This is a genomic window from Pseudomonas sp. 58(2021) (assembly GCF_017491585.1).
In the GTDB taxonomy this organism is placed as follows: domain Bacteria; phylum Pseudomonadota; class Gammaproteobacteria; order Pseudomonadales; family Pseudomonadaceae; genus Aquipseudomonas; species Aquipseudomonas fluorescens_BT.
On the sequence record NZ_JAFGYZ010000009.1, the window covers coordinates 57,672 to 173,014 of the forward strand.

Consider the following 115,343-nt stretch of genomic DNA (forward strand, 5'->3'; position numbering starts at 1 on the left):
CGCTGATGCAGGCCAAGCCGTCGAAAGCGCCGCAGATCGCTGACCTGCGTGACGAATCCGACCACGAGAACCCGTGCCGGATCGTAATCATCCCGGTCAACAGCCGCGTCGATCACGAAGCGCTGATGCAACACCTGTTTGCCAGCACCGAGCTGGAGTCGACCTACCGGGTCAACGTCAACATCATCGGTCTGGATGGCAAGCCGCAGCTGAAAAACCTTCGTGCGTTGCTGGTGGAGTGGCTGGAATTCCGCGTGCTGACCGTGCGTCGCCGCCTGCAATTCCGCCTCGACAAGGTCGAGCGTCGCCTGCACCTGTTGGACGGTTTGTTGATTGCCTACCTCAATCTGGATGAAGTGATCCACATCATCCGCACCGAGGAGCACCCGAAAGCCAAGCTGATCGAACGCTTCGCCCTGAGCGAAATCCAGGCCGACTACATCCTCGACACCCGTCTGCGTCAGTTGGCGCGTCTGGAAGAGATGAAACTGCGCGACGAGCAGGACGAATTGCTCAAGGAGCAGGCCAAGCTGCAAGCCCTGCTGAGCAGTGAAGCCAAGCTGAAAAAACTGGTTCGCAGCGAACTGCTGAAAGATGCCGAAACCTACGGCGACGACCGTCGGTCGCCAATCGTCGAGCGCGCCGAAGCCAAGGCGCTGACCGAACACGATCTGCTGCCGAACGAGAAAGTGACCGTTGTTCTGTCGGAAAAAGGCTGGATCCGTTCGGCCAAGGGCCACGAGATCGACGCCACCGGCCTGTCGTACAAGGCCGGCGACGGCTTCAAGACCTCGGCGGCGGGGCGTTCCAACCAGTCAGCCGTGGTCATCGACTCCACGGGCCGCAGTTACTCGGTGGCCGCGCACACCTTGCCTTCTGCACGGGGCCAGGGCGAGCCGTTGACCGGTCGTCTGACGCCACCGCCTGGCGCTACGTTCGAATGCGTACTGATGCCGGAAGACGACGCGCTGTACGTGATCGCCTCCGACGCCGGCTACGGTTTCGTGGTGAAAGGCGAAGACCTGCAAGCCAAGAACAAGGCCGGCAAGGCCCTGTTGAGCCTGCCGAACAACGCCAAGGTGATCACGCCGCGCCCTGTGGCCGACCGCGAACAGAACTGGCTGGCCTCGGTGACGACCGAGGGTCGCCTGCTGATCTTCAAAATCAGCGATCTGCCACAATTAGGGAAGGGCAAAGGCAACAAGATCATCGGTATCTCCGGTGAACGTGTGGCCAGTCGCGAAGAATATGTCACGGACATCGCCGTTCTTCCGGAAGGCGCCACGCTGGTGCTGCAGGCCGGAAAACGTACCTTGTCGCTGAAAGCCGACGACCTCGAACACTACAAGGGTGAGCGTGGTCGTCGTGGCAATAAACTGCCACGGGGCTTCCAGCGGGTGGACGCGCTGCTCGTCGAAAACCTCAATTAAGCGGCCAGGGGGCATTCGCTCTGTCTTCTCCGGCGGAGAAAACAAGTGATAACGCCTCTCTAGAGCGCCCGATCTACGATTTAACCCGTAGATCGGCGCTTTGGCGCTGGAGTCGGAACGCATATTCACGGATGATATGGCCTTTCCAAGCGCCGGCGTGGCCGAGCGTTCTTCACAAATGTTGAGTATTTTCACTGTGGTCAGCCTTGTGGCGGCCACCTGGACGGGATGATGACTTCTCTGCGCCCCCTTATTTTCCTGCTCGCCGGCGTTCTTGGCCTGGCGGGTTGCAGCGTTCACCAGCCGGTGTCGCTGTATCAGCTGGACAGCGGAAGTCCGGCTCAGCCTGCGCAAAGCGCGGGCATGGCGGTTTTGCTGGGCCCTGTGGTCGTTGCCGACTACCTGCAACGTGAAACCCTGCTGCAGCGTCAACCGGACGGCAGCCTGCAGGCAGCGGTCGATGGTCGCTGGGCTGGCAGCCTTTCGTCGGATATCGATCAATTGCTGCTGCGTCAGGTCGCCGGTCGTCTGGACAGTCAGCGCGTGGTGCTGGCGCCGGCCACCGCAGGCTTCACCCCGGATGTACAGGTGCTGTTGACCATCACTCGCCTGGACTCCGGTGCCAAGCAGCCGGCGATTCTCGACGCACAGTGGCGCCTGATCGACCGTCGTGGTCAGGTTCGGGACAACCGCATCGTTCATCTGCAAGAGCTGCACAGTGGCGGCACGGCTTCGCAGGTTCAGGCACAAGGTATCCTGCTGCAGCGCCTGGCCGAGCAACTGTCGGTCGCGCTCAAACCGCTGGCCAACCAGCCACCGGTTGCCGAAGCACCGCGCAAACCGGCACCGAAGCCGGCAGCGCCGGCGGCGGAAGCCGAGAAACAGCCGAAGATCCCGATGGCTTCGCCGATTCGTACGGATATGGAAGTGTTTCGCTTCTGAGGCTGGAACGAGTCAAGACAGAGCCCGCCTTGTGCGGGCTTTGTTGTGTCTGGGGTTCTGAGTAGACGATCAAAAGCCCCTCACCCTAACCCTCCCGAAACGTCGGACCGCCCAAAGGGAGAGGGGACTGACCGAGGCGTCTGCCGCTATCCATCGACCTGAAAGCTCGAGTCGATTATGGATTTGTGAAGTCGTGTTCGGTTGCTTGTCTGGATTATGGATTCGGTCTTGTTCTTTCAGGTCGGTGTAGATCCCGAACATCCCCCAATCGTAGGGGGAGGGGGCTCCAAAGTCTGGCGCAATCACGAAACCACCGCGCACAAAAAAGCCCGCAGACAATCACTCGTCTGCGGGCTTCTTTACATCAAGGCCTCAGGCCCGACGCTCATGCATCCGCGCCAGTTGCCGCTCGAGCATCGACGGGTAAGGCTCCATCAAGCGCTCAACACAGCAGGCACCCTCAGGGCTGGCAATCGGCCGGATCCGCGCACGTTGGCGTATCAGCGCGTCATCACCGATCTTGCGCTCCACCAGCAGCAGGTTGCGGCTGTGTTGCGACAGCGCCAGGGCGTCCTGGGCGGAGTCGGTCAGCAGCAAGTCGATCTGGCTCAGTCCGAACAGTTCGTCGCCCAGGGTCAGGCCCAGCTGCAATTGCAGGGTGATGCCGCTGTCGGCGACTTCGATCTGCAGTTGATGGCCCAGTGCCCGCAGCAGCTCGCCGCAGCAGATGGCGTTGGTCAGGTAATCGTCGCCGCTGTCTTCGGTGTGGAACAGCATCAGCGTGCTGCCGTCATTCAGGGTTTCGATTTCACCCTGGTACAGCGAAGCCGCCTGCTCCAGACAGTCGCGATAGCGCTCCTGCAGCTCTTCCAGACGTGCCCGTGGCAAGCGGCGCAATTGTTCTTGCGAGCCAAGTTGCACGGCCAGCACCGCGGTGTGTTGCGGAACGCTCGGCGTCGGGCGGCGCACCGCCGGTTGCGCGACGTCGTTCAGGGATTCGTCACGCAGGTCGGCGAACGGGTCTTCGTCATCGTCGTCTTCAACGGTGCTGACTACATGGCGTGGCGCAGGTTTCTGCGCGGCCATCGGGCGGCTCTCGTCAAAACTCGGATCGCGCAGGTTGCGCACCTCGAATTCCGGCCCGACGTCATCGTCCTCGAACTCGGGTTCCGGCTCAGGCTCGGGAATGCTTGGCTCCGGAGCGTAACTGGCGTGCAGTTGGCGGGCCAGATCGCCGATCTCGTCCTGACGGTCAATCCCCGGCGTGTATTCGTCGATCCTGCGCAGCCACACACGCAATTGCAGCAACGGCGTGGAGATGTGCCGGCCAAGACGCAGGCTCAGGGCCAGGGACAGTGCCAGCAGGATCGCACTCAAAATGCCCATGCTCTGCAGACTGATGGTCATCGGCTGCTGGAACTGGTCCATGTCCAGGCTGATGCGCAATTGCCCGGCGGTCACGTCCTGGAAGGTGATCTTGCTCTCGTACATGCCCTCGGCTTCGCCCAGCAGGCTGTGCTTGGGCCGCTGACCGGACTCGGCGAGGATGCGGTTGTCCACGCTGTAGATGGCGGCGTGGGCCACCAGCTTGTTCTTGGTCAGGTTGTTGAGCAGCACGTTGAGGCTGAGGATGTCGTTGGACACCAGCAGCTCGGTCGCGGAGGTGGCGGTCTGCGTGGTCAGGCTTTCGCCCAGGGCATCGGCCTGCTCGTGCATGGCCTGCTTGAACTGCAAGCCCATCACGCAGGCATAGATCACCAGGGCCAGGGCGACCAGGATCACGTTATGGCTGGCAATGCGCAATGAAATCGGTACACGGCGGTGGCGCAGTGCACGGAAGATCAGCAGGAAGAAGTTATCGGTTTTAACTGGCGTGGGCCGGTTCACTGAGCTCGGCTCTTTTGTCCGTGAAGTTGACGCGCAGTATAGCGACAGGCCCTAGACCGGCAAAGCGCTGGCGGTGCCCGATGGTCACTGAAAGTGGGTAGAATGCGGTTTTTTTCCAGTTGCGGGGGTGCGCGTTGCGCGAAATCGTCCTGATTAACATCACGGGAGTCGACCGTCCCGGTCTGACTGCGGCCATTACCGGCGTTCTGGCCCAGGGTGGTGTGAATATCCTCGACATCGGTCAGGCGGTGATCCATGACATGCTGTCGTTCGGCATCCTCGTGGAAATCCCCGACTCCGAGCCAGGCAATTCTGTGCTCAAGGACATCCTGTTCAAGGGCTACGAGCTCGACCAGCAGGTGCGCTTCACCCCGGTATCCGAAGAGGATTACCAGCAATGGGTGGGCAATCAGGGCAAGAAACGCCACATCGTCACACTGCTGACTCGCAAGGTCACCGCCGGCCAGTTGCAGGCCGTGAGTTCGATCACCGCCAAATATGGCCTGAACATCGACCACATCGACCGTCTGTCGGGGCGCATGCCGCTGGACACTCCCGCGGACAAGGGCAAGGGGTGCATCGAGTTCTCTGTGCGTGGCGAAGCCGCCGATCCGCAGGCCCTGCGCGCCGAGTTCCTCAGCGTTGCCCAGGAACTGAACGTCGATATCGCCTTCCAGGAAGATTCGCTGTTCCGTCGCAATCGTCGCCTGGCGGTGTTCGACATGGACTCGACCCTGATCGAAGCCGAAGTCATCGACGAGCTGGCCAAGGCCGCCGGTGTCGGCGACCAGGTTTCGCAAATCACCGAGCGGGCGATGGCCGGCGAGCTGGACTTCCGCGCCAGCTTCAAGGAGCGTCTGGCACTGCTCAAGGGGCTGGATGTCAGCGTGCTCGATTCGATCGGTGCCTCGCTGCGCCTGACCGAAGGCGCTGAAACCCTGTTCGCCGAACTCAAGCGCCTGGGCTACAAGACCGCGATCCTGTCGGGCGGCTTCACTTACTTCGCCAAGCAATTGCAGGCCAGACTCGGCATCGACTACGTGTTCGCCAACGAGCTGGAAGTGGTCGACGGCAAGTGCACCGGCGTGGCGATCGAGCCGATCGTCGATGCCCAGCGCAAGGCCGATCTGCTGAAACAGCTGGCTGAAAAAGAAGGTTTGCGTCTGGAGCAGACCATTGCCGTGGGCGACGGGGCCAACGACCTGCCAATGCTGGCGATTGCCGGTCTGGGTGTGGCGTTCCGCGCCAAGCCGCTGGTCAAGCAATCGGCGAAGCAGGCGATCTCGACGCTCGGTCTGGATGGCGTGCTGTACCTGTTGGGCTTCCGGGATCGCGACGGGCAGCTCTGAAAGCTCTGCCGCCTGAGCTGCCCCTTCGCGAGCAAGCCCGCTCCCACATTTGAAATGCATTCCAATGTGGGAGCGGGCTTGCTCGCGAATGGAGCGCCCTGGATTACCTGGTTGTACTCAAAGGGATTTCCACAACGAGTCGAAATCCTCCTCGCTCCCGCCATTCTGCGCGGTCTCCAATGAGCGATAAGCGAACTGATTGAAACTGTGTGTGCTCGCTACTCGCCGATCCAGCCCGGCGCGGTGCTCTTCGCCCTGGGTGTTGATCAGCACTTTGTTGCCTTCCTGAAACGGCAGTCGCGGCGCCAATAGCGTTGCGGGCAAGTCGATGGCGCTGATTTCCGGCAACAGCAAACCTCGCAGGTAATGGCTGTGATCGTCCCGGGTGCGCACCAGTTGCAGGCCGCAGGGCTGGGCGTATGGGGCCACCAGCTCGATACCCATTTGTGTCCCGGCACCACGCACCTGACGGATCCAGCGCACCACGGCAATGCTCCAGCCCTGATTCGTGGTGTCCTGGATGCCGACCATTTCCCCGGTCTGCAATTCGGCGGGCACTTCTTTTGGCCACGCCAGGCAGTAACCGCCCGGACTGTGGTTGATGACCGGCAACGCATAGGTCGGGTAATGCGGCGGGCTGTCAGCGTCGCCTTCGTCGTCGGCCAGCGGTTCGTAGCGGATTTCCTCGTAGGGCAGGAATTCGTCGGCCTTGCTCTGCGGAGCGGCGTCGAAGGCCTGGCTCCAGCTGTCCTTTTCACCTTGAGCCACCGCCTGGCTGAAATTGGCGGCGCGTGAGCCCGGGTGTTTGAGCAATTCGCTGAATGTGCGTTCGCCCCCAAGATAGAAGTGCAGGGCGCTCATGCCGACGCACACAGTCAGGTTGCCCTGGCCGACGGTGCGCTGAAAACTGCGCTCGGCGGCCTCGCCCCAAGTGGCGAGCAGATGTTGCAGGGTGTCGAGGGTCAGGCCGGATGGGACGGGCAGCGGCGTCGAAGTGTCCTGATGCAGCAGGTGAGCCTCGATGGCCTTCACCAGCGGTTGCGGATCGAAGCCGAGCAGGTCGGGCTGTTGTTCGCTGCGAAACTTGCTGCGATAACGCGGGCCGGCGTCGATCTCTGCAGAAATGGCGAACAATCCCTCGCCCGGGGCACCGGGATGCAGTTTCAGCCAGGCGCTCCAGGGCTCGAGCACCTGCGCGAGTTGGGCGATCGGATTCTGCCGCAACTGATTGCAGCGAGCGCTGCCCAGCAGCAGGGCGGCGATGTAAGTCTGTTCGACGCTCAGTTCGCCGGCCAGGCTGGCCAGGTCATCGCGGACCCGGCGATGCTGCAGCTGCAAGTCGCAGGCGCAGCGAAACAATTGGTGCAGTTCAAACCACAGCTGTTCCGGCGCCGGGCTGTACAGCTGCGTGGCGCGCAGCAGTTGTCCTTTCAGCGCGTGGGTTGCACGTTGCAGCGCTACGCTCAACAAGGCTGCCCGATCCCTTGTGTATTTGGGGGCGATGCGCAGAACGATCTGTTTGTAGCCGATGGCCAGATGGCTTTGCAGGGCCTGGCACAGGTTGCTGATCTTGCGCGAGCGCTCATCGAGCATGATCGCCTGATGCAGAAAATGTCGCTCAAGGTGCTGGCAGACGAAATACACCTCGGGCCGCAACAGCTCCAGCAGGTGCAGGCGGTTGTCGCTGGGTGTCAGCAATTGATTGAGTTCACCAAGCCCCTGATAGAGCTGGCGCGCGGTTTCGCCGATGTTGGCCTTGGGCAGACCGGCGATCCAGCGCTTGAGGTCGCGCGGGGTGGCTTCACAGAATGACAGGCGCAACAGCGCCGGGATCGGGGCGCTCAGTTGTGGTTGGGATCGAGGCTCACTCATGCCGTGACCAGCTCCGGCGGCGAATAGGGCAATGCCAAAAACTTTAGCAGTTGTGGTCTGTTTCGCAGGCGTTTATCCGGCTTTTTTACCATTGGTCTGCTGGCCTGGTGCCATTTCGGCTGGCGCTACTAGGCTCTCTGGCGTGCGATCGGAAACGCACGGTTGCACGGCTTGCCGCCAACGTCGGGCAGGTCTCTGAAAAACTTCAAGGAGATGAGGTTCATGTCTAAATACGCAGTGGCAAACCAATGGGGCGGTAGTTCGGCACCTTGGCATCCGGGTGGAACCTGGGTCCTGGGCGCGCGGGACAACCAGAAAGTCGTCGCCATCGACATCAAGTCTGGCGATGGCGGCAAAAGCTTCACCGGCACCATGACTTACGCCGGCGAAGGCCCTATTGGCTTCAAGGCTCAGCGCACTGGTCAGAACCAGTACAACGTCGAGAACCAGTGGGGTGGCAACGATGCCCCCTGGCATCCGGGTGGCAAATGGGTGATCGGCGGTCGGGATAACCAGAACGTTATCGCGTTGAGTGTCACGTCGAGTGACGGCGGGAAAAACCTCAGCGGCACCAATACCTACGCCAACGAAGGGCCGATCGGCTTCCGTGGGCAGATAGAGTAACGGCGCTACTCAGGTCGTGTCCGCCCCTTCGCAGACGTGCGCAGGGGCGGATCAGCAGGTTCAGGCGTTCGACAGTGCCAGGGCCTGACCCATCTGTACCGGCGAGCCGGCTTTCAGTTCTTCAACCCACTTCACCTGATCCGGCCCGAACAGCACGATCGCGGTCGAACCCAGCTTGAAGCGCCCCAGTTCCGCACCTTTTTCCAGATGAATCGGCGCACGGGCGGCTTCGTCGTAACGGAAGGTTTTCAGCTCACGCTTCGGCGGCGTGACCAGACCGGCCCACACGGTTTCGATTGAGGCCACGATCATCGCGCCCACCAGCACCACGGCCATCGGCCCGCGCTCGGTGTCGAAGATGCACGCTACGCGCTCGTTGCGGGCAAACAGTTCCGGAACGTTTTCCGCGGTGGTCTGGTTGACCGAGAAGATCCGTCCCGGGATATAGACCATTTCGCGCAGGGTGCCGGCCAGCGGCATGTGCACCCGGTGGTAGTCCTTGGGCGACAGGTAAACGGTGGCGAATTCACCGCCCATGAACGGCGCCGCATTGGCCGCGTCGCCACCCAGCAGTTCCAGCACGCTGAAGCTGTGGCCCTTGGCCTGGAAGATGCGACCGTGCTCGATCGGGCCGAGCTGGCTGATCGCACCGTCGGCCGGGCTGAGGATCGCGCCCGGGGTCGGGTCCAGTGGACGTGCGCCGTCTTTCAGGGCACGGGTGAAGAAGGCATTGAAGTGCTCGTAAGCGGTGACGTCTTCAACCAGTGCCTGCGACATGTCCACCTGATAACGCTTGGCGAACCAGGTGGTGAAGGCATTCTTGAACCAGCGCACGCGGCACTCGGCAATGCAGCCGGCCAGGCGCGACAGCAAGTGATGAGGCAGCAGGTACTGGCTGATGATAAACAAACGCTCTTTCATGACTGTCCTTAAAAATCCTTAAAGCTCGACGGGGGTGTCGGGGTGGTTGCCCCATTCGCCCCAGGAACCGGCGTAGCCCTTGACCCGCGGATAACCGAGGGCCTTGGCCACCAGATAAGTGAAACCGGACCGGTGATGGGTCTGGCAGTGGGTAATGACTTCTTTGTCCTTGGTGATCCCGAGGTTTTCCAGGATCTGCGGCATGTCGGTACGGATGCGCAGTTGACGCGCCTGGTCCATGCCCGCCGTCCATTCGAAATTGACCGCGCCGGGGATGTGTCCACCTTTGGCTGCGAGGACTTTCTCGCCGGAATACTCCAGCGGCCCGCGAGCGTCCCAGATTGCCAGGTCAGCGGCGCCGAGACGGCTTTGCAAGTATTCACGGGTGGCGGTCGGCTCGTCGTGCAGGGTCAGGGCTACCGGGCCGCCCACCGCTGGAGGAACCTGGATCGACATTGGCGAACCTTCCGCCAGCCACGCCGTCAGACCGCCGTCGAGGTAGTGATATTTGTCGTGACCGATCACGTCGAGCAGCCAGATGAAGCGTCCGGCCCAACCGCCGCCTTCGTCGTCATAGACCACGTAGACCGCGTCCTTGTTGTGGCCCAGTTCGCCGAACAGCTCTTCGAGTTTTTCCTTTGTCGGCAGCAAGCCCGGAGCCGGTGCCAGGCCCAGCTGGGTGCGCTTCGGATCGACGAAGCGTGCGCCGGGAAGGTGCCCCTCGGCATAGCGGGCGGCACTGGTCAGATCCACCAGAATCAGATCGCGGGATTCGAGGCGCGGGAGCAGGTCGCTCGGCTCGATCACCAGCGCCAGGCCAGAGAAGTCAGGCATGTGAGGTCTCCAGAGCACAAAGGGGAAGGATTGTAGCTGTCATTGGCCGCGCTGGCTAAAGCTGTGCAGTGCTTTCTCGATGCACTGCGCGGTTTTGCCGAAGGCTTGTACGGTGATGTCGGCGAACGGCCCGCCGCCCTGGTCGGCGACCACGATCATGATCACCCGGCCGTTGTTCACCAGCGAGCGCAGGAACAGGTGTTCGCCACGAAACAGGGCGCGTAGCGAGGGCGGCAGCAGGGCGGAAAACTGGGCGTTGTTGTCCGGGGTGATCCGCACCTGCGCCTGCTGCGCGAGCAATCGTTGCAGCACGGTGCTCTGGCTGACGACAAAATTGAGCGCAGCAGCTTCCTTCGGCAACCCCGAGGTTTGATGGACGCGCAGATTGGCGTGGCTGCGGTCGGCCATCAGGATCATCACCCGACGCATGCCGCTGGCGACCAGCGCATCGCGGGCGGCGACGGTCAGGCTCATGGCGTTGGTGAAGCGGCTTGGCACGGCCAGCAGCTCGGCGCATTGCCGGCGCCACCGGGTCAGGTCTTCAGCGGACGGCGCCGCAGCCGGCAGCATTCCGGCGGGCAGACGACGGGTGCCCCACGGCCACAGCAGCGAGACCGCCGGGTGCCAGAGGTCGGGCATGAAGTGATGGCGAGCGCTGACAGCGGCCTGTTGGTGCAACTGCTGTTGCACCTCGTCCATCGAGATTTGCAGGTAAAGGCTGGTCAGGTATTGCCAGCGCTCGCTGTGCGGACTGTCCCAGGCCTGTTGCGCCGAGAGTGCCAGACCGTTGGCCAGCAGCACGGTGTTGGCTGGCTGGTTGAGCCAGCGGCGCAAGGTCGGGTCGTCATCGAGGTGATTCTGTTGGCGCAGCGGATGATCGACGTCGCGGGCAATGCGCAGGACCTTGACCAGTTCGCGCTGCTCGGTCAGCAGCAGTCGGTAACCTTGCTGCACCCAGATCGGCAGACGCCAGGCTTGCACAAGCGCTTCGCCGATTTTCAGCAGGCGCACACCGAACAGCTGCTTTTCAACGACTCGCGCTGATTCGCCCTTGTGGATAACCCGCACTTCCCACTCTTCAAGCAATTTGGGAAAGGTCAGTGCCAACGGCCACAGCGGCGACAGAAACAGCAGGCTGCCCCAATGAATGTCCTGCCACAGCCGCGCCAGGCGACTGGCAAAAAAACCGTTGGCCTGTTGGGTGGCGTGCTGGCTGATCATCTGTATCTGGCGCAAGGCCTGGGGGATTTGTGCCTGGGGTTCGGCGGGCAGGCGTGCCAGCAGTTCTTCGGTGCGGGCCAGACCAAGACGATTGATCGCCACTTCAAGGTTTTCCGCCGGCGCAGTCATGCTGCCCAGGGTGTGACGGTTGGCTTCGCGGATGATGCTCAGGGCCAATGCAGGGCTGTCCTGCATCAGCTCGGCAATGTCGCGCAACGAGCTGCGATTGTCGCGGATGGCACGGCAAACGCGGTCGTGTGCTTCTTGCGGTACCGGCAGGCGCACGCCGTCGAGCAGCTTCACCCAGCCATCGAGTGTGGTCGGTCTTGCGTGTGGGACGTTCGTTTCATTAGCCATGTCTGGACGAGATCTTCACTGACTGTAGACGCGCCCGGCATGGGCTAAATTGGCTTTTCGCCTGAACTGGCTATAGTCTGGCGCAGTTTTGCCGATAAGTAGAAGAAGAGATTTTTTAACTTCCGAATATGACCTTGAACCCGACTTAAACAAGTACCTTTCTACCTATGGCTAAAATTATCGGCATCATCGTCGTATTCGCGAGCGTGCTCGGCGGATACGTGCTCTCCCACGGCAAGATTGCCGCCCTGATCCAGCCCTTCGAGGTGATGATCATCGGCGGTGCGGCACTCGGAGCCTTCCTCCAGGCCAACCCCGGTTACATGACGATGCATGTGCTCAAGAAATCCCTGGGCATGTTCAGTTCGCGTTTCAGCCACACGTTCTATCTGGAAGTGCTGGGCCTGATCTACGAGATCCTCAACAAGAGCCGCCGCGAAGGCATGATGGCCATCGAAGGCGACATCGAAGATGCCGCCGCGAGCCCGATCTTCGCCAAGTACCCGGCGGTGCTGAAGGACGAACGCATGACCGCGTTCATCTGCGATTACCTGCGCATCATGTCGTCCGGCAACATGGCTCCCCACGAGCTGGAAGGCCTGTTCGACATGGAACTGTACAGCCTCAAGGAAGACCTCGAGCATCCGTCCCACGCGGTGAACGGCATCGCCGACGCCATGCCGGGTTTCGGTATCGTCGCGGCGGTACTGGGTATCGTGGTGACCATGGCCTCCCTGGGTGAAGGCGATCAGAAGTCCATCGGTCTGCACGTCGGTGCGGCACTGGTAGGTACCTTCTTCGGTATTCTCGCGGCGTACGGTTTCTTCGGTCCGTTGGCGCACTCCCTGGCCCACGATGCCAAGGAAGAGCTGAACGTCTACGAAGCCATCAAGGCCTCGCTGGTGGCTTCGGCTTCCGGCATGCCGCCGTCGCTGGCTGTCGAGTTCGGTCGCAAGGTTCTGTACCCGGCTCACCGTCCAAGCTTTGCCGAGCTGGAACAAGCCGTTCGCGGTCGCTAAGTCATGGAAAATAACCAGCCGATAATCATCAAGCGCGTCAAGCGCATCGCCGGCGGGCATCACGGCGGGGCGTGGAAGATCGCCTTCGCCGACTTCGCGACGGCGATGATGGCGTTCTTCCTGGTGTTGTGGCTGCTGTCCACCGCGACCCCGGAGCAGAAGATCGCCATCGCCGGTTACTTCAAGGACCCGGTCGGTTTCTCCGAGAGCGGCACGCCGTACATCATCGATCTGGGCGGCACGCCGACCCTGGCGCCGGAAAACACCCTCAACCCTGAAGTGAAGTCTCAGCCGCAACCGGACAAGGTCACAGTCGATACTGAACAGGTTGAAGGCATGGCCGAGCAGGTCGAGAAGGAACGCCTGGAACTGCTGCTGCAAGAACTGCAGAACAAGGTCGACGAGAACCCGCAACTGCAGAAGTTCAAGGACCAGATCCTGTTCGAAATCACGCCGAACGGCTTGCGCATCCAGATCATGGACGCCGAGAACCGGCCGATGTTCGACTCCGGTTCTGCGCGCCTGAAGCCGTACTTCGAAGACATCCTGCTGGCCATGGCCGACACCATCAAAGCGGTGCCGAACAAGATCAGCATCAGCGGCCACACCGACGCCAAGCCGTACACTGGCACTGGCGACTTCGGCAACTGGGAACTCTCGGCCAACCGTGCCAACGCCGCCCGGCGTGCGCTGGTGGCGGGCAGTTATCCGGATTCGCAAGTGGCGCGTGTGGTGGGTTACGCCTCGTCGGCGCTGTTCGACAAGGAGAACCCGTTCAACCCGGTCAACCGCCGCATCGACATCGTGGTCCTGACCAAGAAGGCCCAGGCCGCCATCGAAGGTTCGCAAGGTGCCGAGCCGGCGAAACCGGCTGAAGGGCAGAACGGTGCCGATCCAGCCAAACCGGTCGACCCGAATGCCTTGCCGGCGGATCAGCAGCCAGTGCCGGCCCACGAGTTGCGCGAACGGTTGAATCTGTTTGACGACCCGCTGCCGAAACCGGTCGAGCCGGGCAGCGCGACGCCTGCCCCGGCGCCTGCTGCACCGGCCACTGCTCCGGCGCCCGCGCCGAAACAGTGATCCACAAAAAAGCCGCGAGATGATCGCGGCTTTTTTGTGTCTGGCTACTTGAACGCTCAGTAACCGTTTTCCGGCAGGCTGGCGATGATCGAGCGGTAGCTGTTCATCCGCTGCTGCTGGATGCGTCCGTCCTCAAGTGCCTTGAGCAAGGCACAGCCCGGTTCGCGGTCGTGCTTGCAGTCGCGGAAGCGGCAGGTGCCGAGCAGGTCGTCGAACTCGATGAAACCGGCTTCGACATCGGCACGGCTGACATGGCCGAGGCCGAATTCGCGGATGCCCGGGGAGTCGATCAGTTCACCGCCGCCGGGGAAGTGGAACAGCCGTGCGGTGGTCGTGGTGTGGGTGCCCTGGCCGGACAGTTCGGACAGCGGGCCGACACGGGTTTCCACGTCGGGCAGCAGGCTGTTGACCAGCGACGACTTGCCGACACCGGACTGACCGACGAACACGCTGATGCGCCCGTCGAGCTGTTTCTGCAACTGCTCCATGCCGTTGCCATGGTGCGCCGAGACTTCCAGCACCGGATAACCCAGGGTCCGGTACACCGCCAGCAGCGCGTTCAGGGCCGGGGCGTTCTGCTCGTCGATCAGGTCGAACTTGTTCAGCAGCAACAGCGGGCGGATGCCGGCGTGTTCGGCGGCGACCAGATAACGGTCGATCAGGTTGGCATGGGGCTCGGGCAGCGGGGCGAAGACGATGACGATCATGTCGACGTTGGCGGCCACCGGTTTGAGCTGACCACGGCTGTCCGGACGGCACAGCTCGGTGGTGCGCGGCAGTTGCGCGACAATCACGCCGATGCCCTGGTTGCCGGCGCGCCAGACGACGCGGTCGCCGGTTACCAGCGCTGGCAGGTTGGCCCGCAAGTGGCAGCGGAAGACCTGGCCGGCCAGTTCGCCGTCAACGGCCTCGACCTCGACCTGCACACCGAAGTGGGCGATCACCAGGCCGTGCTGTTCCGGGCCCAGGTCGCCGCCTTCGAGCGCCTCGACAGCCGAGGACTCGCGTTTGGCGGCGCGGGCGGCGCGCTCGCCCTGAATCTTTTCGATGCGCCAGTTTTGACGACGATTGAGTTGGCGTTTGGCCATGGGTGTTCCGTCTGAAGAATGCAGCGATTAGGTAAAACGGCCGCGAGTTTAGCACGCCCGGGCATCGCCCTAGGCTAAACTGCGCAGCATTGCTCAGGAGCCGAAATATGCAAAACCCGCAGAATCTGATCTGGATCGACCTGGAAATGACCGGTCTGGATCCGGAAAACGACGTGATCATCGAAATGGCCACCATCGTCACCGACAGCGATCTCAACACCCTGGCCGAAGGCCCGGTGATCGCCATCCACCACAGCGACGAAGTCCTCGCCCGGATGGACGAGTGGAACACTCGCACCCACGGCAACTCCGGCCTGACCCAGCGCGTGCGCGATAGCCGCATCAGCATGGCCGAAGCGGAAGCCGAAACCATCGCCTTCCTCGAAAAGTGGGTGCCGAAGGGCAAGTCGCCGATCTGCGGCAACAGCATCTGTCAGGATCGCCGCTTCCTTTATACCCACATGAAGTCGCTGGAAAGCTACTTCCACTACCGCAACCTCGACGTCTCCACGCTCAAGGAACTGGCCGCGCGCTGGGCGCCGGACGTGCGTGACAGCTTCAAGAAAGGCAGCACTCACCTGGCGCTGGACGACATCCGCGAATCCATCGCCGAGCTGCAGCACTACCGCAAGCATTTCATCAAGTTCTGAGATCGGCACCCACGCCGGGGCGCCCTCTTTTGGTGCCTCGGCGAAGTGAGTAGACTGCGCGCCTTCCTGCCAGGATCGCCACCATGTTGCTGATGCTCTACCTCGTTGCCATTACTGCCGAAGCCATGACCGGCGCCCTGTCTGCGGGCCGTCGCGGCATGGACTGGTTTGGCGTGGTGCTGATTGCCTGCGTCACGGCATTGGGCGGCGGTTCGGTGCGCGACGTGTTGCTCGGGCACTACCCACTGACCTGGGTCAAACACCCGGAATACCTGGTGCTGACCACGGTCGCGGCGATGATCACCGTGTTCACCGCGCGCTGGATGCGTCACCTGCGTTCGCTGTTTCTGGTGCTCGATGCGGTCGGCCTGGTGGCGTTTACGCTGATCGGCTGCATGACCGCCCTGGAAATGGGCCACGGCATGCTGGTGGCTTCGGTCAGCGGCGTGATCACCGGGGTATTCGGCGGCATCCTGCGCGACATCTTCTGCAACGACATTCCGCTGATCTTTCGCCGTGAGTTGTATGCCAGCGTCTCTTTTGCAGCGGCCTGGTGTTACATGTTGTGCCTGTATCTCAATGTGCCGAGTGAGCAGGCAATCCTGATTACCTTGTTTGGCGGTTTTCTGTTGCGATTGCTGGCGATTCGTTTTCATTGGGAAATGCCAAAGTTTGTCTATAACGACGAGCATTGATAGTTGTTGCAGTCACGGTTTAATAAACGACCATTTGCAGCCTTTCGGCGGTTTGCAAGTGTATGTTTCTTACATTTTTCGCTTTGCTGATTGTTTTAAGGTCATGTTATTTCTTTTGTTGATGGATTGTTCAATGCCAATCCTTGAATAAAACTCCTCAAAGGAAATGCAACATGAATGAAGATGTGAGCGAAACACAGGGCGGGCAAACCATCGCACCTGTTCTCGAAGGCCTTGCCAGCTTCAAGGTAAAGTTTGATGCTGGCGACAGCACCACCAGCAAATCACTATACGGCAATGGCCGCATGCAGGTGAAAGTGCAAGTTCTGGTGTCCGGAGTGGATGCCAACGGCAACTTCGTGCACGTGCCGGAAAGTGTAATGGATAGCATAGAACTCATTCATTACAGTACCGGCAGGACGTTACGTGACGGCTGGGCGGCGAGCACCGAACAAGGGCGTTACACGCTTGAGACGCAAACGTCGGCGACAGGTGAGGTCGTTTACGACGATGCTGAAAATGACAGCGTTCATCCTCAGGTTCGCACCTTCTGGGTATCCTCATCGGTCGCAGGAACGACCAGGATCGCTGCGCGCCTGTCTCTGAACGGGTTGAGAATTCTCAGTAACGGAACCACGCTGTCCAGCGTCCATGACAGCAGCATTACGATCGAATCCCAAACGCCTCCGGCTTATGCCATTGAACAGTTCCGCTGGTATCAAGCCCGGCGCGGCAATGAGCAACCCGGTAATCGAATCTTCAACTATTATCTGGGGCTTTATCCGCAGGGGCAGCAGATCAAGCTGGTTGATTGGATTGCAGACGGAGCTGAAGCGGGGAAAGACCACGCTTTTGCTGGGGGGAACAAGTTAGAGGAGCCGAGAACCAATTTTATGCGGGCCACTTTTGTCCGCCCGGAACGGAATACTCTGGAGGTGAAACTGCCATTTAATGGCGATCCCATTGCGTATCTTTTCCCCGATGCCATTACAAGAGAGTCAAAAACATACTCTGTAAGGGTCAATGATCACAACGGAGAGCTGACGGTTGTGCAGGCGCTGTCCGAATATTCTGAAATTGCACCTGGTTCCAGGCACGGCGAAATATTTCACTTTCGCGCCATTGATCAACACGGTACCGAGCATAGTTTGGCGTTGAGGCTGGATTTTTATACGCGCAACTTCACGCTTGAACGAGGTTGATAGCATTTTCTGCTGATGCACATTCGGCAGGAGTAGTAGGTATATATGCTCTTTTAACGGCGGATATCGATACTCTGTGATGTTCAATTGTCGGGTATTCGCATAAAAAGTGCAGTACTTATGACTTGTGTTGGCCCCTTGGTTCTGCGGGGGCCAGCGTAAACTACTCCTCAAGGATGAGAACTCAATGGCTGACAAAACGCCAAAGGTCAAAACTGTTCCTGCCCCAAACCATTCACCCGATTTCAGCATCAATGTTTCACATCGGCCAACCTCCCCCATTCCAGTAGCGCCGCAGGTATCCATACCGAATCGACTGGAACCGTCGAACTCTTTCGCCCGGCTAGAGGTGGGTGCATTGATGCAGGAGAGCAATGTGAGTGCGAATCCGGTTGCTTTTGCGATCGACGAGCTTGCGATGCTTTCCGCGCCCCGCTCCCTGGCAGATTACCGGATACCTGCTTCAACACTCCTCGGCGACGCCGATGCTCAGGGCATCCGGATGTACAAGGGGCGTCAGTTTGTGGCAGTCGCCGACGGCCATTTCGTGCAAGTGGTCCTGGATGCCGGGAGTGGTCTGCTTCGCGCCACGCAAGCCAGAGAGCTCAACCCTTCCGGTCCGCTATTGAAGCCCGATGGTGAGGGCCGGTTCTGGCTCGCACTGGACAGCAGTGATTCGCGCAATCGTCTCGCAAGGACGGATTCGATACACAGACGGACGGCTGAACTGGTTCACCGCGTGGGGTATTCGGTGGACGACTTCTCTGAAATTACAATGACACGTGTCCTTGCGGTGAGTGGCATGGATGAAGCGTTGGCGCGTGATTTCCCCATTCATTCTCGTTCCCTCGCGGTGCTCCAGGAAACTCTCAGGCGTTTCAGCCTCGATCGGAAAATCCAGATTTTCTTCACACAACTGCAGCATCCCGATCCGCTGGTTCGCGCCCAGCTCGATCCACAACTGCTGGCGCTGCTGAAGTCGCGCAAGGGCGATCTTGCCGAGAGGGACCGGGCTCTGCTCTTCCAGGATCATGAGCGTGCGTTTGAACTCGACTGTGATGAAAACACGTTGCAGATGCGACGCAGTTTTCCGGAACTGACCAAAACGGTGGCCGAGGCGCTGTGGCAGGACGCAAGCGCCTCCGATCGTCTGTATGTGCACAGTCATTCGGGAATGACACGACAAATGGCAGAAGACGCGCAGCTGGCAATGCGCGATGTGCGTCTGGCAAGAGCCTGTGAAGGGATTTACCTTGATTCGGTATCCAGTCTCGATAGTGATCGGCTGGCGTTGCATATGATCGGCCTCCTTGCGCAGTGGCCATCGACAGTTCGTATCGAAATTCGTCACGACGCAAAAGTCGCGACCGCTGTTGGCGATGTTCAGGCGCCGTTCCTTCATGTACTGGTCAGACAGGACGCCGGGTATGTCATCGACAGTCCCGAGGGCGCGTCTGCCAAAGATTCGAACGATCTCTATTCGTCAGTCTGGTCGCGGTTATTGCCCGTTCAGCGTCAGGCGCTCGGTGTCCTGGACGGAGGAGGGCAAGCGTTACGGCAATTGGTGCGTTTACAGCCGTTGCCCTCGCGCCAAGTCGTGAGCGAAGTTCTGGAAATGGCTCCACGGCCGGTTTCTGTCGATCCCGCTGCCTTGCAATACGCGCAAACGGGAGGATTGCGAGGTGGAGCCGATAACGATCCGACATCGGCAAAGTCAGTTGTAGACAGCGTGCGTGAGCTTTATCCGCAACTCAAGGATGAGGAGGTGACGGCGTTTATCAACCGGCGATTGAAGAATGATCCATCCGGCGTGATACAGCGGCTTGAAAAAGAGTTCGCGATGCTGCGTGAAGAACTGGCGATATGGAGTGCCGGTGAGTCATCACCTCATTCGCAATCGTCGGGATGGTCGTCAGCGCCGACACTTGTCGAACAGCGCCAGGCCCGCGAGCAATTCAGCAAGTTGCTGCAGGATATCTGGCAGCGCAAGTCGATTTCGAGATGGGAATATGGTGACTATCATTTTTCTGCTGATGTCGATTTTTCTGGCGAGTTACCAAGGTTATCCACCCGATTCGAATATGTAACAGAGTTAATATTAACCGCAAAAAATCCGGAGGCACGGATCGGTCCATTTCTCGACAGTTTTCCCAACGTTCAATATTTGATGGTGAACGGCGTAAAAATGGAGGACCTTGCGCCAGGGATCTTCCAAATGCGTGAGTTGCGTCAACTTACCTTGAACGGGTGCTCGCTCAGACTTTCTGAAGCAACGGCTGAGGGGCTGGGGAGAATAGAAACGCTGACACTGTTGAATCTGTCACAGAACCCTTTGACGGTGGCTCCGCATGTAGGCTTCATGCAAGATCTGACTGAGTTGATGCTGCATGACGCCAATCTTTCAAATGTGCCTTCGGGAGTAGGAACACTCAAGGAGCTCGAGATATTGACGTTGCAGAACAATAATATTGTCGATGTGGGGGATGAGTTATTCGATATTCTGGATACACAGAATCTATTCATCGGTCTGGTGGGCAACCCCTTGAATAACGCTTCCAGGGAGCGAATTGACCAATATCTTGACCGTTCCAGCATGGATAGAAAAATAGAAATAAAAGTGGAAGAGTCTTTTTCAGACTCGGAGTACGAAAGTGACTCTTCAGAAAGTGGGTTCGGGACAGACTCAAGCAGTAGCTGATTGTTGATAAGCGTAACGTTCTGCGTATTTTTCTAACACGATCTGATACGAATGAATAACGTAGCGCTTCATCTTCTGTTATCGGTAAAGCCAGAATAAAGGAGAGAAGCGCTGCGGGGAATGCCGAAACGAAAGGGGCACGGATGGAAAGCTTGAATTTCGTAATTTGGAGTTTCCCTTTTTGAATGTTTGTTTGCTGTGCCGGGTTTGATGTTAAGGTATTTCCTCGGATGGCCTGTTCATAATTTGTCGAGTGTCTTGGCTGTTATTGTTGTTTTAGTCATGCGTCAATGCTTGGGCGCGTCCTTGTATGGACGTCATGTATTTATTAGCCAAGGTGTTATTGAATGTCTGACGAACAACTTAGTATTTCCCGTATCGAAGTTAAACTCGACGCTACCAAGTCTGGCCAGCACAAAGTGCTTTACGCCAACGGTCGCATGCAAGTGCGTGTGTTGGTGCTTGTACAAGGAGCCGATAGCAATGGTGATGGCGTGTCACTGTACGGGCATCCCGCCTTGCAGACGCTGCGGCTGATTGCCTATAACGGTGCTCGGCCTCTGGAAGGTGACTGGAGTGTATCCAGGCAGGAGAATCGGTTTGCCCACGAAATGTCGGGTGGGGCGCCGCGCGTTACAGAAGTTCGCCAAGTCAAGGACAATCGAATCAGTGATGATTCCGATCCTGTGCAAGTATTTGAATTTTGGGTTTCCGCCTCCCGGCCTGGAATCATGGAAGTGGCTGCCGAAATAGCCATGGATAACGTGACGCTGCGAACGAACGGAATTGGCTTCGATAGCAGTGTCACGCTGGAAGCTATTCCGCCGAGAGTGTATTCGCTAAACAGTTTTTCGCTGAATAAATATGAAGAGAAGCAGCAGAGGGCCTCTTACGACTGGATCCAGCTTTACCATATTGGACTGCACGCAGAGGGCAGACAGGTTCATCTCCTCGACTGGTACAGCAGTGAGGTCAAGCTTGATCCTTATGATTCTGAAATGGCGGCGCTGGTCTACGTGTCCGGAAATATTCCCGATACACGGGACGGACGCAGAAACTTTTACGGTTACATGGCGCCGATTTATGGGCAGAAAACAACGTTTCGCAGTCCGCTGGGCTATGTGACCGTACCTATTAACAAAGTGCCCGGCCAGTTGACACTTGTTCAGTACATTTCCGCTGACTTTCAAGTGGCACGGGAAAATGAAAGTGCATTCGAGTTTGCAGTGCTTGATGAGTTCGGCTCGGAATACAGGCTTTCGCTCGATGGTGACAAGGAACAGCGTACCTTTATTTTGGGCGAGTCCCGGCGGTCAATGAAACAGCTTGCCTGATTTTGTCAGGTGGCCAGCCGGTGTTCACTGGTCACTTGATTTGCCAATATCTGAATATGGAAATAAAGGACGTCTTTTTCAATGGAAAGTAATTCATCTTCCAATGCTCACTCCAATGCTTTCAACTTCGGTGAGTTTGTTTCTGGAGGCGTTGACCCTCGCACCGGAATGTATACGTGTTCATTTTCGCTGGGCAAGTTGCACTCGGCGGGTCTGAATGGCCCTGAGCTTGCACTGACATTGGGTTTCAATCCACTGAATCAAGTGGATACCGGTTTCGGCGTCGGCTGGTCTTTGACCATGACGCATTACGACTTGCGCAGCAAGGTCATGACGCTGGCAAACGGTGAACGCTATAAGGCTGTGGAGACGTCTGCCGGCCTGAAGTTCAGGGAAATGAAACTGCAAACCGCCAAGGTGCTGGAGACGGGGGGCGGACGCTATGAAGTCCGGTACAAGGATGGTCGGCGTGAGTTGCTCAAGGTTCAGGCCGGCACCCAGGTCGCGGTAGTAGAAAAAATCATTGCCCCGAACGGTGTGAGCATCACGCTGAAGCATGTGTTGTTCAATCAGTTTCCCATGTTGGTTGAAGTCAATGACACCCAGCGATGCCTGCTGAAAATCACACGCAAGGCAGGTCAGGTGATACTGACCCGGCATCCTGGTACTTCGGCCGCTACCGATTACGGACTGGTCCTGAAAAATAGTCGGGTAACGGCCATCGAGCTTCCGGTCGGCAAAGGCTGGGAGCTGGAATATGAGGTCATTGATCAGGCCATCTATTTGTGGCGCGTCGTCAATCCGTTGCGCGGTGTCGAATTCATTCGCTACAAGCGCCAGGGTCACCTCTTCGTAAACGGCGTGGAGCGGTCACTGCCATTTGTCATCGCTCACGATATTTATCCGGGGCACCACCAACCCAGGCTCTGCAAGGAATACTCGTATTCCGACCATAACTTTCTCGGGCAGGGCCTCATCCCGACCAGAAGTAATGACGGAGATCCTCTCTACCTGGCGCCCGCCAACTACGTCTATTCCTCGACCGAGCGGTTGGTGGTCAAGGGGGCGGTGCACACCCTTGTCAACCGCACTTACAACAAGTTCCATTTGTTGACCGCAGAGGTCACTACAAGAGGTGATGCCAAGACCTCAGTCGCCACCGAATACCATTGTTCCGTCACCAAGCCATTCAATGAGCAGCCGGCTCAGTTCCGCATGCCAAAGATTCAGACGGTGACTTATCTCGACCGGCGCACCCAACAGACGCGTCAGGAAACCACCGTCACTGAGTTCGATGGTGAAGGCAACTTGCTCAAACTTGTCGAGCCGAATGGAATGACCACTTTGTCGGAGTTTTATCCGGCAAGCGGTGGGGACAAGTGTCCAGAGGATCCGATGGGCTTCGCCAGGTTCCAGAAAAAGAGGACAGTCATCCCGGCAGACGGGGGAGGGAACTCGACTGTTACCTACTACGACTATGCCCTGCATCCTGCGCTGGAAGGTGCAGAGCTGGCCTTCGTCCTGCCAGTTGAGGAGCGTTTTTTCGAGCTTGTGGAGGGGGTTGAGATCCAGCGGTCGAAAACCGAAAAAAGTTACCTGAATACGCCGCAGGACCCGTTCAAACATGGGGCCACGCAAGAGCAAAGTGTCACCCGTAACGATAAAAAGACCCGTACTGAATTTTCCTATGAGCTCAAGGACACCCGGCTGGAAGTAAAGTCCAGTACATACGGATTTGATGGAACGCTGCAGACCAGTGAGAAAGTGCTTTCGACACTGACTGGATTACAGGTCTCGGAAATCGGTGTCGATGGCGAGCACATCGAGTATGAGTACGACGCAATCGGCCGGGCAGTATGCAAGACGGTTGCCCCTGGAACGCCCTTCGCGAGCTCTACTCAGTGGTCTTATATATCCGCCAGCCAGAAACTGCCGGCCACAATAGTGGGAACGAATCCCGCCGGCGGCGAGCAACGCGTAAGTGTTGACGGCCTGGAACGGGTGATCACCGTTGCGGAAAAGGACTGTGACCGTCCGGACAAGGAGGGACTTATTCAGACTCGCACCCTTTATTCCGCGGTTCATGATTCGGCGGGTAACAGGATACAAGTGACACTGACCGATTGGCGCGACGGCAAACCTTGTCCAGTGGTGACTCGCTACGAATTCGATGACTGGGGCCAGGTCTGCAAGACGCTCCATGCCGATGGGCGCATCGAACACAGCGAGGTCGATCCGGTTGCTCGCCAGCAAACGAATTGGCTTCAAGGGATGGGCAAGACAGTCACCCTCGTCAACTCGTTCGGAAAGCCTCTGAGTGTCGAGAGCTTCAACCTTAAGAACAGCAGTCTGGGCAAAACGGTTTACACCTATGACGGCCTCGGGCGCACGACCACCGAGACCGATCCTGCCGGCAATACCACACGCTATGAATATGACGTCTTCGACCGGATGACCCGCAGCGTCCTGCCCGATGCCAGCGAGGTGGTAACCGATTACGCCGATCACAGCGACGAAGCGTTGCCGGCCTGCATCCAGGTCGACGGCAAAATGTTGGGCCGGCAAACCTATGACGGCTTGAATCGTCTCACGCAAAGCACAGTGGGCGGGCGCAAGTCCGAAGCCGGTTATGAAGCGGGCTTCCGTCAGCCGCAGTGGCACAAGAGTCCCGACGGCAAGAAAACCGAATTCACCTATTTGCGTGAGCTGGGCGGTTTACTGACGGAGCGCAAGGCGGGTGCGTTGCTCACCACCATGACTTACGACCCGGTCAATGGTCATCCCCTGACCTGCAGTGAAAACGGCAGAGAGCGTCGTTTTACGTATTACCCTTCCGGGCGCATCAAATCCGAAACGACCACTTACGGGGTGATCAGTAAATCAACTTCCTTTACCTATTCTCTCGAGGGTCGACCGCTCACCTATATCGATGTGCTGGGGACGGAGCGCAGATCCGAATACGATGATCACGGTCGTCTGCTATCAACCTTGCAGGGGTCACTGAAAACCGAATTCCACTACAACCTTCAGACCGGGTTGCTGGAATGGACAATGACCGAAGAGACTTCGCTCAAGCGTCAAATGATCACCCGGTTTGCCTACGATGATATCGGTCGTGAAACATGCCGTACTTTCGAGGTCAAGGGCCAGCCCGATCAGACGCTGGTGTCGACCTATACACTGGCTGGCAAACTGGCGAGGAAGGTGTCCAGCCGCGGTACGCAAGTGTTGCGCGATGAACAGTTTTCCTACGACAGGCGCGGGCGTCTGATCCAGTACGACTGCGCCGGAACCCACAAGCCCCGGGATCCCTATGGCAAGGAGATTGTTCAGCAGGCGTTCACATTCGATGCGCTGGATAACCTGCTCACCGTACAGACGCGGTTCCCGCTGGGTGTGAACCTGACTACCTTTGGTTATGACAACCCGGACCCTGCGCAACTCAGCTCGGTCAAGCATTCACACGTCGACTATCCCTCGGCAGTGACCCTGGAATATGACGCCAACGGCAGGATGATCAAGGATGATCAGGCGCGAACCCTGGCCTATGACGCGCTCGGGCGACTCGAGCAATTGACCGGTGCAGGAGGCAAGGTCATTCGCGGCTACCATTACGACGGGTTCGACCAACTGGTTGAACTGGCGCAACCAGATACGGTAACTACCCAGCGTTATTACCATGAAGGCCGGATCACCCATGAAGTCAGCGGTAATCGTTCATCTAGCATCGTGCGTCACGGTGGATTGCTTGTAGGGCAGCAACAACTCGGATTGAGCTCCGGTATTCAGCTGTTCGGCACCGATCAGCAGCAAAGTGTGTTGGCTCAACTGGGTGAGGAGCATCTGACCGATTGCGCTTACAGCCCTTATGGGCACCGTCCCGCCGAAGGTGGCTTGTTCAGTCTGGCGGGCTTTAACGGCGAGCAACTGGACCCGGCTACCGGTCTGTATCTGTTGGGCAATGGATACCGAGCCTATAGCCCGACCTTGATGCGCTTTCTCAGCCCCGACAGCATGAGTCCGTTTGGTGAAGGCGGATTGAATGCCTACGCCTATTGCCTGGGCGATCCTGTCAATCGTATTGACCCCACTGGACACATCTCCTGGCAAACCATCCTGGGCGTTGGATTGAGCGTTTTCGGGATTGTTGCCAGCGTATTGACGATGGGAGCGACGACGCCCTGGGCAGTGGCGGCCTTGGGGCTGGCCGTTACTTCGGGCTTGTCGAGTATTGCCAGCGAGGTGGTCAATGAGCTGGAGCCGGAATCTCAAGCGGGGAATATATTGGGCTGGATCACCTTTGGTCTTGGACTGGCTTCGTTCGGGGCTGGGCTGGGGGCGGGTGCCAGAGCGGGCATTAATGCGGGCAGGAAACTCGCTGGCGCCTGGGCGCAAGGGGCGAGTGGCAAGGGGGCAGGCGCTGCGGGCAAAGAGATGGCCAAAGGAATGATCAAGGGAAAAGGAGCCAAGGCTGCAGCAAAAGCCAGGAAAGCCGCTGAGCCGGTTGCCGAAGAAGTGAAGTGGACACTGGTCAGGCCCAAAGACAAGATGAATATTGTCAGAATAGAAGCGCGCAAGGCCACGGAAGACAGAGCTGAACTGTTCATGAAACATATCGAGGCGGGTAATTCCCCGACCTCCGCCGCCGCGCTCATACACGCCGACTATACGCCAATGTATGGTCCGGCCAGTTCCGGGGCAAAGCCGATGCATCTTTACTTATCGCAGGGGGATCGCATTTATCTGACGGAAGACACCAAGCACAAGATTGTCACCATCAAGCAGGTGGGTGGCCACTACAACGAAAAAAAATAGGTGTGAATAACGCACCCGGACAGCGACGGGCATGAGGCAACGACACTCAATGTCCAGACTGCGGCTTGAGCACCGTGTCTGCAGGTTTTGCCTGTGCTGATCGTGAGTGCTGTTCAAGCGCCCATTCCACATGCTCTCTCACCAACTCTGACGGATAATCCCGTCGCGCCTTCAACGCTTCCAGCACCGGAATCGTTGAAGGCGCATTCCCCAGGCCCACCGCCAGATTGCGCAGCCAGCGTTCGTAACCCGCCCGGCGCAGCGGCGAGCCTTCGGTACTGCTCAAAAACTTGTCTTCATCCCACAGAAACAGCTCGGCGAGTTCGGCATTGTCCAGATTGTGCCGTGGCTTGAAATCGCTTTCGCCGGAGGGGCGGGCGAAGCGGTTCCACGGGCAGCAGATCTGGCAGTCGTCGCAGCCGAACACCCGGTTGCCGATCAGCGGTCGCAGGTCTTCGGGAATAGCGTTCTTCAACTCGATGGTCAGGTAGGAAATGCAGCGTCGCGCATCCAGCACATACGGGCCGACGAAGGCGTTGGTCGGGCAGATGTCGAGGCACGCGGTGCAGCGCCCGCAATGTTCGCTGCTGTGGGGTTCATCCACCGGCAAGGGCAGGTCGACGAACAGTTCGCTGAGAAAGAAGTAACTGCCGGCCTTGCGGTTGAGCACCAGAGTGTTTTTGCCGATCCAGCCCAGGCCGGCCTGTTCGGCGATGGCTTTTTCCAGCACCGGAGCGCTGTCGACGAAGGCGCGGAAGCCGAACGGACCGATCTCGGATTGAATCCTGTCCGCCAGTTGTTGAACGCGTTTACGGATCAACTTGTGATAATCGCGGCCCAAGGCATAACGCGAGATGTAGGCCTTTTCCGGTTTGGCCAGCAATTGTGCCATTTGCGTGTCGCCCGGCAGGTAGTCCATGCGCAGGGAAACGACACGCAAGGTGCCCGGCACCAGTTCTTCGGGGTGCGAGCGTTTGCTGCCGTGGGCACCCATGTAATCCATTTCGCCGTGGTAGCCGGCCTCGAGCCAGCGTTGCAGGTGCTGCTCATGCTCGGCCAGGTCCAGACCGCTGATGCCGACTTGCTGGAAGCCCAGCTCGCGGCCCCAGTCCTTGATGGATTGGGCGAGGGCAGGCAGATCTGTGGTGATGGCGGACATGAGGCGAGAGAAACCGGAGCTGAGGTGCGTATAATTCTGCCAGACATCGGAGCCCGAAGACGCATGCCGCACACTAAAGATCAATTACCCGACGCGCTGTACCGTGCCGCGCAGGTGCGCGAACTCGACGCACGGCTGATCGCCGCCGGCACGCCGGGCTTCGAATTGATGCAGCGTGCCGCCCATGCCACCTGGCGCGCGCTGGTGCGCCAATGGCCGGCCGCGAATCAAATGACGGTGCTGGCCGGGCACGGCAACAACGCCGGCGATGGTTATCTGGTGGCGGCGCTGGCCCACCGGGCGGGTTGGCAGGTTCAGGTGCTGGCTGTCGGCGAGCCGCAGCGTTTGAAGGGCGATGCCGCGGTGGCTCACGCCGAAGCCGTGGCTGACGGCGTCTCGATTGCCCCGTGGGATGTGTCCTGCGAGTTGCGGGGTATCGTCGTTGACGCGTTGCTCGGCACGGGCCTGAGCGGTGACGTGCGTGAGCCTTATGCCTGCGCGATTGCGGCGATCAATGGCAGCGGACTGCCGGTGGTGGCGGTCGATATCCCTTCCGGGTTGTGTGCTGATACCGGTCATGCGCTGGGTGACTCAGTGCGCGCCGACCTCACCGTGACCTTCATCGGCCTGAAACTCGGGCTGTTTACGGGCGCGGCAGCGGATCACGTCGGCGAACTGCTGTTTAACGATCTGCAGGCTTCGACCGAAACCTTCAGTGACATTCCTGTCGCCGCTCGCCGGCTCAACGTGGCTAACCTTCCGCATCTGGCTGCCCGTGCGCCGGCTGCGCACAAGGGGCGTTTCGGTCATGTGCTGCTGATCGGCGGCGATCACGGTTTTGGCGGGGCAATTCTGCTCAGCACCGAAAGCGCCTTGCGCAGCGGGGCCGGGATGGTGTCGCTGGCGACCCGCCCGGAACATGTGCCGGCGGCGTTGAGCCGGGTGCCGGAAGCCATGGCGCTGGGCGCTTCTTCGGCCAATCAATTGATGGGGCTGCTGGAAAAGGTGTCCGTATTGGTGGTCGGCCCGGGGCTTGGGCAGGCCAGTTGGGGCAGGGCACTGCTGTCGGCCGCCGCCAATGCACCGCTGCCGCAAGTGTGGGATGCCGATGCGTTGAATCTGCTGGCGTCCGGCTTCGTTACTCTGCCCAGGGATTGCGTGATCACACCGCATCCGGGTGAAGCGGCGCGCTTGCTTGGGATCAGCACGGCAGAAGTGCAAGCGGATCGTCCGGCCGCCGCGCTGGCGTTGAGCAAAAAATATACAGCGGTGGTGGTGCTCAAGGGCGCCGGCAGTCTGATCGCTCATCCCGACGGGCGTCTGGCGTTGTGTCATCAAGGTCATCCGGCGATGGCCACTGCGGGGCTCGGCGATGTGCTGGCCGGTCTGGTCGGAGCGTTACTGGCTCAAGGCATGGACGTCTTCGATGCGGCTTGCCTGGCGGTCTGGCTGCACGCCAATGCCGGAGCGCAACAAGGTGAATTCGGCCGTGGGCTGGCGGCCAGTGATCTCATTCCAGCCATTCGTCAGTTGTTGGAGGAGCATGCACCGTGTCTGAAGTAACCCTGTACGTGGCCGATGAACAGGCAATGAGCGACTTTGGCGCACGGATCGCCCGCGTAACCGGGGGGCATGGCCTGATCTTTCTTGAGGGCAACCTCGGCATGGGCAAAACCACGCTGTCGCGGGGCATCATTCGCGGGCTGGGGCACGTGGGCGCGGTGAAAAGTCCGACCTTCACGCTGGTCGAGCCCTACGAGATCGGTGACGTCCGCGCCTTTCACTTTGATCTGTATCGTCTGGTCGATCCGGAAGAGTTGGAGTTTCTCGGTATTCGCGACTATTTCGAAGACGACGCCCTGTGCCTGATCGAGTGGCCCGATAAAGGTGCAGGCTTTTTGCCAAAGCCTGACCTGACCATTACCATTAGCCCGCAAGACAGCGGGCGTTCGCTGACTATTTTGTCCCAGGGCTCGCGTGGCGAGGCCTGGTGTGCCGCTTTGGCATTGGAAACCAATTAAATGATGGGGTTAGGTATGCGCTTTCGCGCGTTGGTGGCTGCCGCTGGACTGATGTTGATGGCAGTAACCGTCAACGCTGTGGCCGAAACGAAGGTCAACAGCGTGCGCCTGTGGCGGGCGCCGGACAACACGCGCCTGGTGTTCGACCTGACCGGCCCGGTGCAACACAGCGTCTTTACCCTCACTGCACCGGATCGACTGGTGATCGACATCAATGGCGCCACCCTCGGGGCGCCGTTGAAAGTCTCCACGGCCAATACGCCGATCACCGCCATGCGTTCGGCACAGCGTACGCCGACCGATTTGCGGGTGGTCATTGACCTGAAGAAAGCCGTCACCCCGAAAAGCTTCTCGCTGGCGCCGAACGCGCAGTACGGAAACCGTCTGGTGGTCGACCTGTTCGATAACCCGGCCGATGCCGCGCCTCCACCTCCGACACCTGCGCCCGCACCAACGGTAGCGACCGTTCCGGCCGTGCCGGTAACCCCGACAGAACCTGCGATCAAACTGCCTCCGGCCCCGGCCGGCAAACGCGACATCATTGTGGTGATCGACGCCGGCCACGGCGGCGAAGACCCGGGTGCGTCCGGCTCACGTGGTCAGCGCGAAAAAGACGTGGTGCTGCAGATCGCCCGTGAATTGCAACGCCAGGTCAACGGCATGAAAGGCTTCCGCGCCGAACTGACCCGTACAGGCGACTACTTCATCCCGCTGCGCGGTCGAACCGAAATCGCCCGCAAGAAGGGCGCCGACCTGTTCGTCTCGATCCACGCCGACGCCGCGCCGTCTGCGGCGGCCTTCGGGGCTTCGGTGTTTGCGTTGTCCGACCGTGGCGCAACGTCGGAGACCGCCCGTTGGCTGGCCGACAGCGAAAACCGTTCCGACCTGATCGGTGGTGCCGGCAACGTCAGCCTCGACGACAAGGACCGGATGCTCGCCGGCGTGCTGCTCGACCTGTCGATGACCGCCTCGCTGACCTCCAGTCTCAACGTCGGCCAGAAAGTCCTGAGCAACATCGGCCGGGTCACGCCGTTGCACAAGCAGCGCGTAGAACAGGCCGGGTTCATGGTGTTGAAGTCGCCGGACATTCCGTCGATCCTGGTGGAAACCGGCTTTATCTCCAACGCCAACGAAGCGAACAAACTCTCTGCTTCGAGCCACCAGCAGGCGCTGGCGCGGTCGATCAGCAGCGGCGTGCGTCAGTTCTTCCAGCAGAACCCGCCACCGGGCACCTACATTGCCTGGCTGCGTGATTCGGGCAAGATCGCCCAGGGGCCACGTGATCATCGGGTCAGCCCGGGTGAGACCCTGGCGATGATTGCCGTGCGCTATCAGGTGTCGGCCGCCACGTTGCGCAGTGCCAACAACCTGAGCAGCGATGAGTTGAAGGTCGGTCAGCACCTGACCATTCCGGGCACTGAACTGGCGTCCAAAGAATGAATCAGGTTCTGAACGCTGCCCGTATCGAACTGCTCAGCCCGAGGCTGGCGAACCAGATCGCCGCCGGTGAGGTGGTGGAGCGCCCGGCCTCGGTGATCAAGGAGTTGCTGGAAAACAGCCTCGACTCCGGCGCCAGACGCATCGACGTCGATGTCGAGCAGGGCGGCGTCAAACTGTTGCGGGTGCGCGACGATGGCAGCGGAATTTCCGCCGATGACCTGCCGCTGGCACTGGCCCGTCACGCCACCAGCAAGATCCGCAACCTCGAAGACCTCGAACAGGTGATGAGCCTGGGTTTCCGGGGCGAGGCACTGGCGTCGATCAGCTCCGTGGCACGTCTTACCCTGACTTCCCGCACCCGTGACGCCGATCAGGCCTGGCAGGTCGAAACCGAAGGCCGTGACATGGCGCCCCGGGTACAACCGGCAGCCCATCCGGTCGGCACTTCGGTGGAAGTGCGTGACCTGTTCTTCAACACCCCGGCACGGCGCAAATTCCTCAAGACTGAAAAAACCGAATTCGATCACCTGCAGGAAGTGATCAAGCGTCTGGCGCTGGCGCGTTTCGACGTGGCGTTTCACCTGCGCCACAACGGCAAGACCATCCTCAGCCTGCACGAAGCTCACGATGACGCGGCTCGCGCCCGGCGTGTGGCGGCGATCTGCGGTTCGGGCTTCCTTGAGCAGGCGTTGCCGATCGAGATCGAGCGCAATGGCTTGCACCTGTGGGGCTGGGTCGGTCTGCCGACCTTCAACCGCAGTCAGGCGGATTTGCAGTATTTCTTCGTCAACGGCCGTGCGGTGCGCGACAAACTGGTGGCCCACGCGGTGCGTCAGGCTTATCGCGATGTGTTGTTCAATGGCCGGCATCCGACGTTCGCGCTGTTCTTCGAGGTCGATCCGGCAGCGGTCGACGTCAACGTGCACCCGACCAAGCATGAAGTGCGCTTCCGTGACGGGCGCATGGTGCATGATTTTCTTTATGGCACCTTGCACCGTGCCTTGGGGGATGTGCGGCCGGAAGATCAGTTGGCCGGTTCGGTCACTACCGCGGTCGTGCGGCCAACCGGTCTCGAAGCCGGCGAATTCGGGCCGCAGGGCGAGATGCGCCTGGCCGCCAACGCGCTGCTGGAGCAACCGCAGGCACAACCGACGTTCAATACCTCGTCGAGCGCCAGTGCTGGCGGTGCTTATCAGTATCAATACACGCCGCGTCCGCAATCGACCGTGCCGGTTGCCGAGGCTCAGGCCGCGTACCGCGAGTTTTTCGCGCCGCTGCCCGAGGCCAATGCCAACGCGCTGCCGGCCGGTCAGGAAGACATTCCGCCGCTGGGGTACGCACTGGCGCAGCTCAAGGGCATCTACATTCTTTCCGAGAACGCCCAGGGCCTGGTTTTGGTGGACATGCACGCCGCTCACGAGCGGATCATGTACGAGCGCCTGAAGATCGCCATGGCCAGCGAAGGCCTGAGCGGTCAGCCGCTGCTGGTGCCGGAGTCGCTGGCGGTCAGTCAGCGCGAGGCCGATTGTGCCGAAGAGCATGCGGCGTGGTTCCAGCGTCTCGGTTTCGAATTGCAGCGTCTGGGCCCGGAAACCCTGGCGATCCGTCAGATCCCGGCCCTGCTCAAACAGGCCGAGGCCAACCGTCTGGTGGGCGACGTGTTGTCGGACTTGATGGAGTACGGCACCAGCGACCGAATCCAGGCGCATTTGAATGAACTGCTCGGCACCATGGCCTGCCACGGCGCGATCCGCGCCAACCGCCGCCTGGCCTTGCCGGAAATGAACGGCCTGCTGCGCGACATGGAAAACACCGAGCGCAGCGGTCAATGCAACCATGGCCGGCCGACCTGGACCCAACTGGGCCTGGACGATCTGGACAAACTGTTCCTGCGCGGTCGTTGATGAGCCAGCTTCCTCCAGCGATTTTCCTGATGGGCCCGACCGCTGCGGGCAAGACCGACCTGGCCATCGAGCTGACCAAGGTGCTGCCGTGCGAGCTGATCAGTGTCGATTCGGCGCTGGTTTATCGCGGCATGGACATTGGCACGGCCAAACCGTCGAAAGAGCTGCTGGCCGAGTACCCCCACCGCCTGATCGACATTCTCGACCCGGCCGAGGCTTATTCGGCTGCGGATTTTCGCCGCGACGCTTTGCAGGCGATGTCCGAAATCACCGCACGCGGAAAAATTCCGCTGCTGGTGGGCGGCACGATGCTCTATTACAAGGCTTTGGTCGAAGGTCTGGCCGATATGCCGGCGGCGGATCCCGAGATTCGCGCGCAGATTGAAGAAGAGGCTGCACGCCTTGGCTGGCAAGCCCTGCACGATCAACTGGCGGCAGTCGATCCGGAGTCGGCGGCGCGTATTCATCCGAACGATCCACAGCGCCTGAGTCGTGCGCTGGAAGTCTATCGGGTCAGCGGTCAGAGCATGACTGAACTTCGGCTGAAACAATCTGTACAAAGTACTGAAGCGGCGGCATCGGGACGGCAACAATTGCCCTATACTGTCGCGAACTTGGCCATTGCTCCGGCAAATCGCCAGGTACTGCACGACCGCATTAAACAAAGATTCACAAATATGCTGGAACAGGGATTCATCGACGAGGTCGTAGCCCTGCGTAATAGAAGTGACCTGCATGCCGGGTTGCCGTCTATACGTGCGGTAGGCTACCGCCAGGTCTGGGATTACCTGGATGGCAAGCTGACGGCGGCCGAAATGCAGGAGCGGGGCATCATCGCCACGCGCCAATTGGCCAAACGCCAGTTTACCTGGCTGCGCAGCTGGGACGATTTGCACTGGCTCGACAGTCTGGATTGCGACAATCTGCCACGCACCTTGAAATACCTTGGGACCATCTCCATATTGGGCTGAGTCCTTGCAATTGCCGTCTATCCTTGGGGGTGTGGCGGCAAAAGCCATCTGATTACCTATTTTTTATATTGAATCCTTAAAGGAGTGCGGCACATGTCAAAAGGGCATTCGCTACAAGACCCTTACTTGAATACTTTACGTAAAGAGAAAGTGGGGGTTTCCATCTACCTGGTCAACGGTATCAAACTGCAAGGCACGATCGAATCGTTCGACCAGTTCGTTATCCTGCTGAAGAACACCGTCAGCCAGATGGTTTACAAACACGCTATCTCTACAGTCGTGCCGGTTCGTCCAATTCGTCTGCCAAGCGCAACCGAATCCGAAGCAGGTGACGCTGAGCCAGGTAACGCCTGATAGGAGTCTCCTTTGTTCTTTGAGCGCCACGGTGGTGGTGAACGAGTCATCCTCGTTCACTTGGATGGACAGGACCCTGAGGCGCGCGAAGATCCGCAGGAGTTTCAGGAACTGGCAAATTCGGCAGGCGCCGAGACCGTTGCGTTTTTTAACGTGCCGCGTCATCGGCCAACCGCCAAATACCTGATCGGCAGCGGCAAGGTCGAGGAACTGCGCGACCTGGTACACGCCGAAGAAGCCGATCTGGTGATCTTCAATCACGTCCTTACGCCCAGTCAGGAACGCAACCTCGAACGTGTCTTCGAGTGTCGCGTGATCGACCGTACCGGTCTGATTCTCGATATTTTCGCCCAACGCGCCCGTACCCATGAGGGCAAGCTCCAGGTAGAACTGGCCCAGCTTGACCATATGAGCACCCGGCTGGTTCGTGGCTGGACTCACCTTGAGCGTCAGGGTGGTGGTATCGGCATGCGCGGTCCGGGTGAAACCCAGCTCGAAACCGACCGCCGTCTGCTGCGGGTTCGCCTGCGCCAGATCAAGGGCCGGCTGGAAAAGGTTCGCAGTCAGCGCGAGCAGTCGCGTCGTGGCCGCTCCCGCGCGGATATTCCTACCGTGTCTCTTGTGGGCTATACCAACGCGGGCAAATCCACGCTGTTCAATAACGTGACGAAATCCGAGGTGTACGCGGCCGACCAACTGTTCGCCACGCTGGACCCGACCCTGCGCCGTCTGGAACTGGACGACCTGGGGCCGATTGTCCTGGCCGACACCGTGGGTTTCATTCGTCATCTGCCCCACAAGCTGGTCGAGGCATTTCGGTCTACGCTCGAAGAGTCGAGCAATTCCGACCTGCTGTTGCACGTGATCGATGCGGCCGAACCGGATCGCATGTTGCAGATCGAGCAGGTGATGGTAGTGCTGGGCGAGATCGGTGCCCAGGACTTGCCGATCCTCGAGGTCTATAACAAACTCGATTTGCTTGAAGGCGTTGAGCCACAAATCCAGCGCGATGAAAACGGCAAGCCCCAGCGGGTTTGGCTGTCGGCGCGTGATGGCACCGGTCTGGAATTGCTCGAGCAGGCGATTGCCGAGTTGTTGGGCAGCGACCTGTTCGTGGGAACCTTGCGCCTGCCTCAGCGGTTCGCGCGTCTGCGTGCGCAGTTCTTCGAACTGGGCGCGGTACAGAAAGAAGAACACGACGAAGAAGGGGTCAGCTTGCTGGCCGTTCGATTGCCACGCTCGGAGCTCAATCGACTGGTGAGTCGTGAAGGCGTTGTGCCGACGGAGTTCATCGAGCAACACACTTTGCAATAAAAGCCTGGCAAAGCGGTTGTGCCGCAACGGCAGGCATTCTGTAGCATTGGTCGGCGCGCCGTGGGTGCGTCTTTGCTTTATCAGATGGAGAGCGCTATGGCTTGGAATGAGCCGGGTGGCAACTCGAACAATCAGGATCCTTGGGGTGGCAAGCGTCGCAACAACGGCGACCGCAAGGGGCCGCCGGATCTCGACGAGGCCTTCCGAAAGCTGCAGGAAAGCCTGAACGGGTTGTTCGGTGGTGGAAAGAAACGTGGTGACGATGGTGGTGGTCCGGGCAAGAGCGGCGGCTTCGGCGGCCTGCTTGGCATCGGCCTTGTCGTGCTGGCGGCCGTCTGGCTGTATAGCGCGGTGTACGTGGTGGACGAGCAGGAGCAGGCCGTGGTGCTGCGCTTCGGCAAGTACTACGAAACCGTCGGCCCGGGCCTGAACATCTACTTCCCGCCGATCGACAAGAAGTACATGGAGAACGTCACGCGCGAGCGTGCCTACACCAAGCAGGGCCAGATGCTGACCGAAGACGAGAACATCGTCGAAGTGCCGCTGACCGTGCAGTACAAGATCAGCAACCTGCAGGACTTCGTGCTGAACGTCGACCAGCCGGAAATCAGCCTGCAACACGCGACCGACAGTGCGCTGCGCCATGTGGTGGGTTCCACCGCGATGGACCAGGTGCTGACCGAGGGTCGTGAGTTGATGGCCAGCGAGATCAAGGAGCGTCTGCAACGTTTCCTCGATACCTATCGCACCGGTATCACCGTCACTCAGGTCAACGTACAGAGCGCAGCGGCACCGCGTGAGGTGCAGGAAGCCTTCGATGACGTGATCCGTGCCCGTGAAGACGAGCAGCGTTCGCGCAACCAGGCTGAAACCTACGCCAACGGTGTGGTGCCGGAAGCCCGTGGTCAGGCCCAGCGCATCCTTGAAGATGCCAACGGTTATCGCGACGAAACAGTCTCGCGCGCCAAGGGTGAGGCTGATCGTTTCACCAAGCTGGTAGCCGAATACCGCAAGGCGCCCGAGGTTACTCGTCAGCGTCTGTACCTGGACACCATGCAGGAAGTCTTCAGCAGCACCAGCAAGGTGCTCGTGACCGGTAACAAGAACGGCCAGAGCAACCTGCTTTACCTGCCGCTGGACAAGATGATTCAAAACAGTTCGGGCAGCAATTCACCGGTCACCGGTTCGGCTGCCGCCAGCAACAACACGGACGTCACGCCGCATGTCACTGACCTGCCGCAAACGCGTACAAGGGAGACCCGCTGATGAGCAATAAATCGCTGATCGCCCTGATCGTTGGCGTTGTTGTGGTTCTGGTTGGCTGGAACTGCTTCTACATCGTGGCTCAGACCGAGCGAGCGGTGTTGCTGCAGTTCGGTCGTGTGGTTCAGGCCGATGTTCAGCCAGGTCTGCATGTGAAAGTGCCTTACGTTAACCAGGTGCGTAAATTCGACGCACGCCTGATGACGCTGGACGCACCGACACAACGCTTCCTGACCCTGGAAAAGAAAGCCGTGATGGTCGATGCCTACGCCAAGTGGCGCGTGAAAGATGCCGAGCGCTTCTACACCGCGACTTCCGGCCTCAAGCAGATTGCTGACGAGCGTTTGTCCCGTCGTCTGGAGTCGGGCCTGCGTGACCAGTTCGGCAAGCGCACCCTGCACGAAGTGGTGTCGGGTGAGCGTGATGCGCTGATGGCTGACATCACCGCATCGCTGAACAAGATGGCGGAAAAAGAGCTGGGTATCGAAGTGGTCGATGTCCGGGTCAAGGCCATCGACCTGCCGAAGGAAGTGAACCGCAGCGTGTTCGAACGTATGAGCACAGAGCGTGAGCGTGAAGCTCGCGAGCACCGCGCCAAGGGTAACGAACTGGCCGAAGGCATCCGTGCCGACGCCGATCGTCAACGCCGCGTGCTGCTGGCTGAAGCCTATCGTGAATCCGAAGAGATTCGCGGTGACGGTGACGCCCAGGCTGCTGCGATCTACTCCAAGGCCTACAGTCAGGATCAGGAGTTCTACGGTTTCTACCGTAGCCTGCGTGCCTACCGTGAAAGCTTCGCGAACAAATCCGACGTCATGGTCCTCGACCCAAGCAGCGACTTCTTCCGTTACCTGGAAAAGTCCAAGCCTTGATACAACGTTGACCTGAATCATTCCGCCCGGCGGCTAAAACCTCGGGCGGGGTGATCCTTTGGGAAAACGTGTGTATGATGCGGCAGCCGGGAAATTCCCGGCTTTTTTGCGTCTGCATGTTTGATTGCTGTTTTTGTTGCAGAAGAACGGGTTGAATGGCCCGACAGTTTTTCGAGGAAAGTGATGGGCGAAGCCGGTAACAGGCCTTTCGCCGCGTCGTTCATGCGCGTGCGTTTTGAACGAGCCGGTCATTTTCTGCTTCACTCAAGGCTCGCCCTCGGGCTGGCCGCCCGGATCTAAGGGGAATGGCGTAATGGCAACGGTAGACCGCTGGCTGCTGCCAGATGGCATCGAAGAAGTACTGCCACCGGAAGCGGCGCGCATTGAAGTTGCGCGTCGTCAGGTGTTGGATCTGTTCCAGAGCTGGGGTTACGAGTTTGTCGTGACTCCCCATATCGAGTACCTGGAATCCCTGCTGACCGGCGCGGGCCAGGACCTGGATCTGCGTACCTTCAAGGTCATCGACCCGCAATCGGGCCGGCAGATGGGGTTCCGTGCCGACATCACGCCGCAGGTGGCGCGCATCGATGCGCACACTCTGCGTCGCGAAGGCCCGAGCCGTCTGTGCTACGCCGGCAGCGTGCTGCATGCCCAGCCGCGTGCCTTGTCGTCCTCGCGCAGCCCGATCCAGTTGGGTGCCGAGTTGTACGGCGATGCGAGCCCGAGCAGCGACGTTGAAGTCATCAGCCTGATGCTGGCCATGCTGCAACTGGCCGACGTGCCGGATGTGCACATGGATCTGGGGCATGTCGGCATTTACCGCGGTCTGGCTCAGGCGGCCGGTCTGTCGGGTGAAGTCGAGCAGCAGTTGTTCGATGCGTTGCAACGCAAGGCCATCGACGAGGTCATTACCTTGACCGAAGGCCTGCCAGCCGATCTGTCCGGCATGCTGCGTGCGCTGGTCGACCTGTGCGGCGACCGTGAAGTGTTGAGTGCTGCCCGTGAGCGTCTGGCCAATGCGCCGGCGCCGGTATTGGCTGCGCTGGAAGATTTGCTGGCGATCGCCGAGCGACTGTCGGCGCGCTTCCCGGAACTGCCGCTGTACTTCGATCTGGGCGAGTTGCGCGGTTACCACTACCACACCGGTGTGGTGTTCGCGGTGTTCGTGCCGGGTGTTGGCCAGTCCATCGCTCAGGGCGGTCGCTATGACGACATCGGTGCCGACTTCGGTCGCGCCCGTCCGGCAACCGGCTTTTCCACCGATTTGAAAACCCTGGTGACCCTGGGGCGTGCTGAGGTCGAGCTACCGTCTGGCGGTATCTGGATGCCTGACAGTACGGATGCGGCACTCTGGCAGCAGGTTTGCCAGTTGCGCAGTGAGGGTCAGCGTGTCGTTCAGGCGTTGCCTGGACAACCTTTGGCCGCCGCCCGTGATGCGGACTGCGACCGGCAATTGATCCAGCAGAACGGGCTTTGGCAAGTATCGCCACTGGCTTCTTGAGTTTTCCTGCCGGCCACCGCCGGCACCAAGTTTGCGCGAATGAGGACAAGTGTTATGGGTAAGAATGTCGTAGTCCTGGGCACCCAGTGGGGTGATGAGGGCAAAGGCAAGATCGTTGATCTGCTGACCGAACATGCTGCCGCCGTAGTGCGCTACCAAGGTGGCCACAACGCTGGCCACACACTGGTGATCGACGGTGAAAAAACCGTCCTGCACCTGATCCCGTCGGGCGTGCTGCGCGAAGGTGTGCAGTGCCTGATCGGCAATGGCGTGGTGGTTGCACCCGACGCCCTGCTGCGTGAGATCACCAAGCTGGAAGAGAAAGGCGTACCGGTGCGCGAGCGTCTGCGTATCAGCCCGTCCTGCCCGCTGATCCTGTCCTTCCACGTGGCGCTGGACCAGGCCCGTGAAAAGGCCCGTGGCGAGCTGAAGATCGGCACCACCGGTCGCGGCATCGGCCCGGCGTACGAAGACAAGGTTGCACGTCGTGGCCTGCGCGTTGGCGACCTGCTCAACATGCCGCGCTTCGAAGACAAGCTGCGTGAACTGGTGGACTACCACAACTTCATGCTGGTGGGTTACTACAAAGAGCCTGCCATCGAGTTCGAAAAGACACTGGCCGAGTGCAAGGAATACGCCGAGCTGCTCAAGCCGTTGATGCTGGACGTGACGGCTGAGCTGCACGACCTGCGTCGCGCCGGCAAAGACATCATGTTCGAAGGTGCCCAGGGTTCGTTGCTCGACATCGACCACGGTACCTATCCGTACGTGACCAGCTCCAACACCACCGCCGGTGGCGTGGCGACCGGTTCGGGCGTTGGCCCGATGTTCCTGGACTACATCCTGGGCATCACCAAGGCTTACACCACTCGCGTAGGTTCCGGTCCGTTCCCGACCGAGCTGTTCGACGAAGTCGGTGCACACCTGGCCAAGCAAGGTCACGAATTCGGTGCGACCACTGGCCGTGCCCGCCGTTGCGGCTGGTTCGACGCCGTTATCCTGCGTCGCGCTATCGATGTGAACAGCATCTCGGGCATCTGCCTGACCAAGCTGGACGTACTCGACGGCCTGGAAACCATCAACATCTGTACCGGCTACAAAGATGCGCAAGGCAATGCCGTTGCTCCGACTGACGCTGACAGCTACGTAGGCCTGCAGCCTGTGTACGAAGAAGTGCCAGGCTGGACCGAATCGACCGTGGGTGCCAAGACCCTGGAAGAGCTGCCGGTCAACGCTCGTGCCTACATCAAACGCGTTGAAGAATTGATCGGCGCGCCGATCGACATTATTTCGACGGGCCCGGACCGCAACGAAACCATCGTTCTGCGTCATCCGTTTGCTTGATAAGTCGTTGATGTAAAAACACAAAGGCCCCTTTATCGGGGCCTTTGTCGTTTATGCCTGTTGGACGGCATGACCTTTGCTGTGAATCTGTCTACAAGAGTGCCATCAAATTAATGGCGTCAGAAGTAGAGGGATTCACAGTGTCGGCCGTTCTCTCACTGTTACAAAGCCGTTTGTTGCGGCCCGTATTCGTTACCCTTGGTATCGCCCTTTTGGTGCAGGTGTTGGTGGCCGTTGCCCTGACGCGGAGCACCGTCACCGCGCTGGAGGCCGACCTGGGCACTCGCCTGGGCGCCGACAGCCAGAAGCTCTCCGGTGAGCTGGAGCAGGCCGGGCGTGAAGTCACGTCGAGCCTCGACAACCTCTCCTCAAGTACCCGTCAGCGTCTTACCGCCGGTCTTTCCTCGCGTCTGAAGGAGGAGCAGGCGCAGCTGCGTGCGACTCTGGAAAAAGACCTGAAGGATTCGGCCAATGATATGGCCCAGTTGCTGGCCTCAGTGGCGCCTCGTGCCATGTGGGACAGCGACGTGCCGACCCTGTCCGAATTCGCCCGCCGGGCCCAACGCAATCCCAACGTGCTGTTCGTGGTGTATGACGACGCCACCGGCCAGCATCTGACCCGCTACCTCAACCGCGAAAACCCGATCAACAAGGCCCTTTTGGAAAAGGGTCAGGGTGAGCGAGCGCTGGATAAAGTGCTGGATGCGGCGAAGAACGATCCGTCGGTCTACTACCTCGAAGCCTCGATCAACCCCAATGGCGTGGAAATCGGCAAGGTGCTGATGGGGGTCTCGACCGCCTCGGTCGAAACCGATCTGGCGGCGCTCGATCAGCGCTTCACGGCGTTGATTGCCAGCAGCGACCAGCTGGTTGGCGACAGCCTCAAAGGTGCTGCTGCCGACAGTGCCACGGCCATGCGTGCCCGCCTGCAGTCGGCGCAGTCCACCGCCGCCGAAATGAAAGCCAACACGGCCGGCACCGTGCAGGACGCTGCTGCCACGCTGCGTTGGCGTATCGGCATGGGCCTGGCGCTGGTGGGTGCCGGCGTGCTGTTGCTGTTGGCGGTGGTGCTCGGCCATCGCGTGGTCAACCGCCTGAAGATGCTCAATGCTGCGATGGATGACCTGGCGGCAGGCGAGGGCGACTTGACCAAGCGCGTACAGATCAACAGCAAGGACGAAATTGGCGACATGGCTTCGGCAGTCAACCGCTTTGTGGATAAGTTGCAGCCGATCGTGCGCGAGGCCGGGGATGTGGCTCAGCGTACCGGTGAGGAAATTGGTGCTATGACCCTGCGCAATGCTGGCGCTGATGCAGCGGCCGGGATGCAGCGCGATGAAGTGGCTGAAAGCCTGCGCGCGTTGTCGCAAATGGCTGATGAGGCGCAGTCGGAAAGTCATGCGATGCAGGCGGCGTTGAAGCAGGTTGTGGATATTCGCCAAGCCACCGACGAAAACACTCGCACCTCGGCGAAGGTCGGCAGCCTGATCGAGGCGCTGGCGGGGCAGGTCGATACCGGCGCGAAAGTCATCGAGCGGCTGGCGCAGCAGAGTGAACAGATTGAAGTGGTGCTGACCGTGATTCACGGTATCGCCGAGCAGACCAACCTGCTGGCGCTCAACGCTGCGATCGAAGCAGCTCGAGCCGGTGAAACCGGACGAGGCTTTGCGGTGGTGGCGGATGAAGTGCGCGCACTGGCGAGCAAGACTCAAAGCTCCACCGGTGACATTCAGGCGCACATCGTGGCGTTGCAGCAGGGCGCCCGTGAGGCGGTGGAGGCTATCGGCCAGGCCGGGCGTCAGGCCAGCGAAGGCTTGCTGGTGCTGCGTGACAGTGCACGGCTGCAGCAATCGGTACAGGCGTCGGTCGAGCAGGTGCACGCGGCGATTGGTTTGGCGACCCAGGCCGCGGCGCATCAGGCGCAGGGCGCGCAGGCTGTGCGTGGGCGTGTCGAGACGATTCATGCCCAGGCTGAGAAAGCCGCTCAGGCCGTGGTCGAGACCACGGCCAGCGGCAAGGTGCTGGATGGTCTGGCGGCGCAGCTCAAGGCAAGTCTGGGGCAGTTCCGGGCCTGATAGTGCGGGCAAAAAAAATCGCAGCTTCGGCTGCGATTTTTTATCGGCTCAAATACATTCGGGTTGTCAGCAGGTAGACGGGCAGCCCCGACACCACAATCAACAACGCCGCATAAGGCGCCGCTGCGGCAAACTCGACGTTCGCGGTGTGTGCCCACACCTCGGTCGCCAAGGTGTTGAGCCCGGTCGGACTCAGCAACAGTGTCGCCGTCAGCTCCTTCATGGCATCCAGAAACACCAGAGCAAACGCTGCGCCCAGTGCCGGGAAAATGATTGGCAGGGTTACTCGACAAAATGCCGTGAACGAAGATGCACCAAGGGTGCGGGCGGCTTCTTCGAGTTGCGGTGCTGCCTTGTTCAGTGCTGTGCGGATCGGCGCCTGAGCCAGTGGCAGGAACAGCAGCGCATAAGCGATCAGCAACAACGCGCTGGTCTGGTACAGCGCCGGCACGTAATGCAGGGCGAAATACACCAGCGTCAGTGCGATCACCAGCCCCGGCAAGGCGTGCAGCAGATAGGGCAGGCGCTCGGCCCAGATCGCCAATTGGCCTTTGTAGCGTACGACCAGCAACCCGACCGGCACCGCCAGCACCAGACACAGTCCCGCGCCACCCAGCGACAGCGCCAATGAAGACAGCAAAGCTTCAGTGATCGCTGCAACCGGGAATGCCGCTGACGATCCCACGGCGAGCCAGTACGCCAGCATCCCCAGTGGAATGCCGCTGCCGACAATCGCCAGCATCAGGCAATACAGTTGGCCGGCAATCGCCCAAGGCCCCAGTTGCACTTGTTCGGCCCGGCGTGCCGCGCCCTGGCCGGTCCGCACATGGCGGCCCTTGCCGCGTACCCGCAGTTCCAGCCACAGCAGCATCAAACACAGCGCCAGCAGCACCGCCGACAGCATTGCCGCATTGGCATTGCTGAATTCCAGTTCGAATTGCTGATAGATCGCGGTGGTGAAGGTTTGCAGACCAATGATCGACAGTGCGCCGAATTCCACCAGCATGTGCAGCGCAATCAGCAGCGAACCGGCCAGCAACGAAGGCCAGAGCAGGGGCAGGGTGACGCGGAAAAACACGCCCTGGCGATTCTGTCCCAGCGTTCGGGCGGACTCCTCAAGGGATGGATCGAGATTGCGCAGCGTGGCTGCCACCGGCAGGAAGATCAGCGGATATTTCGACAGGCTCATCACCAGAATCGCTCCGCCGAGTCCTTCGAACTGCGCGCTGAGCGATACCCAGGTAAAACTGCTGACGAATGCCGGTACCGCGAACGGCAGGCAAAGAACCACACCCCACAGGCGCCGGCCCGGCAGATTACTGCGTTCCAGCAGCCAGGCCAGTGACAGACCGATCACGCCGCAAGTGACCGTTACCCCGACCATCAACGCCAGTGTGTTGCGCAGCAGGCCGAACACGTAAGGGCGCCACAGCAAATGCAGCGCCTCGGACCAGCCCGCCTGCCAGGCTTTAAGGCCGACGTAGGCCAGTGGCAACAGGCTCATCACCACCAGCAGCAATACCGGCAGTACCAGCCAGATCGACGGCCGCTTGCGCCGTGGCACGTAACCCCCGCGCGTGACGGGGGCGGATAACGAGGCGCTCATCAGTTCAGGCCAACTTCGCGTTCCAGATCCAGCGCTTCCTCGGCATTGCCCAGATCGGCCGGGGTAACATCCGGCGCTTCCAGCTCACTGAAAGGCTTGAGGCCGCGATCCGATTCCATGCCGTTGTGCAACGGATACTCGGCGGTGGTCTGGGTGATTACCCGCTGGCCTTCTTCACTGGCCATGTAGGCAAGAAATTGCTGGGCTTCTTTTGGATGCTTGCTGGATTTCAGCACGGCTGCGCTGGAGACGGTGATCAAGCCGCCCACGTCGCCGCCGGTGAAGTAATGCAGTTTGGAGTCGAGCTTGCCTTTCTCCCGTTGCAGGGCGAACCAGTAGTAGTTGTTCACCAGTACGGTGGCGACTTCGCCGTTTTCGACAGCCTTGAGGGCAACCATGTTGTTGCTGTAGGTCTTGCCGAAGGCGCGCAGGCCGGTCAGCCATTCTTCGGCGGCTTCACGGCCATGCTTTTTGATGATGGCGACGGCCTGTTCCTGGAAGGCACCGCTGGTGGGCACGAAACCGACCTTGCCTTGCCACTGCGGATCGGCGAAATCCAGGACCGACTTGGGCAGGTCTTTTTCATCGACCAGCTTCGGGTTGAAGGCGACTACGCGAACCCGTGCAGTGACGCCGATCCAGGTGCCATTGCCTGCGACATATTTTTTCGGCAGGACCGCCAGAGTGGCATCGTCGGTCCTGGCCAGCAGGCCGAGTTCTCCGAGGTTGTTCAGTGGTGGGGATTCTTCGGTGTAGATGACGTCGGCGGGAGAGCGGTCGCCTTCTTCGATGATCTGGCTGGCGAGCTGGTTGCTGCTGCCCTTGCGCACATTGACGTGAATGCCGGTCTTGGCTTCGAAGGCTTTGGCGATCGCGTCGCCGACTTCCTTGTGTTGACCGTTGTAGAGCGTCAGGGAAACCGCGTCGGCAGCCTGGGTGAGGGGAGTGGCGAGTGCCAGGCCGAGCAGGGTGAAGGTCAAGCCGCGGCGCAGGGTATTTCGAAACATCATTCGCAGGGTTCCTCACTGTCGCATTGCAAAAACTTGCAACAATGATAAACGATATCGTTTCTCAAGTGCGCCTTGCGGGGGAAGAAGGTGTGTCTGGTAGGCGCTGTTTCTCGAGTTTTTCCAAACCCCGGAAACGCAAAAACCCGCTTTCGCGGGTTTTTGTGAGATTCAAGATCGTGACCTTGAATTTGAATTGGTGCCCAGAAGAAGACTCGAACTTCCACGACCGTAAGGTCACCAGCACCTGAAGCTGGCGTGTCTACCAATTTCACCATCTGGGCTTCATCTTCAGCGTTACCGCTGTTGATGTGGCGCACTATACGGAGCACCTTTTGATCTGTAAACCCCTGATTTGATTTTAATAAATCATTTTCAGAAAAAGGCGGGGCGTAGAATGCAAAAAACCCGCTTTCGCGGGTTTTTGTGTGAGTCTTGAAACTGATCTAGTCTCAAACTCGAAATTGGTGCCCAGAAGAAGACTCGAACTTCCACGACCGTAAGGTCACCAGCACCTGAAGCTGGCGTGTCTACCAATTTCACCATCTGGGCATCTCGGCAACGTGTGTACGTCGTCGATGGCGCGCACTATACGGAGCGCCTTTTTAACTGTAAACCCCTGCCAGCAAAAAAAATGGTTTTTTTTACCAGCGGTGTTCAAAACGCCTTTCAGACGTCGATACAAGGCCTCAGATGTCCCTTATAGAGTCGGAAATTTCCCGTTTGATGGCGCCTATGCCAAACTAACCCGCATATAGACAAGGTGAAAACTCTCTAATGGCCGATTGGCAGTCCCTCGATCCCGAGGCCGCTCGTGAAGCGGAAAAATATGAAAACCCTATTCCCAGCCGCGAACTGATCCTTCAGCACCTTGCTGACCGGGGTTCGCCTGCTGCCCGCGAGCAACTGGTCGAAGAGTTTGGTCTGACCACAGAAGACCAGATCGAAGCCCTGCGCCGCCGCCTGCGCGCCATGGAGCGCGACGCTCAATTGATCTACACCCGCCGTGGCACGTATGCGCCGGTGGACAAGCTCGACCTGATCCTCGGTCGCATCAGCGGTCACCGCGACGGTTTCGGCTTCCTGGTGCCGGATGACGGTTCCGACGACCTGTTCATGAGCCCGGCGCAGATGCGTCTGGTGTTCGATGGCGACCGTGCCCTGGCCCGTGTTTCCGGCCTGGATCGCCGTGGTCGCCGTGAAGGCGTGATCGTCGAAGTGGTGTCCCGTGCCCACGAAAGCATCGTCGGACGCTACTTCGAAGAGGGCGGCATCGGCTTCGTCGTTGCGGACAACCCGAAAATCCAGCAGGAAGTGCTGGTCACTCCCGGCCGCAACGCCAACGCCCAGATCGGTCAGTTCGTCGAGGTGAAGATCACCCACTGGCCGACTCCGCGCTTCCAGCCGCAAGGCGATGTGATCGAAGTCGTCGGCAACTACATGGCGCCGGGCATGGAAATCGATGTCGCCCTGCGCACCTACGACATTCCGCACGTCTGGCCTGAAGCCGTTCTGAAGGAAGCCGGCAAGCTCAAGCCGGAAGTCGAAGAGAAAGACAAAGAGAAGCGCATCGACCTGCGCCATCTGCCGTTCGTCACCATCGACGGCGAAGATGCCCGGGATTTCGACGATGCGGTCTACTGCGAATCCAAGCCAGGCAAGCTGCGCCTGTTCTCCGGTGGCTGGAAGTTGTACGTGGCGATTGCCGACGTTTCCAGCTATGTGAAGATCGGCTCGGCTCTGGACAACGAAGCCCAGGTGCGCGGCAACTCGGTGTACTTCCCCGAGCGCGTGGTGCCGATGCTGCCGGAGCAACTCTCCAACGGCCTGTGCTCGCTGAATCCGCATGTCGATCGTCTGGCCATGGTTTGCGAGATGACCATCTCCAAGTCCGGCGAAATGACCGACTACTGCTTCTATGAAGCGGTGATCCACTCCCACGCCCGCCTGACCTACAACAAGGTCAGCGCGATGCTGGAAACGCCGAAGGCTACCGAGGGGCGCAAGCTTCGCGGCGAATACACCGACGTGCTGCCGCATCTCAAGCAGCTCTACGCGCTGTACAAAGTGTTGCTGGCCGCCCGTCACGTGCGTGGCGCGATCGATTTCGAAACCCAGGAAACCCGGATCATCTTCGGTTCCGAGCGCAAGATTGCCGAAATCCGTCCGACCACCCGTAACGACGCGCACAAGTTGATCGAGGAATGCATGCTGGCGGCCAACGTGGCCACCGCCGAATTCCTGAAGAAGCACGAAATCCCTGCGCTGTACCGCGTCCACGACGGCCCGCCCCCGGAGCGTCTGGAAAAACTCCGTGCGTTCCTCGGCGAGCTCGGCCTGTCGCTGCATAAAGGCAAGGACGGCCCGTCGCCGAAGGACTATCAGGCCCTGTTGGCGAGCATCAAGGACCGTCCGGATTTCCACCTGATCCAGACCGTGATGCTGCGCTCCCTGAGCCAGGCGGTGTACAGCGCCCAGAACGAAGGCCACTTCGGCCTGAATTACGAAGCCTACACCCACTTCACCTCGCCGATCCGTCGTTACCCTGACCTGCTCACGCACCGGGCGATTCGCAGCGTGATCCATTCGAAACAGGACACCCCGCACGTTCGCCGTGCCGGTGCGATGACCATTCCGAAGGCGCGCATCTACCCGTACGACGAAGCGGCGCTGGAGCAACTCGGCGAGCAATGCTCGATGAGCGAGCGTCGCGCCGACGAAGCGACCCGTGACGTGGTGAACTGGCTCAAGTGCGAGTTCATGAAGGATCGTGTGGGCGAATCGTTCCCTGGTGTAATCACTGCCGTGACCGGTTTCGGTCTGTTCGTCGAGCTGACCGATATTTACGTCGAAGGTCTGGTACACGTGACGGCGCTGCCGGGCGATTACTACCACTTCGACCCTGTGCACCATCGTCTGGCAGGCGAACGCACCGGTCGCAGCTTCCGTCTTGGCGATACCGTTGAAGTGCGCGTCATGCGTGTCGATCTCGACGAGCGCAAGATCGACTTCGAGATGGCTGAAAAAACCATCAGCGCGCCGATCGGCCGCAAAAAGCGTGGCACCGAGACGACCGCTCCAGCGGCCAAGGTTGTGGAAGAGAAGGCTCCGGCAAAATCCGCCAGCCGTCGTCCGGCCAAGGAAAAGGCCGTCGAGGCCTATCGTCCAAGCGATGCCGTGGCGAAAAACGCCGAGCTGCGCAAAAGCCGTGAGATGAAGAAGGCCTTGCTGGCCGACGCCAAAAACGGTGGTAAAGCGGCGTCCGGGGGAAAGACCGGACGGTCGGCGCCTGACAAGGCTTCCGGCGGCAAGCCAGCCAAACCGAGCAAACACCGCAAGGGCCCGCCAAAAGCGGGTTCCGCTCCAGCCAAAAGCGGCGGGGCACGTAAACCGAAGGCGAAGTCATGAGTCAGTTGGAAAAAATCTACGGCGTTCACGCGGTAGAAGCGTTGCTGCGTCACCACCCAAAACGCGTCAAGCAGATCTGGCTGGCTGAAAGCCGCAACGATCCACGGGTACAGACGCTGATCGAGCTGGCCAACGAAAACCGCGTTCAGGTCGGTCAGGCCGAGCGCCGCGAAATGGACGCCTGGGTCGAGGGCGTGCACCAGGGCGTGGTGGCGGACATCAGCCCGAGCCAGGTCTGGGGCGAGGCGATGCTCGACGAGCTGCTCGATCGCACCGAAGGCGCGCCGCTGCTGCTGGTGCTCGACGGCGTGACCGATCCGCACAACCTCGGCGCCTGCCTGCGCTCGGCGGACGCTGCCGGTGCGCTGGCGGTCATCGTGCCGAAAGACAAGTCGGCCACCCTGACGCCGGTCGTGCGTAAAGTGGCTTGCGGCGCGGCGGAAGTGATTCCGCTGGTGGCCGTGACCAACCTTGCGCGCACCCTGGAAAAACTTCAGCAGCGTGGTCTGTGGGTTGTCGGCACGGCGGGTGAGGCCGAGGTCAGCATCTATGACCAGGACCTGACCGGCCCGACCATCCTGATCATGGGGGCCGAAGGCAAAGGCATGCGTCGCCTGACCCGTGAGCACTGCGACTACCTGGTGAACCTGCCGATGGCCGGTAGCGTCAGCAGCCTCAACGTATCGGTTGCGACCGGTGTGTGCCTGTTCGAGGCCCAGCGCCAGCGCGGGGCCAAGGCCAAGGCGGCTGCCAAGAAGCCTTAAGCCTTACGCCGATTCAAATGTGGGAGCGGGCTTGCTCGCGAAAGCGGTGTGTCATTCAGCAAAAATGTTGGATGTGATGCCGCATTCGCGAGCAAGCCCGCTCCCACATTGGTTCTGCGCAAAGGTGCAGATTGGTAAAGTGAATGAACTGTTCAAATAATCACCAATTGCCTTGCACCTCTTCAGTCCCTTCTCTACAATTGCGCCCCTTGCTGTGACGGCAGGCACGCATGTGCCCCGCGCCGGCAAGTCCATAAGTGTCATTCACTCCTTGTCTGACCGTTTTTGAGCGGCAGGCTACAACCCGTAAGGAGCATTCATGCGTCATTACGAAATCATCTTTCTGGTCCACCCTGACCAGAGCGAGCAAGTCGGCGGCATGGTTGAGCGTTACACCAAGCTGATCGAAGAAGACGGCGGCAAAATCCACCGTCTGGAAGACTGGGGCCGTCGTCAACTGGCCTACGCAATCAACAATGTTCACAAGGCTCACTACGTGATGCTGAACGTTGAGTGCACCGGCAAGGCCCTGGCCGAGCTGGAAGACAACTTCCGCTACAACGATGCTGTGATCCGTAACCTGGTCATCCGTCGCGACGAAGCCGTTACCGGCCAGTCCGAGATGCTCAAGGCTGAAGAAAACCGCAGTGAGCGCCGTGAGCGTCGCGAACGTCCTGAGCACGATGGCAGCGCCGATGGCGATGACAGCGATAGCGACAGCGACAACAGCGATAACGCTGACGAGTAATCCACGGACCTTTTAAGGAGCCTATCAAATGGCACGTTTCTTCCGTCGTCGTAAATTCTGCCGCTTCACCGCTGAAGACGTGAAGGAGATCGATTACAAAGATCTCAACACTCTGAAAGCCTACGTATCCGAGACCGGCAAAATCGTTCCAAGCCGCATCACCGGTACCAAAGCTCGTTATCAGCGTCAGCTGGCCACCGCTATCAAGCGCGCCCGCTTCCTGGCCCTGCTGGCCTACACCGACAGCCACGGCCGCTGAGACCGGGTAGTCGACAAGTAAGTAAGGGATCGAATGCATGCGTGCCTTGGCTGAATTCATCATGCGGGGGCGTATGCAGGCCACGCTGGTCGTGGCCGGATCTGCGGCATTGCCGCTGTTGTTCTGGTTGAGTGCCGCTGCAGGTTGCCTTGTGCTCCTGCGGCGCGGTTCGGACGCCTTGAGCGTCCTGGGTGTGGGAGTGCTGTCCGCGTTGGTGAGCTGGCACTACCTGAAAGACCCGACGGCACTGATTGTGCTGCTCGGGGCTTGCGGTCTGGCGCTGGTTTTACGCGCCGAACACACCTGGAATCGCGTGCTGCTGGTCAGCGTGGCCGTGGGATTGTTGATTGCCGTGAGCCTGGGATCCGTTTTCGGTTCCTTCACCGAAGCGCTGGCGCAGACGTTTGAACAAGTCTTGCCGCTGGCGATGGGTGAGGTCTACGAGAAATTCTCGGCAGACCAGAAGGCGATTCTCACGGGATTGGCGGTTCCACTGTCGATCATCTCGACAGCGGTGTCGTTGCAGGTTTTTAGCGTGCTGTGCCTGATTCTTGGGCGCTACTGGCAGGCGTTGTTGTATAACCCCGGCGGTTTCGGTCGCGAGTTTCGCGCCATCCGACTGCCGAAAGGCGTTGCGCTGTCGCTTCTGGCCGTCATGTGTGTGGCACCGTTCTTCGGTCTGCACGCACTGGTTCTGTTGCCGTTGTGCAGTGTGCCGCTGTTCTTCGCAGGTCTGGCTCTGGTTCACGGGCTGGTGGCGCAGAAACGGCTGGCCGGTTTCTGGCTGGTGGGGATATACGTCACGCTCGTGCCTTTCATGCACTTGCTCGGTCCGTTGCTTGTGGTCTTGGCCATTGTCGACAGCCTGATTGATTTTCGCGGTCGTCACGTGTCGAAAGACACCGATAACGCGAACGGTGAAGGTTAAAAGTTAAGAGGATTTCCACATGCAACTGATCCTTCTGGAAAAAATCGCCAACCTGGGCAACCTGGGCGACAAAGTAAACGTTAAGGCCGGTTACGGCCGTAACTACCTGCTGCCTTTCGGCAAAGCCACCGCTGCGACCGCTGCCAACCTGGCTGCGTTCGAAGAGCGTCGTGCTGAGCTGGAAAAAGCTGCCGCAGACCGTAAAGCATCGGCTGAAAGCCGCGCAGCCCACCTGGCCGAGCTGGAAGTGACCATCACTGCCACCGCTGGCGACGAAGGCAAGCTGTTCGGTTCGATCGGTACTCACGACATCGCTGACGCACTGACCGCCTCCGGCGTTGAAGTGGCGAAAAGCGAAGTTCGTCTGCCGAACGGCACCATCCGCAACGTGGGTGAATTCGACGTGGCTGTGCACCTGCACGCCGAAGTTGAAGCCACCGTGCGCGTTGTCGTGGTAGCAGCTTAAGCAACACCTGATCGACTGGCGGCTTGTTCGCCAGACGGTTAACATCGGGCACGATCCTGTCTTCAGGTCGTGCCCTTTGTCTTTCTGCAATCCCTGCTTTTCCTGAATAAAAAGTGGCCATGAACGAAATTTCCGCTCCCGAGCAATACGATCTGCAAACCGCCGCGCTGAAGGTGCCGCCGCATTCCATCGAGGCCGAACAGGCCGTGCTCGGTGGTCTGATGCTGGACAACAACGCCTGGGAGCGCGTGCTCGATCAAGTCTCCGACGGCGATTTCTACCGGCATGACCACCGTCTGATTTTCCGTGCGATCGCCAAGCTGGCCGATCAGAACTCGCCGATCGACGTCGTGACCCTTGCCGAGCAACTGGACAAGGAAGGTCAGACCTCGCAAGTCGGCGGCCTGGGCTACCTCGGCGAACTGGCGAAGAACACGCCGTCCGTCGCCAACATCAAGGCCTATGCGCAAATCGTCCGCCAGCGTGCGACGTTGCGTCAGTTGATCGGCATCAGCACCGAAATTGCCGACAGCGCCTTCAACCCTGAAGGTCGTACCGCCGAGGAAATCCTCGACGAAGCCGAACGGCAGATCTTCGCGATTGCCGAGGCCCGGCCAAAAACCGGCGGCCCGGTGGGCGTGAATGACCTGTTGACCAAGGCCATCGACCGTATCGACACCCTGTTCAACACCGCTGACTCGATCACGGGCCTGTCCACCGGTTACACCGATCTCGACGAGAAGACCAGCGGCCTGCAACCGGCCGACCTGATCATCGTCGCCGGTCGTCCGTCGATGGGTAAGACGACTTTTGCGATGAACCTGGTGGAAAACGCCGTGTTGCGCAGCGACAAGGTGGTGCTGGTGTACTCCCTCGAGATGCCAGGCGAATCGCTGATCATGCGTATGCTGTCGTCCCTTGGGCGTATCGACCAGACCAAAGTGCGTTCCGGCCAACTGGAAGACGACGACTGGCCCCGTCTGACTTCGGCGGTCAACCTGCTCAACGACCGTAAACTGTTCATCGATGACACCGCCGGTATCAGCCCGTCTGAGATGCGTGCCCGGACCCGGCGTCTGGTGCGCGAGCACGGCGACATCGGCCTGATCATGATCGACTACCTGCAGCTGATGCAGATCCCTGGATCCAGCGGTGACAACCGGACCAACGAGATTTCCGAGATCTCCCGATCGCTGAAAGCCCTGGCCAAGGAATTCAACTGCCCGGTGGTGGCTCTGTCGCAGCTCAACCGCTCCCTGGAACAACGCCCCAACAAGCGCCCGGTGAACTCCGACTTGCGGGAATCCGGAGCGATCGAGCAGGACGCCGACGTGATCATGTTCGTGTACCGGGACGAGGTGTATCACCCGGAAACCGAGCACAAAGGCATCGCCGAAATCATCATCGGCAAACAGCGGAACGGCCCGATCGGCTTCATCCGTCTTGCCTTTATCGGCAAGTACACGCGCTTCGAAAACCTCGCGCCGGGCAGTTACAACTTCGATGACGATGAGTAACGCGATTGATCACGTCAGGTGATCAAACAGTTTCTGGGCAACTCGCGGACTGATGAGTTCCCGCCAGATCCGCTGGTGGGGTCGGCCAGCCTGTGCTTCGCGCTGTTGAAACGCGCTGCCGAGCTTGCTTTGTCCCAGGGTTTTCATGTGTGCACCCTTGAGCGTGTAGTCCAGCGCTGCGCGATCTTGCCTGTCGTAGTGAAAGTGGGCCTCCCACAACTGCGAATTGTCTGAACGGTCGTTGATCGAGTAGACATCGAGGAATGACTTGTCCCTTCCCTTGCCCATTTGTTTGCGTTCTACCGTTTTCACGACTTTCAGCTGTGAGTGATCGAGCAGGAAGTTCAGGCGCAGTACATCCAGCACATCCTTGTTTTTGTACATCCGTATCAGAATGGACTGTCCTTCGGTCTCCATTGATGCCGCGGCGGTTCTGAGCCGACTGATCAATCCGCTGACCTCGGCGTCTTCTGTCACCCGATCAGTGGCCTCCAGACGTTGCGCCAGATCCCTGAAACGATCCGTCTCTGCGCCCAAAAATTCGACGATATTGGTCGGATTGGCTTTGCGGGCTTCCATGATCCGGGCCTGGGTTACGTATTCATTCACGCGTTGAAGGGATTCAGTCGCGTCGCTCACAAGTTGTGGTCTGGGTGTGAGCGCGACGGCGGGGCGAACCTGTTGCCACTCACCTTCGATGTTCTCGTAGCGTTGAGGTGGCTGGTGCGGCTTGAAAAGATCGGGAACCTTGAGAGTAATGCTGCCATCCGCTGCTGTGTCCTGCTCCCCCACCAGAACCCGGTAAGTGCCATGGTGGCGTGTCCGGAACAGTTTTCGCGGGGCGGTTGCCTCGGCCTCCGCAGCGGACTGCTCCGGAAGAAAATCGAAATCGATGTCCTGATCGTAAAGAGGTAATTGGCTGTTGCTGTCGACCTGTTCATGGATTGCGTTCAGGCGGTTGTCGATTTTCGTTTCGAACACATGCATCAGGGACAATGCATGGCTGACGTATTGCGCCTTGACCGGATCCGCTGAAGTATCCAGAGATTCGAACCCGGCTCTGTCACTCCTGATGTTTTCCAGCGTCAAATGCAGCGCCAGCGCTTCGGAGTCACCATAGACTTCGTGCAAATCCTTTTTCAACAGGTGCAAGGCCATTGCACTGCGCATGCCGAGAGGCGACGGATTTTCGGGGTCGTCGGAAATCAGGCGCAGGCAGATGTTGTATTGATTGGAATGGATCTGATCTACGGTGGGTACTCCACGGTTCATATCGTCCAGATCTGATGTTGCACTACGGTCGGCTTTGCGAATCTGATCCATGACATCCTGGCGGTCATTCATGATCTTCAGCTTTTTGTTGAGATGGGCAAAATTGCTCTTTAGCGACTCGACCGTTATTGGATGTCTGGTCGGATAGGCCCTGTGATCCATCGCGGCAATCAGCTTGTTGAGGTAGTCGACTCTGTTCAACTGTTGAGTATGCAGTTCGCTTTTGTAGAGCCCGCCGGCCTTCAGCAGGATCAACCAGTCCTTGTTGTCGATCAGTGACTTGACGTATTCGGCTTGCATTCTTGTGTGCTTGATGATGTGCACTTCAAGCCTGATCAGCGCCTCTTTCTCTGCCTGGCTTCCCTCAGGAAGATCTCGGGCACTGTCCCAGAGTTCTCCATAGCGCTTGTTGGAGGTGACTAACGCCTCGAAGGCGTTTCTGATGGGCTCATATTTTTGAAGCAAATAGGCTTTGCTGTCCTGAGTCTGTGCAGTACGACGCATGCCTCCCTTGAGTCCATCCAGACTTGTTGTCCAGATGCCATCGGAATTGCGGGTGATGGCCAGTGTTTCACCGGATCGGCTTGCGCGATAGACATTTTCGCTGTCGGCGGCGACCGGGTCCTTCGGATTGACGACGCGCCAGACATTGCGCTGGGGAGATGAAGCGTCAACGTCGCGCATCACCTGATGGGCATGGTTTTCGATGATGACGTAGCGCTTGCCTTCAAAACGATGCAGGCCGTCGCTGTCCGGGTCTGCTCCGGAGAAGTCCAGAGGCGTCCTGAAAGTCGCCAGCCGGCTGGCGGAGAGTGGGAGTGGGCTCTTTTCGAAGTCGATCAGCGGATGCCATCGGTTGCTATCGGGATCATGGAAGAGAATCGGGCCCGAGGGCCTTGATTCACTTCCCAGTCTGGCCCGGTAGAGGGCGGTGTCGGGATCCAGGCTGATCTGCAGGATGCTGCCATCGTGCATATCGACGAACTGCCGGCCCTTTAACCTTCTGAATCCTGATGCGTCGGCGACCGGCAATCGGATGTTCGGGCCGACCCTGTAGGCTTCAAGTAAAGGTGGTGCGGGTATTGCGGTCGGGTATGAATGAGTTTCGCTGACACTCACCGAAGGTGCTTGAGAGATCATGTCCGGGTCTGTGCTGTCCGGGATTCTGTCCGATGTCTGTCCATTGATGAGGCTGTGCTCGGCAGGACGGATAGCGTGCGAGACGTCCTGCCGTGGCAGGTGGTCATGGTTTGATCGCAAAGGCGGGTTATGCACCTCGACGGTGGTTACGCTTCTTGACGGTGGTTTTGCAGGCATCTTTATTCATCCTTGAATAAGTTGAAGGGCATCTTTTGGAGCCGGTGTGTGGCCGGTGGGACAAAGGGGAGAGAAACCGACCACGGCCGTCGGAATTGGTCAAAATTTGTGCTATATTCCGCGCCCGCGAAATTCAATGAAAGCCAACACCGGTTATCGACATGCAAGCAGCCAAGCCGTTATTTGACTATCCAAAATATTGGGCCGAATGTTTCGGGCCAGCGCCGTTCCTGCCGATGAGCAGGGAGGAGATGGATCAGCTCGGCTGGGATTCCTGCGACATCATCATTGTGACGGGAGATGCCTACGTCGATCACCCGTCGTTCGGCATGGCGATCATCGGCCGGCTGCTGGAGTCGCAAGGCTTCCGCGTCGGGATCATTGCCCAGCCGAACTGGCAGTCCAAAGACGACTTCATGAAGCTCGGCGAGCCGAATCTGTTCTTCGGCGTCGCGGCCGGCAACATGGACTCGATGATCAACCGCTACACCGCGGACAAGAAAATCCGTTCCGACGACGCCTATACCCCGGGTGGCATGGCCGGCAAGCGTCCGGATCGCGCGAGCCTGGTCTACAGCCAGCGCTGCAAGGAAGCCTACAAGCACGTGCCGATCGTGCTCGGCGGCATCGAAGCCTCCCTGCGCCGCATCGCCCACTACGACTACTGGCAGGATCGCGTGCGCAACTCGATCCTGATCGACGCCAGCGCCGACATCCTGCTGTACGGCAACGCCGAGCGGGCGATCGTTGAAGTCGCCCAGCGTCTGTCCTACGGTCACAAGATTGAAGACATCACCGATGTGCGCGGTACCGCATTCATCCGCCGTGATACGCCAGCAGGCTGGTACGAAGTCGACTCCACGCGCATCGACCGTCCGGGCAAGATCGACAAGATCATCAACCCGTACGTCAACACCCAGGACACTCAGGCTTGCGCGATCGAGCAGGAGAAGGGCCCGGTTGAAGACCCGCAGGAAGCCAAGGTCGTGCAGATCCTGGCCAGCCCGAAAATGACTCGCGACAAGACCGTGATCCGCCTGCCGTCGATGGAAAAGGTGCGCAACGACCCGGTCCTGTATGCCCATGCCAACCGCGTGCTGCACCTGGAAACCAACCCGGGCAACGCCCGTGCGCTGGTCCAGAAGCATGGCGAGATCGACGTCTGGTTCAACCCGCCGCCGATTCCGATGACCACTGAAGAAATGGACTACGTGTTCGGCATGCCTTACGCACGTGTTCCGCATCCTGCGTACGGCAAGGAAAAGATCCCGGCCTACGACATGATCCGTTTCTCGGTGAACATCATGCGGGGCTGCTTCGGTGGCTGCACCTTCTGCTCGATCACCGAGCATGAAGGCCGGATCATCCAGAACCGTTCCGAAGAGTCGATCATTCGTGAAATCGAAGAGATCCGCGACAAGGTGCCGGGTTTCACCGGCGTCATTTCCGACCTCGGCGGCCCGACCGCGAACATGTACCGCATCGCCTGCAAGAGCCCGGAAATCGAATCCGCGTGCCGCAAGCCGTCCTGCGTGTTCCCGGGCATCTGCCCGAACCTGAACACCGACCACTCGTCGCTGATTCAGCTGTACCGCAGCGCCCGTGCGTTGCCGGGTGTGAAGAAGATCCTGATCGCCTCCGGCCTGCGTTACGACCTTGCGGTCGAGTCGCCGGAGTACGTCAAGGAGCTGGTGACGCATCACGTCGGTGGTTACCTGAAGATCGCCCCGGAACACACCGAGGAAGGTCCGCTCAACCAGATGATGAAACCGGGGATCGGCACCTACGATCGCTTCAAGCGCATGTTCGAGAAGTACACCAAGGAAGCCGGGAAAGAGCAGTACCTGATTCCGTACTTCATCGCCGCGCACCCGGGCACCACCGACGAAGACATGATGAACCTGGCCCTGTGGCTCAAGGGCAACGGCTTCCGTGCCGACCAGGTCCAGGCGTTCTATCCGTCGCCGATGGCCACCGCCACCGCGATGTACCACTCGGGCAAGAACCCGCTGCGCAAGGTCACCTACAAGAGCGACGGCGTGACCATCGTCAAGAGCGAGGAGCAGCGCCGTCTGCACAAGGCGTTCCTGCGTTATCACGACCCGAAAGGCTGGCCGATGCTGCGTGAAGCGCTGATCCGCATGGGCCGCGCCGACCTGATCGGGCCCGGCAAGCACCAGTTGATCCCGACGCATCAACCGGCCACCGACAGCTACCAGAGTGCCCGTCGCAAGAACTCGACGCCGGCCGGCAGCCATAAAGTGGCGAAGGACGTAAAAGAGAAGACCACCAGGATCCTCACCCAGCACAACGGCCTGCCACCGCGCGCCAGCGACGGCGGCAATCCCTGGGACAAGCGTGAACAGGCCAAGGCCGCGGCATTCGCCCGCAACCAGCAGGCCGCCAAGGAGCGCAAGGAAGCCGCGAAAGGCAAGGGACCGAAACCGGCACGCAAGCCGGTCGTACCGCGCTAAAACGCACTTGAGCTGAACAGAACGCCAACCTTCGGGTTGGCGTTCTGCGTTGTGCCTCGCAACATTTGCGTGCAACTGTGCCAAACCATTTCACCGCATCGCCCGATTTTGGTGCTGTACTGCCCTGAGCATTCCGGGAAAGCGCCCAAGCCTCTGCATGGCATAAGTCTTGCGCGCTTTCGAATACGCTTGGGCTCGCAGGAGGCACGCCGTGTCGATTCATGTCGCATTGCATCACGTCACGCATTACCGCTACGACCGCGCTGTCGAACTCGGCCCGCAGATCGTGCGTCTGCGCCCGGCTGCCCACAGCCGCACGCGGATTTTGTCTTATTCACTGAAAGTCTCCCCCGAGCAGCACTTCATCAATTGGCAGCAGGACCCTCAGGGCAACTACCTTGCACGGCTGGTGTTCCCCGAGAAAACCGCCGAGCTGCGGATCGAGGTCGACCTGCTGGCCGAGATGGCGGTGTTCAACCCGTTCGACTTTTTCCTTGAACCCTATGCCGAGAAAATCCCCTTTGCCTACGCCGCCGATGAGCGCAAGGAACTGGCGCCGTACCTTGAAACCCTGCCGCTGACGCCGACATTCAAGGCCTATCTGGACGCCATCGACCGTACGCCGCTGCCGGCCGTGGATTTCCTGGTAGCGCTCAACCAGCGTCTGAGCGAAGACATCAATTACCTGATCCGCATGGAGCCGGGTGTGCAGACCCCGGAACATACCCTCGAACACGCCTCCGGTTCCTGCCGCGATTCGGCGTGGCTGCTGGTGCAACTGCTGCGCAATCTCGGGCTGGCAGCGCGTTTCGTTTCCGGTTACCTGATTCAGCTGACCGCCGACGTGAAAAGCCTCGACGGCCCGTCCGGCACCGAAGTGGATTTCACCGACCTGCACGCGTGGTGCGAGGTGTATCTGCCGGGAGCGGGCTGGATCGGTCTCGATGCGACGTCGGGGCTGTTCGCCGGGGAAGGGCATATCCCGTTGGCCTGCAGTCCCGATCCGTCTTCCGCGGCGCCGATCAGCGGTCTGGTGGAGCCTTGCGAATGCGAGTTCAGCCACGAAATGTCCGTGGAGCGGGTCTGGGAAGCGCCACGGGTGACCAAGCCTTACACCGATGAACAGTGGCTGGCGATCCAGGCCCTGGGCCGGCAGATCGATGCCGACCTGCTGGAAGGCGACGTGCGCCTGACCATGGGCGGCGAACCGACCTTCGTGTCCATCGACGACCCGGACGGCGCCGAATGGAACACCGCTGCGCTCGGCCCGGACAAGCGCCGGCTTTCCGCCGAGCTGTTCCAGCGCATGCGCAAACACTACGCGCCAAAAGGGCTGGTGCATTTCGGTCAGGGCAAGTGGTATCCCGGAGAACAACTGCCGCGCTGGTCGCTCAATTGCTACTGGCGCCGCGACGGCGTGCCGATCTGGCACAACAACGCGTTGATCGCCGACGAGCAGCAGGATTACGGCGCCGATGGCGCACTGGCCGGACGCTTTCTGGCGAGTGTCGCCGAGCGCCTGAAACTGCCGACACGCTTCGTGTTCCCGGCCTACGAAGACAATTTCTATTACCTCTGGCGCGAGGGCGCCTTGCCGAGCAACGTCAGCGCTGAAGACTCGCGTCTGGAGGAACCACTGGAACGTGCGCGACTGCGCAAGGTGTTCAGTCAGGGGCTGGATAAGGTCATCGGCCAGGTGCTTCCGCTGGCGCGCACCGCCAAGGGCGATCAGTGGCAGAGCGGGCGCTGGTATCTGCGCGATGAGCATTGCCGGCTGGTGCCGGGGGATTCACCGCTGGGCTATCGCCTGCCGTTGGGTTCACAGCCCTGGGTGAAGGCGGCGGAGTATCCGTTCATTCATCCGAACGATCCGAATCAGGATTTCCCCGAGTTGCCCGAAACGACTCAGCTCAACGATCACCGTGAGCCGGCTCCGGTGGACGAACGTGCACCGAAGATCGACGAGTCCGCTGATTGGCTGACCCGCACCGCCTTCTGCGCCGAGGCCCGGGAAGGCCGGTTGTACCTGTTCATGCCGCCGCTGGAGCGGGTCGAGGATTATCTGGAACTGGTGGCGGCCATCGAAGCCACCGCCGAGGAGCTGCATTGCCCGGTATTGCTGGAAGGCTATGAGCCGCCGAGCGATCCGCGTTTGAGCAACTTCCGCATCACCCCGGATCCTGGCGTGATCGAGGTCAACGTGCAGCCGTCGGCGACCTGGGACGAGTTGGTCGAACGCACAGAGTTTCTGTACGAAGAAGCGCGCCAGACCCGGCTGTCCACCGAGAAGTTCATGATCGACGGGCGCCACACCGGTACGGGCGGCGGAAACCATTTCGTGCTCGGCGGCGCGACGCCGGCGGACTCACCGTTTTTGCGCCGCCCGGATCTGCTGCGCAGCCTGATCAGCTACTGGCACAACCATCCATCGCTGTCCTACCTGTTTTCCGGTCTGTTCATCGGCCCGACTTCTCAGGCGCCGCGAGTCGATGAAGCGCGCAACGACGCGCTGTATGAACTGGAAATCGCCTTCGCGCAAATGCCCGCACCGGGAGAAGAGTGCGCGCCATGGCTGGTGGATCGGCTGTTGCGCAATCTGCTGATCGACGTCACCGGCAACACCCACCGCGCCGAGTTCTGCATCGACAAGCTGTATTCACCGGACGGCGCCACCGGGCGCCTCGGTCTGCTGGAGTTGCGCGCGTTCGAGATGCCGCCCCATGCGCGCATGAGTCTGGCTCAGCAGCTGTTGCTGCGGGCACTGGTGGCGCGGTTCTGGCGCGAGCCTTATGCACCGCCGAAGCTGGCGCGCTGGGGCACCGAGTTGCATGACCGTTTCCTGCTGCCGCATTTCATCGAGCAGGACTTCGCCGACGTCATCGTCGAGCTCAACAACGCCGGTTACCCCCTGCGTGCCGAATGGTTTGCGGCGCATCTGGAGTTTCGCTTCCCAAAGGTCGGCGATTACGCCGTCAACGGTATCGAACTGGAGTTGCGCCAGGCCCTTGAGCCCTGGCATGTGCTGGGTGAGGAGGGCGCGGCGGGCGGCACGGTACGCTACGTCGACTCATCGCTGGAGCGTTTGCAGGTCAAGCTCACGGGGCTGCCGCCGCAGCGTTATCTGCTGACCTGCAATGGTATCCCGGTGCCGCTGCAACCGACCGGGCGGGTCGGCGAGTTTGTCGCCGGCGTGCGTTTCCGCGCGTGGCAACCGGCGAATTGCCTGCAACCGACGATCCCGGTGCATGCGCCGCTGGTGTTCGACCTGCTCGATACCTGGATGCAGCGCTCGCTGGGCGGCTGTCAGTACCACGTTGCGCATCCGGGCGGACGCAATTACGAGACGCTGCCGGTCAACGCCAACGAAGCGGAGAGCCGGCGCATGGCGCGTTTCTTCCGCATCGGACATACGCCGGGGAAACTTCCGATACCCAATGTTGAAACGAACGACGAACTACCGATGACACTCGATTTACGACGTTTCTGAATCAGGCACGACGCCCGGATTTTTCGTATATCCGGGCGTCATGTGCCTGCGTTAGTCTGACCGTTCCTTGCTGGCTGCCGAGCTTTCCATGCCTGACCTGCTTGACCGCTACCCGCTGACGGCGGGCACCTATCACGAACTGCTCGACGACAGCGGAGCGGTGCGTCCGCACTGGCAGCGGCTGTTCGACCAATTGCAGCGCAGCACCCCGGCGCAACTGGTGCAGCGTCAGGCGCTGCTGACCCGACAGATTCAGGAAAACGGCGTCACCTACAACGTCTATGCCGATCCCAAGGGGGCGGATCGTCCCTGGGAGCTGGATCTGCTGCCCCACGTGATCGCCGCTGACGAGTGGCAACAACTGTCGGCCGGGATCGCCCAGCGCGCACGCTTGCTCAATGCGGTGCTGGCGGATCTGTACGGCCCGCAACAGTTGATCCGCGAAGGGCTGCTGCCGGCAGAACTGGTGTTTGGCCACAACAACTTCCTCTGGCCCTGTCAGGGCATCGCGCCACCGGACGGTGCCTTTCTGCATCTGTATGCCGTGGATCTGGCGCGCACGCCGGACGGTCGCTGGTGGGTGACCGCGGATCGTACCCAGGCGCCATCCGGTGCCGGTTATGCACTGGAAAACCGCACCATTGTGTCCCGGGCCTTCCCCGAGTTGTACCGGGATCTGAAGGTGCAGCACCTGGCCGGATTCTTCCGCACCTTGCAGGAAACCCTGGCCCGTCAGGCCCCCTGCGACGATGACGCGCCGCTGGTGGTGTTGCTGACCCCGGGGCGTTTCAACGAAAGCTATTTCGAACATCTTTATCTCGCCCGTCAGCTCGGCTATCCACTGGTGGAGGGCGGCGACCTGACGGTGCGTGATGCCACGGTCTACCTGAAAACCCTCAGCGGTCTGCGTCGGGTCCACGCGATCATGCGTCGGCTCGACGATGATTTCTGCGATCCGCTGGAACTGCGTACGGATTCGGCGCTGGGCGTTCCCGGATTGCTCGAGGCCGTGCGTCAGGGCCGAGTGCTGGTGGCCAATGCTCTGGGCAGCGGCGTGCTGGAGTCGCCGGGGCTCTTGGGTTTTTTGCCGAAGATCAATCAGTACTTGTTCGGCGAAGAACTGATCCTGCCCTCCATCGCCACCTGGTGGTGCGGGGAGGCACCGGTGCTGGCCCAGGCGTTGGAAAAACTGCCGGAGTTGCTGATCAAGCCGGCGTTTCCGTCCCAGAGTTTTGCACCCGTTTTCGGGCGTGATCTGAGTGAGAAACAGCGCCAGAGTCTCGCCGAGCGCATGCAGGCCCGGCCTTATGCCTATGTCGCGCAAGAACTTGCGCAACTGTCCCACGCGCCGATCTGGCAGCCCGAGGACGGCCAGTTGCAACCGCGTGCCATTGGCATGCGCATGTATGCGGTGGCCAGTCATGATGGTTATCGGGTGTTGCCCGGTGGCCTGACCCGGGTGGCGGCCGAAGCCGACGCCGAAGTGGTGTCGATGCAGCGTGGTGGCGCGAGCAAGGACACTTGGGTGCTGGGAGACCGGCCGCCAAGCGGCGAGCAGTGGAAGACCCAGCGCAACATCGGCGTGCATGATCTGGTGCGGCGCGATCCCTATCTTCCGTCGCGGGTGGTGGAAAACCTGTTCTGGTTCGGCCGTTATTGCGAGCGCTGCGACGACAGCGCGCGGCTGCTGCGGATCATGCTGGCGCGTTACATCGACGGGGATGATCCGCAAGCCTTGCAGGCTGCCGTGGAGCTCGGCGAGCGCCTGATGCTGCTGCCGGACGAAGGAGAGCTGCCAGAGCGCCTGCTCGCGGCCCTGCTTGGCGAGGACTGGTCGTTCAGCCTGCGCTCCAACCTGCAACGCTTGCAGTGGGCGGCGTCGCAGGTGCGCGGCAAGCTCTCGCGGGAGAACTGGCAGGCGCTGGTGGAATTGCAGCGCGAGGCGACGGAGCTGGACACCGATGAGCCGGACTTTGGCGAGTTGCTGGATTTTCTCAATCGGCTGGTGATGTCACTGGCGGCGCTGTCCGGGTTTGCCCTCGACGACATGACCCGCGACGAAGGCTGGCGTTTCCTGATGATTGGCCGGCGGATCGAGCGCCTGCAGTTTCTCAGCAGCAGTCTCGCGGGTTTCCTGCGCGGCGCCGGGGCGTTCGATCAAGCGGGGCTTGAGTGGTTGCTGGAGCTGGGCAACAGCAGCATCACCTATCGCTCGCGTTATCTGGCGGTGGCGCAGTTGATCCCGGTGCTCGACCTGTTGCTGCTGGACGAGCAGAACCCCCATGCGGTGTTGTTCCAGTTGAAACTGGTGACGCGCACGCTCAAGCGTTTGAGCGACGATTTTGATGCGCCTCGGGAGGCCGGGTTGCCGCAACTGGTCGAGCGTCTGGCGCGCTTCGATCTGGGGTGCCTGGAAAACCCCCTGTTCGGCGAATCCAGCGTGCGCGCGGCCCTCGATGGTCTGGCGGATCTGCTGCAAGACATCGCCGACGCCAGCGGCCAGGTGTCCGATCGACTGGCCCTGCGTCATTTCGCCCATGTCGATGATGTCAGCCAACGCACGGTGTCCGTCTGATGAATGCCCACTACCAGATTCTTCACGATACCTGCTATCACTACGACAGCCCGGTCTCCCTGGCGCAGCAACTGGCGCACCTGTGGCCCCGTGAGTGCGCCTGGCAGCGCTGTACCGAACAGCAATTGCTGATCAGTCCGGAACCGACCGCCCGGCGTGACGAGCAGGATGTGTTTGGCAATCCGCTGACACGCCTGGCGTTCGAACGGCCTCACGATGAATTGCAGGTCAACGCCCGGCTGACGGTCGAGGTGCTGGCGCGGCCGGCGCTGGATTTCAATCTGTCCCCGGCCTGGGAGCAGACCTGCAATTCGCTGACCTACACCAGCCAGCCATTGTCCACCGAGCTGCTGGAAGCTTGCCGTTACCGGTTTCAATCCCCCTACGTTCATTTGAAACGCAGCTTTGTCGAGTTTTCCGAAAGCTGTTTCCCGCCCGGGCGACCGCTGCTGCTGGGCGTACAGGCGTTGATGGAAAAGATCTTCGATGAATTCACCTTCGATGCCGAGGCCACGCAGGTCGCGACACCGTTGGTCGAGGTGCTGGAGCGCCGGCGCGGGGTCTGTCAGGACTTCGCTCACCTGATGCTGGCCTGCGTGCGTTCCCGAGGATTGGCGGCGCGCTACATCAGCGGCTACCTGCTGACACGGCCGCCACCGGGGCAACCGCGATTGATTGGCGCCGATGCGTCTCATGCGTGGGTTTCGGTGTTTTGCCCGGTGCTCGGCTGGGTGGATTTCGATCCGACCAACAATGTGCAGCCGGCACTGGAACACATCACCCTGGCCTGGGGCCGGGATTTCTCCGATGTGTCGCCGTTGCGCGGGGTGATTCTGGGCGGTGGCAATCACGACCCGGAAGTCCGCGTCACCGTGTTGCCATTGGAGGAATGAAGATCAAATGTGGGAGCGGGCTTGCTCGCGAAAGCAATGGTTCAGTCATGAATGTCACGACGCTTTCGCGAGCAAGCCCGCTCCCACAGGGATTGTGTTCAAGGTTTCAGCAATGTGCTCAGGCGTCTGGCGTCTGATCTTTCGGTGCATCAACATCAATTGCATCATCATCGGTCGCCACTTCACCGTCAGGGTTCAGTGCCGCTTCTTCAGCCATCTGTTTCTTGCGCTGAAGCTTTTCCTCTTTCTTCTGTTCCTTGGCCAGGTCACGTTGACGCTTGGCGAAGGAGTAATTGGGTTTGGCCATGGGCGATCCTCTGGGGTCGAAGGTGAGGTTGAGCGGCGCGTATTCTGCCCTGTATCGGTGCCCGGGGGTTAACCGGGTTTCTGGTCGACCCACTTTGGCGTGACGGTCGGCTGCCACTGATCGAGGGCATCGAGCAGCGTTTGCGGCGATTCGCTTACTTGCAGCATGTCACGGTGCGGTGCGCGAACGAAGCCTTCGCCGACGATGTGATCGAGAAATGCCGTGAGTTTGCTGTAGAAACCGTTCACTTCCAGCAGGCCCAGCGGCTTGCCGTGGTAACCGAGCTGGCCCCAGGTCCAGACTTCGAACAGCTCTTCAAGCGTGCCGAGGCCGCCGGGCAGGGCGATGAACGCATCGCTGAGTTCAGCCATCCGCGCCTTGCGCGCGTGCATGCCGTCGACCACTTCCAGGCGCGTCAGGCTCTTGTGGCCGATTTCCTTGTCCATCAGGCTCTGCGGAATGATGCCGATCACTTCGCCGCCGGCCGCCAGTGCGGCATCCGCGACGATCCCCATGAGGCCGACAGCGCCACCGCCGTAGACCAGGGTCAGTTTGCGCTCGGCAATGGCTGTGCCGAGGGCGATGGCGGCTTCGGTGTACGCCGGGGTGGTGCCGGCGTTGGCACCGCAAAATACACAAACGGATGTGAGAGACATGCCTTCCTCCTGGGTCAATCCGTCACAGGGTAATGGCTGGCACGCCTTGATCCAAGGGCTAGACTTCGCGTTTCGGGGTTTCATAGGTGCCGCTGGCGCCACAGGCGTAGGCGGCGAGCAGACTGTACAACAGGCTGTTGAGGGACATGACTGATGCTCCAGTTGAGTTGAGCTCTGAAGATACGTCCCGGCCAAACGTCTGGCTGTTAGATTGTTTCGATGAGTGTCATAGCCTGAAAGTTGTATACAATTTTTGACTCAAGTCATAGGAACTTGCGAAGATTTCAGGCAGTCTTTCCACCACTCGTGTTTTTGTTAACCCTGCCTTGGAGATTCACCATGTTTTCCAAAGTTGTTGCGGTATCCCTGCTGGCGCTGGCCAGCAGCCAATTGATGGCTGCCGAGTGCAAAACCACCGTCGATTCCACCGACCAGATGTCCTTCAACACCAAGGAGATCGTGATCGACAAGAGCTGCAAGACGTTCACCGTCGAACTGACCCACTCCGGCAGCCTGCCGAAGAATGTCATGGGCCACAACCTGGTGGTCAGCAAGACCGCTGACATGCAGCCGATCGCCACCGACGGCCTGGCCGCCGGCATCGACAAGAACTACCTGAAGGACGGTGACGAGCGCGTTATCGCCCACACCAAAATCATCGGCGCCGGCGAGAAAGACTCGCTGACCATCGATGTATCGAAACTGGCAGCCGGCACCGATTATGGTTTCTTCTGCTCGTTCCCTGGCCACATCTCGATGATGAAAGGCACAGTGGTTGTGAAGTAAGAAAGCCGCAGGCAAAAAAAGCGTCCCGAAGGACGCTTTTTTCATGCCTGAAATTCAGGGCGCAAACGGCATGACGCGCTTGTGATGAGTCTTTTTGTAGGTGTTGACGATGATGTCGAACGCTTCCTGACGCACCGGCTCGCCGTGCAGGAAGGCGTCGATCTCGGCGTAGGTCACGCCGTGGGAGGCTTCGTCCGGTTTGCCCGGCGACAGGTCTTCCAGATCCGCCGTCGGCACTTTTTCCACCAGCGATTCCGGTGCGCCGAAGCTGCGGGCGATGGCCCGGACCTGGTTTTTCACCAGACCGCTGAGCGGGGCCAGGTCGCAGGCGCCGTCACCGAACTTGGTGAAGAAACCCATCACCGCTTCCGCCGCGTGGTCGGTGCCGATTACCAGGCCATGGGCTGCGCCGGCGATGGTGTACTGGGCGACCATGCGCATCCGCGCCTTGGTGTTGCCGAGCACGAAATCCACCGACACCGCGTGCTTGCCTTCGAAGGCTGCGACTTCGCCGGCCAGGGATTTGACCGCCGGGCCGATGTTGACGGTATGGCGCTCGTCCGGGGCGATGAAGTCCACCGAAGCCTGGGCGTCGTGTTCGTCGAACTGCACGTCGTACGGCAGGCGCACGGCGATGAACTTGTAGGCGCTGTCGCCAGTGCGCTCGCGCAGTTCACGCATGGCGCGCTGGGCCAGCAGGCCTGCAGTCAGCGAGTCGACACCGCCGCTGATGCCCAGCACCAGGGTCTTGAGGCCGGAGTTGACCAGGCAATCCTGGATGAAGGTGATGCGCCGGGCGACTTCGGCCTGAAGGGCATGGTAGTCGGCGAATGGCGGCTGGACCTTGAGCTGTTCAGCAATCTCACGCTGTACGGCTTGCATGAATTCACTCCTTGCTAGATAGGCTGGAAACGGCAGGAACCTGGAAAACGTGTCGCAAATAGGCGACGAAATTCGGGTCTTTGCAATGGGTCTTGCCCGGCTCGTCGGAGATCTTCGCCACCGGTTGGCCGTTGCACGCGGTCATTTTAAGCACGATGCTCATCGGCTCGACACCCGGAATGTCGCAGGTCAGGTTGGTGCCGATACCGAAGCTGACATTGATCCGGCCCCGCAGCGCCCGGAAGATCTCCAGCGATTTGGGCAGCGTCAGGCTGTCGGAGAACACCAGAGTCTTGCTCATCGGGTCGATGCCGAGCTTGTGATAGTGGGCGATGCATTTTTCGCCCCACAGCACCGGGTCCCCGGAATCGTGGCGCAGACCGTCGAACAGCTTGGCGAAGAACAGATCGAAATCACCGAGGAACGCGTCGGTAGTGATGCAGTCGGTCAGGGCGATCCCCAGCAGGCCGCGATACTCGCGGACCCAGCAATCGAGGGCGGCGATCTGGCTGTCGATCAATCGCGGGCCGAGTTGCTGGTGGGCCATGATCCATTCGTGGGCCATGGTGCCCAGGGGTTTCATGTCCAGTTCGCGGGACAGGTGCACGTTGCTGGTGCCGACGAAACGGCCGGGGAAATCGTGCTTGAGCACGTTCACCACTTCTTCCTGCACGCGGTAGGAAAAACGGCGACGTGTGCCGAAATCGGCGACCTGCAACTGCGACAGTTCTTCGGCCGAGGCGTTGGCGGTGAGCCAGTCGAACTTGCGGTAAAGCTGTTCGCGGGCCTGTTCCAGCACCGTTTCGCGGTAGCGATAGCGGTTGCGCACTTCGCTGACGATCGCCAGCAGCGGCACTTCAAACAGAATCACATGCAGCCACGGTCCGCGCAGGCGGATGAACAGCTCGCCGTTCTCGATGCCGGTGTGCAGGTAGCGCAGATTGAAGCGGAACAGACCGAGGAAGCGCAGGAAATCCGGCTTGAGGAACGAGATGCGCTCGAGAAAACTCAACTGATCGGCGCTCAGGCTCAACTCGGCCAGACGCTCGACCTGGAAGCGGATCTCCGCCAGATACGGGCGCAGATCCTCGGCATTGCGGCAACGAAACTCCCATTCGACTTCGACGTTGGGGTAGTTGTGCAGCACCGCCTGCATCATCGTCAGCTTGTAGAAGTCGGTGTCGAGCAGGTTCTGCACGATGCGATCGGCAAACACACTCTCGCTCATAACGGGGTCTCCAGGCGGGCCGCGCATTGGCGCGGTATCAATCAATGGCGCTAGTGGCGCATATCCGGGGTGGGGATTGCCAGCGATTTTTATCCCGGCACAGCGCCTCAGACCGCATCAGGACTGTCGATCTGCTCCAGCATCCACTTCACGAAATCCCGCACCTTGGGCACTTCCGCCGCGTGTTCCGGGTAGGCCAGGTAATACGCGTCGGTGCTGGGCATGGCGTGCTGCCAGGGAATGACCAGTTTGCCGTCGGCCAATTCCTCTTCCACCAGAAACCTGGGCAGCAGGGCGACGCCGCAGCCGACCTGAGCGGCGCGGATGCACATATAAAAGGTTTCGAAACGCGGGCCGTGGTAACTGTGTTCGGTCTGGAAACCCTGGCTGTCGAACCAGTCGTGCCACGCTTGCGGGCGCGAAGCATTCTGCAGCAGGACCAGATCGGTGAGTTGCGTTGGATCAGTCAACGGCGTGTCCGGCAGGCTGCTCGGCGCGCAGACCGGCACAAGCTCTTCGCCGAACAACTTCAGGCATTCAGTACCGGGGCGTGAACCCTGGCCGAAATAGAATGCCAGGTCGCTGCGCCCTTGCAGCAGATCATCGGCCTCCTGCTCGTTGCACAGATCCAGATGAATCGACGGATGGCGCAGGCGCCAGCCCTTGAGGCGCGGCACCAGCCAACGGGCGCCGAAGGTCGAGGGTGTAGAGACGCGCAGGACTTCGGTCTCGCCACCGTAGGAACGCAGGTAATGGGTCGACATCTCGACCTGGGTCAGGATTTTTCTGACTTCCACCAGATACAGATCGCCGGCCGGGGTCATCTGCAAACGGCGGCGCACCCGGCGGAACAACAAGTGCTGCAGCAATTCTTCGAGTTGCGCCACCTGCTTGCTGACGGCGCTCTGGGTCAGGTTCAGTTCCTCGGCGGCCCGGGTGAAACTCAGGTGCCGGGTCACGGCCTCGAAGCACTGCAACGCGGTGATCGACGGCAAGTGGCGTTTGTTCAGCATGGGCGATCCTTTTCTTGTCTTTCTGCGCAGCATGAATAAACGGAATGATATCTCGCGTAAAGGTCGTTTGTTGCACAGCCTTCCTGACGCTACAACTAAAGGCCTGCCCGGTCGTGAAAACGCGCCCGCACACATTCAGTTTTTTGCTTGAGGAGTGACCCATGGTTGCCGCATTGCTTGATCGTCTTGGTGTGAACCCGGCCCTGTACCAGAACGGCAAAGTGCCGGTGCATTCGCCCATCGACGGCAGCCGCATCGGCGCCGTGAACTGGGAAGGCCCGGCCGAAGTGGAGCAGCACATCAGTCGCGCAGATCATGCGTTCGAACAATGGCGCAAGGTGCCGGCGCCGCGTCGTGGTGAGCTGGTGCGTCAGTTCGGTGAAGTGTTGCGTGAATACAAGGCCGACCTCGGCGAACTGGTGTCGTGGGAAGCGGGCAAGATCACGCAGGAAGGCCTCGGTGAAGTGCAGGAGATGATCGACATCTGCGACTTCGCCGTCGGCCTGTCCCGCCAGTTGTACGGCTTGACCATCGCCTCCGAGCGTCCGGGCCACCACATGCGTGAAACCTGGCATCCGCTGGGCGTGGTCGGTGTGATCAGTGCGTTCAACTTCCCGGTCGCGGTGTGGGCGTGGAACACCACGCTGGCGCTGGTCTGCGGCAACCCGGTGGTGTGGAAACCGTCGGAAAAGACTCCGCTGACCGCGCTGGCCTGCCAGGCGCTGTTCGAGCGCGTACTGAAGAATTTCAGCGATGCCCCGGCGCACCTGAGCCAGGTAATCATCGGTGGCCGCGATGCCGGCGAAGCGCTGGTGGATGACCCGCGTGTCGCGCTGATCAGCGCCACCGGCAGCACTCGCATGGGTCGCGAAGTGGCGCCGAAAGTCGCCGCACGCTTTGCCCGCAGCATTCTCGAGCTGGGCGGCAACAACGCGATGATCCTCGGCCCGAGCGCCGATCTGGACATGGCCGTGCGCGCCATTCTGTTCAGCGCCGTCGGCACCGCCGGCCAGCGGTGCACCACGTTGCGTCGCCTGATCGCCCATGAATCGGTGAAAGAAGAAATCGTCACCCGACTGAAAGCCGCGTACTCCAAGGTCCGTATCGGTCACCCGCTGGAAGGCAACCTGATCGGCCCGCTGATCGACAAACACAGCTTCGAAAACATGCAGGACGCGCTGGAGCAGGCGCTGAGCGAGGGCGGTCGGGTGTTCGGCGGCAAGCGCCAGCTGGAAGATCAATTCCCGAATGCCTACTACGTGTCGCCGGCCATCGTTGAAATGCCGGAGCAGAGCGACGTGGTGTGCAGCGAGACCTTCGCGCCGATCCTGTACGTGGTCGGTTACAGCGATTTTGAAGAGGCGCTGCGCCTGAACAACGCCGTGCCGCAGGGCCTGTCGTCGTGCATCTTCACCACCGATGTGCGCGAGGCCGAGAAATTCATGTCGGCGGTCGGCAGCGACTGCGGTATCGCCAACGTCAACATCGGCCCGAGCGGCGCGGAGATCGGCGGGGCGTTTGGCGGTGAAAAAGAAACCGGTGGTGGTCGTGAGTCGGGCTCGGATGCGTGGCGCGCGTACATGCGCCGGCAGACCAATACCGTGAACTACTCGCTGGAGTTGCCGCTGGCGCAGGGCATTACGTTCGACTGATCCCTTCGGTCAAGTGGAGATCCCCATGTGGGAGCGGGTTTGCTCCGGGCGGCGTTCCGACGAAAGCGCTGGGTCAGTCAGCATGGATATTGGCTGATATACCGCTTTCGCGGGCAAGCCCGCTCCCACAGGGTATGCAGTGTTTGTTAGGTTTCTGTTGGAGTCTGGCAATGCCGTTACGCGAAGAATGTCTGTGGGAAAAACTCACGCCGCAACGACCGGATAACGCGGCGCTCAGGGGCGAGGTCAAGGTTGATGTCTGCGTGATCGGCGCCGGGTTCACCGGGCTGTCGGCGGCGCTGCATCTGTTGGAAAAGGGCAAAAGCGTCTGCGTGCTCGAAGCCCATCGCGCCGGGCATGGCGGGTCGGGGCGCAACGTCGGGCTGGTCAACGCCGGGATGTGGATTCCGCCGGACGAGATCGAGGCCGGCTTCGGCGAGGCGGTCGGCAGTCAGCTCAACCGCATGCTCGGTGCGGCGCCGGCGCTGGTGTTCAGCCTTGTGGATAAATACAACATCGATTGCCAGTTGCGCCGCGAAGGCACCCTGCACATGGCGCACAACGCCAAGGGCGAGGCGGATCTGCGCAGTCGCGAGGAACAGTGGAAACGCCGGGGGGCACCGGTCGAACTGCTGACCGGCAAGGCCTGTGAACAGGCGACCGGTACGCAAAAGATTGCCGCCGCGCTGCTCGACCGGCGTGCCGGTACGCTCAACCCGATGGCGTATGTCACCGGGCTGGCGAAAGCCGTGGCGAGTCTCGGCGGGCAAATGTTCGATCATTCCCCGGTCACCCGCCTTGAACGTCAGGGCCAGCAATGGTCGGTGCAGACCGGGCAGGGTTCGGTGCTGGCCGAACAAGTGGTGATTGCCTCCAACGCCTACACCGAAGGCGACTGGACCGAGCTCAAGCGCAATTTCTTCCCCGGTTACTACTATCAGGTCGCTTCGGTGCCGCTGACCGAAGACGCCGCCCAGGAAATCCTCCCCGGCGGGCAGGGCTCGTGGGATACCCGCCAGGTGCTGAGCAGCATCCGCCGCGACAAGGATGGACGTCTGCTACTGGGCAGCCTCGGTAACGGCAATCAGAAACCGACCTGGTTTCTCAAGGCCTGGGCCGACCGGGTACAGCAGCATTATTTCCCCAACCTCAAGCCCGTCGAATGGGAATGCACCTGGACCGGGCGCATTGCGTTCACCCCCGATCACTTGATGCGCTTGTTCGAGCCGGCCCCCGGATTGGTGGCCGTCACCGGGTACAACGGCCGTGGCGTGACCACCGGCACTGTGGTCGGCAAGGCCTTCGCCGACTACCTGTGTAACGGAAATCCTCAGGCATTGCCGATTCCTTTCGCACCGATGCAGCCCCTGGCAGGTGTGGGCTTGCGCAGTTGCCTGTACGAGGCCGGGTTCTCGCTGTATCACGCGGGCCAGTGCCTGCGCATCGTTATCTGAGTGTTGAAATATGTTGCCGGAAGCGGCGCTTTTCGATGTAGCGACTAGCCTGTAATGGTGCGGGTTGTAGCAGTCCCGCACCAGCAGTGTGCAGTTCGGTGACGCGGGCTGTTACAGGCTGGTTGCACGTCGTTTGGCGCCGCGGTTGCAATGATGGCGCGTGCGGGTTGCGCCTGAAAAAACAAATGGTTTCACCTTCCGCGGTTTAGACGGTTGCACGCCCAATGAAAATGGGAACGAAACAGTCGAAATAACAAGAAAGCAGCGACTTTTTGAAGAATAAAAAACCGATGGCACGGCCCTTGCTCTGAGCAATCCAGTGAAGTCGCAGTGCCAACTAAAAAAAACCTTGGAGCACCACCTCATGTCCCAGACGTTTTACAAGAAAGGCTTTCTGGCCCTCGCAGTCGCTACTGCGCTGGGTGTTTCTGCGTTTGCACAAGCTGATGTGAAAATCGGTGTGGCGGGCCCCATGACCGGCGCCAACGCGGCATTTGGCGAGCAGTACATGAAGGGAGCCCAAGCGGCGGCCGATGCGGTCAACGCGGCGGGCGGCGTCAACGGGGAGAAAATCGTCCTGGTCAAAGGCGATGACGCCTGCGAACCGAAACAGGCGGTGACGGTCGCCAAGGACCTCACCAACCAGAAAGTCGCCGGTGTGGTCGGTCACTTCTGTTCGTCCTCCACCATTCCTGCGTCCGAGATCTACGACGAAGCCGGGATCATCGCCATCACTCCGGGTTCCACCAACCCGCAAGTGACCGAGCGCGGCCTGAGCGCCATGTTCCGTATGTGCGGCCGTGACGACCAGCAAGGCATCGTTGCCGGCGATTACATCGTCGACGTGCTCAAGGGCAAGAAAGTGGCCGTGCTGCACGACAAGGACACCTACGGTCAGGGCCTGGCCGATGCGACCAAGGCTCAACTGGAAAAACGCGGCGTGAAGCCGGTGCTGTACGAAGGCCTGACCCGTGGCGAGAAAGACTTCAGCGCCGTGGTCACCAAGATCCGTGCAGCCGGTGCCGACGTGGTCTACTTCGGCGGCCTGCACCCGGAAGCCGGTCCACTGGTCAAGCAACTGCGTACCGAAGGCCTGAAAGACGTGAAGTTCATGTCTGACGACGGCATCGTGACCGACGAACTGGTGACCACCGCTGGCGGCCCGCAATACGTCGACGGCGTGCTGATGACCTTCGGCGCCGACCCGCGTCTGCTGCCGGAAAGCAAGACTGTCGTGGATGCCTTCCGCAAGGCCGGCACCGAGCCTGAAGGCTACACCCTGTACGCCTACGCTTCGGTTCAGGCACTGGCCGCCGCCTTCAATGGCGCCAAGTCGAACAAGGGCGAGGAGGCCGCTGCCTGGCTGAAGAAAAACCCGGTCAAGACCGTCATGGGCGAGAAGACCTGGGACTCCAAAGGCGACCTGAAGGTCTCCGACTACGTGGTCTACCAGTGGGACAAGGATGGCAAATATCACCAGCTGGAAAAACAGAAGTAAGGGCTGACGCGATCGGCTGACCTCCACTGTTCCATGTGGGAGCGAGCCTGCTCGCGAAGACGGACTGACAGGCAACATCGCTGTTGAATGATCAACCGCTTTCGCGAGCAGGCTCGCTCCCACAGGATCCTGTGGTGGTCGGGCTGAATGCGCTCTGACATTGCTCCGACGTAAATCTGTATTTTTCCTAGAAGAACCGCGCGCCCCAGGGCGTGCAGGTTCTCACTGCGTGAGATTGCGTTATGGATGGTATTTTCCTGCAGCAACTGGTCAACGGCCTGACCCTCGGGTCGGTCTATGGCCTGATTGCCATCGGCTACACAATGGTCTACGGCATCATCGGCATGATCAACTTCGCCCACGGCGAGGTTTACATGATTTCCGCTTACCTGGCGGCAATCAGTCTGGCTCTGCTGGCTTACTTCGGTATCGAATCCTTCCCGCTGCTGATGCTCGGCACACTGGTCTTCACCATCGTCGTCACGGGGGTGTATGGCTGGGTCATCGAACGCATCGCCTACAAACCACTGCGCAACTCCACCCGACTGGCACCGCTGATCAGCGCCATCGGTATCTCCCTGATCCTGCAAAACTATGCCCAGATCAGCCAGGGCGCCCGTCAACAGGGTGTTCCGACGCTGCTCACCGGCGCCTGGCGCATCGACGTCGGCTCGGGCTTCGTCCAGCTGACCTACACCAAGATCTTCATTCTCGTCGCGGCGTTCGTCGGGATGGGCCTGCTGACCTACGTGATCAAGTACACCAAGCTCGGCCGCATGTGCCGCGCGACCCAGCAAGACCGCAAGATGGCTTCGATTCTGGGGATCAACACCGACCGGGTGATTTCCTATGTGTTCATCATCGGTGCAGCGATGGCGGCCCTGGCCGGCGTGCTGATCACCATGAACTACGGCACGTTCGACTTCTACGCAGGCTTCGTCATCGGCATCAAGGCGTTCACTGCCGCGGTGCTCGGCGGGATCGGCTCGCTGCCCGGCGCCATGTTGGGCGGGATCATCCTCGGGATCTCCGAGTCGCTGTTCTCGGGCCTGGTCAACTCCGACTACAAAGACGTGTTCAGCTTCTCGCTGCTCGTACTTGTTCTGGTCTTCCGGCCTCAGGGCCTGCTGGGCCGTCCTCTTGTGTCGAAGGTGTAAGCGATGTCTTCAACCACTACAAAATCCATTGATGTCAAAAAAAGCCTGGTTGAGGCGATTCTCGCCGGACTGATCGCCCTGATCGTGTTCGGGCCGATTGTCGGCGTGGTACTCGACGGCTACAGCTTCAACCTCGAACCGACCCGCGTGGCGTGGATCATTGCCATCGTCATGGCTGGCCGTTTTGCCCTCAGCCTGTTCCTGCAAACCCCCAAGGGCCTGCGCATCCTCGAAGGATTCGAGAGCACCGGATCCGGCGTACATGTGCTGCCCGCCGATCACAAATCCCGCCTGCGCTGGATCATCCCGCTGCTGATCGTACTGGCCGTGGCCGTGCCGTTCGTGTCCAACTCCTACCTGCTGGGCGTGGTCATCCTCGGGTTGATCTACGTGCTGCTGGGGTTGGGGCTGAACATCGTGGTCGGTCTGGCCGGCCTGCTCGACCTGGGTTACGTGGCGTTCTACGCCATCGGCGCCTACGGTCTGGCGCTCGGTTATCAGTACCTCGGCCTGGGTTTCTGGACGGTGCTGCCGCTGGCAGCGATCACGGCTGGCCTTGCCGGTTGCATCCTCGGTTTCCCGGTGCTGCGCCTGCACGGCGACTACCTGGCGATCGTGACCCTGGGTTTCGGTGAAATCATCCGTCTGATTCTCAACAACTGGCTGTCCCTGACCGGCGGTCCGAACGGCATGCCGGCCCCTCTGCCGACCTTCTTCGGTCTGGAGTTCGGCAAGCGGGCGAAGGATGGCGGGGTACCGTTCCACGAGTTCTTCGGCATCGCCTACAACCCGGACGTGAAGTACTACTTCATCTATGCGGTGCTGTTCCTGGTGGTGCTGGCCGTGCTGTACATCAAGCATCGTCTGGTGAAGATGCCGGTTGGCCGCGCCTGGGAAGCCCTGCGTGAAGACGAGATCGCCTGCCGCTCGATGGGCCTCAACCACGTGCTGGTCAAGCTCTCGGCGTTCACCATCGGTGCGTCCACAGCGGGTCTGGCAGGTGTGTTCTTCGCCACTTATCAAGGCTTCGTCAACCCGACCTCGTTCACCTTCTTCGAATCGGCGCTGATCCTCGCGATCGTCGTGCTCGGCGGCATGGGCTCGACCATCGGCGTGGTGATCGCAGCGTTCGTGTTGACCGTTGCCCCGGAACTGCTGCGCGGCTTTGCCGAATACCGCGTGCTGCTGTTCGGGATCCTGATGGTGTTGATGATGATCTGGCGACCTCGCGGGCTGATCCGCATCAGCCGTACCGGGGTCACTCCACGCAAAGGTGCCATTCACTATGAGAGGACTGCGCCATGAGTGAAGTCGTACTCTCTGTTGAAAAACTGATGATGCACTTCGGTGGCATCAAGGCCTTGAGCGACGTCAGCCTGAAGGTCAAACGCAATTCGATCTTCGCCCTGATCGGCCCCAACGGGGCCGGCAAGACCACGGTGTTCAACTGCCTGACCGGGTTCTACAAGGCCTCCGGCGGCAAGATCGAACTCAACGTGCGCGGTCAGCAGACCAACGTCATCAAACTGCTGGGCGAATCCTTCAAACCGACCGACTTCGTCTCGCCGAAAAACTTCGCCAGTCGTCTGTACTACAAGATGTTCGGCGGCACCCACCTGGTGAACCGCGCGGGCCTGGCCCGGACGTTCCAGAACATTCGCCTGTTCAAGGAAATGTCGGTGCTGGAAAACCTGCTGGTGGCCCAGCACATGTGGGTCAACCGCAACATGCTGGCCGGCATCCTCAACACCAAGGGCTATCGCAAGGCTGAAAGCGATGCACTGGACTGCGCGTTCTACTGGCTGGAAGTGGTGGATCTGGTGGACTGCGCCAACCGTCTGGCCGGTGAACTGTCCTACGGCCAGCAACGCCGGCTGGAGATCGCCCGGGCCATGTGCACGCGGCCGCAGATCATCTGCCTCGACGAACCGGCCGCCGGCCTCAACCCTCAGGAAACCGAAGCGCTGAGCGCGATGATCCGGCTGCTGCGCGACGAGCATGATCTGACCGTGGTGCTGATCGAACACGACATGGGCATGGTAATGAGCATTTCCGATCACATTGTGGTGCTGGACCACGGCATCGTCATCGCCGAGGGCGGTCCGGATGCCATTCGTAACGATCCGAAAGTGATCGCTGCCTACCTGGGCGCCGACGAAGAGGAAGTCGTATGACGCAACCCATCCTCGAACTCAAGGATCTGGACGTGTTCTACGGCCCGATCCAGGCCCTCAAAGGCGTTTCGCTGCAGATCAACGAAGGGGAAACCGTCAGCCTGATCGGCTCCAACGGTGCCGGCAAATCCACTCTGCTGATGTCGATCTTCGGCCAGCCACGGGCGGCGGGCGGGCAGATTCTGTATCAGGGCGTGGACATTACCCACAAGTCATCGCACTACATCGCTTCCAACGGCATCGCGCAGTCGCCGGAAGGACGGCGGGTGTTCCCCGACATGACCGTCGAGGAAAACCTGCTGATGGGCACCATTCCGATCGGCGACAAGTACGCCAAGGAAGACATGCAGCGCATGTTCGAGCTGTTCCCGCGGCTCGAAGAGCGCCGTACCCAGCGTGCCATGACCATGTCCGGCGGCGAGCAGCAGATGCTCGCCATTGCTCGGGCGCTGATGAGCCGGCCCAAGCTGTTGCTGCTGGATGAACCGAGCCTGGGGCTGGCGCCGATCGTGGTGAAACAGATCTTTGCCACCCTGCGGGAACTGGCGAAAACCGGCATGACCATTTTCCTCGTCGAGCAGAACGCCAACCATGCGTTGAAACTGTCCGACCGGGCATACGTGATGGTCAACGGTGAGATTCGCCTGACGGGCACCGGCAAGGAGCTGCTGGTGAACGAGGAGGTGCGTAACGCCTATCTCGGCGGGCACTGAGTATTCAGATTTGCCATAGATATACAGAGCTCCGGGACGCGAGTCTCGGGGCTTTTTTGTATCCACAATCCACGACGATCCACGCCATTCCCGAAATTGTGGAAAACAAAATCCCCAACCTGCCAAAGCGCGACATATAGACGCTGCAAATCGCTGTTTTTCCACAGTTTTGACTTGTCCCCGTTTGCTGTGGAACCGGCTGTGAATAACGTGGGAGTAGCTGGCTGAGAGCCTTTAAAACCGTGGCTTGCGGGCGCGTGGTTGTTTTTTGATCAGGGCTTTTCACTGTTGCAGGGTACCCGTTTGTCAACCTTTTTATAGCCGCGGCAGAACAGACGATTGCATGTGGGCAAGCCTGTGGATAAGTCTGTGATTAAACTCTGGAAAGACTCCGCTAAGGGCCGTGATTACTGGCCCTGCGCAATCACCGCCGTAATCGGCCGGTCGTGCAAAATGCCTTGCCCGGCATAATCGGCAGATCAGGGTCAAGCGAAAAACTTTGCTTTTGCGGCGCAAAGCCTTGTGTGGCGCGGCTTTGCGCATTTCCACTTGCCCCCGGAAACTGTGGAAGGGACTGTGGATAACGTGCGTGCATGTGGCTACAGGCCACGCCCGTCAAGGCGTTGCGAGGGTTGATCAAATTTTGAGCAGAAATCCACGCCCGCCGGTGGTTGCTCGTGAATGCAGGGCCGGGCATGCTGCCCGCTGATTTTCTATTCCAATGGCTGCCCCGGGTGGTCGAAGCAAGGAGAACACGATGTCCAACACCCTGTTTATCACCGGCGCGACGTCCGGTTTTGGTGAAGCCTGTGCCCGTCGTTTTGCCGAGGCCGGCTGGAAACTGGTGCTGACCGGTCGTCGTGAAGAACGCCTCAACGCGCTGTGCGCCGAGCTGTCGAAGCAGACCGAAGTGCATGGCCTGGTGCTGGACGTGCGTGATCGCAAGGCGATGGAGGAGGCGATTGCCAACCTGCCGCCGTCGTTCGCCAAATTGCGCGGCCTGATCAACAACGCCGGGCTGGCGCTGGGCGTGGACCCGGCACCGAAGTGCGATCTCGACGATTGGGACACCATGGTCGACACCAACGTCAAAGGCCTGATGTACAGCACTCGCCTGTTGCTGCCGCGTCTGATCGCCCACGGTCGCGGCGCCGGCATCGTCAACCTTGGTTCCATCGCCGGTAACTACCCGTACCCGGGCAGCCACGTTTACGGCGCGACCAAAGCGTTCGTCAAACAGTTCTCGCTGAACCTGCGTTGTGACCTGCAGGGCACTGGCGTTCGCGTCAGCAACATCGAGCCGGGCCTGTGCGAGAGCGAGTTCTCGCTGGTGCGTTTCGCCGGTGATCAGGCGCGTTATGACGCGACCTACGCCGGTGCCGAGCCGATCCAGCCGCAGGACATTGCCGAGACGATTTTCTGGGTGCTGAATGCACCGGCGCACATCAACATCAATAGCCTGGAGCTGATGCCGGTGAGCCAGTCCTGGGCGGGTTTCGCCATCGAGCGTAACAAGGCTTGATACGGTTTTGCCCTCTTCGCCAGCGGGCTGGCGAAGAGGGCAAATCGGCCAGAATCTGGCAGTAAGGTAGACTCACTCCTCAACAACCCGCCGCATCTCGCGGTTTTCAAGGTTTTTCGAGGAGTCAAAGTGAGTAACCGAGGTGAGCAGTCACTGCTCAAACAATCGACCATCCTGATGTTCGCCGTGTCGATCGCCGGGATCGCCACCGGTTTTGTTTCGGGTTCCCAGTCCATCCTGTTCGATGGCTTTTTTTCGCTGATTGCAACCTTCATCAAAGTCCTGATGCTGATCACCGCGAAGCTGATCGCCAAACAAAGCAATCACCGATTCCAGTTCGGCTTCTGGCACCTGGAGCCGATGGTGCTGCTGATCGAGGGCAGTTTCCTGCTGCTGATTGCGATCTACGCGTTTCTCAATGGCGTGTTCGGCATCATCAATGGCGGTCGTGAAATCGAACTGGGACTGGTGATCATCTACGCAGCGGTGTTCACCGTTGTCGAGTTCGCCTACTTCTTCTACGTGCGCCACCGCAATCGCAAGCTCAAATCGAGTCTGATCCAGTTCGACAACATCAGCTGGCTGGTGGACGCGATGCTGTCCGTGGGCCTGTTGATCAGTTTCCTCGCGGCGTTGCTGCTCAAGTCCCAGGGTTATGGCGAGTGGGCGAAATTTGTCGACCCGCTGATCCTTATCGTGCTGGCCCTGACCATGCTGCCACCAGCCTTCAAGATCCTCGGCCCGGCGCTGCAGGACGTGCTCGGCATTGCGCCGGACACGCTGGACGATCAGGTACGCCAGGTAATGGACGCGGCCAAGGCCGAGCATGGTTTCGACGATTACGTGTCCTACGTGCAGAAGCACGGGCGGGCGCGGTTCATCGAGATTCATGTGGTGTTGCCGGCGGATTACCGGCTGCAGAACGTCGGCCAGCTGGATGTGCTGCGTGAGGAGATTTCCGCGAAGCTGGGCAAGCCGGACGCGGCGCGCTGGCTGACCATCAGCTTCACTGGCGACAGGAAGTGGATTGCCTGAGGACCAATCGCCAGCAGGCTGGCTCCCACATTGGAATGCAAATCCTGTGGGAGCCAGCCTGCTGGCGATGGCGGAGGGTCAGTTAGCGTAGATATTCAGTCAGACCGGCATAGCAGGTCGCCAAGTGATACGGCGTGGTCGACGGCATGTCCTTGCGGCTGACCTCGCCCTGATCGTCACGGCACTCGTGCCAGCCGCCGGCATGCAGGAAGCGCTGTTGCAGCGCCTGCAACTGGCGCAACACCGCGCTTTCACTGCCCGGACGCAACGTCAGGGCGCGCAGGTATTCGGCCTGGGCCCAGATGCGCTGGGTCGAATCCTTCCTGTGTCCTTGCGGATCAAGCATGGCCAGCACCGCGCCGGTGTCGGCCTCGACGCCCTGTTGTTCGGTGAAGGAAAACGTACGATCCAGTGCCGCGTGCAGTTTCGAGCCGCGCAGCAGCGGTGAGGATTCCAGCAGGAAATACCATTCGAACTGATGCCCCGGCTCAAACCAGTTATCCACAGCCCCCAGCGGCTTTTCCATCAACACGCCCTGTTGCGGTTCGATGAAGCGCTTGTGCATGGCTGTGCATAACTCGCTCAGCGCCTGCTGGGTTTGGGGATCTTCGCGCACGGCCAGCGTGGCCAGGAACGCTTCGGCCAGGTGCATCAGCGGGTTTTGCAGCGGGCCGGTTTCCAGGGTGATCCAGTCGCGGTCCAGGCAGGCTTCGTAGAGGCCGTCGCCGGTGGCGAAGCGCCGGCCGATGACTTCCAGTGCAGCGTTCAAAGTCGACGCCACCAACGGCTCGCGAGTCTTGTCCCAATAATGGGCGCAGGCGAACAGGATGAAGGCGTGGGTGTAGAGGTCCTTGCGCTGATCCAGCGGTTTGCCCTGGGGATCGATGCTGTAGAACCAGCCGCCGTGTTCGGCATCGTGGAAGTGCCGTTGCAGGGAACGGAACAACGCAGCCGCCCGGACTTCGGCGTTATCCACAACCCCGATCAGGCTGGAAAACAGGTACAGCTGCCGTGCGCAGGCCATGGCCCGATAGCGCTGCGGTGCCAGCGGCTGATGCGCGGCGTCCAGCGCCTCGTAAGGCAATGCCATGTCGGCGTTCCAGCCCGGTCCTTGCCAGAGGGGCACGATCACGTTCAGAAAGTGCTGTTGCACTGCACCGAACAGGGCGGTCAGTTCAGGCAGGGAGGTGGAGCGGGAAGCGTGGGGCATGGGCGGACGTCGTCACGGCAGGGGCGATTGCGCGACATGTTAACAGAGCGACCGGCCTTAGAGACGCGGTGTCTGTCAGTCCGCTTTCGCCAGCAGGCTGGCTCCCACAATGGATTTGCAGCGTACACAATCCTGTGGGAGCCAGCCTGCTGGCGATGAGGCCGGATCAGGCGATAGAAATCAACCGGCCAGCAACCACGCGCCGGTCACCGCCGAAGCGGCTCCGGCCAAGCGAACCAGCGGCGCGGCCGCCTGAGGCAGAAAACGCACGACGGCATAACCCGCCGCATGCAGGGCCGCGGTCGCGACCACGAAACCGGCGGCATACGCCCAAGGGCTCGACATGTCCGGCAACTCCAGGCCATGGGCCACGCCATGGAACAGCGCAAACAGCGCCGTCGACGCCACCGCCATCACCAGCGGTGGACGCACCGCCAATGCGACCGCCAGACCGAGCGCCAGCACCGAGGCGGCAATCCCGCTTTCCAGCGCCGGCAACTCCAGCCCTTCAAACCCGAGCAGGCCGCCAATCAGCATGGTGCCGACAAAGGTGCACGGCAGCGCCCAGCGTGCCGCGCCTTGCTGCTGCGCGGCCCACAGACCGACGGCCACCATCGCCAGCAAATGGTCGAGGCCGCCGATCGGGTGGCTGATGCCGGCCACCAGACCCGAGTCGCCATGGCCGGGGTGGGCGAAGGCCAGGGCCGGTGTCAGCAGCAGCGCGACGGCGCCGAGAATGCGTTTGAGTGTCATGGATAAGCTTCCTTGTTGAGCAGTGAATCAGGCTGCAGTCAGCAGGCCCTGGCGTTCGATGAAGGCGATGATGTCTTCCAGGCCCTGACCGGTTTTCTGGTTGCTGAACACGAACGGCTTGCCGTTGCGCATGCGTTGGGTGTCGCTGTTCATCATCTCCAGCGAGGCGCCGACCAGCGGCGCGAGGTCGATCTTGTTGATCACCAGCAGGTCGGATTTGCAAATGCCGGGCCCGCCCTTGCGTGGCAGCTTGTCGCCGGCCGAAACGTCGATCACGTAGATGGTCAGGTCGGACAGTTCCGGACTGAAGGTCGCGGAAAGGTTGTCGCCACCGGACTCCACCAGAATCAGGTCCAGCCCCGGAAAGCGCCGGTTCAGTTGATCCACCGCTTCGAGGTTGATCGAGGCGTCTTCGCGGATCGCCGTGTGCGGGCAGCCACCGGTTTCCACGCCGATGATGCGTTCCGGCGCCAAGGCTTCGTTGCGCACCAGAAAGTCGGCGTCTTCGCGGGTGTAGATGTCGTTGGTCACCACGGCCAGGTTGTAGCGCTCGCGCAGCGCCAGGCACAGGGCCAGGGTCAACGCGGTCTTGCCGGAACCGACCGGGCCGCCAATGCCGACGCGCAGGGGTTGTGTGTTCATGTGATTCTCCAGATAAATAGGCCCTAGGAACGGAACAGGCGGCTGTACTGGCGCTCATGGGCCATGCACGCCAGGGACAGACCGAACGCGGCACTGCCGAGGTGTTCGGGATTGATTCGGGTGGCGCCCTGCTGGGCCTGTTGCAGCAGCGGCAGCAGTTCGCTGGTCAGGCGCTGGGCGGCTTGCTGGCCCAGCGGCAGGGTTTTCATCAGCACCGCGAGCTGGTTTTCCAGCCAGCTCCACAGCCACGCGGCGAGGGCGTCCTGCGGGCTGATCTGCCAGGCGCGGGCTGCCAATGCCCAGCACAGGGCCAGGTGCGGTTCGATGCATTGCTCAAGAAAATCGCGGGCCGGTGCGTCGAGCTCGGGCAAACCGTTGAGCAATTGCTGCAATGAGTAGCCCATCTGCCGGCTCTCCAGATGCAGCTCGCGGGTTTCGCGGCTGGCGCGGTGGCTTTCGCAGATACGCAGCAGCTCATCCCAATTTTCGTCCGCTGCGGCCTGGCAATGGGCGAGCAGCATGGGCGCTTCAAACCGCGCAAGGTTGAGCAGCAATTGATCGCTGATCCAGCGGCGAGCGCTGTCCGGGCTGTCGACGCGGCCGTTATCCACCGCCATTTCCAGGCCCTGGGAATAGCTGTAGCCGCCAATCGGCAGCTGCGGACTGGCCAGGCGCAGCAGCGCCCAGGCCGGGTTCACAAACGGACGCCGAACTGATGGAGTTTCGGCGCGTAGTTGAAGTCTTCGTCACCGTGCCGCGAATGGTGATGGCCGCCACCGTAGGCGCCGTGTTCCGGCTGGAACGGGGCTTCGATCGATTCGACCTGCGCACCCAGTTGTTCAAGCATCGCCTTGAGCACGTAATCGTCGAGCAGGCGCAACCAGCCGTCACCGACCTGCAGCGCGACGTGGCGATTGCCCAAGTGATAGGCCGCGCGGGTCAGTTCGAAGGTGTTGGCGCAGGTGACGTGCAGCAATTGTTCAGGGCGGGCACAGACCCGGACGATCCGGCCATCTTCGGCTTGCAGGCATTCGCCGTCATGTAACGGCGGCTGGCCGCGCTCCAGAAACAACCCGACGTCTTCGCCTTCGGCACTGAAACAGCGCAGGCGGCTTTTGCTCCGGGCCTCGAAGGTCAGGTGCAACTCGGCGGCCCAGACTGGTTGGGGGTCGATTCTACGATGAATCACCAGCATCGGAAAGCTTCCAGCAATGGACAATGCTCAGGCTAGAGCAAGGGGCTTGCCAATCGGACGAGACGTAGGAAAACCCTGTCGGAGCGTAGTGGATGTTTCAAGATGTTGCAGGATTGTGAGGTGTTTTGGTGCATGAAATTTTTTGCATGCACCAAATCGGAGCCGTGATGCATGGCCCGCTCCCACAGGGGGAAATGTGTTGTGTGCGTAATAACAGGGAGCTACTCGGTGCTGCCGAGCCCTTGCCAGTGCTTGAGCCCGATAAAGATGAAGCGCAACTGCTGGGTGATCTTGGCCTGTGGCGTCAGATGCTCCGGCAGGGCTTCGGCCGGCGGGTCGATGATGTCCGGCAGGGTGGCGAACACCGATTTGACGATCAGGTCGGCCATTACGCTGAGGCCTTCGCGATTGAGGTGCTGGAGCTTGGGCATCAAGGCCAGGTCCGCCGCCAGGTCGGAGCTGATGTCCTCCCGTAGACGGCCGATGGCCTGACGCACCGGCAATGATCCACCGTACTGCTCACGAGCCAGAAACAGGAACTGCGAACGGTTGGCGCTGACGACGTCGAGGAAGATCCGCACCGAGGCATCGATGATGCCGCCCATGACGAATTCGTTGTGGCGCACCAGGCGGATGGTTTCGCGGAAGGTCTGTCCGACTTCGCTGACCAGTACCAGGCCGAGTTCATCCATGTCGGCGAAATGCCGGTAGAAACCGGTGGGCACGATGCCGGCGGTTTTCGTCACTTCACGCAGGCTCAGGCTGCCGAATCCTCGGCCGCTTTCCATCAAGTGGCGGGCAGCGTCCATCAGGGCGTTGCGGGTCTGTTGTTTCTGTTCGGCGCGGGGCAGCATCGCAAGGGTGTGTTCTTAGGCAAGACAAGCGCCGCACTCTAGCAAATCGGCTTTGTCGGCGTCGAACGGCAGCGGGGATGCAGGAGGGAATCGCGACTGCTTTATACAGGACTCTTCTTTACCAGCTTCTGAAAAGTCAAAAGCCCAATCCGGGGATTGGGCTTTTTTTCCAGGCCGCCATGGGCTTAGCTCAAAGCGCTGTTGCGTTCGATCACACGGTCACCACCACCTTCGGCCAGGGTTTGGCCTTGTGGGGTCTTGTCGTAGCCATCGGAAGCCAGGGTCTGACCTTGTGGAGTCTTGTCGTAGCCGTCGGAAGCCAGGGTTTGACCTTGTGGAGTCTTGTCATAACCGTCCTGGACCAGACCTTTTTCTTCCAGACGATCACGGCCGCCTTCGGCTAAGGTTTGGCCTTGTGGGGTTTTGTCATAGCCATCTTGAACCAGACCTTTTTCTTCCAGACGGTTGCGGCCGTTTTCAGCCAGGGTCTGGCCTTGTGGAGTGCGGTCCGAGCCATCAGCAGCAACGGTCTGGCTGAACACCGAGTGGCTGGTTTTGACTTGCGGAGTCGCTTGATCGGCAGCTGGCAGAGCGAAAGCGGTGCTGGCCAGCATCGAGAGGGTAAGACTGAACAGAAGTTGGCGTTTCATGATGGGTTGCTCCTTGGGAGGGCGATAAAGTGGGTACGAGGGCAATGCTACTCTCGATAAGTCGATATAAAAGTTCATAAACACAATGGTAATAATCAACAGAATTGATTGTTCGCTTGGGAGGCTCTAGCTCGGGCGTTTCAGGCGGGCGGTTTTGCACTGCGGTGGGTATTTTCCACCCACTCGCGCTCCGCAAATGTGCGGGGCCGGTAACGCCTGCTCGACCGATCGGTCAGAATGGCGACCGTTTTTCCCTCTATGAGGGCTTTGGATTAAACCTGCGGACTGTTTGTCAGTCACAGATTTCATGAGGGCCATCATGGCCTGCCGTTTCAGCTGCGTCGTGCCAATGGATGCAGTCGTTTTCAGGAGCTTTGTGCATGACGCGCACGCGTAAAATCTTCGCCTGGACCTTCGCCACCCTTGTGCTGCTTCTGGCGGTGCTGGTGTTGATCATCGTGTTTTTCGACTGGAACCGGATCAAACCGCCGCTCAACGCCAAAGTCTCGGAAGAATTGCACCGACCGTTCGCCATCAACGGCAACCTGTCGGTGGTCTGGCGGCGCGAACTCGACGAGGGCGGCTGGCGCGCCTGGGTGCCGTGGCCGCATGTGGTGGCCGAAGACCTGACGCTGGGCAACCCGGACTGGTCGAAGCAGCCGCAGATGGTCACCCTCAAAAAGGTCGAGCTGCGCATCTCGCCATTGGCCTTGCTGGCACAACGGGTGACGATCCCGCGCATCGACCTGACCGAACCCAATGCGCAATTGCAGCGCCTGGCCGACGGCCGCGCCAACTGGACCTTCAAGTTCGATCCCAAGGATCCGAATGCCGAGCCCTCGAACTGGGTGGTCGACATCGGTGCCATCGGCTTCGACAAGGGCCACGTCACTCTGGATGACCAGACCCTCAAGACCAACCTCGACCTGTTGATCGATCCGCTGGGCAAGCCGATTCCGTTCAGCGACATCGTCGGCGACAAAGCCGCGAAAACCGCACAGGACAAGGGCGGTGCACCGCAGGATTACGCCTTCGGCCTGAAAGTCACCGGTCAGTACCACGGCCAGAAACTCGCCGGCCAAGGCAAGATCGGCGGTCTGCTGGCCCTGCAGGATGCGAGCAAGCCGTTCCCGTTGCAGGCCCAGGCGAAGATCGGCGACACCAGCATCGAACTCGCCGGCACCCTGACCGATCCGCTGAATCTCGGTGCGCTCGATCTGCGCCTGAAACTGGCGGGTGCCAGCCTCGGCAATCTGTATCCGCTGACCGGCGTGACCCTGCCGGACACCCCGCCTTATGCCACTGACGGCCATTTGATCGCCAAGCTGCATGAGCCGGGCGGGGCGCAATTTCGTTATGAACAGTTCAACGGCAAGATTGGCAGCAGCGACATCCATGGTGATCTGGCTTACGTCGCCAGCCAGCCACGACCCAAGCTGAGTGGTGCGCTGTTGTCCAATCAACTGTTGTTCGCCGACCTCGCGCCATTGATCGGTGCCGACTCCAACGCCAAGCAGAAGGCCCGTGGCGGCGAAAGCAAGCAGCCGGCAGACAAGGTACTGCCGGTGGAAGAGTTCAAGACCGAGCGCTGGCGCGACATGGACGCCGACGTCGAATTCACCGGCAAGCGCATCGTTCACAGCGAAGAACTGCCGTTTACCGACCTCTATACCCACCTGAAACTCAACGACGGCGAACTGAGCCTGGAGCCGCTGCGTTTCGGCGTGGCCGGCGGCAACCTCGATGCGCAGATTCGCCTCAACGGTCGCACCGAGCCGCTGGAAGGCCGGGCCAAACTGACCGCGCGCAAGTTCAAGCTCAAGCAGCTGTTCCCGACCTTTGAACCGATGAAGACCAGTTTCGGCGAGCTCAACGGCGACGCCGACATCGCCGGTCGGGGCAACTCGGTGGCCAAACTGCTGGGCGGTGCCAACGGCAACCTGAAGATGCTGATCAACGACGGCGCCATCAGTCGTGAGCTGATGGAGCTGGCAGGGCTCAACGTCGGTAACTACGTGGTCGGCAAAGTCTTTGGCGACAAGGAAGTGAAGATCAACTGCGCGGCGGCGGACTTCGACATCAAAACCGGCCTGGCGACCACGCGGCTGTTCGTGTTCGATACCGAGAACGCGATCATCTACATCGACGGCACAGCGAACATGGCCACCGAGCAACTGGACCTGACGGTGACGCCGGAATCCAAGGGCTGGCGCCTGATTTCCCTGCGCTCACCCTTGTACGTGCGTGGCAAGTTCATCAAGCCGGATGCCGGGGTCAAAGCGGTGCCGCTGATGTTGCGCGGGGCGGGAATGGTGGCCTTGGGCGTGATCGCCGCGCCGGCGGCGGGGCTGCTGGCGCTGGTGGCGCCGAGCGGTGGCGAGCCGAACCAGTGCGCGCCGCTGTTGGAGCAGATGAAGGCGGGCAAGGCACCCGTCACAGTGAAACCTACAAAATGATCGGTGATTGACAGGGCCTCTTCGTCGGATCGCTGCCCGGACCAAGCCCGCTCCCACAGGGTTTCACTGAACCTGTGGGAGCGGGCTTGCCCGCGATTGGATCTGGAGGACTCAGAGGTCTTTCAGGATATCCGCCATGTCATCCGCATGCTCTTCTTCCTGAGCCAGGATGTCTTCGAAGATCCGGCGGGTGGTCGGATCCTTTTCGCCGATGTACTGGATGATTTCGCGGTAGCTGTCGATGGCAATCCGCTCGGCCACCAGGTCTTCGTAGACCATTTCCTTCAAGGTGTTGCCGGCCACGTATTGCGCGTGGGACATCTTCGACAGCAGGTCAGGGTTGAATTCAGGCTCGCCGCCCAGTTGCACGATGCGCTCGGCGAGACGGTCGGCGTGTTCGGCTTCCTGAGTGGCGTGCTCGAGGAACTCGTCGGCGGCGACGTTGGCTTTCAGGCCGTTGGCCATGAAGTAGTGGCGCTTGTAGCGCAAGACGCAGACCAGTTCAGTGGCCAGCGATTCGTTGAGCAGGCGCAGCACTTCTTCACGGTTGGCGCTGTAGCTTTCGGTCACCGCGCCGTTTTCCACGTGCTGGCGTGCGCGCTCGCGCAGGGTTTGAACATCAGACAAATGCAGGTCACTCATTTCAGTCTCCTGGAGGCTAATCCGATTGGCGTCACGTTCTGCTGACGTGATCGTTACCTGGTTGTGAGTGATGAACGCTGCAAAAAGTTTTGTCGGATTCAGCGCGGGACATGCCCGGAAAGCTGCGCCTCTTCGCGCAGCCAGGCAAAAAACGCCTTCACCGGCGGGTGCCGCTCGCGCCCCGGCACGCAAAGTGCGCTGTATCCGGCGCCATCGACCTGGACCTCGCCCTTGTACGGCACCAGCAGACCGCTGGCGACGCTTTGCGACACCAGGATGTTGCTCGCCAGCACCAGCCCCTGTCCGGCAATGGCCGCTTGCAGGGCGTAATGCTCTTCGTCGTATTCGCGGACGGCCGGGTGTTGATTCAACCAGTTTTCGCCCGACTGGGCGCACCAGGCCTCCCAACCGTGAGCGTAGAGCTTCGAATTGTGCCAATGCACGCTGATCAGCGCCGGGGTGCGGCGGGCGGCCAGCGCCACCTGTTCCGGCGAGCCGTACACGCCGAACGATTCATCGAACAGGCACAGCCCGTAGAGGTTCGGGTAATCGTCGAGGCTGTAGCGCAACACCAGATCGACGCTGGCGTCCTGATGCAGATCGATCACTTCGCAATGGGTATCCAGCCGCACATTGATGTTCGGATGTTTTGCGTAAAACCGCCCCAGGCGCGGCACCAGCCACAGCGCGGCGAACGCGGCGGTGGTCGACAGCGTCAGGCTGCTGCCGCTGCGTTGCGGGCGCAGGGTGTCGACGCTTTGCGCCACCTCCAGAAACGCCCCATGCAGGCTGCGGAACAGCCGCTCGCCACCCTCGGTCAGGCGCACCTGACGCGGCAGACGTTCAAACAGGGCGACGCCGAGCCAGTCCTCCAGCGAACGGATCTGATGGGAAATCGCCGTCGGCGTCACCGCCAGTTCTTCGGCGGCCGCCTTGAAACTAAGCAGGCGTGAGGCGGATTCGAACGCGCGCAGGGCGGTCAGGGGCAAGGCTGCGAACATGAAAGCTCCATGGATGAAATCAATTCATCCAGACTGATTTTTGCTCATTTGAGGCGATGAGGTGATGCCTGCAATCTGGCGCCACACAGTCACTCAAGTCTAGTCCCAAGGAGATTCAGATGAGCAAGATTCTTGTGATCCATGCCAGCCCTCGCGGTGAGCGTTCCCATTCGCGGCGTCTGGCCGAAAGCTTTCTAAGCGCCTGGCAAGTCCGTCATCCACAGGCTCAGGTTACTCGCCGTGAAGTCGGGCGGGCGTTGATTCCGGCGGTGAATGAAGCGTTTGTCGCGGCGGCGTTTTACCCGGAGCCCGAGGCACGGCCGCTGACGATGCAGGCCGATCTGGCGCTCAGCGATCAACTGGTGGGCGAGCTGTTCGATCACGACCTGCTGCTGATTTCCACGCCGATGTACAACTTCAACGTGCCCAGCGGCCTCAAGGCCTGGGTCGATCAGATCGTGCGTCTGGGCCTCACGTTCGATCACACCCTCGACAACGGCATCGCCCAGTACACGCCGCTGCTGCACGGCAAAAAGGCGCTGATCGTCACCAGTCGCGGCGGTTTCGGATTCGGTCCGGGCGGCGAGCTGGAAGCGCTGAACCACGCCGATCCATGGTTGCGCACCGCGCTGGGCTTCATCGGTATCAACGACGTCACGGTGGTCGCCGCCGAGGGCGAGGAGTCCGCTGAGCGCACCTTCGCGGTGTCGGTGGCCGAGGCCGAGCAGCGCTTGCTCGATCTCGCCCGGGAGTTCTAGGTGGCCTGGCTGTTTCTGCTGATCGCGGCAGGGTTTGAAGTCACCTTCGCCATGGGCATGAAATACGCCGAGGGTTTCACCCGGCTCTGGCCGTCGCTGATCACCGTGGTCGCGGCGGTGGGCGGGATTTATTTCCTGACCCTGGCAATGCGCGAGTTGCCGGTGAGCATCGCCTACCCGATCTGGACCGCCATCGGTTCGCTCGGCACGGTGTTTCTCGGTTTCGCGCTGCTGGGCGAGAGCCTGACGCTGGTGAAGTTGCTGTCGGTGGGGCTGATTGTGGCGGGGGTGGTGGGGCTGAAGTAGGCTGGTCGTGGAGTTGTCATCATCGAGGAGGATGCTTGGCGGGCGTTTTGCACGTCGTGCCTCCACCCACCGACCACAGGGATGTCTGCCCATGTCGCAGGAATCGGCCACACGTTATCCACTGGTGCTGGTGCCGGGAATGCTCGGTTTCATTCGTCTGGTGCTGTACCCGTACTGGTACGGGATCATCAAAGCGTTGCGCCGGGGTGGCGCGACGGTGATCGCGGTGCAGGTGTCGCCGCTCAATTCCACCGAGGTGCGCGGCGAGCAGCTGCTGACGCGCATCGATGAAATCCTGCGCGAGACCGGCGCGGCCAAGGTCAATCTGTTCGGCCATAGCCAGGGTTCTCTGACGGCGCGTTACGCGGCGGCCAAGCGTCCGGACCTGGTGGCGTCGGTCACATCGGTGGCCGGGCCCAATCACGGTTCGGAACTGGCCGACTATCTGGCGAAACACTATCCGGCGGACAGCGCCAAGGGCCGAATCCTCGAGGCGCTGTTGCGTTTTGTCGGCTGGCTGATGGCGCTGCTGGAAACCGGTTATCACGGGCCGAAACTGCCGGTGGATATCCACGCCTCGCACCATTCCCTGACCAGCGAAGGCGTGGCGCTGTTCAACCAGCGTTATCCACAGGGTCTGCCGCAAACCTGGGGCGGGCACGGGCCGGAAGAGGTCAACGGGGTGCGTTATTACTCGTGGTCCGGCACCTTGCAACCGGGCAAGACCGATCGTGGTGGCAACCTGTTCGACGGCACCAACCGCAGCTGTCGTTTGTTTGCCAAAACCTTCGTGCGCGAGCCGGGGCAGTGCGACGGCATGGTCGGACGCTACAGCTCGCACCTGGGCACGGTCATCGGCGATGACTACCCGATGGATCACTTCGACATCGTCAACCAGTCGCTGGGACTGGTCGGCAAAGGGGCGGATCCGGTGCGGCTGTTCGTCGAGCATGCGGCGCGGTTGAAAGCCGCCGGGGTCTAGGCGGCGCTCGGAGTGCGGGAGCGACCGAGGACGGTGGTCCAGCGTTCGGAAAGAATCACCCCGCCCAGCGTCAGCAAACCACCGACCAGGTGATACATCGCCAGTTGTTCCTTCAGCACCACCGCTGCAATCAGCGCGGTGATCAACGGCAGCAGGTTGAAGAACAGCGTGGTCCGGCTCGGCCCCAGACGCTGTACGGCCTGCATCCACGCCAGCGGCGCGAGCATCGAGGCCAGCAGGCACGCGTACAGCACCAGCGGAATGTTCTGCAGGGTCAGGCCGGTTTTCGGCGACGCGGCGTACAGCGGAAACAGCACCACCACCGCCACCAGCACCTGCAAATACAGCAACACCAGCGGCGGCAGGCGCAGCTGCCATTTTTTCAGCAGGGTGCTGTAGATCGCGTAGGCGAGGGTGGCGATCAGCATCATCGCGTCCCCCAGGTTCACCCCGTGTTGCAGCAGTGCGCCGAGACTGCCGGACGACACCACCACCAGCACACCGGCGAACGACAGCACCGCACCGACCAGCGCGCCGGCGGTCAGGCGCTGGCCGAGGCTGATGATTGCCATGGCCAGCGACATCAGCGGCATCAGCGACAGGATGATGCCCATGTTGGTGGCGCTGGTCAGGGTCGCGGCGAAGTAGGCCAGGCTCTGATAGACCGCCATGCCCAGCACGCCGAGGATGAAGATCTTGCCGAGATTCGGGCGAATCTGCGGCCAGTGCGCGATCACTTTCTTGAGCATGAACGGGGTAAACAGCAGGCCGGCAAGCAGCCAGCGGTAGAAGCCGATCTCGGCGGGGAAGATCGCACCGACGGCCAGCTTGTTGATCACGGTGTTGCCGGCCCAGATGAAAATCGCCAGCAGGGGAAACGCGTATTGCATGGGAGGAGAAACCAGTACGTTGATGAACGGCGATTATCCCCTGTCTGGATGCAGGCCTATACTGCGAACCGGACAACCTGCCTCTGATTCCGGACAGCATGAACAGTAAACACATCAATCTGCTGGATTTCAGCGAACTGCCATCGGCTGTGTATTTCCGCTACGCCGACTTCAACGCTCACGAATACGCCGCGCCGCACCGCCATCCGTGGGGCACGCTGGAGTACGCGGCCCACGGCGTGCTGCACATGGATGTCGACGGCAGTCGTTTCATGTCACCGCCGCAATACGCGGTGTGGGTGCCGCCGCAGGTCGAGCACAGTTTCTACAGCCATCAGCCGGTCAATTATCGGGCGGTTTGCCTGGCGCCGGATGTCTGTTGCGACTTGCCGGCGCAGGCCTGCACCCTGGCGATCAGCGATATTCTCAAGGCCATCCTCAAGGACTTCGCCGCCCGCGATGTGAAAATCCCCGCGCTCGAGGCCGACCAGAGATTGGCCCAGGTGTTGGTGGATCAACTGCGCCAGGCGCCGGTTCATCAGTGTTATCTGCCATACGCCAGCAGCCCCGGGTTGCTGACGATCCTCGAAACCCTGCAGGCCGAGCCCGGCAACAATGAGCCGCTGGCGCACTGGGCGGCGCAGGTGCATGTCAGCGAGCGCACGCTGGCCCGGCAATTCGTGCGGGAGTTGGGGATGAGTTTCGGCGAATGGCGTCAGCGGCTGCGCTATCTCGCGGCCATCGAGGCGCTGGAAAGTACGCGTAGCGTGCAGGAAATCGCCTTCGATCTCGGCTACAGCAGCGGCTCGGCGTTCATTGCCATGTTTGCGCGGCAGGCCGGATGTACGCCGGAACAATACCGGCGCAGTCACCTTGAGGCTAGGAAGGTGTAACAAGCTTTGACTACACTCAGCCGGAGGCCGTATCCATCGATGCGGCGACAAGGAGAAAACTCCATGAAGATGTTGCGTGTCCCTTTGTTGATGATCGGTCTGCTGCTGTGCTCCCAGGGTTTCGCCGCCACGGCGCAACAGAACAAGATGACTACGTGTAACGCCGACGCCACGGCCAAGAGCCTCAAGGGTGACGAGCGCAAAGCCTTCATGAGCACTTGCCTCAAGGCCGCGCCGGCCGCCAATGACGCCAAGACCCTGACCCCGCAGCAGGAAAAGATGAAGACCTGTAATGCCGATGCCAAGACCAAGGCGCTGACGGGTGATGCGCGCAAGACGTTCATGAGTGATTGTCTGAAGAAAAAATAAAGCGGGTTTGAGTGGTGACTGGCAGATGTGTCCGGCTTGGGATCCAGGCCCTCACCCTAACCCTCTCCCAGAGGGAGAGGGGACTGACCGCGTTGTTTCCAGGCATTCTTCGACCTGAAACATCCGGTCGATTATGGATTTGATACAGAGCTTTCAGGTCGCCGGATCACCCGAGCATCCCGCAATCAGTTCCCTCTCCCTCCGGGAGAGGGCTAGGGTGAGGGGTGGTTCTCAAGCCGAGCCCCAAACCTACAAACACCGCATATCCCTAGTGCTCCCCAAGGATCGCTGGCAGACTGCCAATCCTTTTACGCCGTTCGTTTTGAGGCTGTATGCCAACGTTTTCTGAGCGTCATGTTGTGTTCTGGGTCAGTTGCATCATCATTTTCGGCGGTCTGTTGCTGGTGTTGCCATTGCGTCTGCTGCCCAGTCTGCTGGCCGGGTTGCTGGTGTTCGAGCTGGTCAACATGCTCACCCCGCAACTGCAGCGGCTGATCGAAGGTCGCCGCGCACGCTGGCTGGCGGTGGCGTTGTTGGGCACGCTGGTGGTGAGTGTGCTGGCGCTGATCTTTGCCGGGGCCATCAGTTTCCTGCTGCACGAGGCGGAAAACCCCGGCGCTTCCCTCGACAAATTCATGGGCGTGGTCGACCGCGCGCGCGGGCAGTTGCCGCCGTTCATCGACGCCTACCTGCCGGCCAGCGCTGCCGAGTTCCGGGTGGCCATCGGCGACTGGATGAGCAAACACCTGGCCGACCTGCAACTGGTGGGCAAGGACGCGGCGCACATGTTCGTGACGCTGCTGATCGGCATGGTGCTCGGCGCGATCATCGCCTTGCAGCGCGTGCCGGACGTCACCAAGCGCAAGCCGCTGGCGGCTGCGTTGTTCGACCGTCTGCACCTGCTGGTTCAGGCGTTTCGCAATATCGTCTTCGCGCAGATCAAGATTTCCCTGCTCAACACCTTTTTCACCGGGATCTTCCTGGCGGTGATCCTGCCGTTGTTCGGGATCAAGCTGCCGCTGACCAAGACCCTGATCGTGCTGACCTTCCTGCTCGGTCTGCTGCCGGTGATCGGCAACCTGATGTCGAACACGCTGATCACCATCGTCGGCCTGTCACTGTCGATCTGGGTAGCGATTGCCGCGCTGGGTTACCTGATCTTTATCCACAAGCTCGAATACTTCCTCAACGCGCGCATTGTCGGCGGGCAGATCAGTGCCAAGTCCTGGGAGTTGCTGCTGGCGATGCTGGTGTTCGAGGCCGCGTTCGGCCTGCCGGGGGTGGTGGCGGGGCCGATCTATTACGCGTACCTGAAGAGTGAGTTGAAGCTGGGCGGGATGGTTTGATCCAGACTTCCAGCGTCTGAACTGGCCCTTTCGCGAGCAAGCCCGCTCCCACAGGATCACACTGAACCTGTGGGAGCGGGCTTGCTCGCGAAAGGCGCACCGCCGCTTTTGGATCAGTTCACCGAGCCATAGCGTTTCATGGCTTCAATCGCCAGACCGCTACCAATGCTGCCAAAGATATTCCCTTCCACATGCCGCGCGTTCGGCAGCATCGCCGAGACGCTGTTGCGCAGTGCCGGAATACCGCTCGAACCGCCGGTGAAGAACACCGTATCGACCTGACCCACCGCCACGTTGGCGTCCGCCAGCAATTGCGTAACGCTGCCACGTACCCGCTCCAGTTGCGTATCGATCGCCGCTTCGAACAGGGCGCGGCTCAGTTCCACGCTCAGCCCCGACTCGATGCGATCCAGCGGCACGTGACGGCTGTCGTTGTGGGTCAGGTGGATCTTGGTTTCTTCCACTTCCATCGCCAGCCAGTGTCCGGCGCGCTGTTCGATCAGTTTGAACAGACGGTCGATGCCGCCGGTGTCCTCGATGTCGTAGCGCATGCTGCCCAGGGCCAGGGTGGATTTCTGCGAGTACACCGAGTTGATGGTGTGCCACGTTGCCAGGTTCATGTGGTGACTGGTCGGCATGAGCGCACCGCTCTTCATGCGGCTGCCATAGCCGAACAGCGGCATCAGGCCTTGCAGGCTCAATTGCTTGTCGAAATCGGTCCCGCCGATGTGTACGCCGCCGGTGGCGAGGATATCGTCGTGACGGTTGTCCATCCCCCGACGCTCGGGCGACAGGCGCACCAGCGAGAAGTCCGAGGTACCACCGCCGATGTCGACGATCAGTACCAGCTCTTCCTTTTCGATGGTCGACTCGTAGTCGAAGGCCGCGGCAATCGGTTCGTACTGGAACGACACGTCCTTGAAACCGAGCTTGCGTGCCACTTCCACCAGGGTGTCTTCGGCTTCCTGGTCGGCCAGCGGATCGTCGTCGACGAAGAACACCGGACGGCCCAGTACAACCTGCTCGAACTCACGACCGGCGGCAGCTTCGGCGCGGCTCTTGAGCTGACCGATGAACAGTCCGAGCAAGTCCTTGAACGGCATCGCGGTGCCAAGGACGCTGGTGTCGTGCTTGATCAGCTTGGAACCGAGCAGGCTCTTGAGCGAGCGCATCAGCCGGCCTTCGTAGCCTTCCAGGTACTCGTGCAACGCCAGACGTCCGTACACCGGGCGGCGCTCTTCGATGTTGAAAAAGACCACCGACGGCAGGGTGATCTTGTCGTCTTCCAGCGCGATCATCGTTTCCACGCCGGGGCGCAGCCAGCCGACGGTGGAGTTGGACGTGCCGAAGTCGATGCCGCAGGCACGGGCTGGAGAGGCGTCTTTCATGGTCTTTCGGTTCCGGTCAAAAAAACGGCCGCGCAGTGTATGTCAGTGCGCGACAGATTCGAAGGCCGGTCATCTGCTATTTAGCGACTAAGCTTGCTTGAAAGTCGGCGCTTTGCCCCAAACTTGCTGGCATGGGCCGGCAGACACACCGGTGGTCGCAAGAACCGCCGTCCACTGCCGATAAACTTCTGCTGCGCCACCCGGTCACAAACTTGAGATCGGTCAACCCGGCACGCGCAAATCGGCGCATGCTGAAGATGGCGCGAAATCGATAACGGATGGTGACTCCTTCGATGGACTTCAAAGACTATTACAAGATACTCGGCGTGGAGCCAACGGCTGACGACAAGGCGATCAAGGCGGCCTATCGCAAGCTCGCGCGCAAATACCACCCCGATGTCAGCAAGGAAAAGGACGCCGAGGCCAAGTTCAAGGACGCCTCGGAAGCCTATGAAGCGCTGAAAAGCGCTGACAAGCGCGCCGAATACGACGAACTGCGTCGTTATGGCCAGCACGGTCAGCCGTTCCAGGGCCCGCCGGGCTGGCAGAGCCGTGGCGGTTTTGGCGGCGGCGGTGGCGACACCGGTGACTTCTCGGACTTCTTCAGTTCGATCTTCGGCAATCGCGGTCCCGGTTTCGGTGGCGGCGCTGGCCGGCAATCTCGCAGCGCCGGGCGCCGAGGGCAAGACGTGGAACTGGAACTGCCGATTTTCCTGGAAGAAACCCTGTCGAACGAATCGAAAAAGATCAGCTTCCAGGTACCGCAATACAACGCCAACGGCCAGCACATCAGCAACACCAGCAAGAGCCTGAACGTGAAGATCCCGGCGGGCGTGACCGACGGCGAGCGCATCCGCCTCAAGGGCCAGGGCGCACCGGGCATCGGTGGCGGCGCCAATGGCGATCTGTACCTGACCATCCGTTTCGCACCGCACCCGAAATTCGACGTTGAAGGCGAAAACCTGATCATCACCTTGCCGCTGGCACCGTGGGAACTGGCGCTGGGCACCGAAGTGGCCGTGCCGACCCTGACCGGCAGGATCAACCTGAAGGTGCCGGCGGGCAGCCAGAACGGTCAGCGCATGCGCGCCAAGGGCCACGGCCTGCAGAACAAGGCCGGCGAGCGCGGTTATCTGTTTGTCCAGCTCAAGGCCGTGATGCCGAAAGCCAACGGCGATGACGTCAAGGCACTGTGGCAGGAACTGGCGAAGAAGGCCGCCTTCAATCCGCGAGAGAACTTCTGATACTGACGACGGAGTAGCCCATCATGAGCAGCCCCCTGATCGTTCAACTGGACATGGCAGAATTCTGTGAGGCGGCCGATCTGTCGGACGTCTACGTGATCGAAATCGTCGAACACGGCATCCTCGAACCTCAGGGCGCGCAGCCCCGGGAATGGCGTTTCACCGACTACGAACTGGTCCTGGCCAAGCGCGCCGCCAAGCTGCGGCGCGACCTGGAGCTGGAATGGGAAGGCGTCGCCCTGGCGCTGGACCTGCTGGAAGAGGTGCAGGAGCTGCGGGCCGAGAACCGTATGCTCCGTCAGCGTCTGGCGCGGCTGGTGATCGAGTGACCGCTTCAGGTCTTCCTTGGCAGCATCACGCTGAACAGCGTTCCGTCGGTTTCGCTTGAGCTGACCTCGATCGTCCCGCCGTGGGCGGTCACCACCTCCTTGACGATGAACAGCCCAAGGCCAAGGCTGGTGGACGGTTGTCCGAGTTCTTCATCGGCGCTGCGTACCAGCGGATCGAATATCGTGCCGATCGCCTCATCCGGGATCGGTTCGCCATAGTTGTGCACCGACAAATGCACTGCGTCGTTCTCGCCACGCAAGGTCACGATCACTTCGCGCGGGTTCGAACCATGTTGCAGGGCGTTGCCGATCAGGTTCTGCAGCAACTGATCCAGCCGTCCCGCATCCCAGACGCCTCGAGTGTCCCCTTCGATCTTCAGCGTCGGATCGCACTCGGGATTGGCAGCGCAGGCTTCGGCGATCGCTGCCCGCGTCGTGTCGGCCAGATCCATCGGCGCCGGTTCGATGGGCAGGCTCCTGCCGAGGCGGCTGCGCACCAGTTCCAGCAGGTCGCTGACCATCGCCGCCATGTGCCGGGCGCTGTGCTTGATGTTGAGTGCGCAAGTCAGCGCATCGCCCTCAAGCGTGGTTTTGCGCATCAGCAATTCGTTGGACATGCTCACCGCCTGCAGCGGTGCGCGCAGGTCATGGCCAAGAATGGCGAGAAAGATGTCCCGCGAACGGTTGACCTGTTCGGCGTAGGCCGCCGTCGATTCGGCGAGGGCTTCATCGATGGCTTCGTTGAAGCGGATCATGTCCTGAAAGTACGCCATGTCCGGGGACTCCAGACTGCCGACCCAGAGGCGGATCACACAGGCACGCAAATGGCGGAACTCCGACGTCATCTGCACCAGGTCGAAGCCCACGGTATGACGCAACTCACCGTGGCTGGCGCCGGCCTCGTCCAGGCTCGGGGTTTTCTCCGGGCCTTCGCCCTTGGCCTTGGCGAGTTGCTCGCTGGCGGTCTGTGCGGTTTCCATGTCGCGCGCGGCGGCCAGCAGAATCGCCCGGGCATGATCGCGCAGCGCTGCCCGATCCATGGTGTCGGCCGCCGGGGTGATGGTCCTGGCGAACTGTTCCCACTCCTCGACGATGTGATCCGCGTGTTGCCGGATGAATTCGGATAAACGCATGTCCGGGTTCCTGGAAATTCAAGGCGGGGCGTTCGAATATTAGCCCCTTTATGCGGGAATGAAAGCGCCGTTCGAGCCAGCAATTCCCGCTGACAAGTTACCCTGCCGCGATACCTATGTACCGCAGCCACAGCAGTGCGCCATGGTCTGCTTTTCGCTCCATTTCAAGGAGCGAAACCATGTCCGACACACCCGTCAATTCACTTTCGCCGGACAACGTCGCACCGCCGCCGGAACCGGTCGTGACGCAGAGTCTGCACGCCGATTTTCTTCGGCAATCCAGCCCGCAGTGGCTGGTCAATGCACCGTTGCGTCAGCGCGAGGCCTTGAAGAATGCCGACTCCGCCCCGCCGGACTGGTACAGGCGCGCTTCCCGCGAGCAACGCAAGGCCGTGGGTGACGCTGCGGCCCACAGCCTCGCTGCCCGGTCGCGCCTGGACAAGGCCATGTCGACCTTCCAGGACATCGACCGCTTCGCCGCGCCATTGCTGACCCAGGCCCTCAAGGACCGTTTCAATGTGACGCTGGACGTCAACAAGACCTGGCTGGTACTGAACAAGCCGGTGGAGATGGGGATTTTTGCCATCGAAATCGATTTTTTCGAAGTCATGAAACTGCCTCTGCTGCAAGCTGCATTGCACAACTTCGAAGCCCGTGAAGGTAAACGTGGAGAATTTCATCAAACGTCGGGATTTCGCGTTGAAACCTCGAAGCCAGGCATTCTGCAGCCGTTGAGTACCCGTTTGACCGTCGAACAGTTCATCGGTCTGTGTCGTACGCTGGACATCGGGGCGAAATATCAGGCGTATCTCAAGGATTTCCTGCACCCCAAAGACGCGGCGGCCGAGGATGCATTGCGCGACACATTCATCGACGCGCACAAGACCGCCCTGCGTGCGGCAGCCGAACTGGCCCTGGTCAAAGGCGACATCGGGCGCGAAGACTATGCATCGATTCGCTCGGTCCTCAATGGCGAACTGGCGCCGCGTCAGGGCAAGCGGCAGATCTGGTTCTGCGATCTGGGCCTGATGGGGCGGCGCATGACCGGTTGTGTGATGTTCACGATCTGCGAGAAGTACCGCTACAGCGACGATTCGATGCTGTATATCCCGGGCGATCCCTATCACCCGCTCAAACGCTACAAGGGTCGGGAAATCGAAGCGATGTTCAAGCAGCGCTTCACCGCTCGCGACGCCAGTCAGGTTCATCCTGCAGAACCGAATGCCTACCAGCGCTTTTTCAGCCAGTTTGTCGCCTATGCGGACCGACCACACTTTTTCAGTCAGTTCACCGAAGACACACCCGACCGGACATTCGCACAGAGACTGGAGCCTTACAGTTCGCTGCTCAATGAGATTCTCAAGGCCTTCAATCCCCTCAGCGGGACGCTTGTCGGGATTCGCGAGTTGCCGCCGGCGTCACCGGTCGCGCAGGTGCCGAATGCGGATCCGTATCTGAATCCTGTGGACCTTTCCCGCAAGGGGCACGGGATCTGGGCGGATAACGTCGATCTATGGAATTACCTGTTCGAACAGCATCGCGACCGCTTGATTACCGATGCTCGCAGCCATGCCGTGCCCACGGCGGATGTCGATGCCAGAGTACGCTCGGAAAAGCTCTCCTCGCTGCTGAACATCGGCATGCTGGTGCTGACTGGCGTTTCGATGTTCGTGCCGGTGCTGGGCGAAGTGATGATGGTGGTGATGGCAGGGCAACTGCTCGAAGAAACCTTTGAAGGCGCCATCGAGTGGAGTGAGGGGGATCGCAAGGCTGCAAAGGCACACCTGATCGATGTCGCGCAAAACCTCGCATTGGTGGCTCTGATGGCGGGTGCCGGGAAAGGGTTCGCCCGGCTGACCGCAGCCAGACCGACACCGGTCATCGAGAACCTGCATCAGGTGCAGATGCCCGATGGCACGACCCGCTTGTGGAGGCCGGATCTGAGTGACTACGCGAGTCCGGTCACGCTGGACTCGCGTGCAGTGCCGAATGCATTGGGGCAGTACGAGGTCGGGCAAAACCACTACATTCGGCTTGAAGGCAAGACGTACCGGCAGACTTATGACGAGTCGCTCAGGGCATGGCGAATCAATCACCCAAACGATCCACAGGCTTATCAACCGCTGCTGACACACAATGGCGCCGGCGCCTGGCGACATACGCTCGAGCGTGCGCAGAACTGGGACCGGCTGACACTCTTGCGGCGCATCGGCTACAGCACCGATGCGTTCACTGACGAGCAGCTGCTGACCCTTGCCGATATGGCCGGTGTCAGCGATGACGCCTTGCGCAGGATGCATCTGGACAATGCCTTGCCCCCTCCGGAGCTGGCGGATGCCATGCGTCTGCTCAACACCGAGCGGGATGCCGGGCTGATCGTCGAGCAGATTGCAGGCCGACAGGCCATTGACGATCGATATCTGCAGGTGCTGCCACTGCTGCCCGACATGCCACGCTGGCCGTGGGGGCGGCAGTTGAAGGTCTACGATGCGGCCGATCTGTCGGGCACCGCGCGCGGCTACGGGGTGAAGCGCGGGGGCAAGGCGCCGATCCGCATCAGTCGGGACGATGTACTTGGCGGTGCATTGCCTGCGCGCATTCTCGCGGCACTGGATGAAGCCGAGACGGTTCGTCTGTTGGGTGGCGAGCCGGCGCGCGTTCGGGCTGCACGGCCCCGGGAGCTCGCCGCACAGATGGCCGATTTTGCCAGCGCGCAGCAGTCGGCGCTGTTCGACAGCCTGCTCAAAGGTACTGCCCCCGTGGATCCCCGGACGGCGAAGCTGCAACGGATCGTCCCCGGCCTGACCGAGCGAGCGGCCAGCGCCGTCCTGAGTCAGGCGAATGCCGGAGAACTGGCGAGGCTGGACAGTACGGCGAAGGTCCCGTTGCATTTGCAGGAACTCGGTCGCTGGTATGGCCAGACGGGTCGCCTGACCCGAGCTATGGCCGGGTTGCGCAGTGAAACCATGGCATCTGCCGACAGCCGCCATCTCGCATTGCAGACATTGGGACGACTGCCAGGCTGGTCCAATGACGTGCGTCTGGAAATCCGCGAGGGCAGCATCGACGGGCCGATGCTGGACGCCATCGGCAGCGAAACCGCCTCGACGCGCAAGTACCTCGTCAAGTACGGGGATGCCTATCAGGCTGTCAATGAGCGCGATGAACCGCTCAACAGCATTCCGCACAAAGGCGACAATTTTTACGCTTCGTTGATGCATGCCTTACCCGATGAGGCTCGTCATGGGCTGGGCCTGCCGAATGTCTGGCAGAGCAATGATCTGCAGCGCACGATCATCGAACGGGCGCTCGCCGAACGCGGCCAGTCGGCCCGGATTCTGCGGGAAGGCACCGCCGAAAAACCATGGTTCAAACCGCCGCAACGCATCGCGCCCGGCGTGCTCGGCTATCCCGCCAGTGGTGACGGGCCGGGGCCGAGCCCGGCGTTGACCGTTCACGTGCAGAACGTTTACCGGGGATTGAATGACGCCCAGGCCCGAGGCTTTATTCTTGAGCAGTGGCGGTTGGGCAGGAGCGATCAACAGATTTTTCATTTGCTCAACAACCGGTTGAGCGAGTGGCAGAGGCTGGAAACGACACTCGATCAATGGCTGGTGTCGCAGAGCCTGCCCCTGCGCGCTCCCCGTGGCGAGTCAGTCAGCGTGGTGCAAAGCATCAAGGACTGCTGGCGCAATGCACCGTTGGCCGAGCACCATCGGCAAGCGGCCCGCCTGACACTCATAAGTGACGTGCCGCTGCCCTCATTGCCGGCGGACTTTGCCCACGTTCGCGAACTGACGCTGCACACCCCGGTGGTCGGCGATACGCTTGCCGCGTTTCCCAATGTCGAGAAACTGGCCCTGAGCGCAAGCGTGGCGGAGTTCGACAAAGTGCTCGCGACATTGAAGACGCTGCGACACATGACCCGCCTGAAACTCTCCACGCCGATCACCGGCCAGGTGGCGTCACGTCTGCGTGTGCTGACCCGGCTGGAAGAGCTGGAACTGCACTGTACCGCCGGCGGGGTGAATCCGGTGGTGCCCATGACGCTCGACGTCGCTGGCATGCGCCAATTGCGCAGGCTCGAAGTCGTCAGTCCGCAGATGTACCAGTGGCCGCAGGGCGTTCTGGATTTGCCGCGACTCGAGCGTCTGAATCTGCGAGCGACCGCGATCAATACTCTGCCGGTGGAAATCTATGAAGGCCATCAGCGATTGTTGTCCGGCCTGTCACTGGACTGGTCGAAATTTCCGCGTCGGGTGTTCAAGCCGATCTATGAGTTTGTCCGCAGTCAACCTCGGCATCTGCTCGATCTGGACGAAATGGTTGCGGATTATTGTCGCGGTGAACTCAAGCGTTTTGTCGACATGGAAGCGAACCTGTTCGATGTCTTGAGCCCGGGGTTCAAGGCCCAGTGGACGGACGTCGGCAGTCGTTTTGCCGCGATCGAAACCTTGAGTGAGCAGTTCAGTGAACTGAACCGGCTTCAGGAATGGGTCGGTTCCGATCCGACGGTATTCAATGGCGGTGCAGCACGCTCGGCGGTGGCCGAAGCGTTGCGAAGCAGTTGGCGCAGCGGGTTGTTCCAGCGCTATGGCGCACGTACCGAAAGCCTGTTCTACAACCTCTATGTCAGCCCGCCCAACGATGCCTCGGTGCTGGCTATTCTCGGCTCGCCGATGGACAGCCTTCCGAGCTTGTCCGCCGAGGGCTTCACCCACGTCAGAAGCCTGCATCTGGCAGGGCTGCAGGTTCCGCTCGAACAGCTGCGTGGTTTTCTTCGTACCTTCAGCGGTGTCGATACACTGGACCTGAGCCATTGCGGTTTGTCTGCGCTGCCGCTGGAGTCAGCGGATCTGCCGGCGCTTGAAACGCTCAATCTGCATGACAACCCATTGAGCAGTATCGATGTGCGCGGAATGAATCGCCTGAAGTCGCTGGACCTCAGCGCAACGGCCCTGCGTGAATGGCCGACGGGTGCGGAGCAGCTGCCGGAACTGACCTGGCTGGACCTGAGTGACAGCCGGTTGACCTCGCTGCCGGGCGCGTTGCTGGCGCGTGACGCGTTGTTGCTCGATACCAGCCTGAGCGGTACGCCGCTGACTGCACAGGCCAAAGCGTCGCTGCTCACAGCGCGCCAGCGCATCGAAACAGCCAGAGGTCTGTTGCCCGGATCGTTGCAGCGTTTTGCGCTGGAAGAACCGCGCCATCGAACCCCGCCCATCGAAAGTGGCTCAGTGATCGCCCGACGACTGCTGCCGTTACCGCCGCCGCTGGCAGGCGAGGGACCGGCGGGCTGGATCGCCCGAGTCCGGCGTCTGCGCCCGCAATACGACAACGCTCGGGCGCAACAGGCCATCGAGCGGATGCAGGACGCGGGCCTGACCGAGGTGCAGATCGGCGCGCAAATCGACGCGTGGGACCGCGACTTCGAGTCCCTGACGCGGCGTCTGAACGATTGGCTGTTCACCCATGAAACCCGGGGCATGGATTGGGTCGTGTCATCGCGCACCCGTCAGCTCGCCGCGCAGCGCATCATGGAGTGCTGGCGCGAAGGCACCGTCGACTGGAATGGCGTCCCGGATCGAGAACTGGATCTCAACGGTCTGCAGGTGGGCAACCTGCCGGAGCCGGGTACGACGTTTGCGGCAGTGAGTAGCTTGAACCTGGGGGGCGTCAAGCTCACTTCACAAGGCTCCAGTGGTTTCCTCAGGGCGTTCATGCAGGTACGTCGGCTCAACCTCAGCGGCAATCACTTGCCTGCAGTGCCCGAACCGGTGGCACAAATGCATCGGCTCGAGCGGCTGGAGCTGTCGCTTACCGGTCTTGCGGATTCCGCAGCTACGGGGCAAGCGCTGCAGAGGCTGACGCAGTTGCAGTGGCTGGACCTCAGCCATAACAGCCTGCGTTCGTTCAACGTCACGGGTTTCGGGCAGCTGGTGCGGCTGGATCTGCGCGATAACCTGCTGACTGCCTGGCCGGAGGGCGCATTGCAGGCCCCACGCTTGCAGGCGATTGACTTGAGCAACAATGAAATTGCATCGATCCCCCCCGAGCTGTTTGACGGCAGCCATACGGCGTTACTGGCCGGCAGCAATCTGGCGGAGAACTACGAAATATCGCAGCAGAGTCTGCTGAGACTGCGTGAATACGCCGATGCCCATGGCCGGCGCGACCTGCTGGGTCTGACGTATGCCGACATCGACCGGATGATCCATGACATGTACAGCACCACCGAAAGTGATGCCGAAGACCTGGAGGTCGAAAGTGAACCCGACGAGGTTATTCCGGCACTCCCCGAAACGGTCCTTGAGCAGCAAGTGACACCGTGGATTGAAAACTTGCCCGAGGAGGACTCTGCACGCTATCGGGCGATGTGGCAGCGACTGGCTGCCGAACCCGACAACGCGGCGTTCTTTCACCTGCTGTCGCGGATGCCGGACACCGAAGAATTCCGCGTATTTCGCGCCGACCTGACCCGTCGGGTCTGGGAAATCGTCGAAGCCGCCGATGGCAGCCAGGAGCTGCGTGACACGCTGTTTTCCATGGCCACCACGCACACGACCTGCGTCGACGGGCGAACCCTGGCGTTGAGTGAAATCGAGGTCAAGGTGTTCGAGTACAACGCCTTGCGCCATTTGCAGCCCGGTCTTGCGAACAAGGGGCGCGCCTTGCTCGACTTGTCGCGGCAATTGTTCCGCCTGGGCGAAGTGGAAAAACTCGCCACCCGCAGCATGGGGCGCCACGCGGATCCGGCTGAAGTACGCCTGCAGTATCGAATTGCTCTGACCTCCGGCTGGGAAGACGGTCTGCGTCTGCCGGGGCAACCCAGCCACATGCGGTTTGCCCGGCCGATCCGGGGCGAAGAACTGGCGGCTGCACGTGCCGCGGTAGTGAACGCAGAAAAAAGCGCACAGTTCTATGAGGATCTGATCAGCCGCGATTACTGGGTACAGTACCTCGAGGAGAAATATCCTCAGGCCTTCAGCGATCTGGATCAGCGTATGAGAGAGAAACAGTCGGACATCGAGGGCCGGTTCGAGGACGACCTGCACAGTGCGGATTATCAGGAGGCCGTGCAGATGCTCGAGATCGAGCGGGAACTGAAGCGCAATCTGAAACTGATTGAGTTATCCCGGCTGGAAACGGGTGAGCTCGCACCGGTCGAAACCGATGGTGCTCACCCACGCACCTCGCGGGACTTGGTGGACACCTCTGCTCGCTAGCCAGAGACAGCCCCGGGCGACCGGGGTTGTTCTTCAGAACAGAAAATAACGCTGCGCCATCGGCAGGGTTTCCGCGGGCTCGCACCAGAGCAGAACACCGTCAGCCTTGACCTGATAGGTCTGCGGATCGACGTCGATAGTCGGCAGGTAATCGTTGTGGATCAAGTCGGTTTTCTGCACGTCGCGACAACCTTTGACCACGGCGATTTTCTTCTTCAGGCCCAACGCTTCGGGCAGTCCCGATTCCTGTGCTGCCTGGCTGATGAAGGTCAGGCTGGTGGCGTGCAGCGAGCCACCGTAACTGGCAAACATCGGACGGTAATGCACCGGTTGCGGGGTCGGGATCGAGGCGTTGGCGTCGCCCATCAGGCTCGCGGCGATGGCGCCGCCCTTGAGGATCAGCGTCGGCTTCACGCCGAAAAAGGCCGGGCGCCAGAGCACCAGATCCGCCCACTTGCCGACTTCCACCGAACCCACTTCATGGCTGATGCCGTGGGTGATCGCCGGGTTGATCGTGTACTTGGCGATGTAGCGTTTGGCGCGGAAGTTGTCGTTGCCTTCGCCATCCTGCGGCAGCGGGCCACGCTGTTTTTTCATCTTGTCGGCGGTCTGCCAGGTGCGCGTGATGACTTCGCCGACGCGGCCCATGGCCTGGCTGTCGGAGCTGATCATCGAGAACGCGCCGAGGTCGTGGAGGATGTCTTCGGCGGCAATCGTTTCGCGGCGGATACGGCTTTCGGCGAACGCCACGTCTTCGGCAATGCTCGGGTCGAGGTGGTGGCAGACCATCAGCATGTCGAGGTGTTCGTCGATGGTGTTGCGGGTAAACGGCCGGGTCGGGTTGGTCGAACTCGGCAGCACGTTGGCGAAACCACAGGCCTTGATGATGTCCGGCGCATGGCCGCCACCGGCACCTTCGGTGTGATAGGTGTGGATGGTGCGGCCCTTGAACGCACCGAGGGTGGTTTCGACGAAACCGGACTCGTTGAGGGTGTCGGTGTGGATCGCCACCTGCACGTCGTACTGGTCGGCGACGCTCAGGCAGTTGTCGATGCTCGCCGGGGTGGTGCCCCAGTCTTCGTGCAACTTGAGGCCGATGGCGCCGGCCTTGACCTGTTCGATCAATGGCTCTGGCAGGCTGGCGTTGCCCTTGCCGGTGAGGCCGATGTTCATCGGGAACGCATCGGCGGCTTGGAGCATCCGCGCCAGATGCCACGGCCCCGAAGTGCAAGTGGTGGCGTTGGTACCGGTGGCCGGGCCGGTGCCGCCGCCGATCATGGTGGTGACGCCGCTCATCAGCGCTTCTTCGATCTGTTGCGGGCAGATGAAGTGGATGTGGGTGTCGATGCCGCCGGCGGTGAGGATCATGCCTTCGCCGGCGATCACTTCGCTGCTGGCGCCGATGGCGATGGTCACGCCGGGCTGCACGTCCGGGTTGCCGGCCTTGCCGATGGCGGCGATGCGCCCGTCCTTGAGGCCGACGTCAGCCTTGACGATGCCCCAGTGGTCGATGATCAGCGCGTTGGTGATGACGGTGTCGACCACCTCGGCCGCCAGCAACTGGCTCTGGCCCTGACCGTCGCGGATCACTTTGCCGCCGCCGAATTTCACTTCTTCGCCGTAGGTGGTGAAGTCCTGTTCGACCTCGATCCACAGCTCGGTGTCGGCCAGGCGCACCTTGTCGCCGACGGTGGGGCCGAACATGTCGGCGTAGGCTTGACGCGAGATCTTCATGTGTTCGCCTTGGAATTCAATTGGTTTTGAGATCGTTCGCTGCGCTCACTTTCGCGAGCAGGCTCGCTCCCACAGGGGGGCGGACTCCAGCTGGAGGAACTCGGTTTAATGTGGGAGCGAGCCTGCTCGCGATAGAGGCACCGCAAAATTCAGAGGTCACCCATGACCCGTCCGGCAAACCCGAACACCCGCCGGTGACCGGCGTAATCCACCAGTTCCACCTCGCGGCTCTGGCCCGGTTCGAAGCGCACGGCGGTGCCTGCCGGGATGTTCAGGCGCATGCCGCGACTGGCGGCGCGGTCGAAGGTCAGGGCGTCGTTGGTTTCGAAAAAATGGTAGTGCGAGCCGACCTGGATCGGCCGGTCTCCGCTGTTCGCCACCTTCAGGCTGACGGTGCGGCGACCGACGTTGAGTTCGATGTCGCCGGGCTGGATCCGGTATTCGCCGGGAATCATCAGTTCGCTCCTTGCAGGACTTTGTAATAGAGGGCCGTCGGGCGATAGGTGCCACTCGGGTCGCAGGCGTAGTCGGGGATTTCCCCGGCGCGGGTGTAACCCAGGGCCTTGTAGAAATCTTCGGCAGGGGAGCCGGCCTCGGTGTCGAGGTAGAGCATGCCGCGCTTGTACTGGCGGGCCGTCAGCTCCAGCGCTTCCATCAATTGCTGACCGAGGCCGCGCCGCCGGGCGTGTTCGCGCACCAGCAATTTCTGCACCTCGGCACGGTTCAGGCCGTTGGCTTTCTGGCACAGGCTCAACTGGACGCTGGCCTGCACCTGTTCGTCCTTGACCACCACCCACAGCAAGACGCTGCCCTTGTTCAGGTTGTCCTGCACTTCATCGAAATAGGCACGGGCCTGCGCGGCATCGAGGTCGGCCATGAAGCCGACGCTGGCGCCATACCCCACGGCGTCGAGCAGCAGGTCGATCAGGCCCTGACGATAGTGCGCAAAACTTTCAGCATTGACGCGTCGCAGTTGGGCGGGGTTCATCGGTGTCACTCCTTGTTGGCGGGCGGTGGCTCCGCGCCAGGATTGAGGGTCAGTTGCATGAAGGTCAGGTCGAGCCAGCGGCCGAACTTGGTGCCGACTTGCGGCATCTGCCCGGTGGTGATGAAACCGGCACGCTCGTGCAGGCGGATCGACGCCGCGTTGCCGCTTTCGATGGCGGCGACCATGACGTGCTTGCCACAGGTTTTCGCGCGTTCGATCAGCGCGGTCATCAGTTGCGGGCCGAGGCCGTTGCCGCGCTGGTCGCTGCGCACGTAGACCGAGTGCTCGACGGTGTGGCGGAAACCGTCGAACGGCCGCCAGTCACCGAACGAAGCGTAGCCGAAGGTGGTGTTGTCGGCGTCGACGATCACCAGGATCGGATACCCCTGGGCCTGGCGCGCGCTGAACCACGCCTGACGGTTGCCGAGGTCGACGGCGGATTCATTCCAGATCGCCGTGGTGTTGAGCACGGCGTCGTTGTAAATGTCGCGGATCGCCGGCAGGTCGGCGTGCAGTGCATCGCGGATGGTGTAAGTCATGGCGCGGCCTCAGACGATCGGTTGGTGGACGGTGACCAGTTTGGTGCCGTCGGGAAACGTCGCTTCGACCTGGATCTCCGGGATCATTTCCGGGATGCCTTCCATCACCTGATCGCGGGTCAGCAGGGTGGTGCCGTAGTGCATCAGCTCGGCCACGGTCTGGCCGTCACGTGCACCTTCGAGCAGCGCCGCCGAGATGTAGGCCATGGCTTCCGGGTAGTTGAGCTTCACGCCACGGGCCAGTCGCCGTTCGGCCACGAGGCCGGCGGTGAAGATCAGCAGCTTGTCTTTTTCGCGTGGGGTCAGGTCCATCGTTTGAAATCCATTGTCGGCAGTTGAAGAAAATCAGGTGTTCCAGATTCGGGGAGGCAAGGCTTCACGGCCAAGCAGCGCAGGCCTGAGCAATCGCCACAGATCGATCAGCCACGCCCGCGCCAGCAACGCTTCACTGGCCAGGCAACGGGCGACCAAAAGACCGGGCAATTGCGTCAGATCCCCGCGCACTTCGTGCTCCAGCGAGCGGCAGCGCTCCAGCAATTCAGCGTCGACTTCACCGGTGACCAGCAACGTCGCAAACACCGGATTGCCATCCAGCCCGATCGGCGAATCCAGCAAGCCGTCATCACCGACGATGCGCTGACGCTCATGCCACAACAACCGGCCATCACGGCGAATATCCAGATGCGCCTGGAAATGCCCGAGGTCGAAACGCTCGCCACTGGCCGGACGACCGAGCGCCACCACGTCCCAGTAAAACAGCCGCGCATCGCCTTCAAGGTCGATCGCGGTCGTGAGTTCAGCCTGGGCGGCGCTGTAGACGATGGTTTCCTGGGGCAGCCATTCCAGTGTCGCGCCATCAGCGACATGCAGGTTGAGCGACTGATAAGCGGGCCCCGCCGCGCGATACCACTTGGCCGCGCCGGGGCTGGTGATCTGTGCCCAGGCGCCCTGTTCGACGCGGGCGCTGATGTCGAGCCGGTCACCGCCGGCAATCCCGCCCGGCGGGTGGACGATAATGTGCTGGCAGACCTCGGGCCCTTCGGCGTACAGGTGCTTTTGCACCCGCAACGGGCCGAGGTGCCGGCGGCGGGTCGGCCGCGTGCAATCGCCGAAGCGGGCGTAGGCCAGCTCAAGCTCGGCGTGCCAGCTCGGGGTAAACAGGGCAGTCGCAACAGGTAAGTTCATGTTTTCTGATTATCGTTAGGACGCTACAGATTAGACCGTAACCTTAAATAGTCACCAGCCCGCGCACACCTTCGGCTTCCATATTTTCTCCACGGCCCTGCTGCACGATCTCGCCCCGGGACATCACCAGGTACTGATCGGCCAGCTCGGCGGCGAAATCGTAGAACTGCTCCACCAGCAGAATCGCCATGTCGCCACGGGCGGCGAGCTTCTTGATCACCGCGCCGATTTCCTTGATCACCGACGGCTGGATGCCTTCGGTGGGCTCGTCGAGGATCAGCAGTCGTGGACGGCTGGCCAGTGCGCGGCCGATGGCGAGTTGTTGCTGCTGACCGCCGGACAAGTCACCACCGCGCCGCTGTTTCATTTGCAGCAGCACCGGAAACAGCTCGTAGATGAACGCCGGAACCTCTTTGGCCTGGCTGCCGGGAAAACGCGACAGGCCCATCAGCAGGTTCTCTTCCACGGTCAGCCGGCCGAAAATCTCCCGGCCCTGCGGCACGTAGGCGATCCCGGCGTGTACCCGTTGATGCGGCTTGAACGTGGTGATCGGTTGGCCTTCCCAGTTCACCGCGCCTTCCTTGGCCGGCAACAGGCCCATCAGGCATTTGAGCAGCGTGGTCTTGCCCACGCCGTTACGGCCGAGCAGGCAGGTCACTTCGCCGACCTTCACGTCAAAGCTCAGGCCACGCAGGATGTGGCTTCCGCCGTAATACTGGTGCAGCTTGTCGACTTGCAGCATTTCCAGATCTCCTCAAATCCCCGCATTGGAAAGGTGTTTGCAGTTTCAGCGGCCGAGGTAAACCTCGATCACGCGCTCGTTGTCCTGCACCTGTTCCAGCGACCCCTCGGCCAGCACGCTACCCTGATGCAACACGGTGACGTGGTCGGCAATCGAGCCGACGAAGCCCATGTCGTGTTCCACCACCATCAGCGAATGTTTGCCGGCGAGCGACTTGAACAGCTCGGCGGTGAACTCGGTTTCGGCGTCGGTCATGCCCGCCACCGGTTCATCGAGCAACAGCAATTGCGGGTCCTGCATCAGCAACATGCCGATTTCCAGAAACTGTTTCTGCCCGTGGGACAGCAACCCCGCCGGGCGATTGACCGAGGTGGTCAGGCGAATGGTGTCGAGCACTTCGCTGATCCGGTCTTTCTGCTCGCCGCTCAACCGCGCCCGCAGACTGGCCCACACCGACTTGTCGGTTTTCTGCGCCAGCTCCAGGTTCTCGAACACGCTCAACGCTTCGAACACTGTGGGTTTCTGGAACTTGCGACCGATGCCGGCCTGGGCGATCTGCACTTCGCTCATCTGCGTCAGGTCGAGGGTTTCGCCGAACCACGCCTTGCCATGGCTCGGGCGGGTCTTGCCGGTAATCACGTCCATCAGCGTGGTCTTGCCCGCGCCGTTGGGGCCGATGATGCAGCGCAGTTCGCCGACGCCGATGTACAGGTTCAGATTGTTCAGCGCCCGGAAGCCGTCGAAGCTGACGCTGATGTCTTCCAGGGTCAGGATCGTGCCGTGACGGGTGTCGAGGCCCGGACCGACGCGTTGCCCGAGGCCGATCGAGTCGCGGCTGGTGCCTTCGTCCTTGTTGGGCTCCACCGGGAAAAAGGCCGGTTCCAGCATGAATTCAGCGCTCGCCGTGACTCTCATGATTCACCTCGTTTCTTCAGCAGACCGATCACGCCTTTGGGCAGGTACAACGTCACGACGATGAACAGCGCGCCGAGGAAGAACAGCCAGTATTCGGGGAAGGCCACGGTGAACCAGCTCTTCATGCCGTTGACCACACCGGCGCCGAGCAGCGGGCCGATCAGGGTGCCGCGCCCGCCGAGGGCCACCCACACGGCGGCTTCGATCGAGTTGGTCGGCGACATTTCGCTGGGGTTGATGATCCCCACCTGCGGCACGTACAGCGCACCGGCCAGACCACACAACACCGCGCTCAACACCCAGACGAACAGCTTGAAGCCGCGCGGGTCGTAACCGCAGAACATCAAACGGTTTTCCGCATCGCGCAACGCCGTCAGCACCCGGCCGAACTTGCTGCGGGCCAGTCGCCAACCGATGAACAGGCTCGCCACCAGCAACAGCACCGTCGCCAGAAACAGCACCGCACGAGTGCCGGGTTCGGTGATGCCGAAACCGAGGATCGTGCGGAAATTGGTGAAGCCGTTGTTGCCGCCGAAGCCGGTCTCGTTGCGGAAAAACAGCAGCATGCCGGCGAAGGTCAGGGCCTGGGTCATGATCGAGAAATACACACCCTTGATCCGCGAGCGGAACGCGAAGAAACCGAACACCAGCGCCAGCAACCCCGGCGCCAGCACCACCAGGCACATCGCCCAGAGGAAGCTGCCGGTGCCGCTCCAGTACCACGGCAACTCGGTCCACGACAGGAAGGTCATGAACGCCGGCAGACCATCACCGGCGGCCTGACGCATCAGGTACATGCCCATCGCATAACCGCCGAGGGCGAAGAACAGACCGTGGCCCAACGACAGGAGACCGGCGTAACCCCAGACCAGATCCAGCGCCAGGGCGACGATGGCGTAGCAGAGAATCTTGCCGACCAGCGTCAGGGTGTAAGCGGAAACGTGCAGCGCATTGTCCACCGGCAACAGCGACAGCAGCGGCAGGGCGATCAGCAAGGCGAGAACCACCGCGCCGACAGCGAGGGTGACTTTCGGACCGGCCTTTTGTGTGGCCGTGACAAGTAGAGGCTGGTTCATCAGTCGATCACCCGTCCTTTCAGTGCGAAGAGGCCTTGCGGACGTTTCTGGATGAACAGAATGATCAGCGCGAGGATCAGGATCTTGCCGAGCACCGCACCGATCTGCGGTTCGAGAATCTTGTTGGCGATGCCCAGGCCGAACGCGGCGAACACGCTGCCGGCCAGTTGGCCGACACCGCCGAGCACCACCACCAGGAACGAGTCGATGATGTAGCTCTGACCCAGGTCCGGGCCGACGTTGCCGATCTGACTCAGGGCCACGCCGCCGAGCCCGGCGATGCCCGAGCCGAGGCCAAAGGCGAGCATGTCGACGCGTCCGGTCGGCACGCCGCAGCAGGCTGCCATGTTGCGGTTCTGGGTAACGGCGCGCACGTTCAGGCCGAGGCGGGTCTTGTTCAACAGCAGCCAGGTCAGCACCACCACGAACAACGCAAAGGCGATGATCACGATGCGGTTGTACGGCAGCACCAGATTCGGCAACACCTGAATCCCGCCGGACAGCCACGCGGGGTTCGCCACTTCAACGTTCTGCGCACCGAACACCAGACGCACCAGCTGAATCAGCATCAGGCTGATGCCCCAGGTGGCGAGCAGGGTTTCCAGTGGCCGACCGTAGAGGTGACGAATCACCGTGCGCTCCAGGGCCATGCCGATGGCGGCCGTGACGAAGAACGCCACCGGCAGCGCGATCAGCGGATAGAACTCGATGGCCTGCGGGGCGTAGCGCTGGAACATCAACTGCACGACGTAGGTCGAGTAGGCGCCGAGCATCAGCATTTCGCCGTGGGCCATGTTGATCACGCCGAGCAGGCCGAAAGTGATCGCCAGCCCCAGGGCTGCGAGCAACAGAATCGAACCGAG

Annotated in this window: 92 protein-coding genes and 2 tRNA genes (2 of these 94 cut by a window edge); 55 read left to right on the forward strand and 39 right to left on the reverse strand. The window is 60.7% G+C overall.

From position 1 onward, the window contains the following. Nucleotides 1–1,430, forward strand: partial view of a DNA topoisomerase IV subunit A gene (gene parC / locus J5M72_RS12430; protein WP_207865590.1) — the 3' portion only. The gene continues 835 nt to the left of window position 1, outside the view; the window shows 1,430 of its 2,265 coding nt (coding positions 836–2,265); the start codon falls outside the window, past its left edge; its stop codon occupies nucleotides 1,428–1,430. Nucleotides 1,431–1,661: 231 nt separating this feature from the next. Next, nucleotides 1,662–2,372 carry an ABC-type transport auxiliary lipoprotein family protein gene (locus J5M72_RS12435; protein ID WP_207865591.1) on the forward strand — a complete coding sequence of 237 codons (711 nt, stop codon included), beginning with the start codon at nucleotides 1,662–1,664 and terminating at the stop codon, nucleotides 2,370–2,372. Between the two features lie 372 nt (nucleotides 2,373–2,744). Here J5M72_RS12435 and J5M72_RS12440 read toward each other — a convergent pair whose 3' ends face one another. Further along, nucleotides 2,745–4,259, reverse strand: coding sequence for an AhpA/YtjB family protein (locus tag J5M72_RS12440; protein ID WP_207865592.1), 1,515 nt, complete (start codon nucleotides 4,257–4,259; stop codon nucleotides 2,745–2,747). Nucleotides 4,260–4,393: 134 nt separating this feature from the next. On the opposite strand from J5M72_RS12440, the gene serB reads away from it, so the two are divergent. Next, entirely contained in the window at nucleotides 4,394–5,608 is a 1,215-nt protein-coding gene (serB, locus tag J5M72_RS12445) for a phosphoserine phosphatase SerB (RefSeq protein ID WP_169428590.1), read from the forward strand. A gap of 117 nt (nucleotides 5,609–5,725) precedes the next feature. Here serB and J5M72_RS12450 read toward each other — a convergent pair whose 3' ends face one another. Beyond that, the gene (locus J5M72_RS12450) at nucleotides 5,726–7,480 is read right to left on the reverse strand and encodes a molecular chaperone (RefSeq protein ID WP_207865593.1); all 1,755 of its coding nucleotides are present in this window, start codon (nucleotides 7,478–7,480) and stop codon (nucleotides 5,726–5,728) included. 222 nt (nucleotides 7,481–7,702) lie between these two features. Here J5M72_RS12450 and J5M72_RS12455 point away from each other — a divergent pair, with 222 nt between their 5' ends. Continuing rightward, a complete protein-coding gene (locus tag J5M72_RS12455; RefSeq protein ID WP_207865594.1) occupies nucleotides 7,703–8,104 on the forward strand; it encodes a lectin OAA in 402 nt (133 codons plus the stop codon). Nucleotides 8,105–8,164: 60 nt separating this feature from the next. Here J5M72_RS12455 and asd read toward each other — a convergent pair whose 3' ends face one another. The 3 genes from asd to J5M72_RS12470 are packed head-to-tail and all read right to left on the reverse strand — an operon-like array spanning nucleotide 8,165 to nucleotide 11,437. Next, nucleotides 8,165–9,025 (reverse strand): archaetidylserine decarboxylase, encoded by an 861-nt coding sequence (asd, locus tag J5M72_RS12460; RefSeq protein WP_169428593.1) that lies wholly within the window; start codon nucleotides 9,023–9,025, stop codon nucleotides 8,165–8,167. 18 nt (nucleotides 9,026–9,043) lie between these two features. After that, nucleotides 9,044–9,859 carry a rhodanese-like domain-containing protein gene (locus J5M72_RS12465; RefSeq protein WP_207865595.1) on the reverse strand — a complete coding sequence of 272 codons (816 nt, stop codon included), beginning with the start codon at nucleotides 9,857–9,859 and terminating at the stop codon, nucleotides 9,044–9,046. Between the two features lie 39 nt (nucleotides 9,860–9,898). Beyond that, nucleotides 9,899–11,437, reverse strand: a complete 1,539-nt coding sequence (locus tag J5M72_RS12470) for an HDOD domain-containing protein (RefSeq protein ID WP_207865596.1) — start codon at nucleotides 11,435–11,437, stop codon at nucleotides 9,899–9,901. A gap of 167 nt (nucleotides 11,438–11,604) precedes the next feature. On the opposite strand from J5M72_RS12470, the gene motA reads away from it, so the two are divergent. Both motA and motB read left to right on the forward strand, forming a co-directional pair. Then, nucleotides 11,605–12,456: a flagellar motor stator protein MotA gene (gene motA / locus J5M72_RS12475; RefSeq protein WP_169428596.1), complete on the forward strand. Its 852-nt coding sequence runs from the start codon at nucleotides 11,605–11,607 to the stop codon at nucleotides 12,454–12,456. Nucleotides 12,457–12,459: 3 nt separating this feature from the next. Next, nucleotides 12,460–13,536, forward strand: coding sequence for a flagellar motor protein MotB (gene motB, locus J5M72_RS12480; RefSeq protein ID WP_207865597.1), 1,077 nt, complete (start codon nucleotides 12,460–12,462; stop codon nucleotides 13,534–13,536). A gap of 56 nt (nucleotides 13,537–13,592) precedes the next feature. Here the strand turns inward: motB and rsgA are convergent, their stop codons facing one another. Then, nucleotides 13,593–14,624: a small ribosomal subunit biogenesis GTPase RsgA gene (rsgA, locus tag J5M72_RS12485; protein WP_169428598.1), complete on the reverse strand. Its 1,032-nt coding sequence runs from the start codon at nucleotides 14,622–14,624 to the stop codon at nucleotides 13,593–13,595. Nucleotides 14,625–14,731: 107 nt separating this feature from the next. Between rsgA and orn the strand changes: the two genes are divergently transcribed. From orn to J5M72_RS12515, 6 genes are all read left to right on the forward strand, one after another. Then, nucleotides 14,732–15,274, forward strand: coding sequence for an oligoribonuclease (gene orn / locus J5M72_RS12490; RefSeq protein ID WP_064593092.1), 543 nt, complete (start codon nucleotides 14,732–14,734; stop codon nucleotides 15,272–15,274). Between the two features lie 83 nt (nucleotides 15,275–15,357). Next, on the forward strand, nucleotides 15,358–15,969 hold the full coding sequence (locus J5M72_RS12495; RefSeq protein ID WP_064379088.1) for a trimeric intracellular cation channel family protein: 612 nt from the start codon (nucleotides 15,358–15,360) through the stop codon (nucleotides 15,967–15,969). Between the two features lie 173 nt (nucleotides 15,970–16,142). Beyond that, nucleotides 16,143–17,171, forward strand: a complete 1,029-nt coding sequence (locus tag J5M72_RS12500) for a hypothetical protein (protein WP_207865598.1) — start codon at nucleotides 16,143–16,145, stop codon at nucleotides 17,169–17,171. 187 nt (nucleotides 17,172–17,358) lie between these two features. Next, nucleotides 17,359–19,869, forward strand: a complete 2,511-nt coding sequence (locus tag J5M72_RS12505) for a leucine-rich repeat domain-containing protein (protein ID WP_207865599.1) — start codon at nucleotides 17,359–17,361, stop codon at nucleotides 19,867–19,869. Between the two features lie 347 nt (nucleotides 19,870–20,216). Next, nucleotides 20,217–21,203 (forward strand): hypothetical protein, encoded by a 987-nt coding sequence (locus J5M72_RS12510; protein WP_207865600.1) that lies wholly within the window; start codon nucleotides 20,217–20,219, stop codon nucleotides 21,201–21,203. An 81-nt stretch (nucleotides 21,204–21,284) separates the two neighbouring features. Next, nucleotides 21,285–26,018 carry an RHS repeat-associated core domain-containing protein gene (locus J5M72_RS12515; protein WP_207865601.1) on the forward strand — a complete coding sequence of 1,578 codons (4,734 nt, stop codon included), beginning with the start codon at nucleotides 21,285–21,287 and terminating at the stop codon, nucleotides 26,016–26,018. 46 nt (nucleotides 26,019–26,064) lie between these two features. On the opposite strand, the gene queG is transcribed toward J5M72_RS12515, so the two are convergent. Continuing rightward, nucleotides 26,065–27,177 (reverse strand): tRNA epoxyqueuosine(34) reductase QueG, encoded by a 1,113-nt coding sequence (gene queG, locus J5M72_RS12520; RefSeq protein ID WP_207865602.1) that lies wholly within the window; start codon nucleotides 27,175–27,177, stop codon nucleotides 26,065–26,067. A gap of 63 nt (nucleotides 27,178–27,240) precedes the next feature. Between queG and J5M72_RS12525 the strand changes: the two genes are divergently transcribed. From J5M72_RS12525 to J5M72_RS12580, 12 genes are all read left to right on the forward strand, one after another. Then, a complete protein-coding gene (locus tag J5M72_RS12525; protein WP_207865603.1) occupies nucleotides 27,241–28,740 on the forward strand; it encodes an NAD(P)H-hydrate dehydratase in 1,500 nt (499 codons plus the stop codon). Next, a complete protein-coding gene (gene tsaE, locus J5M72_RS12530; protein ID WP_169428605.1) occupies nucleotides 28,728–29,198 on the forward strand; it encodes a tRNA (adenosine(37)-N6)-threonylcarbamoyltransferase complex ATPase subunit type 1 TsaE in 471 nt (156 codons plus the stop codon). The genes J5M72_RS12525 and tsaE overlap by 13 nt, the downstream gene beginning before the upstream one ends. Further along, nucleotides 29,199–30,638 carry an N-acetylmuramoyl-L-alanine amidase gene (locus tag J5M72_RS12535; RefSeq protein WP_169428606.1) on the forward strand — a complete coding sequence of 480 codons (1,440 nt, stop codon included), beginning with the start codon at nucleotides 29,199–29,201 and terminating at the stop codon, nucleotides 30,636–30,638. It abuts the gene before it with no gap. Then, on the forward strand, nucleotides 30,635–32,542 hold the full coding sequence (gene mutL, locus J5M72_RS12540; protein WP_169428607.1) for a DNA mismatch repair endonuclease MutL: 1,908 nt from the start codon (nucleotides 30,635–30,637) through the stop codon (nucleotides 32,540–32,542). The genes J5M72_RS12535 and mutL overlap by 4 nt, the downstream gene beginning before the upstream one ends. Next, nucleotides 32,542–33,513 (forward strand): tRNA (adenosine(37)-N6)-dimethylallyltransferase MiaA, encoded by a 972-nt coding sequence (gene miaA, locus J5M72_RS12545; RefSeq protein ID WP_207865604.1) that lies wholly within the window; start codon nucleotides 32,542–32,544, stop codon nucleotides 33,511–33,513. Before mutL ends, miaA begins: the two co-directional genes overlap by 1 nt. 93 nt (nucleotides 33,514–33,606) lie before the next feature. Then, entirely contained in the window at nucleotides 33,607–33,867 is a 261-nt protein-coding gene (gene hfq / locus J5M72_RS12550; RefSeq protein ID WP_007902656.1) for an RNA chaperone Hfq, read from the forward strand. 12 nt (nucleotides 33,868–33,879) lie between these two features. After that, nucleotides 33,880–35,181 (forward strand): ribosome rescue GTPase HflX, encoded by a 1,302-nt coding sequence (gene hflX / locus J5M72_RS12555; protein ID WP_207865605.1) that lies wholly within the window; start codon nucleotides 33,880–33,882, stop codon nucleotides 35,179–35,181. 96 nt (nucleotides 35,182–35,277) lie between these two features. After that, nucleotides 35,278–36,447: an FtsH protease activity modulator HflK gene (gene hflK / locus J5M72_RS12560; RefSeq protein WP_169428610.1), complete on the forward strand. Its 1,170-nt coding sequence runs from the start codon at nucleotides 35,278–35,280 to the stop codon at nucleotides 36,445–36,447. Further along, a complete protein-coding gene (gene hflC / locus J5M72_RS12565; protein WP_169428611.1) occupies nucleotides 36,447–37,316 on the forward strand; it encodes a protease modulator HflC in 870 nt (289 codons plus the stop codon). Before hflK ends, hflC begins: the two co-directional genes overlap by 1 nt. Nucleotides 37,317–37,629: 313 nt before the next feature. Further along, nucleotides 37,630–38,817 carry an ATP phosphoribosyltransferase regulatory subunit gene (locus J5M72_RS12570; RefSeq protein WP_169428612.1) on the forward strand — a complete coding sequence of 396 codons (1,188 nt, stop codon included), beginning with the start codon at nucleotides 37,630–37,632 and terminating at the stop codon, nucleotides 38,815–38,817. A gap of 54 nt (nucleotides 38,818–38,871) precedes the next feature. Next, nucleotides 38,872–40,161, forward strand: a complete 1,290-nt coding sequence (locus tag J5M72_RS12575) for an adenylosuccinate synthase (RefSeq protein ID WP_169428613.1) — start codon at nucleotides 38,872–38,874, stop codon at nucleotides 40,159–40,161. Between the two features lie 140 nt (nucleotides 40,162–40,301). Next, nucleotides 40,302–42,236 (forward strand): methyl-accepting chemotaxis protein, encoded by a 1,935-nt coding sequence (locus J5M72_RS12580; RefSeq protein WP_207865606.1) that lies wholly within the window; start codon nucleotides 40,302–40,304, stop codon nucleotides 42,234–42,236. A gap of 40 nt (nucleotides 42,237–42,276) precedes the next feature. On the opposite strand, the gene J5M72_RS12585 is transcribed toward J5M72_RS12580, so the two are convergent. From J5M72_RS12585 to J5M72_RS12600, 4 genes are all read right to left on the reverse strand, one after another. Next, nucleotides 42,277–43,842, reverse strand: coding sequence for an iron ABC transporter permease (locus J5M72_RS12585; RefSeq protein WP_207865607.1), 1,566 nt, complete (start codon nucleotides 43,840–43,842; stop codon nucleotides 42,277–42,279). Continuing rightward, on the reverse strand, nucleotides 43,842–44,852 hold the full coding sequence (locus J5M72_RS12590; protein WP_169428616.1) for an extracellular solute-binding protein: 1,011 nt from the start codon (nucleotides 44,850–44,852) through the stop codon (nucleotides 43,842–43,844). Before J5M72_RS12590 ends, J5M72_RS12585 begins: the two co-directional genes overlap by 1 nt. Nucleotides 44,853–45,046: 194 nt before the next feature. Next, nucleotides 45,047–45,133, reverse strand: a tRNA-Leu gene (locus tag J5M72_RS12595). A 181-nt stretch (nucleotides 45,134–45,314) separates the two neighbouring features. Further along, a tRNA-Leu gene (locus J5M72_RS12600) sits at nucleotides 45,315–45,401 on the reverse strand. 225 nt (nucleotides 45,402–45,626) lie between these two features. Between J5M72_RS12600 and rnr the strand changes: the two genes are divergently transcribed. From rnr to dnaB, 7 genes are all read left to right on the forward strand, one after another. Beyond that, a complete protein-coding gene (gene rnr, locus J5M72_RS12605; RefSeq protein WP_207865608.1) occupies nucleotides 45,627–48,257 on the forward strand; it encodes a ribonuclease R in 2,631 nt (876 codons plus the stop codon). Next, nucleotides 48,254–49,021, forward strand: a complete 768-nt coding sequence (gene rlmB, locus J5M72_RS12610; RefSeq protein ID WP_207865609.1) for a 23S rRNA (guanosine(2251)-2'-O)-methyltransferase RlmB — start codon at nucleotides 48,254–48,256, stop codon at nucleotides 49,019–49,021. The genes rnr and rlmB overlap by 4 nt, the downstream gene beginning before the upstream one ends. Nucleotides 49,022–49,340: 319 nt before the next feature. Further along, nucleotides 49,341–49,769 (forward strand): 30S ribosomal protein S6, encoded by a 429-nt coding sequence (gene rpsF, locus J5M72_RS12615; RefSeq protein ID WP_007950702.1) that lies wholly within the window; start codon nucleotides 49,341–49,343, stop codon nucleotides 49,767–49,769. A gap of 28 nt (nucleotides 49,770–49,797) precedes the next feature. Further along, a complete protein-coding gene (rpsR, locus tag J5M72_RS12620) occupies nucleotides 49,798–50,028 on the forward strand; it encodes a 30S ribosomal protein S18 (RefSeq protein ID WP_002551829.1) in 231 nt (76 codons plus the stop codon). A 37-nt stretch (nucleotides 50,029–50,065) separates the two neighbouring features. Continuing rightward, nucleotides 50,066–50,956 carry a hypothetical protein gene (locus J5M72_RS12625; protein ID WP_207865610.1) on the forward strand — a complete coding sequence of 297 codons (891 nt, stop codon included), beginning with the start codon at nucleotides 50,066–50,068 and terminating at the stop codon, nucleotides 50,954–50,956. 19 nt (nucleotides 50,957–50,975) lie between these two features. Then, entirely contained in the window at nucleotides 50,976–51,422 is a 447-nt protein-coding gene (rplI, locus tag J5M72_RS12630) for a 50S ribosomal protein L9 (protein ID WP_169428620.1), read from the forward strand. Between the two features lie 119 nt (nucleotides 51,423–51,541). Continuing rightward, a complete protein-coding gene (dnaB, locus tag J5M72_RS12635; protein WP_085711165.1) occupies nucleotides 51,542–52,939 on the forward strand; it encodes a replicative DNA helicase in 1,398 nt (465 codons plus the stop codon). A 9-nt stretch (nucleotides 52,940–52,948) separates the two neighbouring features. Here dnaB and J5M72_RS12640 read toward each other — a convergent pair whose 3' ends face one another. Next, nucleotides 52,949–55,528 (reverse strand): hypothetical protein, encoded by a 2,580-nt coding sequence (locus tag J5M72_RS12640; protein ID WP_207865611.1) that lies wholly within the window; start codon nucleotides 55,526–55,528, stop codon nucleotides 52,949–52,951. A 161-nt stretch (nucleotides 55,529–55,689) separates the two neighbouring features. Here J5M72_RS12640 and J5M72_RS12645 point away from each other — a divergent pair, with 161 nt between their 5' ends. From J5M72_RS12645 to J5M72_RS12660, 4 genes are all read left to right on the forward strand, one after another. Next, complete coding sequence (locus J5M72_RS12645) at nucleotides 55,690–58,002, forward strand: YgiQ family radical SAM protein (protein WP_169428622.1); 2,313 nt, start codon at nucleotides 55,690–55,692, stop codon at nucleotides 58,000–58,002. A gap of 211 nt (nucleotides 58,003–58,213) precedes the next feature. Beyond that, complete coding sequence (locus J5M72_RS12650; RefSeq protein ID WP_207865612.1) at nucleotides 58,214–61,489, forward strand: transglutaminase family protein; 3,276 nt, start codon at nucleotides 58,214–58,216, stop codon at nucleotides 61,487–61,489. Between the two features lie 88 nt (nucleotides 61,490–61,577). After that, the gene (locus tag J5M72_RS12655) at nucleotides 61,578–64,064 is read left to right on the forward strand and encodes a circularly permuted type 2 ATP-grasp protein (RefSeq protein ID WP_207865613.1); all 2,487 of its coding nucleotides are present in this window, start codon (nucleotides 61,578–61,580) and stop codon (nucleotides 64,062–64,064) included. Beyond that, entirely contained in the window at nucleotides 64,064–64,957 is an 894-nt protein-coding gene (locus J5M72_RS12660; RefSeq protein ID WP_169428625.1) for a transglutaminase family protein, read from the forward strand. Before J5M72_RS12655 ends, J5M72_RS12660 begins: the two co-directional genes overlap by 1 nt. Nucleotides 64,958–65,075: 118 nt before the next feature. On the opposite strand, the gene J5M72_RS12665 is transcribed toward J5M72_RS12660, so the two are convergent. Both J5M72_RS12665 and J5M72_RS12670 read right to left on the reverse strand, forming a co-directional pair. After that, nucleotides 65,076–65,264 carry a hypothetical protein gene (locus J5M72_RS12665; protein ID WP_169428626.1) on the reverse strand — a complete coding sequence of 63 codons (189 nt, stop codon included), beginning with the start codon at nucleotides 65,262–65,264 and terminating at the stop codon, nucleotides 65,076–65,078. Nucleotides 65,265–65,332: 68 nt separating this feature from the next. Beyond that, nucleotides 65,333–65,920, reverse strand: a complete 588-nt coding sequence (locus J5M72_RS12670; RefSeq protein ID WP_169428627.1) for a TIGR00730 family Rossman fold protein — start codon at nucleotides 65,918–65,920, stop codon at nucleotides 65,333–65,335. A 339-nt stretch (nucleotides 65,921–66,259) separates the two neighbouring features. Here J5M72_RS12670 and azu point away from each other — a divergent pair, with 339 nt between their 5' ends. Then, entirely contained in the window at nucleotides 66,260–66,706 is a 447-nt protein-coding gene (azu, locus tag J5M72_RS12675; RefSeq protein ID WP_065258792.1) for an azurin, read from the forward strand. Between the two features lie 54 nt (nucleotides 66,707–66,760). Here azu and nadE read toward each other — a convergent pair whose 3' ends face one another. From nadE to J5M72_RS12690, 3 genes are all read right to left on the reverse strand, one after another. Next, on the reverse strand, nucleotides 66,761–67,588 hold the full coding sequence (gene nadE, locus J5M72_RS12680) for an ammonia-dependent NAD(+) synthetase (RefSeq protein ID WP_169428628.1): 828 nt from the start codon (nucleotides 67,586–67,588) through the stop codon (nucleotides 66,761–66,763). Nucleotides 67,589–67,592: 4 nt separating this feature from the next. Beyond that, nucleotides 67,593–68,816 (reverse strand): nicotinate phosphoribosyltransferase, encoded by a 1,224-nt coding sequence (gene pncB / locus J5M72_RS12685; RefSeq protein WP_169428629.1) that lies wholly within the window; start codon nucleotides 68,814–68,816, stop codon nucleotides 67,593–67,595. Nucleotides 68,817–68,923: 107 nt separating this feature from the next. Next, on the reverse strand, nucleotides 68,924–69,829 hold the full coding sequence (locus J5M72_RS12690; RefSeq protein WP_169428630.1) for a LysR family transcriptional regulator: 906 nt from the start codon (nucleotides 69,827–69,829) through the stop codon (nucleotides 68,924–68,926). A gap of 161 nt (nucleotides 69,830–69,990) precedes the next feature. On the opposite strand from J5M72_RS12690, the gene J5M72_RS12695 reads away from it, so the two are divergent. The 9 genes from J5M72_RS12695 (at nucleotide 69,991) to J5M72_RS12735 (ending at nucleotide 81,034) form a co-directional block, all read left to right on the forward strand. Then, a complete protein-coding gene (locus J5M72_RS12695; RefSeq protein WP_179692844.1) occupies nucleotides 69,991–71,481 on the forward strand; it encodes an aldehyde dehydrogenase family protein in 1,491 nt (496 codons plus the stop codon). 170 nt (nucleotides 71,482–71,651) lie between these two features. Beyond that, nucleotides 71,652–72,935, forward strand: coding sequence for an FAD-binding oxidoreductase (locus J5M72_RS12700; protein WP_207865614.1), 1,284 nt, complete (start codon nucleotides 71,652–71,654; stop codon nucleotides 72,933–72,935). Between the two features lie 364 nt (nucleotides 72,936–73,299). Next, on the forward strand, nucleotides 73,300–74,433 hold the full coding sequence (locus tag J5M72_RS12705) for an ABC transporter substrate-binding protein (protein WP_169428633.1): 1,134 nt from the start codon (nucleotides 73,300–73,302) through the stop codon (nucleotides 74,431–74,433). 242 nt (nucleotides 74,434–74,675) lie between these two features. Beyond that, entirely contained in the window at nucleotides 74,676–75,590 is a 915-nt protein-coding gene (locus J5M72_RS12710) for a branched-chain amino acid ABC transporter permease (RefSeq protein WP_007950661.1), read from the forward strand. A 3-nt stretch (nucleotides 75,591–75,593) separates the two neighbouring features. Beyond that, complete coding sequence (gene livM / locus J5M72_RS12715; RefSeq protein WP_169428634.1) at nucleotides 75,594–76,895, forward strand: high-affinity branched-chain amino acid ABC transporter permease LivM; 1,302 nt, start codon at nucleotides 75,594–75,596, stop codon at nucleotides 76,893–76,895. Further along, nucleotides 76,892–77,764 (forward strand): ATP-binding cassette domain-containing protein, encoded by an 873-nt coding sequence (locus tag J5M72_RS12720; RefSeq protein ID WP_169428635.1) that lies wholly within the window; start codon nucleotides 76,892–76,894, stop codon nucleotides 77,762–77,764. The genes livM and J5M72_RS12720 overlap by 4 nt, the downstream gene beginning before the upstream one ends. Beyond that, nucleotides 77,761–78,477 (forward strand): ABC transporter ATP-binding protein, encoded by a 717-nt coding sequence (locus tag J5M72_RS12725; protein WP_007950655.1) that lies wholly within the window; start codon nucleotides 77,761–77,763, stop codon nucleotides 78,475–78,477. Before J5M72_RS12720 ends, J5M72_RS12725 begins: the two co-directional genes overlap by 4 nt. Nucleotides 78,478–79,234: 757 nt before the next feature. Further along, the gene (locus tag J5M72_RS12730; protein WP_207865615.1) at nucleotides 79,235–79,999 is read left to right on the forward strand and encodes an SDR family oxidoreductase; all 765 of its coding nucleotides are present in this window, start codon (nucleotides 79,235–79,237) and stop codon (nucleotides 79,997–79,999) included. A gap of 129 nt (nucleotides 80,000–80,128) precedes the next feature. Continuing rightward, nucleotides 80,129–81,034, forward strand: a complete 906-nt coding sequence (locus J5M72_RS12735) for a cation diffusion facilitator family transporter (protein WP_207865616.1) — start codon at nucleotides 80,129–80,131, stop codon at nucleotides 81,032–81,034. 82 nt (nucleotides 81,035–81,116) lie between these two features. On the opposite strand, the gene J5M72_RS12740 is transcribed toward J5M72_RS12735, so the two are convergent. From J5M72_RS12740 to J5M72_RS12770, 7 genes are all read right to left on the reverse strand, one after another. After that, entirely contained in the window at nucleotides 81,117–82,244 is a 1,128-nt protein-coding gene (locus J5M72_RS12740; RefSeq protein WP_207865617.1) for an AGE family epimerase/isomerase, read from the reverse strand. 180 nt (nucleotides 82,245–82,424) lie between these two features. Then, complete coding sequence (locus J5M72_RS12745; protein WP_207865618.1) at nucleotides 82,425–82,997, reverse strand: HupE/UreJ family protein; 573 nt, start codon at nucleotides 82,995–82,997, stop codon at nucleotides 82,425–82,427. A gap of 27 nt (nucleotides 82,998–83,024) precedes the next feature. Then, nucleotides 83,025–83,639: an urease accessory protein UreG gene (ureG, locus tag J5M72_RS12750; RefSeq protein WP_007950645.1), complete on the reverse strand. Its 615-nt coding sequence runs from the start codon at nucleotides 83,637–83,639 to the stop codon at nucleotides 83,025–83,027. A gap of 23 nt (nucleotides 83,640–83,662) precedes the next feature. Further along, complete coding sequence (locus J5M72_RS12755; protein WP_207865619.1) at nucleotides 83,663–84,337, reverse strand: urease accessory protein UreF; 675 nt, start codon at nucleotides 84,335–84,337, stop codon at nucleotides 83,663–83,665. Continuing rightward, nucleotides 84,334–84,834, reverse strand: a complete 501-nt coding sequence (gene ureE, locus J5M72_RS12760) for an urease accessory protein UreE (protein ID WP_169428640.1) — start codon at nucleotides 84,832–84,834, stop codon at nucleotides 84,334–84,336. The genes J5M72_RS12755 and ureE overlap by 4 nt, the downstream gene beginning before the upstream one ends. A 221-nt stretch (nucleotides 84,835–85,055) precedes the next feature. Then, nucleotides 85,056–85,688, reverse strand: a complete 633-nt coding sequence (locus tag J5M72_RS12765; RefSeq protein ID WP_007950628.1) for a TetR family transcriptional regulator — start codon at nucleotides 85,686–85,688, stop codon at nucleotides 85,056–85,058. A gap of 185 nt (nucleotides 85,689–85,873) precedes the next feature. Further along, nucleotides 85,874–86,338 (reverse strand): hypothetical protein, encoded by a 465-nt coding sequence (locus tag J5M72_RS12770; protein ID WP_207865620.1) that lies wholly within the window; start codon nucleotides 86,336–86,338, stop codon nucleotides 85,874–85,876. Nucleotides 86,339–86,718: 380 nt separating this feature from the next. Between J5M72_RS12770 and J5M72_RS12775 the strand changes: the two genes are divergently transcribed. Then, nucleotides 86,719–88,794 carry an AsmA family protein gene (locus J5M72_RS12775; protein ID WP_207865621.1) on the forward strand — a complete coding sequence of 692 codons (2,076 nt, stop codon included), beginning with the start codon at nucleotides 86,719–86,721 and terminating at the stop codon, nucleotides 88,792–88,794. A 111-nt stretch (nucleotides 88,795–88,905) separates the two neighbouring features. Here J5M72_RS12775 and J5M72_RS12780 read toward each other — a convergent pair whose 3' ends face one another. Then, complete coding sequence (locus J5M72_RS12780) at nucleotides 88,906–89,436, reverse strand: ferritin-like domain-containing protein (RefSeq protein ID WP_064379129.1); 531 nt, start codon at nucleotides 89,434–89,436, stop codon at nucleotides 88,906–88,908. Between the two features lie 98 nt (nucleotides 89,437–89,534). Beyond that, nucleotides 89,535–90,437 (reverse strand): LysR substrate-binding domain-containing protein, encoded by a 903-nt coding sequence (locus J5M72_RS12785; RefSeq protein ID WP_169428643.1) that lies wholly within the window; start codon nucleotides 90,435–90,437, stop codon nucleotides 89,535–89,537. Between the two features lie 119 nt (nucleotides 90,438–90,556). Here J5M72_RS12785 and J5M72_RS12790 point away from each other — a divergent pair, with 119 nt between their 5' ends. The 3 genes from J5M72_RS12790 (at nucleotide 90,557) to J5M72_RS12800 (ending at nucleotide 92,483) form a co-directional block, all read left to right on the forward strand. Next, a complete protein-coding gene (locus J5M72_RS12790; protein ID WP_207865622.1) occupies nucleotides 90,557–91,195 on the forward strand; it encodes an NAD(P)H-dependent oxidoreductase in 639 nt (212 codons plus the stop codon). After that, on the forward strand, nucleotides 91,196–91,501 hold the full coding sequence (locus J5M72_RS12795; RefSeq protein WP_007950617.1) for a multidrug efflux SMR transporter: 306 nt from the start codon (nucleotides 91,196–91,198) through the stop codon (nucleotides 91,499–91,501). A 91-nt stretch (nucleotides 91,502–91,592) separates the two neighbouring features. Next, on the forward strand, nucleotides 91,593–92,483 hold the full coding sequence (locus J5M72_RS12800; RefSeq protein WP_169428645.1) for a triacylglycerol lipase: 891 nt from the start codon (nucleotides 91,593–91,595) through the stop codon (nucleotides 92,481–92,483). Here J5M72_RS12800 and J5M72_RS12805 read toward each other — a convergent pair. Then, complete coding sequence (locus J5M72_RS12805; RefSeq protein WP_169428646.1) at nucleotides 92,480–93,373, reverse strand: DMT family transporter; 894 nt, start codon at nucleotides 93,371–93,373, stop codon at nucleotides 92,480–92,482. The genes J5M72_RS12800 and J5M72_RS12805 overlap by 4 nt on opposite strands. Before the next feature lie 98 nt (nucleotides 93,374–93,471). On the opposite strand from J5M72_RS12805, the gene J5M72_RS12810 reads away from it, so the two are divergent. The 3 genes from J5M72_RS12810 to J5M72_RS12820 all read left to right on the forward strand — a co-directional run bounded on the left by J5M72_RS12810 (nucleotide 93,472) and on the right by J5M72_RS12820 (nucleotide 95,981). Then, entirely contained in the window at nucleotides 93,472–94,266 is a 795-nt protein-coding gene (locus J5M72_RS12810) for a helix-turn-helix transcriptional regulator (RefSeq protein WP_207865623.1), read from the forward strand. 63 nt (nucleotides 94,267–94,329) lie between these two features. Then, nucleotides 94,330–94,635 (forward strand): PsiF family protein, encoded by a 306-nt coding sequence (locus J5M72_RS12815; RefSeq protein WP_169428648.1) that lies wholly within the window; start codon nucleotides 94,330–94,332, stop codon nucleotides 94,633–94,635. A gap of 332 nt (nucleotides 94,636–94,967) precedes the next feature. Then, on the forward strand, nucleotides 94,968–95,981 hold the full coding sequence (locus tag J5M72_RS12820; RefSeq protein WP_207865624.1) for a hypothetical protein: 1,014 nt from the start codon (nucleotides 94,968–94,970) through the stop codon (nucleotides 95,979–95,981). 113 nt (nucleotides 95,982–96,094) lie between these two features. Here the strand turns inward: J5M72_RS12820 and J5M72_RS12825 are convergent, their stop codons facing one another. Then, nucleotides 96,095–97,369 (reverse strand): Hsp70 family protein, encoded by a 1,275-nt coding sequence (locus J5M72_RS12825; protein WP_207865625.1) that lies wholly within the window; start codon nucleotides 97,367–97,369, stop codon nucleotides 96,095–96,097. Between the two features lie 293 nt (nucleotides 97,370–97,662). On the opposite strand from J5M72_RS12825, the gene J5M72_RS12830 reads away from it, so the two are divergent. Next, nucleotides 97,663–98,613 carry a DnaJ C-terminal domain-containing protein gene (locus J5M72_RS12830; protein WP_207865626.1) on the forward strand — a complete coding sequence of 317 codons (951 nt, stop codon included), beginning with the start codon at nucleotides 97,663–97,665 and terminating at the stop codon, nucleotides 98,611–98,613. 23 nt (nucleotides 98,614–98,636) lie between these two features. Beyond that, complete coding sequence (locus J5M72_RS12835; protein ID WP_207865627.1) at nucleotides 98,637–98,942, forward strand: chaperone modulator CbpM; 306 nt, start codon at nucleotides 98,637–98,639, stop codon at nucleotides 98,940–98,942. Between the two features lie 5 nt (nucleotides 98,943–98,947). Here J5M72_RS12835 and J5M72_RS12840 read toward each other — a convergent pair whose 3' ends face one another. Next, nucleotides 98,948–100,075, reverse strand: a complete 1,128-nt coding sequence (locus J5M72_RS12840) for a HAMP domain-containing sensor histidine kinase (RefSeq protein WP_207865628.1) — start codon at nucleotides 100,073–100,075, stop codon at nucleotides 98,948–98,950. A 179-nt stretch (nucleotides 100,076–100,254) separates the two neighbouring features. On the opposite strand from J5M72_RS12840, the gene J5M72_RS12845 reads away from it, so the two are divergent. After that, complete coding sequence (locus J5M72_RS12845) at nucleotides 100,255–107,301, forward strand: NEL-type E3 ubiquitin ligase domain-containing protein (protein WP_207865629.1); 7,047 nt, start codon at nucleotides 100,255–100,257, stop codon at nucleotides 107,299–107,301. 33 nt (nucleotides 107,302–107,334) lie between these two features. Here J5M72_RS12845 and ureC read toward each other — a convergent pair whose 3' ends face one another. The 10 genes from ureC to urtB all read right to left on the reverse strand — a co-directional run. Then, nucleotides 107,335–109,035 carry an urease subunit alpha gene (gene ureC / locus J5M72_RS12850; RefSeq protein ID WP_169428655.1) on the reverse strand — a complete coding sequence of 567 codons (1,701 nt, stop codon included), beginning with the start codon at nucleotides 109,033–109,035 and terminating at the stop codon, nucleotides 107,335–107,337. Nucleotides 109,036–109,184: 149 nt separating this feature from the next. Then, the gene (locus tag J5M72_RS12855; RefSeq protein WP_064593167.1) at nucleotides 109,185–109,490 is read right to left on the reverse strand and encodes an urease subunit beta; all 306 of its coding nucleotides are present in this window, start codon (nucleotides 109,488–109,490) and stop codon (nucleotides 109,185–109,187) included. Further along, nucleotides 109,490–110,023 carry a GNAT family N-acetyltransferase gene (locus J5M72_RS12860; RefSeq protein WP_169428656.1) on the reverse strand — a complete coding sequence of 178 codons (534 nt, stop codon included), beginning with the start codon at nucleotides 110,021–110,023 and terminating at the stop codon, nucleotides 109,490–109,492. The genes J5M72_RS12855 and J5M72_RS12860 overlap by 1 nt, the downstream gene beginning before the upstream one ends. Before the next feature lie 5 nt (nucleotides 110,024–110,028). After that, nucleotides 110,029–110,562, reverse strand: coding sequence for a GNAT family N-acetyltransferase (locus J5M72_RS12865; RefSeq protein ID WP_169428657.1), 534 nt, complete (start codon nucleotides 110,560–110,562; stop codon nucleotides 110,029–110,031). A gap of 9 nt (nucleotides 110,563–110,571) precedes the next feature. Continuing rightward, nucleotides 110,572–110,874: an urease subunit gamma gene (gene ureA / locus J5M72_RS12870; RefSeq protein ID WP_039766748.1), complete on the reverse strand. Its 303-nt coding sequence runs from the start codon at nucleotides 110,872–110,874 to the stop codon at nucleotides 110,572–110,574. Between the two features lie 33 nt (nucleotides 110,875–110,907). Continuing rightward, nucleotides 110,908–111,747, reverse strand: coding sequence for an urease accessory protein UreD (locus J5M72_RS12875; protein WP_207865630.1), 840 nt, complete (start codon nucleotides 111,745–111,747; stop codon nucleotides 110,908–110,910). Between the two features lie 43 nt (nucleotides 111,748–111,790). Further along, a complete protein-coding gene (gene urtE, locus J5M72_RS12880; protein ID WP_169428659.1) occupies nucleotides 111,791–112,489 on the reverse strand; it encodes an urea ABC transporter ATP-binding subunit UrtE in 699 nt (232 codons plus the stop codon). A gap of 45 nt (nucleotides 112,490–112,534) precedes the next feature. Continuing rightward, nucleotides 112,535–113,377 (reverse strand): urea ABC transporter ATP-binding protein UrtD, encoded by an 843-nt coding sequence (gene urtD / locus J5M72_RS12885; RefSeq protein WP_169432587.1) that lies wholly within the window; start codon nucleotides 113,375–113,377, stop codon nucleotides 112,535–112,537. A gap of 23 nt (nucleotides 113,378–113,400) precedes the next feature. Then, nucleotides 113,401–114,480, reverse strand: coding sequence for an urea ABC transporter permease subunit UrtC (urtC, locus tag J5M72_RS12890; RefSeq protein WP_207865631.1), 1,080 nt, complete (start codon nucleotides 114,478–114,480; stop codon nucleotides 113,401–113,403). Continuing rightward, nucleotides 114,480–115,343 carry the 3' portion of an urea ABC transporter permease subunit UrtB gene (urtB, locus tag J5M72_RS12895; protein WP_207865632.1) on the reverse strand. It continues 639 nt past the right edge of the window, so 864 of the gene's 1,503 nt are visible here — the last part of the coding sequence; its start codon lies off the right edge, out of view; the stop codon is at nucleotides 114,480–114,482. The genes urtC and urtB overlap by 1 nt, the downstream gene beginning before the upstream one ends.

What these genes read in the sequence shown, in the direction of transcription:
- queG (WP_207865602.1), bottom strand. Translation starts at nt 27,177, where the DNA reads ATGTCCGCCATCACCACAGATCTGCCTGCCCTCGCCCAATCCATCAAG.
- J5M72_RS12660 (WP_169428625.1), top strand. Translation starts at nt 64,064, where the DNA reads ATGAATGCCCACTACCAGATTCTTCACGATACCTGCTATCACTACGAC.
- J5M72_RS12845 (WP_207865629.1), top strand. Translation starts at nt 100,255, where the DNA reads ATGTCCGACACACCCGTCAATTCACTTTCGCCGGACAACGTCGCACCG.
- asd (WP_169428593.1), bottom strand. Translation starts at nt 9,025, where the DNA reads ATGAAAGAGCGTTTGTTTATCATCAGCCAGTACCTGCTGCCTCATCAC.
- rnr (WP_207865608.1), top strand. Translation starts at nt 45,627, where the DNA reads ATGGCCGATTGGCAGTCCCTCGATCCCGAGGCCGCTCGTGAAGCGGAA.
- J5M72_RS12495 (WP_064379088.1), top strand. Translation starts at nt 15,358, where the DNA reads ATGTTGCTGATGCTCTACCTCGTTGCCATTACTGCCGAAGCCATGACC.
- azu (WP_065258792.1), top strand. Translation starts at nt 66,260, where the DNA reads ATGTTTTCCAAAGTTGTTGCGGTATCCCTGCTGGCGCTGGCCAGCAGC.
- J5M72_RS12805 (WP_169428646.1), bottom strand. Translation starts at nt 93,373, where the DNA reads ATGCAATACGCGTTTCCCCTGCTGGCGATTTTCATCTGGGCCGGCAAC.
- J5M72_RS12465 (WP_207865595.1), bottom strand. Translation starts at nt 9,859, where the DNA reads ATGCCTGACTTCTCTGGCCTGGCGCTGGTGATCGAGCCGAGCGACCTG.
- rpsF (WP_007950702.1), top strand. Translation starts at nt 49,341, where the DNA reads ATGCGTCATTACGAAATCATCTTTCTGGTCCACCCTGACCAGAGCGAG.
- J5M72_RS12745 (WP_207865618.1), bottom strand. Translation starts at nt 82,997, where the DNA reads ATGACACTCAAACGCATTCTCGGCGCCGTCGCGCTGCTGCTGACACCG.
- J5M72_RS12690 (WP_169428630.1), bottom strand. Translation starts at nt 69,829, where the DNA reads ATGCTGAACAAACGCCACTTGCCGTCGATCACCGCGTTGCAGTGCTTC.
- J5M72_RS12855 (WP_064593167.1), bottom strand. Translation starts at nt 109,490, where the DNA reads ATGATTCCCGGCGAATACCGGATCCAGCCCGGCGACATCGAACTCAAC.
- ureC (WP_169428655.1), bottom strand. Translation starts at nt 109,035, where the DNA reads ATGAAGATCTCGCGTCAAGCCTACGCCGACATGTTCGGCCCCACCGTC.
- ureA (WP_039766748.1), bottom strand. Translation starts at nt 110,874, where the DNA reads ATGGACCTGACCCCACGCGAAAAAGACAAGCTGCTGATCTTCACCGCC.
- J5M72_RS12570 (WP_169428612.1), top strand. Translation starts at nt 37,630, where the DNA reads ATGGCAACGGTAGACCGCTGGCTGCTGCCAGATGGCATCGAAGAAGTA.
- J5M72_RS12695 (WP_179692844.1), top strand. Translation starts at nt 69,991, where the DNA reads ATGGTTGCCGCATTGCTTGATCGTCTTGGTGTGAACCCGGCCCTGTAC.
- J5M72_RS12470 (WP_207865596.1), bottom strand. Translation starts at nt 11,437, where the DNA reads ATGGCTAATGAAACGAACGTCCCACACGCAAGACCGACCACACTCGAT.
- J5M72_RS12865 (WP_169428657.1), bottom strand. Translation starts at nt 110,562, where the DNA reads ATGACTTACACCATCCGCGATGCACTGCACGCCGACCTGCCGGCGATC.
- hflC (WP_169428611.1), top strand. Translation starts at nt 36,447, where the DNA reads ATGAGCAATAAATCGCTGATCGCCCTGATCGTTGGCGTTGTTGTGGTT.
- J5M72_RS12820 (WP_207865624.1), top strand. Translation starts at nt 94,968, where the DNA reads ATGCCAACGTTTTCTGAGCGTCATGTTGTGTTCTGGGTCAGTTGCATC.
- J5M72_RS12575 (WP_169428613.1), top strand. Translation starts at nt 38,872, where the DNA reads ATGGGTAAGAATGTCGTAGTCCTGGGCACCCAGTGGGGTGATGAGGGC.
- miaA (WP_207865604.1), top strand. Translation starts at nt 32,542, where the DNA reads ATGAGCCAGCTTCCTCCAGCGATTTTCCTGATGGGCCCGACCGCTGCG.
- J5M72_RS12590 (WP_169428616.1), bottom strand. Translation starts at nt 44,852, where the DNA reads ATGATGTTTCGAAATACCCTGCGCCGCGGCTTGACCTTCACCCTGCTC.
- hfq (WP_007902656.1), top strand. Translation starts at nt 33,607, where the DNA reads ATGTCAAAAGGGCATTCGCTACAAGACCCTTACTTGAATACTTTACGT.
- J5M72_RS12720 (WP_169428635.1), top strand. Translation starts at nt 76,892, where the DNA reads ATGAGTGAAGTCGTACTCTCTGTTGAAAAACTGATGATGCACTTCGGT.
- rlmB (WP_207865609.1), top strand. Translation starts at nt 48,254, where the DNA reads ATGAGTCAGTTGGAAAAAATCTACGGCGTTCACGCGGTAGAAGCGTTG.
- J5M72_RS12700 (WP_207865614.1), top strand. Translation starts at nt 71,652, where the DNA reads ATGCCGTTACGCGAAGAATGTCTGTGGGAAAAACTCACGCCGCAACGA.
- J5M72_RS12665 (WP_169428626.1), bottom strand. Translation starts at nt 65,264, where the DNA reads ATGGCCAAACCCAATTACTCCTTCGCCAAGCGTCAACGTGACCTGGCC.
- ureE (WP_169428640.1), bottom strand. Translation starts at nt 84,834, where the DNA reads ATGCTGGTGATTCATCGTAGAATCGACCCCCAACCAGTCTGGGCCGCC.
- J5M72_RS12645 (WP_169428622.1), top strand. Translation starts at nt 55,690, where the DNA reads ATGCAAGCAGCCAAGCCGTTATTTGACTATCCAAAATATTGGGCCGAA.
- J5M72_RS12500 (WP_207865598.1), top strand. Translation starts at nt 16,143, where the DNA reads ATGAATGAAGATGTGAGCGAAACACAGGGCGGGCAAACCATCGCACCT.
- J5M72_RS12770 (WP_207865620.1), bottom strand. Translation starts at nt 86,338, where the DNA reads ATGAAACGCCAACTTCTGTTCAGTCTTACCCTCTCGATGCTGGCCAGC.
- J5M72_RS12625 (WP_207865610.1), top strand. Translation starts at nt 50,066, where the DNA reads ATGCGTGCCTTGGCTGAATTCATCATGCGGGGGCGTATGCAGGCCACG.
- urtC (WP_207865631.1), bottom strand. Translation starts at nt 114,480, where the DNA reads ATGAACCAGCCTCTACTTGTCACGGCCACACAAAAGGCCGGTCCGAAA.
- dnaB (WP_085711165.1), top strand. Translation starts at nt 51,542, where the DNA reads ATGAACGAAATTTCCGCTCCCGAGCAATACGATCTGCAAACCGCCGCG.
- J5M72_RS12765 (WP_007950628.1), bottom strand. Translation starts at nt 85,688, where the DNA reads ATGCTGCCCCGCGCCGAACAGAAACAACAGACCCGCAACGCCCTGATG.
- J5M72_RS12825 (WP_207865625.1), bottom strand. Translation starts at nt 97,369, where the DNA reads ATGAAAGACGCCTCTCCAGCCCGTGCCTGCGGCATCGACTTCGGCACG.
- J5M72_RS12810 (WP_207865623.1), top strand. Translation starts at nt 93,472, where the DNA reads ATGAACAGTAAACACATCAATCTGCTGGATTTCAGCGAACTGCCATCG.
- J5M72_RS12830 (WP_207865626.1), top strand. Translation starts at nt 97,663, where the DNA reads ATGGACTTCAAAGACTATTACAAGATACTCGGCGTGGAGCCAACGGCT.
- livM (WP_169428634.1), top strand. Translation starts at nt 75,594, where the DNA reads ATGTCTTCAACCACTACAAAATCCATTGATGTCAAAAAAAGCCTGGTT.
- J5M72_RS12785 (WP_169428643.1), bottom strand. Translation starts at nt 90,437, where the DNA reads ATGTTCGCAGCCTTGCCCCTGACCGCCCTGCGCGCGTTCGAATCCGCC.
- J5M72_RS12860 (WP_169428656.1), bottom strand. Translation starts at nt 110,023, where the DNA reads ATGAACCCCGCCCAACTGCGACGCGTCAATGCTGAAAGTTTTGCGCAC.
- J5M72_RS12775 (WP_207865621.1), top strand. Translation starts at nt 86,719, where the DNA reads ATGACGCGCACGCGTAAAATCTTCGCCTGGACCTTCGCCACCCTTGTG.
- ureG (WP_007950645.1), bottom strand. Translation starts at nt 83,639, where the DNA reads ATGAACACACAACCCCTGCGCGTCGGCATTGGCGGCCCGGTCGGTTCC.
- J5M72_RS12710 (WP_007950661.1), top strand. Translation starts at nt 74,676, where the DNA reads ATGGATGGTATTTTCCTGCAGCAACTGGTCAACGGCCTGACCCTCGGG.
- J5M72_RS12435 (WP_207865591.1), top strand. Translation starts at nt 1,662, where the DNA reads ATGACTTCTCTGCGCCCCCTTATTTTCCTGCTCGCCGGCGTTCTTGGC.
- pncB (WP_169428629.1), bottom strand. Translation starts at nt 68,816, where the DNA reads ATGAGCGAGAGTGTGTTTGCCGATCGCATCGTGCAGAACCTGCTCGAC.
- mutL (WP_169428607.1), top strand. Translation starts at nt 30,635, where the DNA reads ATGAATCAGGTTCTGAACGCTGCCCGTATCGAACTGCTCAGCCCGAGG.
- J5M72_RS12585 (WP_207865607.1), bottom strand. Translation starts at nt 43,842, where the DNA reads ATGAGCGCCTCGTTATCCGCCCCCGTCACGCGCGGGGGTTACGTGCCA.
- J5M72_RS12505 (WP_207865599.1), top strand. Translation starts at nt 17,359, where the DNA reads ATGGCTGACAAAACGCCAAAGGTCAAAACTGTTCCTGCCCCAAACCAT.
- J5M72_RS12790 (WP_207865622.1), top strand. Translation starts at nt 90,557, where the DNA reads ATGAGCAAGATTCTTGTGATCCATGCCAGCCCTCGCGGTGAGCGTTCC.
- orn (WP_064593092.1), top strand. Translation starts at nt 14,732, where the DNA reads ATGCAAAACCCGCAGAATCTGATCTGGATCGACCTGGAAATGACCGGT.
- hflK (WP_169428610.1), top strand. Translation starts at nt 35,278, where the DNA reads ATGGCTTGGAATGAGCCGGGTGGCAACTCGAACAATCAGGATCCTTGG.
- motA (WP_169428596.1), top strand. Translation starts at nt 11,605, where the DNA reads ATGGCTAAAATTATCGGCATCATCGTCGTATTCGCGAGCGTGCTCGGC.
- urtE (WP_169428659.1), bottom strand. Translation starts at nt 112,489, where the DNA reads ATGCTGCAAGTCGACAAGCTGCACCAGTATTACGGCGGAAGCCACATC.
- J5M72_RS12725 (WP_007950655.1), top strand. Translation starts at nt 77,761, where the DNA reads ATGACGCAACCCATCCTCGAACTCAAGGATCTGGACGTGTTCTACGGC.
- J5M72_RS12740 (WP_207865617.1), bottom strand. Translation starts at nt 82,244, where the DNA reads ATGCCCCACGCTTCCCGCTCCACCTCCCTGCCTGAACTGACCGCCCTG.
- rpsR (WP_002551829.1), top strand. Translation starts at nt 49,798, where the DNA reads ATGGCACGTTTCTTCCGTCGTCGTAAATTCTGCCGCTTCACCGCTGAA.
- J5M72_RS12705 (WP_169428633.1), top strand. Translation starts at nt 73,300, where the DNA reads ATGTCCCAGACGTTTTACAAGAAAGGCTTTCTGGCCCTCGCAGTCGCT.
- J5M72_RS12640 (WP_207865611.1), bottom strand. Translation starts at nt 55,528, where the DNA reads ATGCCTGCAAAACCACCGTCAAGAAGCGTAACCACCGTCGAGGTGCAT.
- motB (WP_207865597.1), top strand. Translation starts at nt 12,460, where the DNA reads ATGGAAAATAACCAGCCGATAATCATCAAGCGCGTCAAGCGCATCGCC.
- urtD (WP_169432587.1), bottom strand. Translation starts at nt 113,377, where the DNA reads ATGCTGGAACCGGCCTTTTTCCCGGTGGAGCCCAACAAGGACGAAGGC.
- J5M72_RS12840 (WP_207865628.1), bottom strand. Translation starts at nt 100,075, where the DNA reads ATGCGTTTATCCGAATTCATCCGGCAACACGCGGATCACATCGTCGAG.
- nadE (WP_169428628.1), bottom strand. Translation starts at nt 67,588, where the DNA reads ATGCAAGCCGTACAGCGTGAGATTGCTGAACAGCTCAAGGTCCAGCCG.
- J5M72_RS12510 (WP_207865600.1), top strand. Translation starts at nt 20,217, where the DNA reads ATGTCTGACGAACAACTTAGTATTTCCCGTATCGAAGTTAAACTCGAC.
- J5M72_RS12450 (WP_207865593.1), bottom strand. Translation starts at nt 7,480, where the DNA reads ATGAGTGAGCCTCGATCCCAACCACAACTGAGCGCCCCGATCCCGGCG.
- rplI (WP_169428620.1), top strand. Translation starts at nt 50,976, where the DNA reads ATGCAACTGATCCTTCTGGAAAAAATCGCCAACCTGGGCAACCTGGGC.
- J5M72_RS12730 (WP_207865615.1), top strand. Translation starts at nt 79,235, where the DNA reads ATGTCCAACACCCTGTTTATCACCGGCGCGACGTCCGGTTTTGGTGAA.
- J5M72_RS12835 (WP_207865627.1), top strand. Translation starts at nt 98,637, where the DNA reads ATGAGCAGCCCCCTGATCGTTCAACTGGACATGGCAGAATTCTGTGAG.
- J5M72_RS12875 (WP_207865630.1), bottom strand. Translation starts at nt 111,747, where the DNA reads ATGAACTTACCTGTTGCGACTGCCCTGTTTACCCCGAGCTGGCACGCC.
- J5M72_RS12815 (WP_169428648.1), top strand. Translation starts at nt 94,330, where the DNA reads ATGAAGATGTTGCGTGTCCCTTTGTTGATGATCGGTCTGCTGCTGTGC.
- J5M72_RS12525 (WP_207865603.1), top strand. Translation starts at nt 27,241, where the DNA reads ATGCCGCACACTAAAGATCAATTACCCGACGCGCTGTACCGTGCCGCG.
- J5M72_RS12670 (WP_169428627.1), bottom strand. Translation starts at nt 65,920, where the DNA reads ATGTCTCTCACATCCGTTTGTGTATTTTGCGGTGCCAACGCCGGCACC.
- J5M72_RS12780 (WP_064379129.1), bottom strand. Translation starts at nt 89,436, where the DNA reads ATGAGTGACCTGCATTTGTCTGATGTTCAAACCCTGCGCGAGCGCGCA.
- rsgA (WP_169428598.1), bottom strand. Translation starts at nt 14,624, where the DNA reads ATGGCCAAACGCCAACTCAATCGTCGTCAAAACTGGCGCATCGAAAAG.
- J5M72_RS12655 (WP_207865613.1), top strand. Translation starts at nt 61,578, where the DNA reads ATGCCTGACCTGCTTGACCGCTACCCGCTGACGGCGGGCACCTATCAC.
- J5M72_RS12515 (WP_207865601.1), top strand. Translation starts at nt 21,285, where the DNA reads ATGGAAAGTAATTCATCTTCCAATGCTCACTCCAATGCTTTCAACTTC.
- J5M72_RS12800 (WP_169428645.1), top strand. Translation starts at nt 91,593, where the DNA reads ATGTCGCAGGAATCGGCCACACGTTATCCACTGGTGCTGGTGCCGGGA.
- J5M72_RS12455 (WP_207865594.1), top strand. Translation starts at nt 7,703, where the DNA reads ATGTCTAAATACGCAGTGGCAAACCAATGGGGCGGTAGTTCGGCACCT.
- J5M72_RS12535 (WP_169428606.1), top strand. Translation starts at nt 29,199, where the DNA reads ATGATGGGGTTAGGTATGCGCTTTCGCGCGTTGGTGGCTGCCGCTGGA.